Annotated in this window: 91 protein-coding genes (1 of these 91 only partly in view); 33 read left to right on the forward strand and 58 right to left on the reverse strand. The window is 49.1% G+C overall.

Features of this window, described 5'->3' with window-relative positions; all coding sequences use genetic code 11:
• The 3 genes from SB24_RS07670 to SB24_RS07680 form a co-directional block, all read right to left on the reverse strand.
• A protein-coding gene (locus SB24_RS07670) for an NRAMP family divalent metal transporter (protein WP_015416827.1) crosses the window boundary here: on the reverse strand, positions 1-719 show its 5' portion. 496 nt of this gene lie to the left of the window's left edge; only the first 719 of its 1215 coding nucleotides appear in the window; it begins with the start codon at positions 717-719; its stop codon lies beyond the left edge, outside the window.
• Between the two features lie 22 nt (positions 720-741).
• Complete coding sequence (locus SB24_RS07675; protein ID WP_007410294.1) at positions 742-1506, reverse strand: 5-oxoprolinase subunit PxpA; 765 nt, start codon at positions 1504-1506, stop codon at positions 742-744.
• Positions 1507-1714: 208 nt separating this feature from the next.
• Positions 1715-2464 carry a Cof-type HAD-IIB family hydrolase gene (locus SB24_RS07680; RefSeq protein ID WP_007410293.1) on the reverse strand — a complete coding sequence of 250 codons (750 nt, stop codon included), beginning with the start codon at positions 2462-2464 and terminating at the stop codon, positions 1715-1717.
• A gap of 127 nt (positions 2465-2591) precedes the next feature.
• Here SB24_RS07680 and SB24_RS19975 point away from each other — a divergent pair, with 127 nt between their 5' ends.
• Positions 2592-2756, forward strand: coding sequence for a hypothetical protein (locus tag SB24_RS19975; protein WP_003156294.1), 165 nt, complete (start codon positions 2592-2594; stop codon positions 2754-2756).
• A 38-nt stretch (positions 2757-2794) separates the two neighbouring features.
• On the opposite strand, the gene SB24_RS07685 is transcribed toward SB24_RS19975, so the two are convergent.
• The 5 genes from SB24_RS07685 to SB24_RS07705 form a co-directional block, all read right to left on the reverse strand.
• Complete coding sequence (locus SB24_RS07685) at positions 2795-3190, reverse strand: 3-hydroxyacyl-ACP dehydratase FabZ family protein (protein WP_033575072.1); 396 nt, start codon at positions 3188-3190, stop codon at positions 2795-2797.
• 68 nt (positions 3191-3258) lie between these two features.
• Positions 3259-4380 carry a mannitol-1-phosphate 5-dehydrogenase gene (locus SB24_RS07690; RefSeq protein WP_015416824.1) on the reverse strand — a complete coding sequence of 374 codons (1122 nt, stop codon included), beginning with the start codon at positions 4378-4380 and terminating at the stop codon, positions 3259-3261.
• A gap of 1 nt (position 4381) precedes the next feature.
• Positions 4382-4813 carry a PTS mannitol transporter subunit IIA gene (locus SB24_RS07695; RefSeq protein WP_033575074.1) on the reverse strand — a complete coding sequence of 144 codons (432 nt, stop codon included), beginning with the start codon at positions 4811-4813 and terminating at the stop codon, positions 4382-4384.
• 25 nt (positions 4814-4838) lie between these two features.
• Positions 4839-6278 (reverse strand): PTS mannitol transporter subunit IIBC, encoded by a 1440-nt coding sequence (locus SB24_RS07700; protein WP_099686870.1) that lies wholly within the window; start codon positions 6276-6278, stop codon positions 4839-4841.
• A gap of 177 nt (positions 6279-6455) precedes the next feature.
• Positions 6456-6797: a hypothetical protein gene (locus tag SB24_RS07705; protein WP_003156306.1), complete on the reverse strand. Its 342-nt coding sequence runs from the start codon at positions 6795-6797 to the stop codon at positions 6456-6458.
• Positions 6798-6973: 176 nt separating this feature from the next.
• On the opposite strand from SB24_RS07705, the gene SB24_RS07710 reads away from it, so the two are divergent.
• From SB24_RS07710 to SB24_RS07720, 3 genes are read left to right on the forward strand one after another with little or no spacing between them, the layout of a single operon-like run.
• On the forward strand, positions 6974-7546 hold the full coding sequence (locus SB24_RS07710; protein WP_007609432.1) for a DeoR family transcriptional regulator: 573 nt from the start codon (positions 6974-6976) through the stop codon (positions 7544-7546).
• Between the two features lie 32 nt (positions 7547-7578).
• Complete coding sequence (locus tag SB24_RS07715) at positions 7579-9207, forward strand: copper resistance CopC/CopD family protein (protein ID WP_039252762.1); 1629 nt, start codon at positions 7579-7581, stop codon at positions 9205-9207.
• A 12-nt stretch (positions 9208-9219) separates the two neighbouring features.
• Entirely contained in the window at positions 9220-9831 is a 612-nt protein-coding gene (locus SB24_RS07720; RefSeq protein WP_039252765.1) for a YcnI family copper-binding membrane protein, read from the forward strand.
• A 45-nt stretch (positions 9832-9876) separates the two neighbouring features.
• On the opposite strand, the gene gdh is transcribed toward SB24_RS07720, so the two are convergent.
• The 4 genes from gdh to gabT all read right to left on the reverse strand — a co-directional run bounded on the left by gdh (position 9877) and on the right by gabT (position 14502).
• The gene (gene gdh / locus SB24_RS07725) at positions 9877-10662 is read right to left on the reverse strand and encodes a glucose 1-dehydrogenase (RefSeq protein WP_039252768.1); all 786 of its coding nucleotides are present in this window, start codon (positions 10660-10662) and stop codon (positions 9877-9879) included.
• A 20-nt stretch (positions 10663-10682) separates the two neighbouring features.
• Positions 10683-11546 (reverse strand): RhaT/GlcU family sugar-proton symporter, encoded by an 864-nt coding sequence (locus SB24_RS07730; protein WP_003156317.1) that lies wholly within the window; start codon positions 11544-11546, stop codon positions 10683-10685.
• A gap of 154 nt (positions 11547-11700) precedes the next feature.
• A complete protein-coding gene (gabD, locus tag SB24_RS07735; RefSeq protein WP_007410282.1) occupies positions 11701-13089 on the reverse strand; it encodes a succinate-semialdehyde dehydrogenase in 1389 nt (462 codons plus the stop codon).
• Positions 13090-13194: 105 nt separating this feature from the next.
• Entirely contained in the window at positions 13195-14502 is a 1308-nt protein-coding gene (gabT, locus tag SB24_RS07740; RefSeq protein ID WP_033575077.1) for a 4-aminobutyrate--2-oxoglutarate transaminase, read from the reverse strand.
• Positions 14503-14609: 107 nt separating this feature from the next.
• Between gabT and gabR the strand changes: the two genes are divergently transcribed.
• Positions 14610-16019: a MocR-like transcriptional regulator GabR gene (gene gabR / locus SB24_RS07745; protein ID WP_039252772.1), complete on the forward strand. Its 1410-nt coding sequence runs from the start codon at positions 14610-14612 to the stop codon at positions 16017-16019.
• Positions 16020-16046: 27 nt separating this feature from the next.
• Here gabR and SB24_RS07750 read toward each other — a convergent pair whose 3' ends face one another.
• Positions 16047-16361 (reverse strand): ArsR/SmtB family transcription factor, encoded by a 315-nt coding sequence (locus SB24_RS07750; RefSeq protein ID WP_012116810.1) that lies wholly within the window; start codon positions 16359-16361, stop codon positions 16047-16049.
• A 141-nt stretch (positions 16362-16502) separates the two neighbouring features.
• On the opposite strand from SB24_RS07750, the gene SB24_RS07755 reads away from it, so the two are divergent.
• From SB24_RS07755 to SB24_RS07770, 4 genes are all read left to right on the forward strand, one after another.
• Positions 16503-16790 (forward strand): putative quinol monooxygenase, encoded by a 288-nt coding sequence (locus SB24_RS07755; protein WP_003156323.1) that lies wholly within the window; start codon positions 16503-16505, stop codon positions 16788-16790.
• A 16-nt stretch (positions 16791-16806) separates the two neighbouring features.
• A complete protein-coding gene (gene nfsA, locus SB24_RS07760) occupies positions 16807-17553 on the forward strand; it encodes an oxygen-insensitive NADPH nitroreductase (RefSeq protein ID WP_015416815.1) in 747 nt (248 codons plus the stop codon).
• Between the two features lie 160 nt (positions 17554-17713).
• Positions 17714-18589, forward strand: a complete 876-nt coding sequence (locus SB24_RS07765) for a TetR/AcrR family transcriptional regulator (RefSeq protein ID WP_015416814.1) — start codon at positions 17714-17716, stop codon at positions 18587-18589.
• A gap of 17 nt (positions 18590-18606) precedes the next feature.
• Complete coding sequence (locus SB24_RS07770) at positions 18607-20031, forward strand: MDR family MFS transporter (protein WP_039252789.1); 1425 nt, start codon at positions 18607-18609, stop codon at positions 20029-20031.
• Positions 20032-20072: 41 nt separating this feature from the next.
• On the opposite strand, the gene SB24_RS07775 is transcribed toward SB24_RS07770, so the two are convergent.
• From SB24_RS07775 to SB24_RS07790, 4 genes are read right to left on the reverse strand one after another with little or no spacing between them, the layout of a single operon-like run.
• On the reverse strand, positions 20073-21017 hold the full coding sequence (locus SB24_RS07775) for a siderophore ABC transporter substrate-binding protein (protein ID WP_007410275.1): 945 nt from the start codon (positions 21015-21017) through the stop codon (positions 20073-20075).
• Between the two features lie 21 nt (positions 21018-21038).
• Positions 21039-21797, reverse strand: a complete 759-nt coding sequence (locus tag SB24_RS07780; RefSeq protein WP_003156330.1) for an iron ABC transporter ATP-binding protein — start codon at positions 21795-21797, stop codon at positions 21039-21041.
• Positions 21791-22738, reverse strand: a complete 948-nt coding sequence (locus SB24_RS07785; protein WP_014416905.1) for an iron chelate uptake ABC transporter family permease subunit — start codon at positions 22736-22738, stop codon at positions 21791-21793. The genes SB24_RS07780 and SB24_RS07785 overlap by 7 nt, the downstream gene beginning before the upstream one ends.
• Positions 22728-23681 (reverse strand): ABC transporter permease, encoded by a 954-nt coding sequence (locus SB24_RS07790; protein WP_015239156.1) that lies wholly within the window; start codon positions 23679-23681, stop codon positions 22728-22730. The genes SB24_RS07785 and SB24_RS07790 overlap by 11 nt, the downstream gene beginning before the upstream one ends.
• A 413-nt stretch (positions 23682-24094) precedes the next feature.
• Here SB24_RS07790 and SB24_RS07795 point away from each other — a divergent pair, with 413 nt between their 5' ends.
• Both SB24_RS07795 and SB24_RS19525 read left to right on the forward strand, forming a co-directional pair.
• Positions 24095-25459 (forward strand): aspartate kinase, encoded by a 1365-nt coding sequence (locus SB24_RS07795; RefSeq protein WP_039252794.1) that lies wholly within the window; start codon positions 24095-24097, stop codon positions 25457-25459.
• Positions 25460-25538: 79 nt separating this feature from the next.
• On the forward strand, positions 25539-25649 hold the full coding sequence (locus tag SB24_RS19525) for a YjcZ family sporulation protein (RefSeq protein ID WP_369719092.1): 111 nt from the start codon (positions 25539-25541) through the stop codon (positions 25647-25649).
• Between the two features lie 148 nt (positions 25650-25797).
• Here SB24_RS19525 and SB24_RS07800 read toward each other — a convergent pair whose 3' ends face one another.
• From SB24_RS07800 to SB24_RS07815, 4 genes are all read right to left on the reverse strand, one after another.
• Entirely contained in the window at positions 25798-25917 is a 120-nt protein-coding gene (locus SB24_RS07800) for a phosphatase RapC inhibitor PhrC (protein ID WP_031378677.1), read from the reverse strand.
• Positions 25901-27049, reverse strand: coding sequence for a Rap family tetratricopeptide repeat protein (locus tag SB24_RS07805; RefSeq protein ID WP_007410270.1), 1149 nt, complete (start codon positions 27047-27049; stop codon positions 25901-25903). Before SB24_RS07805 ends, SB24_RS07800 begins: the two co-directional genes overlap by 17 nt.
• A gap of 141 nt (positions 27050-27190) precedes the next feature.
• Positions 27191-28624 carry a two-component system sensor histidine kinase YclK gene (locus SB24_RS07810; protein ID WP_162303988.1) on the reverse strand — a complete coding sequence of 478 codons (1434 nt, stop codon included), beginning with the start codon at positions 28622-28624 and terminating at the stop codon, positions 27191-27193.
• On the reverse strand, positions 28611-29294 hold the full coding sequence (locus SB24_RS07815) for a two-component system response regulator YclJ (protein WP_007410267.1): 684 nt from the start codon (positions 29292-29294) through the stop codon (positions 28611-28613). Before SB24_RS07815 ends, SB24_RS07810 begins: the two co-directional genes overlap by 14 nt.
• A gap of 212 nt (positions 29295-29506) precedes the next feature.
• Here SB24_RS07815 and SB24_RS07820 point away from each other — a divergent pair, with 212 nt between their 5' ends.
• Both SB24_RS07820 and SB24_RS07825 read left to right on the forward strand, forming a co-directional pair.
• Entirely contained in the window at positions 29507-30943 is a 1437-nt protein-coding gene (locus SB24_RS07820; RefSeq protein ID WP_015416809.1) for an ABC transporter permease, read from the forward strand.
• Positions 30944-30957: 14 nt separating this feature from the next.
• The gene (locus SB24_RS07825; RefSeq protein ID WP_015416808.1) at positions 30958-31641 is read left to right on the forward strand and encodes an ABC transporter ATP-binding protein; all 684 of its coding nucleotides are present in this window, start codon (positions 30958-30960) and stop codon (positions 31639-31641) included.
• A gap of 103 nt (positions 31642-31744) precedes the next feature.
• Here the strand turns inward: SB24_RS07825 and SB24_RS07830 are convergent, their stop codons facing one another.
• From SB24_RS07830 to gerKA, 10 genes are all read right to left on the reverse strand, one after another.
• Positions 31745-33091 carry an MmgE/PrpD family protein gene (locus SB24_RS07830; protein ID WP_015416807.1) on the reverse strand — a complete coding sequence of 449 codons (1347 nt, stop codon included), beginning with the start codon at positions 33089-33091 and terminating at the stop codon, positions 31745-31747.
• Complete coding sequence (locus tag SB24_RS07835) at positions 33088-34239, reverse strand: M20 peptidase aminoacylase family protein (protein ID WP_015239149.1); 1152 nt, start codon at positions 34237-34239, stop codon at positions 33088-33090. The genes SB24_RS07830 and SB24_RS07835 overlap by 4 nt, the downstream gene beginning before the upstream one ends.
• A gap of 17 nt (positions 34240-34256) precedes the next feature.
• Positions 34257-35006 (reverse strand): amino acid ABC transporter ATP-binding protein, encoded by a 750-nt coding sequence (locus tag SB24_RS07840; RefSeq protein WP_003156349.1) that lies wholly within the window; start codon positions 35004-35006, stop codon positions 34257-34259.
• Positions 35007-35019: 13 nt separating this feature from the next.
• Positions 35020-35694 (reverse strand): amino acid ABC transporter permease, encoded by a 675-nt coding sequence (locus tag SB24_RS07845; protein WP_039252799.1) that lies wholly within the window; start codon positions 35692-35694, stop codon positions 35020-35022.
• A gap of 22 nt (positions 35695-35716) precedes the next feature.
• Positions 35717-36508: an amino acid ABC transporter substrate-binding protein gene (locus tag SB24_RS07850; protein ID WP_012116791.1), complete on the reverse strand. Its 792-nt coding sequence runs from the start codon at positions 36506-36508 to the stop codon at positions 35717-35719.
• A 28-nt stretch (positions 36509-36536) separates the two neighbouring features.
• The gene (locus SB24_RS07855; protein WP_015388710.1) at positions 36537-37028 is read right to left on the reverse strand and encodes a GNAT family N-acetyltransferase; all 492 of its coding nucleotides are present in this window, start codon (positions 37026-37028) and stop codon (positions 36537-36539) included.
• Between the two features lie 13 nt (positions 37029-37041).
• Positions 37042-38367: an LLM class flavin-dependent oxidoreductase gene (locus tag SB24_RS07860; protein WP_094032085.1), complete on the reverse strand. Its 1326-nt coding sequence runs from the start codon at positions 38365-38367 to the stop codon at positions 37042-37044.
• A gap of 168 nt (positions 38368-38535) precedes the next feature.
• Complete coding sequence (locus SB24_RS07865; RefSeq protein WP_015416803.1) at positions 38536-39654, reverse strand: endospore germination permease GerKB; 1119 nt, start codon at positions 39652-39654, stop codon at positions 38536-38538.
• Between the two features lie 24 nt (positions 39655-39678).
• Entirely contained in the window at positions 39679-40905 is a 1227-nt protein-coding gene (locus SB24_RS07870; RefSeq protein WP_020955315.1) for a Ger(x)C family spore germination protein, read from the reverse strand.
• On the reverse strand, positions 40892-42532 hold the full coding sequence (gene gerKA / locus SB24_RS07875; protein ID WP_039252803.1) for a spore germination protein GerKA: 1641 nt from the start codon (positions 42530-42532) through the stop codon (positions 40892-40894). Before gerKA ends, SB24_RS07870 begins: the two co-directional genes overlap by 14 nt.
• A 121-nt stretch (positions 42533-42653) precedes the next feature.
• Here gerKA and SB24_RS07880 point away from each other — a divergent pair, with 121 nt between their 5' ends.
• Positions 42654-42875, forward strand: a complete 222-nt coding sequence (locus SB24_RS07880) for a YczF family membrane protein (RefSeq protein ID WP_007410254.1) — start codon at positions 42654-42656, stop codon at positions 42873-42875.
• 92 nt (positions 42876-42967) lie between these two features.
• Here the strand turns inward: SB24_RS07880 and SB24_RS07885 are convergent, their stop codons facing one another.
• Positions 42968-44713, reverse strand: coding sequence for a right-handed parallel beta-helix repeat-containing protein (locus SB24_RS07885; RefSeq protein WP_039252805.1), 1746 nt, complete (start codon positions 44711-44713; stop codon positions 42968-42970).
• Positions 44714-44991: 278 nt separating this feature from the next.
• On the opposite strand from SB24_RS07885, the gene SB24_RS07890 reads away from it, so the two are divergent.
• Positions 44992-46470 carry a peptide MFS transporter gene (locus SB24_RS07890; RefSeq protein WP_012116786.1) on the forward strand — a complete coding sequence of 493 codons (1479 nt, stop codon included), beginning with the start codon at positions 44992-44994 and terminating at the stop codon, positions 46468-46470.
• A gap of 48 nt (positions 46471-46518) precedes the next feature.
• Here SB24_RS07890 and SB24_RS07895 read toward each other — a convergent pair whose 3' ends face one another.
• The 4 genes from SB24_RS07895 to SB24_RS07910 are packed head-to-tail and all read right to left on the reverse strand — an operon-like array spanning position 46519 to position 49263.
• Entirely contained in the window at positions 46519-46980 is a 462-nt protein-coding gene (locus SB24_RS07895; RefSeq protein WP_039252807.1) for a hypothetical protein, read from the reverse strand.
• The gene (locus SB24_RS07900; RefSeq protein WP_007410250.1) at positions 46980-47207 is read right to left on the reverse strand and encodes a non-oxidative hydroxyarylic acid decarboxylases subunit D; all 228 of its coding nucleotides are present in this window, start codon (positions 47205-47207) and stop codon (positions 46980-46982) included. Before SB24_RS07900 ends, SB24_RS07895 begins: the two co-directional genes overlap by 1 nt.
• 17 nt (positions 47208-47224) lie before the next feature.
• On the reverse strand, positions 47225-48646 hold the full coding sequence (bsdC, locus tag SB24_RS07905) for a phenolic acid decarboxylase BsdC (protein WP_039252809.1): 1422 nt from the start codon (positions 48644-48646) through the stop codon (positions 47225-47227).
• 2 nt (positions 48647-48648) lie between these two features.
• Positions 48649-49263, reverse strand: coding sequence for a non-oxidative hydroxyarylic acid decarboxylases subunit B (locus SB24_RS07910; protein ID WP_094032062.1), 615 nt, complete (start codon positions 49261-49263; stop codon positions 48649-48651).
• A gap of 91 nt (positions 49264-49354) precedes the next feature.
• Here SB24_RS07910 and SB24_RS07915 point away from each other — a divergent pair, with 91 nt between their 5' ends.
• From SB24_RS07915 to SB24_RS07940, 6 genes are all read left to right on the forward strand, one after another.
• Complete coding sequence (locus SB24_RS07915) at positions 49355-50227, forward strand: LysR family transcriptional regulator (protein ID WP_015416796.1); 873 nt, start codon at positions 49355-49357, stop codon at positions 50225-50227.
• Positions 50228-50355: 128 nt separating this feature from the next.
• Complete coding sequence (gene tcyA / locus SB24_RS07920; protein ID WP_015416795.1) at positions 50356-51153, forward strand: cystine ABC transporter substrate-binding lipoprotein TcyA; 798 nt, start codon at positions 50356-50358, stop codon at positions 51151-51153.
• Complete coding sequence (locus tag SB24_RS07925) at positions 51140-51844, forward strand: amino acid ABC transporter permease (protein ID WP_003156375.1); 705 nt, start codon at positions 51140-51142, stop codon at positions 51842-51844. The genes tcyA and SB24_RS07925 overlap by 14 nt, the downstream gene beginning before the upstream one ends.
• A gap of 12 nt (positions 51845-51856) precedes the next feature.
• Positions 51857-52600 (forward strand): cystine ABC transporter ATP-binding protein TcyC, encoded by a 744-nt coding sequence (gene tcyC, locus SB24_RS07930; RefSeq protein WP_007410246.1) that lies wholly within the window; start codon positions 51857-51859, stop codon positions 52598-52600.
• A gap of 81 nt (positions 52601-52681) precedes the next feature.
• Positions 52682-53329 carry a YczE/YyaS/YitT family protein gene (locus SB24_RS07935; protein WP_082020261.1) on the forward strand — a complete coding sequence of 216 codons (648 nt, stop codon included), beginning with the start codon at positions 52682-52684 and terminating at the stop codon, positions 53327-53329.
• A 97-nt stretch (positions 53330-53426) separates the two neighbouring features.
• The gene (locus tag SB24_RS07940) at positions 53427-54101 is read left to right on the forward strand and encodes a 4'-phosphopantetheinyl transferase family protein (protein WP_039252813.1); all 675 of its coding nucleotides are present in this window, start codon (positions 53427-53429) and stop codon (positions 54099-54101) included.
• Here the strand turns inward: SB24_RS07940 and SB24_RS07945 are convergent.
• The gene (locus tag SB24_RS07945; protein WP_039252814.1) at positions 54096-55406 is read right to left on the reverse strand and encodes an aminotransferase-like domain-containing protein; all 1311 of its coding nucleotides are present in this window, start codon (positions 55404-55406) and stop codon (positions 54096-54098) included. The two genes, SB24_RS07940 and SB24_RS07945, sit on opposite strands and share 6 nt — an antisense overlap.
• A 118-nt stretch (positions 55407-55524) precedes the next feature.
• Here SB24_RS07945 and SB24_RS07950 point away from each other — a divergent pair, with 118 nt between their 5' ends.
• Positions 55525-56487, forward strand: coding sequence for a DMT family transporter (locus SB24_RS07950; RefSeq protein WP_077392020.1), 963 nt, complete (start codon positions 55525-55527; stop codon positions 56485-56487).
• Positions 56484-57023, forward strand: coding sequence for a YcxB family protein (locus SB24_RS07955; protein ID WP_007410241.1), 540 nt, complete (start codon positions 56484-56486; stop codon positions 57021-57023). The genes SB24_RS07950 and SB24_RS07955 overlap by 4 nt, the downstream gene beginning before the upstream one ends.
• 34 nt (positions 57024-57057) lie before the next feature.
• On the opposite strand, the gene SB24_RS07960 is transcribed toward SB24_RS07955, so the two are convergent.
• The 6 genes from SB24_RS07960 to SB24_RS07985 form a co-directional block, all read right to left on the reverse strand.
• The gene (locus SB24_RS07960; RefSeq protein WP_007410240.1) at positions 57058-58368 is read right to left on the reverse strand and encodes an aminotransferase class I/II-fold pyridoxal phosphate-dependent enzyme; all 1311 of its coding nucleotides are present in this window, start codon (positions 58366-58368) and stop codon (positions 57058-57060) included.
• Positions 58369-58489: 121 nt separating this feature from the next.
• A complete protein-coding gene (gene srfAD / locus SB24_RS07965; RefSeq protein WP_012116775.1) occupies positions 58490-59221 on the reverse strand; it encodes a surfactin biosynthesis thioesterase SrfAD in 732 nt (243 codons plus the stop codon).
• A 19-nt stretch (positions 59222-59240) separates the two neighbouring features.
• Positions 59241-63077, reverse strand: coding sequence for a surfactin non-ribosomal peptide synthetase SrfAC (gene srfAC, locus SB24_RS07970; RefSeq protein WP_039252815.1), 3837 nt, complete (start codon positions 63075-63077; stop codon positions 59241-59243).
• A gap of 34 nt (positions 63078-63111) precedes the next feature.
• On the reverse strand, positions 63112-73872 hold the full coding sequence (gene srfAB, locus SB24_RS20505; RefSeq protein WP_039252817.1) for a surfactin non-ribosomal peptide synthetase SrfAB: 10761 nt from the start codon (positions 73870-73872) through the stop codon (positions 63112-63114).
• A gap of 21 nt (positions 73873-73893) precedes the next feature.
• Positions 73894-84648 carry a surfactin non-ribosomal peptide synthetase SrfAA gene (srfAA, locus tag SB24_RS07980; RefSeq protein ID WP_039252819.1) on the reverse strand — a complete coding sequence of 3585 codons (10755 nt, stop codon included), beginning with the start codon at positions 84646-84648 and terminating at the stop codon, positions 73894-73896.
• 588 nt (positions 84649-85236) lie between these two features.
• On the reverse strand, positions 85237-85599 hold the full coding sequence (locus SB24_RS07985) for a transcriptional activator HxlR (RefSeq protein WP_014304320.1): 363 nt from the start codon (positions 85597-85599) through the stop codon (positions 85237-85239).
• A 231-nt stretch (positions 85600-85830) separates the two neighbouring features.
• Between SB24_RS07985 and hxlA the strand changes: the two genes are divergently transcribed.
• The 4 genes from hxlA (at position 85831) to comJ (ending at position 88234) form a co-directional block, all read left to right on the forward strand.
• Positions 85831-86466 carry a 3-hexulose-6-phosphate synthase gene (gene hxlA / locus SB24_RS07990; protein ID WP_015416785.1) on the forward strand — a complete coding sequence of 212 codons (636 nt, stop codon included), beginning with the start codon at positions 85831-85833 and terminating at the stop codon, positions 86464-86466.
• The gene (gene hxlB, locus SB24_RS07995) at positions 86463-87020 is read left to right on the forward strand and encodes a 6-phospho-3-hexuloisomerase (protein ID WP_039252823.1); all 558 of its coding nucleotides are present in this window, start codon (positions 86463-86465) and stop codon (positions 87018-87020) included. The genes hxlA and hxlB overlap by 4 nt, the downstream gene beginning before the upstream one ends.
• Before the next feature lie 357 nt (positions 87021-87377).
• Complete coding sequence (locus tag SB24_RS08000) at positions 87378-87815, forward strand: NucA/NucB deoxyribonuclease domain-containing protein (protein ID WP_003156588.1); 438 nt, start codon at positions 87378-87380, stop codon at positions 87813-87815.
• A 20-nt stretch (positions 87816-87835) separates the two neighbouring features.
• Positions 87836-88234, forward strand: a complete 399-nt coding sequence (gene comJ, locus SB24_RS08005) for a competence protein ComJ (RefSeq protein ID WP_039252825.1) — start codon at positions 87836-87838, stop codon at positions 88232-88234.
• Between the two features lie 40 nt (positions 88235-88274).
• Here the strand turns inward: comJ and SB24_RS08010 are convergent, their stop codons facing one another.
• From SB24_RS08010 to SB24_RS08035, 6 genes are all read right to left on the reverse strand, one after another.
• Positions 88275-89711 (reverse strand): glycoside hydrolase family 1 protein, encoded by a 1437-nt coding sequence (locus SB24_RS08010; RefSeq protein ID WP_015416781.1) that lies wholly within the window; start codon positions 89709-89711, stop codon positions 88275-88277.
• Between the two features lie 103 nt (positions 89712-89814).
• Positions 89815-90093, reverse strand: coding sequence for a YckD family protein (locus tag SB24_RS08015; protein WP_263612330.1), 279 nt, complete (start codon positions 90091-90093; stop codon positions 89815-89817).
• 116 nt (positions 90094-90209) lie between these two features.
• Positions 90210-90644 (reverse strand): RDD family protein, encoded by a 435-nt coding sequence (locus tag SB24_RS08020; RefSeq protein ID WP_012116767.1) that lies wholly within the window; start codon positions 90642-90644, stop codon positions 90210-90212.
• Positions 90645-90658: 14 nt separating this feature from the next.
• Positions 90659-91795: a zinc-dependent alcohol dehydrogenase gene (locus SB24_RS08025; RefSeq protein ID WP_025284207.1), complete on the reverse strand. Its 1137-nt coding sequence runs from the start codon at positions 91793-91795 to the stop codon at positions 90659-90661.
• A 64-nt stretch (positions 91796-91859) separates the two neighbouring features.
• Entirely contained in the window at positions 91860-93062 is a 1203-nt protein-coding gene (locus SB24_RS08030; protein WP_039252831.1) for a GTP-binding protein, read from the reverse strand.
• Positions 93063-93250: 188 nt separating this feature from the next.
• Positions 93251-94456, reverse strand: a complete 1206-nt coding sequence (locus SB24_RS08035) for an MFS transporter (RefSeq protein WP_039252833.1) — start codon at positions 94454-94456, stop codon at positions 93251-93253.
• Positions 94457-94639: 183 nt separating this feature from the next.
• On the opposite strand from SB24_RS08035, the gene nirB reads away from it, so the two are divergent.
• The 5 genes from nirB to cobA all read left to right on the forward strand — a co-directional run bounded on the left by nirB (position 94640) and on the right by cobA (position 103476).
• The gene (gene nirB, locus SB24_RS08040) at positions 94640-96967 is read left to right on the forward strand and encodes a nitrite reductase large subunit NirB (protein WP_039252836.1); all 2328 of its coding nucleotides are present in this window, start codon (positions 94640-94642) and stop codon (positions 96965-96967) included.
• On the forward strand, positions 96960-99092 hold the full coding sequence (nasC, locus tag SB24_RS08045) for an assimilatory nitrate reductase catalytic subunit NasC (RefSeq protein WP_039252838.1): 2133 nt from the start codon (positions 96960-96962) through the stop codon (positions 99090-99092). The genes nirB and nasC overlap by 8 nt, the downstream gene beginning before the upstream one ends.
• 119 nt (positions 99093-99211) lie before the next feature.
• Positions 99212-101629 (forward strand): NADPH-nitrite reductase, encoded by a 2418-nt coding sequence (gene nasD, locus SB24_RS08050; RefSeq protein ID WP_039252841.1) that lies wholly within the window; start codon positions 99212-99214, stop codon positions 101627-101629.
• A gap of 20 nt (positions 101630-101649) precedes the next feature.
• Positions 101650-101970 (forward strand): nitrite reductase small subunit NirD, encoded by a 321-nt coding sequence (nirD, locus tag SB24_RS08055; protein ID WP_007409365.1) that lies wholly within the window; start codon positions 101650-101652, stop codon positions 101968-101970.
• Between the two features lie 66 nt (positions 101971-102036).
• Complete coding sequence (gene cobA, locus SB24_RS08060) at positions 102037-103476, forward strand: uroporphyrinogen-III C-methyltransferase (protein WP_039252843.1); 1440 nt, start codon at positions 102037-102039, stop codon at positions 103474-103476.
• Positions 103477-103531: 55 nt separating this feature from the next.
• Here cobA and SB24_RS08065 read toward each other — a convergent pair whose 3' ends face one another.
• The 9 genes from SB24_RS08065 to SB24_RS08105 all read right to left on the reverse strand — a co-directional run bounded on the left by SB24_RS08065 (position 103532) and on the right by SB24_RS08105 (position 114286).
• Complete coding sequence (locus SB24_RS08065) at positions 103532-104542, reverse strand: NAD(P)/FAD-dependent oxidoreductase (protein ID WP_039252844.1); 1011 nt, start codon at positions 104540-104542, stop codon at positions 103532-103534.
• A 196-nt stretch (positions 104543-104738) separates the two neighbouring features.
• Positions 104739-105974 carry a proline utilization transcriptional regulator PutR gene (locus SB24_RS08070; RefSeq protein ID WP_003156600.1) on the reverse strand — a complete coding sequence of 412 codons (1236 nt, stop codon included), beginning with the start codon at positions 105972-105974 and terminating at the stop codon, positions 104739-104741.
• 157 nt (positions 105975-106131) lie between these two features.
• On the reverse strand, positions 106132-107553 hold the full coding sequence (gene putP / locus SB24_RS08075; RefSeq protein ID WP_231571740.1) for a sodium/proline symporter PutP: 1422 nt from the start codon (positions 107551-107553) through the stop codon (positions 106132-106134).
• A gap of 124 nt (positions 107554-107677) precedes the next feature.
• Positions 107678-109225 (reverse strand): L-glutamate gamma-semialdehyde dehydrogenase, encoded by a 1548-nt coding sequence (pruA, locus tag SB24_RS08080; RefSeq protein WP_011996302.1) that lies wholly within the window; start codon positions 109223-109225, stop codon positions 107678-107680.
• Between the two features lie 17 nt (positions 109226-109242).
• A complete protein-coding gene (locus SB24_RS08085; RefSeq protein WP_087920787.1) occupies positions 109243-110154 on the reverse strand; it encodes a proline dehydrogenase family protein in 912 nt (303 codons plus the stop codon).
• A 187-nt stretch (positions 110155-110341) separates the two neighbouring features.
• Positions 110342-111127, reverse strand: coding sequence for a nucleotidyltransferase domain-containing protein (locus SB24_RS08090; protein ID WP_039252847.1), 786 nt, complete (start codon positions 111125-111127; stop codon positions 110342-110344).
• A gap of 65 nt (positions 111128-111192) precedes the next feature.
• A complete protein-coding gene (gene cah, locus SB24_RS08095) occupies positions 111193-112149 on the reverse strand; it encodes a cephalosporin C deacetylase (protein ID WP_007409374.1) in 957 nt (318 codons plus the stop codon).
• Positions 112150-112289: 140 nt separating this feature from the next.
• Positions 112290-112850 (reverse strand): shikimate kinase, encoded by a 561-nt coding sequence (locus SB24_RS08100; RefSeq protein WP_003156609.1) that lies wholly within the window; start codon positions 112848-112850, stop codon positions 112290-112292.
• Between the two features lie 125 nt (positions 112851-112975).
• On the reverse strand, positions 112976-114286 hold the full coding sequence (locus tag SB24_RS08105) for an MFS transporter (protein ID WP_039252850.1): 1311 nt from the start codon (positions 114284-114286) through the stop codon (positions 112976-112978).
• Positions 114287-114505: 219 nt separating this feature from the next.
• Between SB24_RS08105 and SB24_RS08110 the strand changes: the two genes are divergently transcribed.
• Positions 114506-115294, forward strand: coding sequence for a sugar phosphate isomerase/epimerase family protein (locus SB24_RS08110; protein ID WP_015416766.1), 789 nt, complete (start codon positions 114506-114508; stop codon positions 115292-115294).
• The last annotated feature ends 49 nt before the right edge of the window (positions 115295-115343 follow it).

Here is a 115343-nt window from a genome sequence, read left to right on the forward strand (position 1 = left end):
ATAATCGATGTAATCAGAACGCCTGTGATGGAGCTTTTCGTAACCTGAGGGAGGACTTCCTTCCCTTGGATGCCTGAATCAAGCAAACGGTGGCCGCCGGCAAATGTAATGTATCCGCCGACCGTGCCGCCGACAAGCGTCACGATCGCCAGCACACTGATATGATCAGGCATAAAAGTTTTCACAACGGCGTGTCCGACCGGCGGAGCCGTCGTTACGGCAACATACACTGTCAATACGATCATGACGATTCCGGCGATCTGCATAAAACGGTCCATGACTTTTCCGGCTTCCTTTATGACAAAAATCAGCACCGCGACCGCTGCGCTGATTAAAGCGCCGATCTCCGGTTTGATCCCGAATAATACTTGAAGACCGAGACCCGCGCCGCCGATGTTTCCGATATTAAACGCAAGTCCGCCGAGCACGACCAGAAAAGCAATGGCATAACCGGCGCCCGGAAGCACCATATTGGCAATCTCTTGGCCGCGCTTTCCGGAAACCGCGATAATCCGCCATACATTGGTTTGCGCGAAAATGTCCAAAATAATAGAAATTAAAATGATAAAGCCGAAGCTTGCCGCCAATGTATTGGTAAACGTGGCCGTTTGCGTCAGAAAGCCGGGCCCGATTGATGATGTCGCCATCAAAAATGTCGCGCCTAAAAGAAGCGACCATTTGCCGGAAGCCTTTCCGGCTGTTTTTTTCTTTTGCTCCATGCTGTCTTCCTCCCTCTGCTGCTCAGTCTTTTGAAAGCGCGCTGATTTGAATGTCTGCCGCTTTTAATTCTTTTTTGATTGTTTTTGCGAATGTGAGGGCGTGGGCTCCGTCTCCGTGAATGCAGACCGTGTCCGCTTTCAGGCTTACAGCTTGTCCCTTACGTGATGTCACCGTGCTGTCTTTCACCATTTGAATCACTTGACCGACCGCTTTTTTGTCATCCTGAATCAGCGCATCCGGCTCTGAACGCGGCGTCAGCGTGCCGTCTTCCTGATAGGTGCGGTCCGCAAACACTTCGCTTGCCGTCCTCAGTCCGATTCGATCTCCCGCTTTAATCAGCTCGCTTCCGGAAAGCCCGAAAAGAATAAGCCCGGGATCAAAATGACAGACCGCCTGAGCGATGGCTTCAGACAGGCCGGGATTGACGGCGGCCATATTATATAAAGCGCCGTGCGGCTTCACATGCTGCATCTCGACACCTTCTGCTTTTAAAAACCCTGACAGCGCGCCGATTTGGTACAGCGTCAGATCATACGCTTCCTCGGGTGTAATCGCGATCTGCCGCCGCCCGAATCCCTGCAGATCGAACAGCCCGGGATGAGCGCCGATTTTCACGCCTTTTTCCGCCGCAAGCGCAACCGTTTTGCGCATCACGCTGGGATCACCCGCATGAAAGCCGCAGGCGATGTTTGCAGATGTCACATAATCCAAAATCTCTTCATCCAGCCCGATTTTATAAGCACCGAAACTCTCTCCTAAATCACAATTGATGTCAATCTGAAACATAAGATCCCTCCTGTATTGTAAACGTTTTATATGATTATCATTCCGCTATTCGGAATGACTATTCCGAATTGTTGGATTTCTCTTCATTATATTTATTTCTGACAGGTTTGAACATCCTTTTGTCAGAAAACCTACCATGGACCTAGTCACAAATCTGACAAAACAAAAAAAAAAGAGAGTCTCATACTGAGACTCTCTCTTTTTTCTATTATAACACCCAGTGGCGGATCGCTTTGGCGACCCCGTTTTCCGTGTTGACATCAGTCACCCAGTCAGCTGTTTCTTTCACAATGTCCTGCGCATTCCCCATGGCGACGCCGACACCCGCTTTTTCAATCATGGCAATGTCATTCAGACTGTCACCCATGGCCATCACATTTTCCATCGTGAAGCCGAGTTTTTCCGATACCTTCGCCAGCGCAGCCGCTTTGTTGATACCGAGGGCATTGACTTCGATGTTGATCGGACTGGAGTTTGTGATCTCGAGCTCCTTGTATTCCTTGAGCTCTTTCAGCACCTCATTCCGCACTTCGTCATCCTCGATTTCAAATCCGAACTTGAGCCACTGATGATCCGTAATCGTTTCCGGGAATTCCCCTCTCCACACTCTATCGACGGTAGAGGCCCAGAAATTCGTGTTGTGCTTATTCCTCAGATCCCATAATTTTTGAATATGATCGGTATGAAGAAGCTTGCGCTCAACCAGCTCAAAGTCGGAATCCCAGATTTCGCTGCCGTTTGCCGTGATTAAAAAGGATGACAGCTCGAGAGACTCAGCCAGTTCGCGGCAGGTCATCAGCGTGCGTCCTGTGCTGATGACGACGTGAATTCCTTTCGCCTCCGCTTCCTTGATCGCCCGCCGGTTTTCCTCCGGGATGAGCTGCTCGTCATTGAGCAGGGTTCCGTCCATATCAATCGCGATCAGTTTAATATCTGCGTCTTCTCTTTGTATCGGCATATATGTACCTCACTTTTTATAATGTAGTCGTCTCTATTTTAATACATATGACCCACAGGAACAAAAAACCGCTTCATGCGTTTGGCGGAGAGAACGTTGAGGAAAAGAAATATTGAGGTGATGGAGGATGAAAGAAAGAAAACAAAAGAACAAACCGAATGAAAATCCTGAACATCATGATTTAACCGATCCGATTCCGCTGGAAGAGCTGAAGGAAAACGCCAATGACGAAAAACACAAACATGACCAAAGGGACAATTCACAAAGTGAAAGAGATTATGATACAAAATAACAGGCTTGTCCGAAAGCCGCCGCTGGAGGCGGCTTTTTTTACGATGGCTGGATATATATGCTGAGCTCAGCTTCCGCCACAGGCTTCCCGGCAACAGACGCTTTCGCCCGGCCGAACACAAAACCGCGTCTGATTCTCGTGACCTCAAAAAAAAGATCCAGACGGTCTCCCGGCAAAGCGGCACCTAACCTTTCCGCTTTCTTCACCGCGGATAAGAGACCGAGGCCGTCACCGCCGGTAATTCCCGCGCAAGCCGCCGTTTGGGCCATTGCTTCAACGACGAGCGAAAATGGCATCTCTCTTTGGGATTCAGTTATAAACCAGTCATTTTCACTGATGTTTTTGTAAGCAGCCGCCCATTTTCCGGCTTCACTGTTCGTCGTGCCGTCAATCAAAAGAAACGGAAAACGATGGGGCAATAGCTTCTGATTCATCACGCAGCCTCCCTTCTCTCTCATTATAACGCAAGAAAAAACCCGCGTCCCCCGACGCGGGTTCATTTTTATTGATTGAGCTTTTTGAGCACGATGCCGTGCAGCGGTTCATGCGGCTGAATACCGCAAATGTCTTGAAGAACGCCGCTCGTGCCTTTTTCCGCGATAAGCTTTTGCAGCTCAACCGCTTCCGGATCATCCTGATAGTCAAAGCGCAGGGCGGCGGCGATGCCTTCTGCCAGCGCGTTCGGTTCTTTTATTTTTTTGGCCGGCCCTACTAATCTGTCATTCGCTCCGAGTTTTCTGAGCGGTGATCTGGCGACTCTTGTCACATCATCCGTGATGTATTCATTTTCAAAGCGGCCGATGATTTTCTTCATGTACTGCTCGTGTTCGGCTTGCTTAAAGCCGTACGCTTTCACTAAGTACTCGCCCGTTTCTGAAAGTGCATCGTACACGACACGCCGGATTTCCGGATGGCCGATGGCCTCTTTGACGGTTTTTAATCCGCGCTGATAGCCGACGTACGCCGTAACGGCATGACCGGTATTGACGGTAAACAGCTTTCTCTCGATGAAAGGCGTAAGATCATCCGTAAACAACGCACCTTCCAGTACCGGCTGGCCGCCGGCAAAGCCGGTTCTGTCTATGACCCATTCAAAAAACGGTTCTACGGATACTTTCAGCGGATCTTCATGGTGCTGAATCGGCACGATCCGATCCACCGCAGAATCCGGGAAGCCGACCGTCCGGTTCACGAGTTCCCGTTCCGCTTCCGTCAAATGTCCGAAAACTTCTTTTTTCAGAAAACTGCTGCCGCCGATCATATTTTCACAGGCAATGATATTGAGAGGTTCAGAGGACGTTCTGCGCTTCAGCCCTTCCGCGATGGACGGGGCGATGAGTCTGAGAACGTTCGGGCCCACCGCCGTCGTAATGATCGCCGCTTCATTGATCAGCCTGTACAGCTCTTGTTCTTGCACCGCGCTGTTGATGGCTGAAACGGGGCCGATGATTTCGGTCTGCCGGCCGCCGTCGGCAAGCTCCACGGTATATTCCTTCTTTTCATTGAGAAGGCTGACCATTGTTTCATTCACATCAGCGAAAACTACCTCATAGCCGGAATGATGGAGCAGGGCGCCGATAAAGCCCCGCCCGATGTTTCCCGCTCCGAAATGAAGGGCAATCATGTCAGTTCACCTCGCTGAAAATAGCGGCCAGTTCTTCTTCCGTCTTTGCACTGATCAGCCGTTCAATGTTTTCTTCCTCTGAGCAGATGATGGCGATGTTTGACAGGATGTCTAAGTGTTCATTGTTTTTTCCGGCGATACCGAAAACGACCTTTGCCGTATTGCCTTCACCGTATTCTACACCGCCCGGAATCTGGATGACGGAAATGCCTGAATGAAGCACCTCATCCTTCGCATCTTCCGTGCCGTGCGGGATCGCGATGAAATTCCCCATAAACGTCGATGATGTTTCTTCACGTTCGAACATTTTTTCCACATAGCCGTTCTTCACGTAGCCGTTATCAATCAATGTCTGTCCCGCGAGGCGGATGGCATCCTCTTTTGAGTTCACCGTCTGGTTCAGTTTGATGTTCGCTTTAGCCAATACTTCCATGATGAAAATCCCTCTTTCTGTTTGATTAGTTTTTAAGCTTTTCAATCAGTTCATCGTATTTCGGGCTGTTCAAGAAATTATCAACCGAAATGTGCACCGCCTGCGGCAGCTTCGCTTTCGCGCGGTCAGTCAGGTCCTTATGCGTAATGACGATATCCGCGTCATTCGGCAGATTATTGATCGACGTATTTGTCACATCAATATCCAGGTCTGCTTTTTTCACTTTATTTCTTAAAATGGAGGCGCCCATTGCGCTCGATCCCATACCCGCGTCACACGCGAAGATAATGCGGCTGACTTGGTCGGCGGAAATATCAGCGGCGCTGTTTTCCGGCTCTTCCTCTTTGTCCGCCAACGCGGCCGCCGCTTCACTTTTCCTGCCTTTCATTTCCTGCATTTTTTCCGCCGCGGCTGTCAAATCTTCTTCGCCCGCTTTAGACGATTTCAGAATAAGCGCCGAGACGATAAACGATACGGCCGCGGCAACGATGACGCCCGCCAGCACGCCGAGGTAGCTTCCTTTCGGCGTCAGCGCTAAAATGGCGATGATGCTTCCCGGAGATGATGCGGCGACAAGACCCGCGTTAAAGATCGAGAATGTAAGCAGTCCGCTCGCTCCCCCGGCGATCGCCGCGAGGATCAGCATCGGTTTCATTAAAATGTAAGGGAAATAGATTTCATGAATCCCCCCGAAGAAATGAATGATGGCCGCTCCCGGAGCCGTCGATCTTGAAGAGCCTGTCCCAAAGAACATATATGCCAGTAAAATACCGAGTCCCGGTCCGGGGTTCGCTTCCACTAAGAACAGAATGGATTTACCCGCTTTGGCGGCCTGCTCGATTCCGATCGGACTTAAAATGCCGTGGTTGATCGCGTTATTCAGGAACAGGACTTTCGCCGGTTCTACGAAAACGCTTGCAATCGGCAGCAAATTCGCGTGGACAATGACTTCCACACCCGCCGCCAGCAATTTGTTAAGAGACAGGACGACCGGGCCGATCGCATAAAACGCGATAATCGTGAGCACAGCTCCGATAATTCCCGCCGTGAAGTTGTTGATCAGCATTTCAAAACCCTGTCTGACTTTATCTTTAAATACACGGTCTAATTGTTTAATGAGATAACCGCCCAAAGGCCCCATAATCATTGCCCCTAAGAACATCGGAATGTCCGCTCCGACAATGACTCCGATGGCCGCCGTCGCTCCGACGACTCCCCCGCGGTGATCGTAAATCATTTTTCCGCCCGTATATGCGATTAAAAGCGGCAGAAGATACGTAATCATCGGGGTTACCAATGTATTCAGCTGCGGATTCGGAAACCATCCCGCTGGAATAAACAGCGCGGTGATAATTCCCCATGCGATAAAAGCGCCGATATTCGGCATGATCATACCGCTTAAATAACTGCCGAACCGCTGTATCTTCACTTTCATGCCAGCTTGCTGTTCTTGCTGCATGTTCATTCCCTCCCTGTTTGCTTGCCTTCAGATGAAAATAAATAAGACACGGGGTTTCTCTCTCTCCCCTGTGTCTTCATCATAAAACGCTTACAATTCTCATTCAATGAAAAGTAAAGAGGAGTTTGGCACAGAGACTGTGACAACTCCTTAACAAAAAAAAGACACCTCATCAAAGGTGTCTTACCGCTTTCTGTATATAATGTGTCCTTTTGTGACAACGAGTTTGGCAATGAGCCGCTCACTGACAATAAACACCGGATACGCACATACGAGCGCGAAAATGGCGGCCGGCACATACCGCGCTGCCGGAAACATCGGCATGACGGCGGTTCTGGCCATCTGCACAAGATAAATCAAAAGCACCGTGATCGCAATGGCCGCAGCCATAATCGGAGCTGATACTTTATATTCACGCAATTTCACATGGCAATGCCCGCACTGAAACTGGCACGGGATCATGGATGATCTGACCATGTCGCCTGTAATCGGCTTGCCGCAGTTCGGGCAGGTCGTTTCTTTCATGTTTATTCCTCCATTCAACTCTTCTATTATAACAGAGTCTGACTACGTCTTTTACATTTGTGATTGTTCAACATTTTTTCACATATTTTATCATCAGGCTCTTGTGTGCATTTGTGAAAACATCTACTCTTAGAGGGAGGTTCATCACTCATTCGCATAAAAAGGAGGATGCAGAATTGCTTCCGATTCACAGACAGCAAACCTTGCTTGAATGGCTGAAAGAAGAGGGCGCGCTGAAAATCTCTGACATAAGCGAGAGATTCGGCGTCTCCGAGATGACCGTGTACAGAGACGTCAATCAGCTGGCGGATGCAAACCGGATTATCCGGACACCCGGCGGCATTACGCTCCCTCCCGCTTCAGAACGAAGCGCCAATCAATGCGGCTATTGCCTGCGGCCGATTCAGCATTCGTATTCTGTTCAGCTTATTACCGTTTCACAAGCCGTTGAGCAGATGTGCTGCATTCATTGCGCGATTTTGCGGTATGAGGATAAAAAGGAAGAAGTGTCCCACGTCATTTGTAAAGATTTTCTTCTCCAGACGACGCTGACGGCCGCTTCCGCATACTTTTTAGTCCATGCCGATATTGACCTTCACTGCTGCCGGCCTCAGGCGATTCCCTTCTCAACACTTGATTACGCAGAACGGTTTCAAAAAGGATTCGGCGGGGTCATTTGCACCTTTGACGAGGCGGCGGATATCATCTTACACGACAGGCAGAAGGGATGCACCTGCAGCAAGACATAACAACAACCAACCGGAAGGCGGTGTCATCATCCATGAGACAGAACAAACGCTGGCTCATCTTTTTGCTGTTCCTTGTTTTGATTCCGAAAACAAGCTTCGCCCACGCCTACATCACAAACTCAAATCCGGGTGAGAACAGCGAATTAAAACAAGCGTCGAAGCAGATTGAAATTGAGTTTAATGAACAGATTGAAGAAGGATTCCACTCCATTAAGGTCTATAATTCATCCGGCGAACGGGTCGATGCGGGCAAAACGGTGATTCAAAAAAATGATGCCCGCATCATGACCGCGGCATTGAAAAAAAATCTGCCGCATGATATTTACAGAGCAGAATGGAACGCGGTATCGGCCGACGGACATCCGGTATCCGGCGTCATCCCTTTCAGTATCGGAAAAGCCGGCGGAGAACTTCAGGAGCAGACATCATCGCAAGCGGCGCTTCATCCCGAAGCGGCCATCGGCCGCGGTATTTTGTACATCGCTCTCTCCCTGTTTATCGGCACGGCTTTTTTCCATCTGTTTTGGTACAGAAATAATAAAGATTCATCAAAAGCAAAACGAACTGTAAAGCTGCTCGTGATTTCTTTATGTGTAACGGGGCTCGCGCTTATCTGCCAGCTCCCGATCCAGACGAAAGAAAACGCGGGCGGCGCTTGGAGCGCCGCGTTCCAGCCTGACTATGTAAAAGAAACGCTTCTGAAAACGGCAGGCGGGTATGTCTGGATGATCCAGATCAGCTTATTTATCCTGCTCGCCCTGTCCATGATCCCGCTGTTGAAGAAGAAAGCATTCCGGTCATTTGCGTACTGGACGGCGCCGCTGTTGTTCTTCTTCGCTTCGCTTTTGGCAAAAGCATTCGCAGGGCATGCGGCGGTTATCGACGAAAAAGCGGTCGGCATCGCGATGGACTTTCTCCATTTATCGGCCGCGTCTGTATGGATGGGCGGTATCGCCGCGCTTGTGCTGCTTCTTTCATCAGAGTGGAGAAAACCCGATAAAACCATCGCTTGGGAAACGGTCAGACGGTTTTCTCCTTGGGCGTTCGCCTCTGTCGGTGTGCTGTTATTTTCAGGTGTGCTGAACGGATTTTTCATTATCCGCACGTTTGATTCACTCTTTCACACCGCTTACGGTAAGACGCTCCTTTTGAAAATCGGACTGTTTGTCATCATGCTTGTGCTCGGCGCCGTTCACGTATGGATGACGAAGTTCAGCAGAAAAAGGAGCATCAGCGCAACGATAAAGGCCGAATGGGCACTAGGCATTGCGGTGTTATTTACAACCGCCGTCTTCACAAGCCTGCCCAGCCCGCCGCCGCCTGCGCCATTGCCTTTTAACGGCTCAGAAACGATCGGAAACGGGGAAACCCTGTCCTTGCACATTACGCCGAACCAGCCGGGTAAAAATGAATTTCAAGTCATTGTCACCGATCACAACGGCAGCTTGGTAAAAGACATTCAGCAATTTACGGTCACTGTTTACCAGACGGGCTTCAGCGGCAAACAGCATGAAAGCACCTTTGATTTGAAGAAGACGAAGGAAGGCACATTCGAAGCCGCCAACCTGTCCATCACCGAAAAGGGAAACTGGAAGATCAAAGTCCACGGGCTGACAAACGATTTTAATGAAATCAACCAAATATTCTCAACGACAAACTAAGGAGTGTATCTCATGTTGAAAAAAAAGGCTTTATTATTCATATCCGCCGTGACCCTGTCACTCGTCGGTTTTACGGCGGCAGCAAGCGCCCACGTCTCAGTCAAACCGGCGGAATCCGCGGCCGGTTCTTGGGAAACGTACACGATGAAAGTGCCTGTGGAAAAGAATGAGCCGACAACGAAAGTCGTGCTGAAAATGCCCGCCGGCGTTGAATTTCAGCAGTATCAGCCAATTCCGGGCTGGAAAACATCCGTATCCAAACATGCTGACAAAGCGGTCTCCGTCACTTGGGAAGCAAAGGACGGCGGCATTCAGCCCGGCCAATTCCAGCAGTTCACGTTCGTTGCGAAAAATCCTGAAAAGAGCGGAGATGCCGCTTGGGACGCTTATCAATATTACAAAGACGGCAGCATTGTAGAATGGACGGGTGATGAGAAAGCCGACACGCCTCACTCGATTACGAAAATCACGAAATCGGCCAGCGTGACGGATGCGCACGGAGCTGAACAGTCAAACGAAGAAAGCAAATCCGGCGTATCAGCGCTTGATATTGCAGCCATCGTTCTGTCAGCTGCGGCGATTATCCTTTCCATCGCGGCGCTTGTAAAGAAAAAACGCGCGTAAGCAAAAAGCGATCCGGCTCTAAAGAGCCTGCGATCGCTTTTTTTCTTATCCGCGGCCTGCCTGGAATGACGGATATTTAGTCATTCCCCCGTCAGCAAACAGCGTAATGCCGGTTACGTAGCTTGATTCCTTTGAAGCAAGCCAGACGGCGACAGCCGCGATTTCTTCCGGCTCACCGATATATCCCATCGGAATCATGCTTTCCACATCTTTTTTCTGAACGGGATCCGCAAATTTTTCCGCGTTGATCGGCGTATTGATGGCTCCCGGCCCGATGTTGTTGACACGGATGCGCTTCGGCGCGTACTCAAGCGCCAGCGTTTCCGTCATCAATTTGATGCCGCCTTTACTCGCCGCGTAGTGAACAAACAGAGGCCATGGAATCATTTCATGTACGCTTGACATGTTAATGACGTTTCCTTGAATATCATTCTCTACGTAATATTTAATGGCTTCGCGGCTTCCTAAGAAAGCGCCGGTCAGATTGGTATTGATGACTTTGTTCCAGTCTTTGAGCGGCATTTCATGCGACTGAACCGGATTTTCCATACCGGCGTTATTGATCATGACATCCAATGTGCCGAATTCCTTCACCGCGGTCTGCACGATGTTTTTGACATCTTCTTCTTTTGTGACGTCGCCTCGAATGATGACCGCTTCGCCTCCCGCTTTTTGAATCTCTTCTTTAACGGTTTGGGCGTCTTTTTCATTACTATAGTAGTTAACCACGACTTTCGCCTGCTCCTGTCCGAAGCGGATCGCCATCGCTTTTCCTAATCCTGATGAAGCTCCCGTAATGGCAACGACTTTTCCTTTTAAATCCGTGTACATGTTCAAACCTCCTGCATTTGTTATGAATTTGATTTCGCAACGCCTAAGAATACCGCGGCCACAATGATCAGGATAATCCCGATGGCAATGGCGACCAGCTGACGCTTCGTTTTGCTCTCACGGAGAATGAAGATTCCGCCGAGCGTGCTGATGACGATCCCCATTTGAGAGAGGGAAAAACTTGTCGCGACTCCGACGCGCGGCTGTGAGATGAACAGAAACATATTCCCGAGCGCCCAGATGATTCCCGGCAGAATGTTCTTGAGGGCGTACTTATTAAACGGTTTATGCTTGTACGTCAGGAGCAGCCCGCCGATGACCATCCCGATCGCCTGCGGCAGAAGCGCTGACCATCCGGATACGCCGAACAGCCGGGCCACAACGACATAGACCAAATAACCGAGCGTGGAGATCAGCAGGATGACAATGCCTTTTTTTAAGTTTCCCGGTTCTCCGTCCGCCCGCCCCTTTTTATCTTCTAAAGATGTGAGCACAATCCCGATGATGATAAAAATAAGGGCGAGAATACCCAGCGTAATCGCGATCGGGGTTGACCATTCTTTGAATACGATCACACCGAACAAAGAAGTCGAGACGAGCTGCATTCCCGTTGATATCGGCATCGTTTTTGAAACGCCCATCAGCTGTATGCTTTTAAGCTGATTGCTTTGGCCGAGCGACCAAAACAGCCCCGAGATGATGCCGACAATAAAAATGCGCCCAGACAGCACCGGGTGGACAAACAGATACAACACAAACGAAACGATGAGCGCCCCGATTGTCGTTCCCAGCGTCTGGCTGTAAGGCCCGCCGCCTAATTTGACGTTAAATAACACGATGCTCCCCCAAAATAAAGCCGGGAGAAGAGCCAGTAATATATCCATGATGGCGACCTTCTTTCAATCGTATTTGCTGTTATTTTGTCTGGAATCGAACCGATTATTCCCGCAAGATCAAAAAAGCCTGCCGGCGATATTCACCGGCAGACTGCTCAATAAAAACAGCCCCGCTTAGAAGCGGGGCTTACTTTTCGGCTGATTAAAGTCCGATAGACATGTATTTGGTTTCCAGGTACGGCTCAATGCCTTCCGTACCGCCTTCACGGCCGATGCCGCTTTCTTTCATTCCTCCGAACGGCGCTTGAACCGCGGACGGACCGCCGTCATTCCAGCCGATGATGCCGTATTCAAGCTGTTCAGAAATATAAATGCCGCGGCGGTAGTTTTCTGTGAAGAAATAAGCCGCAAGCCCGAACGGCGTATCGTTCGCAAGCTTGATCGCTTCATCAATATCTGAGAACGTAACAATCGGCGCAACCGGACCGAATGTTTCTTCGTGCATGATGTTCATGGATGTGTCTACGTTTGACAGCACGGTCGGTGTCACGAAATAGCAGCCTTTTTCATCGTTTTGGTCATACGTTCCGCCCGTCAGCACTTTTGCGCCTTTTTCCACGGCGTCATTAATTTGGCCGACGATTTTATCGAAGCCTTTTTTGTTGATGACAGGGCCGACGTTTACGCCTTTTTCAAGACCGTTTCCGACTTTGAGTTTCGCAGCTTCTTCACTCAGTTTTTTCGCAAACTCGTCTTTTACGGATTCGTGTACGATCAGCCGGTTCGCACAGACGCAGGTTTGGCCGGCATTTCTGAATTTAGAGGCCATTGTTTGGGCTACCGCCAGATCAAGATCAGCGTCTTCATCCACGATCAGCGGCGCATGTCCGCCAAGCTCCATTGACATATGTTTTACGGTGTCGGCGCTGTTTTTCATCAGGATTTTGCCGACAGGCGTTGAGCCGGTAAAGGTAATTTTGCGGATTTTCGGGCTGCTGGTGAAGACGTTTCCGATTTCGGCTCCGTCACCGATCACCACTTGCAGCACGTCCTTCGGAATTCCCGCTTCATATGCGAGACGCGCAAGGGCGTAAGCGGAAAGCGGCGTATCCTCCGCCGGTTTGATGATGAACGTACAGCCTGCCGCCAAAGCGGGCGCGGCTTTTCTTGTAATCATCGCATTCGGGAAATTCCACGGCGTGATCGCGGCTACCGGGCCGACCGCCTGACGGGTGACGACAATCCGTTTGCCCGTTGTCGGCGCAGGTACTGTTCTGCCGTAAATCCGTTTTGCTTCTTCGGCGAACCATTCAATATAGCCGGCGCCGTATAAAACTTCTCCGACCGCTTCTTCGTACGGTTTGCCGTTTTCTTTCGTAATTAATTCCGCAAGTTCTTCTTTATTTTCAACAATCAGCTCATACCATTTTCTCAGCAGTGAGGCACGTTCTCCCGCTGATGTTTTGGACCATGATTGAAACGCTTGATGTGAACGTTCAATCGCTTTTTCAACATCTTCGGCCGTCTGCTGGGGGATGCTTTCGATCGCCTCTCCCGTTGCCGGGTTGTACACTGTTAATTGTTCTGGCATATTGAACATTCCTTTCTCTGCTATAGTAAAGCCATTGAATGCTAGTTGATGTATCTCACACTTTCATGATAGCAGACACATCCGCCGGCATTCCAATAATTGAACTCACAGAGCTGCTTCGATAATGGAAAGGCCTTCTTTGAGCTGCTCATCCGTCACGACAAGCGGCGTCAGGAATCTGATAATGTTGCCGTTAATGCCGGCCGTCAGCAGCAGCAGTCCGTTCTCGTTCGCCGTTTTGGCGATCGCCGCGGCTTTTGCTTTGTCCGGTTCCCGCGTGTCCGGATCTTTGACAATTTCGATGGCCGCCATCGCGCCGAGTCTGCGCACTTCTCCGATGCAGGCATGCTCTTTTTTCCACTCGAGCGCTTGATGCTCGATGATCCGGCCGATCTCCTCGGAACGCTGATTCAGCCCTTCTTCTTCAATAATATCCAAGACCGCAAGCGCAGCCGCACAGCCGAGCGGGCTTCCCGCATATGTGCCCCCGAGTTCCCCTGGCGCGGCGGCATCAAGCATTTCCGCCCGGCCGATGACGCCGCTCAGCGGCAATCCGGCCGCAAGTGATTTGGAAACGGTGATCAAATCAGGAACGGCCCCGAAATGTTCAATCGCAAAATACGTTCCCGTTCTGGCAAAACCGGTCTGAATCTCATCCGCTACAAAAACGATGCCGTGTTTTTTACAAAAAGCGGCGACGTGCTGCACGAAACGTTTTGACGGAATGATGAAGCCGCCCTCTCCCTGAACCGGCTCCATGACGACACAGGCGACGGTTTCCGGTGCAACTGCGGCGATAAAGAAATCCTCAAAAGCGCTGATGATAAAGTCGTCATACTGCTCGTCGCTCATGCCGGCCGGCTTTTGATAATAATAAGGAAACGGCGCCTGATACACCTCTGAGGCAAACGGGCCGAAACCGAATTTATAAGGCTTCACCTTGCTCGTCATGCTCATCGTCATGTTCGTGCGGCCGTGGAACCCTCTTGTAAATGACACGACAGCCTGGCGCTTCGTATATTTTCTGGCGATTTTCACGGCGTTTTCCACCGCTTCCGCCCCCGAATTGAGAAAAATCGCTTTTTTCGCATGATCTCCCGGCGCAAGGGCGCAAAGTTTTTCGGCCAGCTCAATATAAGACGGATACATCATGACGTTAAATCCCGGGTGAATCAGATCCTCCGCCTGTTTCTTCACGGCCTCCACCACTTTCGGATGGGAATGGCCGACATTCAGCGTTCCGATCGCTCCGGCAAAATCAATGAATCGTCTGCCGTCCAAATCGTACAAAAGCGCCCCTTCCCCTTTTACCGCCATGCCGCGGTTTCCGTTGCCGACCCCCTTGGAAACGAATTGATCCCGTTTTTGCTGCCACTGGGCAGTTGTCACTTCCGATGATGCTGTTCGACTCATAGATTCCATCCCCCTGCATTGTTTTCTTATCATTCTGACTTCTTTTTGGTATGATGAAAAGTACCAAAACCAATTTATCCATGGTATCAGAAAGGGGCAGGGTCTGGATGCTGACGATTTCCATTGACCATTCGGAAACGGCGGATTATATCTATCAGCAGATCTATCAGCACATAAAAGCGGCCGTTTTAAAGCGCAGCCTGATGCCTCATACAAAGGTGCCGTCTAAACGGGAGCTTGCCGAGACGCTGAAGGTCAGCGTGAATTCAGTGAATTCAGCTTATCAGCAGCTGCTTTCGGAAGGTTATTTATATGCGGTCGAAAGAAAAGGCTTTTTCGTGGAGGAAATTGATACGGTTTATCATGAAGAAACGCCTTCGCTCCTATTGCCTGATGATTTGAAAGAGCGGGAGACGGATAAGAGCGGCTGGATTTCATTTTCTCATATGAGTGTGGATACGGCGCATTTCCCCCTGAAAAGCTGGTTCCGCTGTGAGCAGAAAGCAGCCGCCCGTTCATTTCATACACTCGGAGAACTCGTCCATCCGCAAGGCTTATATGAAGTCCGTGAAACAATTTCGCGGCTTATTTCCCTGACAAGGGGCGTTACATGCCGCCCGGAACAAATCGTGCTCGGAGCGGGCACGCAAATGCTGATGCAGCTGCTGACGGAACTGCTGCCAAAAGACGCGCTCTACGCCATGGAGAACCCGGGATATATGAGGATGTACCGGCTGCTGCAAAACCTCGGGAAAAAGGTTGCGACGATCAGCCTTGATGAAAAAGGCATGTCCATGGACGAAATCGAAAAACGCCGGCCCTCTGTATTGATCACCACGCCTTCCCATCAATTCCCCTCAGGCGTGATCATGCCCGCTTCCCGGCGGATTCAGCTTTTAAACTGGGCCGCCGAACAGAACGGCCGCTTCATCATTGAAGATGATTATGACAGTGAATTTAAATATGACGCCGATACGATACCGGCGCTTCAAAGCCTTGACCGGTTTCAAAATGTCATCTACATGGGGACCTTTTCAAAATCCCTTTTCCCAGGTCTGCGCATCAGCTATATGGTTCTGCCGCCCGGGCTTTTGCGGACGTTCAAAGAGAGAACGTATGACCTGCAAACGTGCAGCACGCTTGCCCAGCTCGCGCTTAAAGAATTTATCGAATCAGGTGAATATCAGAAACATATTAAAAAGATGAAGCAGCATTATAAGAACATGCGGGAATGCCTCATTTCGGCTTTGGAAGAAACATTCGGAGAAAGAATCAGTGTAAAGGGCGCCAATGCGGGGCTTCATTTTGTCACTGAGTTTGAATGCGCACGTTCAGAAAAAGAGATATTGGCACGGGCGGATGCAGAACAGCTCGATCTGTTTGCGATGAGCCGATTCCGTCTGAAAGCGGGAGGCGATTCAAATAAGCCGCAGCTTATCCTGGGGTTCGCACGCCTGAAGGAGAGCGATATTCAAGAAGGCGTCTACAGGCTTTACCGGGCGGTTTTCGGCGCATAAAAAAACCCCCGGAATTCGGGGACTTATTTACCAGCGGTCCGGTTCTGTCTGCAAAATCGCCTCCAGCAGGCCGGGAAACGCCGCTTGTAAATCATCTTTGCGCAGGGAATAATAACGGTGCTTCCCGTCTATGCGCACTTGGGCGATCCCCGCTTCCCTCAGCACTTTGAAGTGATGGGACAGCGTTGATTTAGCGACCCGGACATCAGCGCAGGTTCCGCACGTTTTTTCTGTTGTTTCCGCCAATTGTTTGACCAGCTCTAAGCGGAGCGGATCACTCAGAGCATGAAGAACCTTTGTCAGCTGTAAGCGTTCGGTTTCAGGATGGTTTGGAATGTTCATGAGTCAAATGTAACACAGATCATCGGCGGGTGACAATTTAGGCGGTGAGGGTTTTTCCTTTACCATTCACTGCGAAACATGTTACAGTTAGTTCGATAATATTCGAACTATAACAAATAAACCCAATCAGGAGGAATAACAATGATCGTCTTACAGGCTTACATGAAAGTAAAAGCGGATAAACGCGAGGAATTTTTAGGAGAAGCGCAATCACTTGTTCAGCATTCACGCGCGGAAGAAGGAAATGTGCAATACGATCTTTTCGAAAAAGTCGGTGAGGAAAATACATTCGTTATGCTTGAGCAATGGAAAGATGAAGAAGCGATGAAATTCCACAACGCAACTGACCATTTCCAAGGATTCGTGGCAAAAGCAAAAGAAGTGCTGAGTGCGCCGCTTGACGTCGTTCGCACAGAACTGTCAGAGTAACGAAAGGATGAATGACATGAACGAAGTCCTTCAAATATTAACAGACCACCGTTCCATCCGCAGCTACACAGATGAACCCGTATCGGATGAGCAGCTGGACCTTATCATCCAAGCAACTCAGGCAGCGCCGACTTCCATTAACGGCCAGCAATTTACCGTTATTGCGGTGAAAGATAAGGAGCGGAAGAAAAAAATATCCGAATTGGCCGGCGGCCAGCCGTGGATTGACCAAGCGCCTGTTTTCCTTTTATTCTGCGCTGATTTTAACCGCGCCAAAATTGCGCTTGAAGAATATAATGATACACCGCTTGAGATCACGAACGGTTTAGAGTCCGTTCTAGTCGGAGCCGTAGATGTCGGGATTGCGCTGGGTACGGCAACGGCTGCGGCTGAATCAATGGGACTCGGCACTGTGCCGATCGGCGCCGTGCGCGGCAAGCCTGACGAACTCATTGAATTGCTGAAACTTCCGAAATACGTTTTCCCGGTTTCCGGTCTTGTCATCGGCCATCCGGCAGACCGCTCCGCGAAAAAACCGCGTCTGCCGCAAGCAGCCGTTCTGCATCATGAAACGTATCAAGAAGAAGATGTAAGAACCCATATCGAGGCCTATGACAAGCAGATGTCCGAATACATGAAAAAACGCACCGACGGACAGGAAACAAGAAACTGGTCACAAGGCATCACTTCCTACTATAAGCAGGTTTATTATCCTCACATTCGTGAAATGCTTGAAAAACAAGGATTTAAGACGGATAAATAAACGTATCAGCCTGCCGGAACACTCCGGCAGGTTTTTTCTATTTCTCAAACAAAAGCGTTGACACTATGTAAAAATTTTTGTTAATATTTTCATCATATACTCATTGGTTTTCTGTGAACCGATGGGTTTTCTATTGTGACGAAAGAAGGAATCTGGGCTTATGAATGATAAGAAAACGGATATTCTGCTGGCGGCAAGAAAGCTTTTTTCCGGGAAAAGCTTTTCGTCGGTTTCGATGCAGGCGATCGCAGAGGAGTGCAAAGTCTCCAAAGCATCTTTATATAAGCTGTTTGAATCAAAGGAAGACCTGCTGTTGGAGCTGCTCGACTTTAACCAGAAACAGATGGTAGCGGCCGCTTCATTATTGAATGAAGAAACAAGCCTCTCCCCTGAGGAACGGTTTGCCAAAAAACTGATGGCTGAGCTTGAAGGCTTCAGGCGCAATCAGCAGTTTTTTAATATGCTGATGTACGGAAGCCCCTCTTCCATTAATGAACGGGTAAAACGGCATATTCACAGGGCCCGCTCCACCTTTATCTGCTGGCATCGCGATTCACTGATTCAGACGTACGGTGAAGACATTATTCCTTATGTATGGGAGCTGGTAATCGTCCTGCAAGGGCTCCTGAGAGAATGCATCACGCTGATTAAGCTGGAAAAAGAACCGCTCGCCCTGGAGCCGCTCACGGAGTTTATCATCCGCCACCTCAATCTCATCGTCGAAAACAGGACAGCCGAAACCGCTTTGCCTCAGGAGATGATTGACCTTTATATCGCCTCCGCTTCCTCATTTGAGCCGAAAGACAAAACCGTATTGCTGGCTGAAAGCCTGAAGGAACTGAAAGAAGCCGTCTCAGCCCTTCCGGAGGAAAAATATGACGCCGCAGGACTCGCTTCCGCGGCGGCTATGCTGGAGAAAGAATCAGCGGACAAACAGCCGCGGGATTTTCTCATCAAAGCGCTTATCGGTTATTTGGAGCAGGCCGGACCGCTGCACCAGCCGCTTGCAGCCGTTAAAACATTGCTCAAACTATAAAGAAAGAAGGAATCAGCTTGAATAAGAGTATTAAAACTGCACCATACAACCGCTCTGTCATTGTCGGGATTCTTTTGGCGGGTGCGTTCGTCGCCATTTTGAACCAGACACTGCTTATCACGGCGCTGCCGCACATTATGAATGACTTCAATATAGACGCCAACAAAGCGCAATGGCTGACAACATCGTTTATGCTGACGAATGGGATTTTGATTCCGATTACCGCATTTTTAATAGAGAAATTCACAAGCCGCACCCTCTTGATTTCCGCCATGAGTATTTTCACGGCGGGCACCATTGTCGGCGCATTTGCCCCGAACTTTCCGGTGCTCTTGACGGCCCGGATTATCCAGGCAGCCGGTGCCGGAATTATGCTGCCGCTCATGCAGACGGTATTTCTCACGATTTTCCCGATGGAAAAGCGCGGCCGCGCCATGGGTATGGTCGGCTTGGTTATTTCGTTCGCCCCGGCGATCGGCCCGACGCTTTCCGGATGGGCGGTCGAAGCATTCTCTTGGCGGTCTTTGTTTTATATCATCTTCCCGATCGCAGTCATCGATTTGCTTTTAGCGATTATTCTGATGAAAAACGTCACGACATTACGAGAAACACAGATTGATATTGTATCCGTGATCTTATCGACCCTCGGATTCGGCGGTCTGCTTTACGGCTTCTCAAGCGCCGGTTCATCAGGGTGGACCAGTACTGAAGTGCTGACTTCGCTGCTTGTCGGAGCGGTCGCGCTGATTTTCTTTATCGCAAGACAGATGAAGCTCAAAAAACCGATGCTGGAATTCCGCGTGTTTTCTTTCGGGATTTTCAGCCTGACCACCCTGCTCGGAACGCTTGTTTTCGCGCTGCTGATCGGAACGGAAACCATTCTCCCGCTTTACACGCAAAAAGTCCGGGGCGTATCCGCGTTTGATACCGGATTAATGCTTTTGCCGGGCGCGATTGTGATGGGGATGATGTCTCCGTTTATCGGCCGGGTGTTTGACAAAATCGGCGGAAAGGGCCTTGCGATGACCGGATTCTTCATCATCCTGCTCACGTCCCTGCCGTTTATGAATCTGACGGACTCGACGTCTCTCATTTGGATTGTCGTCGTTTATACCGCGCGGCTTTTGGGAACAGCCATGATTATGATGCCGGTGACGACAGCGGGTATCAACGCCCTGCCGCGCCACTTAATTCCGCACGGCACAGCCATGAACAATACCGTCCGCCAAGTCGGCGGTTCTATCGGTACGGCGCTGCTAGTTTCCGTGATGAGCAGCCAGGCCGCGCACGCAAATGCGACAACTCCGGCAAACGCCGCCCTGCACGGCATGAATGCGGCATTTGTCGTAGCCGCCTGCATCGCGCTGGCCGGCTTCCTCCTATCTTTTATATTGAAGAAAAAACCGCGTCAGCCCGAGCAGCAGCAGGCCGTTACGCGGTAAACCAAAAAGAACCCGATCACGTATGTGACCGGGTTCTTTTTTTACTTCTCGATTCCGTCTTTAACTTCTTTCACCATTTGCGCCATGGATTCCAGGCCGCCTCCTGATAAATACCATGTAGCTGAATCAAGGTAGACAACATGGTTGTTTTTCACGGCTTTCACCGATTTTACATAATCATTTTCAACCACTTGTTTTGTTGAAGATTTTGTGCCGATCGCTGTTCCGCGGTCAACGACAAACATATAATCAGGGTTTGTTTTGGCGATATATTCATAAGAAATGCTTTGTCCGTGCAATGAGGCTTCGATGTTTTTGTCAGCCGGTTTGACGCCGAACACATCATGAATGAAGCCGTATCTTGATTTAGATCCGAACGCGCTGATTTTGCCGTCGTTCGCCATCACCACTAACCCGTTTTTATCCGTGCTGCTTGTCTTTTTCTTCAGATCCGCAATGGATTTGTCAATTTTCGCAAGCTTATCTTTCACTTCATTTTCTTTGTTAAAGATTTTGCCGATCACTTCGGTGTTGTGCTTGAATCTGTCAACGTAGTTTGTATAGTCATCGTCAAGGTAAATCGTCGGCGCGATTTTTGAGAACTCTTTATAAGAATCAGATTGTCTGTGAGCGATAATGATTAAATCCGGGTCAATATCCGCGACTTTTTCAAAATCCGGTTCTTTTAAACCGCCTGTATTGGTGTATTTATCACTTTTATATGAAGATAAGTATTTTGGAATGTTTTGTTTCGGAAGCCCCGCCACGTGATCCTGTAAACCGAGTTCATCCATCGTGTCCAGCATTCCGAAGTTGAATACGACGACTTTTTTCGGATTCTTCGGCACTTTGACGCCTTCTTTGTTCAGGTCATCTTTGATTGTGATTGTTTCTTTTGATTTGCCTGATGTTTTGTCCCCGTTTCCGCATGCAGAAACAACAAAAATCGTAACTAGCGCAATGAATAGCAATGCGAATTTTTTCATAATTTTCACCTCATCTGGTTTTTAAGAAAAGTACACACCGATCCGCTGACTGTCAATCTCTTGAATCGGGATGGTCATATCATAAATATCTTCAAGCACGGAGGTTTCAATGATCTCCTCCGCCGGCCCTTCTTTGACGATCCGGCCGTTTTTCAGTGCAACGATATGGTCTGAATATACGGATGCGAAGTTGATATCGTGAATCACTACGACGACCGTTTTTCCGAAGTCTTCCACAAGCCGCTTCAACAGCTTCATCATTTCAACGGAATGCTTCATATCTAAATTGTTCAGCGGCTCATCGAGAAAAATATAGTCCGTATCCTGAGCGATGATCATCGCGATAAACGCCCTCTGACACTGGCCCCCGCTGAGCTGATCGAGATATTTATCCTTTAAGTCATCCAGCTTCATATAACTGAGTGCCTGGTTGATATGCACCCAATCTTCATCCGTCAGTTTCCCCTGGGAATACGGAAATCTGCCGAAGCTGACCAGGTCTTTAATCGTCAGCCTGATATTGATTTGGTTCGTCTGCTTCAGGATGCTGATTTTTTTTGCCAGATCATTGCTTTTGCAGGCCCCGATCTCTTGCCCGTCGACCGTGATTTCCCCGGAATCCGTCTTAATCAGCCGGCTCATGATAGACAGCAGCGTGCTTTTTCCCGCGCCGTTCGGACCGATAAATGAGGTGAGCCTGCCCTTTTGAATGGATAGAGACGTTTTCTCAAGGACGGTTTTCCCTCCGTATTGTTTGCTTACATTTTTGACCTCTACCATGATTTATTCTCCTTTAACAGCAGATAGATAAAATAAATCCCGCCGGCAAAATTAATGATGACGCTCAGCGTCGTGGAAAACGTGAACACTTTCTCCACGACGAACTGGCCCCCGACGAGCGCGACGATGCTGATCAGGACAGAACCCGCGATTAAATACGTGTGCCTGTAGGTTTTTAAAAACTCTCTCGCCAGATTGACGACAAGCAGTCCTAAAAACATAATCGGCCCGACAAGAGCCGTAGAGACAGACACAAGAATGGCGACGACAATGAGCATCTGCTTCACAAGCTTATCGTAATCAATCCCCAGGTTGACGGCGTGCTCCCTGCCGAGCGACAGCACGTCAAAAAACCGCGTGAACCGCCAGACATAAATGCCCGTCAGAAGAAAGACAGCACCGGCAAACCATAAAAGATCGGTGTTGATATTGTTAAAGCTGGCAAACATTTTGTCCTGAACAACCTGGAACTCATTCGGATCAATCAGCATCTGCATAAAGGATGACAGACTGTTGAACAGCGTGCCGAACACGACGCCGACAAGCAGAAGGAAAAACACGTTCCGCCCCTCGCCTTTAAACATGAGCTGATACAAAACGAGTGACAAGAGCACCATCAGCCCGACGGAGATGACGAAATTAAGATTTTTGTTCATCATGACGATATTCATTGAACCGAACAGGAACACGATGACGGTCTGAATGAGCATATACAGGGAATCGAGGCCTAAAATGCCCGGTGTCAGTATGCGGTTATTTGTAATCGTCTGGAAGATGACCGTCGAAAACGCGATCGCTCCTCCGGTGAGCATCATGGCAAGCACTTTGAAGCATCGTCTCGGCAGGGAGTATTCCCAATTGCCCAGTCCGTAGAACAGGAAGAATCCGATACATATCATGGCGAGCGCCGCCAGCAGCGTAATTTTTTTATTATGACTCATATGCTTTTCTCCTTAACAGCATATACAGGAAGATGCCGCTGCCGATAACACCGACCATCAGGCCGATGGAAATTTCGTACGGGAAGATGATCACCCTTCCCAAAATGTCGCAAAACAGCACAAAAACAGCGCCCAGCAGAGCGGTGTGAGGCAGGCTGCTCCTCAAGTTGTCCCCTTTGTAAATCGACACCATATTGGGAATGATCAACCCGAGAAACGGCAGCATCCCGACGGTCAGGATCACCAGTGAAGCGATGAGCGACACGATAATCAGACCGATATTAACGACGCGTTTGTATTTCAGGCCGAGATTGACGGAAAAGCTCTCTCCCATTCCCGCCACCGTAAATTTATCCGCATACACATAAGCGATGATCACCAGCGGGATACTCAGATATAAAAGCTCATACCGGCCTTTGACGACCAGTGAGAAATCTCCCTGCAGCCAAGACGACAGGTTTTGGATCAGATCGTATTTATATGCGATAAACGTGGCGATTGAGCTGACAATATTCCCAAGCATTAAACCGACGAGAGGAATAAAAATCGCATCATTGAACTTGATTCTCTCGAGGATTTTCATGAAAAGGAAATTCCCCGCCAACGCGAAAACGAAAGCGATAGACATTTTCACAAGCGGACTCGCTGACGTAAAAAGCATTAATGAAATCAAAATTCCGAGCCTTGCCCAGTCCATCGTTCCCGCAGTCGTCGGCGATACAAATTTATTCCGGCTGATCTGCTGCATGATTAATCCGCAGATGCTCAGGCTCATGCCGGCGATGATAATGCTCACCAAACGCGGCAGCCGGCTGTCAAACAATGTACCTGCCTGTTCTTTATTTAAATGAAAAATATCCAGCGGCGACAAATCTTCTACACCGATAAATATAGAAGTACACGCCAAAACCGCCAGTAGCAAAAGTAAGTAACGTAGCTTCATGCTGCCTCCCTGCACCCATCACAAACGGTATGACTGATTGCCAAACAACTCCCATATATCCCACTCGTAATGATTATCATTATCAACGACAATTATAATCTTATCATCTTTCCAAGCGCAGTCAATACAGTTTTGCTTTCAAAAGCGGTCATCCGCGGGCCGTACACTAAATTGTCTTACAATCAGTCTATCAAGAATTTGCAGGATTTTCTATAACCTACATTTGGCTGCTTATCATTTTTTGCACATGATGACACGCTTGAGGGAAACAAATCTGACAAACAGCGGCAAAATTCCTCCGTGAAAATACAAATGTTCTCCCCACGTAGAAAAAATCCTTGATTTACATGTTTGAAAGAGAGATAATAAAAATTAAATTTGTGAGAAAATTTAAATATTAGGGGATGTAAATCATGAAAGTTGTAAAATTCGGAGGCAGCTCTCTTGCGTCAGGAGCCCAGCTTGAGAAAGTGTTTCAAATCGTGACGGCTGATCCCGCGCGGAAAGCCGTCGTCGTATCGGCACCGGGAAAACGCTTCTCGGACGATACAAAGGTGACGGATCTGTTAATCCGCTGTGCGGAGCATTATTTGCAAAAAGGTGCAGCGCCCGAGCTTGCCGAAACGGTCATTGAACGGTACGCCGCCATCGCGCGTGAGCTGAACCTGGATTTCTCTATTATAGAAAGAATCCGCAGTGACCTATTCGATCTCTTAAACAGCTGTAAAACCAATTCCGAACAATATATGGATGCGGTGAAGGCGAGCGGCGAGGACAACAACGCGAAGCTGATCGCAGCCTACTTCCGACGGCAGGGCGTGAAAGCGGAATACGTAAGTCCGAAAGAAGCGGGGCTGTTTGTGACGAATGAACCCGGAAGCGCGCAGGTGCTCCCTGAGTCTTATGATCATTTGTACCGTCTGAGAAACCGGGAAGGCTTGATCATTTTTCCGGGATTTTTCGGTTACACGAAGGAGCATGAGATTGTGACGTTTTCCCGGAGCGGTTCTGATATTACCGGCTCCATTCTCGCCAGCGGCTTAAAAGCCGACCTGTACGAAAACTTTACTGATGTGGACGCCGTCTATTCCGTCAACCCGTCAATCGTGCGGCATCCGAAAGAAATTAACGAACTGACGTATCGGGAAATGCGTGAGCTCTCCTATGCCGGATTTTCCGTTTTTCATGATGAAGCGCTGATTCCCGCATTTCGGGCCGGCATCCCCGTTCAGATTAAGAATACGAATAATCCGGATGCGAAAGGAACACGCGTCGTCAGCAGCCGTGACAATACGAACGGGCCAGTCATCGGCATCGCAAGCGACACGGGCTTTTGCAGCATTTACATAAGCAAATATTTAATGAACCGGGAAATCGGTTTCGGCCGCAAAGCCCTTCACATTTTGGAGGAAGAAGGATTGACGTATGAACACGTTCCATCCGGCATTGACGACATCACGATCATCCTTCGGCACAATCAGATGGACTCAGAACTGGAACACAGGCTCGTCACCCGCCTGAAGCAGGAACTTCAAGCAGATGAAGTCACAGTCAGGCACAATCTGGCGCTGATTATGGTCGTCGGGGAAGCGATGCGCCATAATGTCGGCACAACCGCCAGGGCATCCAAAGCCCTGGCGGAAGCCGGTGTCAACATCGAGATGATCAATCAAGGGTCATCGGAAGTCAGCATGATGTTCGGAGTGAAAGAAGAACAGGAAAAACACGCGGTGCGTGCGCTGTATGACGAATTTTTCGCCGGAGTCTTACTCTCATAGGACACAGCCTCTTTTTTCTCTTGTCCACTAATATCCCTTACAAAGCAGCTTCTTTTACATATTGTATGGTATAGACAATATGGAGGTGAAGCTCATGTCAGGATATTCTGGAATCAGCTCTTTCGCTTTGATCGTTGTTTTATTTATCCTGTTGGTTATTGTAGGTACTGCCTATGTTGGCGGTTTCTAAGCATCACTCCGTCTATATGAGGACGCTGCGGGTTTTGACCTGCGGCGTTTTCTTTTGTTTTCCGCCGCTGTCCGAGTCCGGCCGCGCAAAAAAAGACTGCCGGGAACATTCCCAGGCAGTCTTTTCCTTTGTTCAGGTTATTTTCTTCTCACGTCATTCCTCTTTCAGTTACATGGAAGTCAGCCTGATCTGGCTGGCCTGCACCTGTCACTGTAAAAATCGCGGCGGCTGCTAAACAAATAACAAACCATTTAGATTTCAATTTCATACAAACCTTCACTCCTTTGTATTTGTTTCCTTGCCTCTTCGACTTTCAGAAAATAGTCAGAAGAAATTTTAAAGCAATTTTGTTCATAGTAATATTTAGCTGCTTCTAGTGCTAAATCCTCTATATCGGCGTATAAATTTTTATCTTCCAGGTAACGGAAACACGCGCTGATTGTTTCCTCATCCGGTTTCGCCTGATACAGAGCCTGCAGCCATTCGAATTTTACCGTGTAAACGGGATCGTCTGTTTCTTTAGCATATTCATATCCCCGCTTGTGATATTCCGACGCTTTTTCTTTTTTTCCGAGTTTAAAGTAAATGAGTGTGATTAGAAAATATGCTTGAGGAAGAGAATTGACGATTCTTTGTGATTCAAATGTATCGACCGCCCGTTCAAAGTACGGAATCGCTTCGCCGATGCGGTCCTGATTGTAGTAGCACAGTCCGAGGTTATACAGCGCCCTCCCGACAAGCTGCGCTTTTTGTTCTTTTTCGGCCATTTGCAGAGCGTGCTGAAAATGTTTGGCCGCCTGTTCAAAGCGCCTTTCATCCATTAAATTGACGCCGAATACAAAATGGCATTGAATGATCCGGACGTTATATGTGTCCTGCTCTACGTAAATTTCATAAGCGTTTTTTATATGTATCAAAGAAAAATACGTTTGTTTCATATGATAATAAGCTTCGGCCACTTTAAAATAAAACTCCGCCCGTTCCACGTGGTCCGATACGAAGGCCAGTTTTTTCTCAGCTTGTTTATAATATGTAATCGCTGAGATAAATTCTCTTTTATCAAATTCAAACATGCCTTTGAAAAAGTTGACGTAATAATCGAGAAGCCCTTTGAGGCCGGCCTGGCTGTTATCAATGTTATCAAGAATTTCCGACAGGGTCGGCTGGTCTTCTATCTTCAGTTTTTCCAGCGGCTCCAAGTAGTCCAGCATCAGCTGATGGCGAAATTCCATGAGGGAATAATAAAGCACTAAGTTCGAATCAGGCTCCATATGGTCAAGCTCTTGTTTGATCTCGGCCTTCAAGATCTCCGCATCCGGCACGCTGAATGTTCTGATGTATCGATACCACTCGTTAATTTTCTGCCCGACTGCTGAAGAAGGAATTAACCCGCTCTTCATTCCTTCACCCTCCCCATCCAAGACCTGTTTACCAGTTATTTTATCACGTTTCCGTCTCTTTCCATCCCGAAAAACACGCAAACTTTGTTTCGGCAGAGCGCAATTTTCCGAGTGGAGTTAAAACAGACGGAACCGCCGGTTTCAAGATGATTCATGTTTCGTATTCAGCGGAAGGCGGATTGTAAAGGTCGTGCCTTTTCCTTTTTCGCTGTCAATATCTATCGTGCCCTTGTGCATTTCGACGAGCTGCCTGACGATGGACAGGCCGAGTCCGTATTCGCCGTATGCCGTATTCGTCCGGGACACGTCCGCCTTATAAAACCGCTCCCATATATGCTCAATTTCCTCTTTGGAGATGCCGATCCCGGTGTCTTCGATTTCAATCACCGTTTCTTTATAGCCTTCATACCCGCGCAGCGTGATGTCTCCCTTTTGCGTAAATTGAATGCTGTTTTTCGTGATGTTGACGAGAATCTGGATCAGCCTGTCATAATCGGCGAACACTTTGACGCCGTCCTCCACTTGAATCCGCAGCTGATTTTGTTTTTCCTCCGCCTGCTGATTGAGATGCTCTTTAATAATTTCAAACACCTCGATTAGCGGCAGACTGAGCTTGTCCAGTTTGATTTGCTGGGATCTGATTTTTTCATAATCCAGGTTTTCTTTCACGAGCCTGAGCATCCGCTTCGTTTCTTCGCTGATCAGCGAGAAGCATTTCTCTTTATCTTTTTCCGGGATGGTGTTGCTGTTAAGCCCCTCCACAAGTCCGTTAATGGTCGTCAAAGGCGTTCTCAGCTCATGGGAGACATCGGCGATAAATTGGCGCCTCCGTTTTTCAAGGCGGTCAATCTGCTCTCTCGATTGCTTCAGATTTTTGGCCATGGTGTTGAAATCAGACGCCAGCATGCCGATTTCATCGCCGCCGCTGTTCTTGAGCGAAATATCGTAATCACCGGATGCCACTTTTCCGGTCGCATCCCGCAATGTCTGAATCCGCTTGACGTGAAATTTAGATAAAAGCCAGCTCAGCAGAATCGTGATGATAAGGGTGCTGATGATCGCGTAAATCATATAGCGGTTGACCTGGCTGATCATCTGCTCGACCCCTCTGACGGGAGACACGAGCAGCACCGCGCCTTTAAATTGATCGTTGATAAAAAGCGGCTTTGCGACAAGCGATACTTCTAAACCTTCTGTATTAAAACGGTTCATCTCCGCTCTGATCTGAACGGTTTTCCCTTGCTTCAGCATGTGCCACTCTTTACTTTTCAGCTTCTCGCGCGGCGGCATATCGTCAGGAAAAAAGTAAGGCCGCTGATGTTCATCGAAAATAATAAACCTGGTCTCGCGCGTTTTTAACATATCCTGATACGGATACAGGCGGCGCAGATCAAGATCGCGGCCGTTCAGCTCACTTGTGATCTGCTGCGCGTAAGATGACAGCTCATCCACTTTATTTTGATACGCAAAATCTTTCACAAAGTGCGAAAACAGGGAAATGATGATGAAAAAGGCCAAAATCAAAATGCTGACATGGCTTAACAGCAGCTGATATAAGTATTTAATCCTCATCAAATTTGTATCCTACCCCCCACACCGTGTATAAAAACGGTTTTTCCTCACTGGACAGTTTTTTGCGCAGCCGTTTAATATGAACATCAACCGTACGTTCATCGCCGTAAAATTGATAGCCCCACACCTGCTCAAGCAGCTGCTCTCTCGAAAAGACCTGGCGCGGGTTTTGTGCGAGATAAAAGAGCAGATCGAATTCCTTCGGCGTCAGATTCTCGACAGGTTTTCCGTGCAGAAACACTTCCCGCGTCTTCTTATTGATTGAAAAACACGCCGTTTCGATCAAGTCGTCGCTTTTTACGGCCTGCCCCGTCGCCCGGTATCTTCTGATCACCGCTTTAATCCGCGCTACTAGCGTCAGCGGGCTGAACGGCTTGGTAACATAGTCGTCCGCCCCCATTTCAAACCCGATCACCTGATCAGACTCCGTGTCCTTTGCGGTCAGCATAATAATCGGCACACTGCTCGTCTCTCTTATTTTCCGGCAGATCGTCACTCCGTCCATGGATGGAAGCATAATGTCCAGAATGACCAAATCCCAGTCCTCTTCCGTGAACCGCTGATAGCCTTCCACTCCGTCATGGACAAATTCGGCTTCAAATCCTTCTTTAAAAAAGAACATTTCCGTCATGGTGCATACGCTTATATTGTCTTCTATCATTAATATCTTCATTGGTTCCTCCGCTTATCTTCACGCTTTTTCTTATAATAGCACCATTTTACCCGGGTGTTTTCGGGTTTCACAATTGTTAGTTTTTATTTCATCACCCGGAAATAGTTTGTTCATATTTTTTTCATACATTTCTCCTACTATATACATATCGAATGGCCGGTGCTAAAGAAGGCCGGTTTTACAAGATCTGACACCCACACGGAGGAACAGACATGAACTTTATAAAAAGAGCCTTTTGGAGCATGAAGGCAAAAAAGGGAAAAACATTTTTGCAGCTGGTTGTGTTTTCAGTGATTTGCATTTTTGTCCTGTCCGGTCTTACGATCCAGTCAGCGGCAAAGAAATCAAGCGAACTGGCAAGGCAGCAGCTCGGCGGGAGCGTCACACTCCAGGCTGACCGCCAAAAGCAAATGGCGCAGCAGCAAAAAGACGGTGAAAAGAGGACGTTTGAATCAACGCCGATTTCCGTCTCAGATGCCAAGAAGCTTACATCTTTACAGCATGTTAAAAATTACAACTTCCTCACGACAGCGTCAGCAAATGCAGAAAGCTTTGATGCGATAAAAAGCTCAGGCGAATCAGCCGATAACCGTTCCGGCGCCGGCCGTTTTCAAGGCGGCGGAAGACAGATGATTTCAGCTGATATCTCGATCGAAGGCGTGCTCTCTACGGCATTGCTTGATGATTTCACAGGCGGGAGCTCAAAAATCACTGACGGCCGCGCCATCATAAAAACAGATGCGGACGCAAAAGTCGCCGTGATTAATGAAACGCTGGCAGATCAAAACAAGCTGAAGGTCGGCGGCTCCATTACCGTTTCCTCAGCAGCGGATGATTCTGTGAAAACGAAGCTTAAAATTGTGGGAATCTATAAAACAACATCATCAGGAGACGATCAGGCACAGCATTTTTCATTCTTAAATCCTGACAATAAAATCTATACGCCTTACACTGCCGCGGCGGCGTTAAAAGGGTCTGATAACAAAAACAAAATCAGCTCAGCCGTTTATTATATGGATGATGCCAAATATATTGACTCATTCGTTGCGGCTGCGAAAAAAACATCTATAGATGATAAAACCTACGCGCTGACGACAAATGATCAGGTGTATCAGCAAATGGTCGGCCCGATTGAAAATGTCGCGTCATTTTCTAAAAACGTGGTATACCTTGTATCCATCGCGGGCGCGGTCATTCTCGGGTTGATCGTGATGATGTCGATCAGGGAACGCAAGTATGAAATGGGTGTCTTGATGGCGATCGGCGAAAAGCGCTGGAAGCTCATCGGACAATTCTTAACGGAAATTCTGGTTGTCGCCGTTATTGCCATCGGGATCGCATCCGTCACGGGCAGCCTTGTGGCGAATCAGCTCGGAAATCAGCTTCTTTCCCAGCAGGTCAGCTCAGCCGATGATTCACAGCAGCAAACAAGCGGCTGGGGCGGAGGAGAAATGCCGCGGGGAGGCGGCATGTTCGGTCAGCATTCATCCGGCGCGGATGTCATCAGTACAATGCAGGTAAACGTCTCGCTGAATGACCTTCTGATTCTTGGCGGCATCGGCGTCGCAATTGCCGTCATCGCCACATTACTGCCGTCTGTATCAGTCATGCGGCTTCACCCTAAAACGATCCTGACCAAGCAGGAATAAGAGGAGGCAGCATAATGAGCCTATTAACCTTTCAACAGACCGGCTACTGGTACCAAGACAAATCACAGCCGCTGTTTCAGGATATAACGATCAGCTTTGAAAAAGGGAAGTTTTATACAATTGTCGGCGCCTCCGGAACGGGGAAAACAACGTTTTTGTCTCTGGCGGGCGGCCTTGACACACCTAAAGAGGGAAGCATCCTTTATAACGGAAAAGACATCTCCAAAATCGGATTAACCAAATTCAGAAATCAATATGTCTCTATCGTCTTTCAATCTTATCATCTGATCCCGTATATGACGGCGCTCCAGAATGTCACAACGGCGATGGAGATCACCGGCTCTAAGGAGAACAACAAAGATGCGTTCGCGCTCAGCATGCTGAAAAAAGTCGGCATCACCGAACAGCAGGCCCGTCAGCGGGTGCTGACATTAAGCGGCGGACAGCAGCAGCGCGTTTCAATTGCGCGGGCTTTCAGCTGTAACACGGATTTGATTTGCGCGGACGAGCCGACGGGAAATCTCGACGAGGATACGTCAAAGGAAATCGTCCGGCTCTTTCAGGATCTGGCGCGTAAAGACGGCAAATGCATCATCATGGTTACGCACGACGAACAAATTGCCAAAGTTTCGGATATCAACATCCGCTTATCAAGAGGAAGTTTCACGGTTAAAGAAAACGGCACGGCCGTTTCCTGATACCGCGCCCCTGCCAGCGCAGACAGGGGCGCACCCTATATCCCCCTATTCAATAGAAGTGAACGTAAAAAGAGCGAGGGCTGCATCCCCCCGCTCTTTTTATTTATATCAGCTGTAAAAAACGGTCCATATTTGATTGTCCGGCTGCTTTGATCAATTCTTCCGCCTTTTTCTCTTCTCCCGACAAAGCGAGCCGGAGTTTGTCTTCAATGTCTTCTTCAGAAAGACCGTTTCCCGGCGCTCCCTTCGGACAGTCGATACGTGCTTCATAGACATGACCGCCGGAAGCCGTGACCCGTACAATTGTAAAACGGCCTTTCGGAACGGCGTTTTCAGCCGGCTGAATTTGGTCATCGCAGCTGCGGTGAATCCGCTCAAATCCTTTTTGAAGGGATTCCGGAATCGGCGCGGATGTGAAATGTTCAACTGAAAAATCCTTACCGTGCAAAGCTAAGGTGATCACATATTCCACGCTGAATCTCCCCGCTTCGCCTGTTTTCGGACGCCGTTCTGTCAATGCGGCGTCACCGCCCGGCGGATAAATCACGTCGATCCGTTCCGTTTGGCCGAAAGTGAGACCATGTTCGGCCTTCAGCTTGAGAATGGCGTCCGCCGCATGATGAGCCGCCGAGCAAAACGGATAAACCTTAAACCAAAGTCCCGGGCTCACAATCCGCCAAGGTTTTCCCCACCCGCTTACAAGGAGGGTTTCTGCCCGTTCAAGATCGCCGTACAGTCCGAAAAAACCTTTCTCCCCGTCGAGCGCATGAACTGAGCCGCCGATACCGGCCTTTGCAAGCTGCACGGCGAACAACCCGGCTTGAGCGGCCAGTCCGGCGTGGAGCGGCTTCATTTCTGTCCCGAATTGCACTCTCATGCCTCCGGAGCGGGCAGCCGCAAACCCGATTGCTTTCTGCAATTGGGTTTGATTCAGATTCTCCGCGAATCCGACGGCGCATGCGGCCGCAATGGCACCTAACGTTCCTGTATTGTGCCAGCCTTTCTCGTAATGATGCCTTCCAGCTGACTCGCCGAGCCGCGCCATCACTTCGATTCCCGTCACATAAGCACCGAGAAAACGGCTTTTGTCTATACGGCCGGCTGATGCGGCTGCAATCAAAGCCGGGAGGATGACTGCGCTCGGATGTCCTCTTACATCAGAATGAACATCGTCAAAATCAAGCGCATGTGCGATGAATCCGTTAATGAGCGCGGATTGGGACGGCGTGGTTTTTTGATTTCTGCCGATAAGCGGCGCTATCGGCACCCCGCCTTCTTCTTCGGCCAGTTTTACCAGCTTTTCAACTCCTTTATCCCGTCTCCCGGCAAAAGCTGCCGCTGTAAAATCAAGCAGTCCTTTGCGCGCTTCTTTCATCGCTTCAGCGGATGTTTCCGGCACAGACGACATGACGGCCTGAGCAAGCCCGGCCGTCAGATTTTCCGTATTCATTCCGTCTGCTCCAATACGTTGACGGCAAGCCGGGCGAAAAACTCAGCCGCTGCCGGGAGCGCTTTTTCGTCGAGTGTGAAGGCGGGATGGTGCCATTCTTCCGTTCCGTTTGTTCCCATCCAGACGAAGAAGCCGGGGATTTTTTCTTGATATAATGCGAAGTCTTCCCCGCCGGGCGACTGTTCTGCCCGAACGGTTTGAAGCCCGAGGCTTTCAGCCGTTTGTTCCGCCGCCTGTATGAAACGGGCGTCGTTCATCACTGACGGAAGGTAAGGATACCAGCGGAAATCAGCCTCTGCCCCGAATCCGGCCGCGATTCCTTCAGCAACCCGCTTCATATGTTTCGGAACAGCGTCACGCGCTTCTTTTTGAAACGTCCGGACGGTGCCTTCCATTTCAACATGGTCCGGGATGACATTCCATGAGCTGCCGCCTTGAACTCTTGTGATGCTGACGACGGCATTATGAAGCGAGCTGATATTTCTGCTGACAACTGATTGCAGGCCGCCGATGATCTGTCCTGCCGCCTGAATCGGATCAATGCTGTTATCAGGGATTCCGGCGTGGCCGCCTTTTCCTTTAACAGTGATTTCAAAGCGGTCGACACTCGCCATCAGCGGACCTTCTTTCAGACCGACCGTGCCGACGGGGAGGTCAGGTTTGTTATGCATGCCGAATATCGCCGATACACCGTCAAGCGCGCCGGCTTCAATGACCTGTCTTGCTCCGGCGGCGATTTCTTCCGCGGGCTGAAAAATAAACCGCACCGTTCCTTTCAGCTCATGCTTTCTCTCATTTAATAAAAAAGCCGTGCCGAGGATAGATGCCGTATGGAAATCATGGCCGCAGGCGTGCATCACGCCGCTGTTGCGCGAAGCAAACGGAAGGTTTGTTTTCTCTTCGATCGGCAATGCGTCGATGTCCGCTCTGACGGCGATGACGGGGCCGCTTTTGTCTCCTTTGATTTCAGCGATCACTCCGGTTTGAAGTTTCGGCATATCAAGAACCGTGATTCCTTCTTCCTCCAGCCAGCGGCGGATTTTATTCGTCGTTTCGTATTCCTCGCCTGACAGCTCAGGGTGTTCATGAAGGTCGCGGCGGATATTGATTAAACGTTTGTTTAATGATTCATACGTTTCATTTGCCATTTCTTCTTCTTCCCTTCTTAGACAAGTTCGGCGGGCTCTCCCACTTGCTTAATGAATTTTTTCGTCCGTTCGTTCTGCGGATTGTCAAACAGCTCTTCCGGCGTTCCCTGTTCGATGATGCGTCCGTCCGCCATAAATATGACCTTGTCGGCCACTTCACGAGCAAAAGCCATCTCATGCGTGACGATGATCATGGTTGTCTGTTTTTCGGCAATTGATTTGATGACTTGGAGCACCCCGGCTACAAGCTCAGGGTCAAGGGCCGAAGTCGGTTCATCCAGTAAAATCGCGTGAGGATCAACGGCCAAGGCACGCGCAATCCCGATCCGCTGCTGCTGCCCGCCTGACATCGTAATCGGGTAGCTGTCCGCTTTGTGTTCTAAACCGACTTGCCGCAGCAAATCCATACCGATCTGTTCCGCTTCTTTTTTCGGTTTCTTTTGCGCGGTGATCAGCGCCTCTGTCACATTTTGCAGGGCGGTTTTGTTTTTGAACAGGTTGTAATTCTGAAACACCATCGCCGTCTGCTGGCGAAGCTTATGAACGTCTTTGCGCGAATAGGACGCTGCATTCAGCTTTGCATCACCGATTTCAATGATGCCGTCATCCGGGCGCTCCAGCAGATTCAAACAACGGAGGAGCGTTGATTTTCCCGAGCCTGACGGGCCGATGATGGCCGTGACTTCGCCGCTTTTGATCTCAAGATCGATCCCGTCAAGTACGGTAAGGTCTTTAAATGCTTTTCGAATATGTCTGACTTGTATCATCCTGAGCCTCCTCCTATGTGCGATAAGGCTTGCTGATCGCCCGTTCGAGCAGATCCTGCAGCACACTGTAAATAATCGTAAGAACCCAGTACATGACCGCGACGGCTAAATACGTCTCAAAATATTTGAGGTTGCCTGATGCGTACATTTTTCCTTGGGCGAACATTTCCATCACTCCTAATGTAAAGGCGAGCGATGTTTCTTTTAACAGGCCGATAAACGTATTTCCCGTCGCGGGAAGCGCGTTTCTGACGGCTTGCGGGAAAATGATCCGTCTGTACGCCTGGGATTTTGTCATTCCGACAGACAGACAGGCTTCAAGCTGCCCCTCATCTACTGAGTTGAGCGCCGCGCGGAAGATTTCAGCCAAGTAGGCGGCATTCTTCAGGCTTAACCCGATAATCGCCGCAGTTAACGCCGTCATCTTGCTCATTCCGGGAAACAGCTGAGGCAGGCCGTAATAAATTAAGAAAAGCTGGACGAGCGTCGGCACGCCCCGGAAAAATGAAATATACACCTTTGACAGCTGGTGAAGCACAGGAACACGATTTTTTGTGATAAGCGCTAATATAAGGCCGCCGATCACGGCAAATACCATGGCTGCGACGGCCATTAGTAATGTGATCGGCAAGGCTTCGATTAACGCGGGAAAAGCTGAAAACATAAATCCCCAATCAATGCTGTTCATTCTCGATTTTCACCGCCGTTTCTTAATGCTTTGCTTCTGTTGTGATATCTTCTTTAAAGTACTTTTCAGACAGCTTTTTCAGCGTGCCGTCTTTTCGCAGGTCTTCAATGGCTTTGTTTACTTTTTTGCGGATTTTATCGTGAGCCGCATCTTTCGCAAACGGGAAAGCGACTTTTTCATAGACAATCGGGTCTCCTGCTAATTTCAGAGGCAGACCGGTCTTTTTGATCTGGGCGATCAGGACGCTGCGGCTGTTTACATAAGCGTCAACCCGTCCGTAAGCCACGTCTTTCAGCGTGCCTTCTTGTGTTTCATATGTTTTCATGTTGATTTTTTTATCCGGGTCCTTGCTCTCAAGGTTTTTCGCGTGGTTTGAGCCCAGAACGGCCGCCACTGTTTTTCCTTTTAGATCGTTGACTGATTTGATGTCTTTGTTATCGTTTTTGACGACGATTTGAGTGCCCGCATACGAATACGGTTCCGTGAAGTTATACGTTTTCTTGCGTTCGTCCGTGACAGCGACCTGGTTAGAGATGGTATCGAGTTTGCCGGTCTGGAGCTCTCCCATCAGACCGCTGAATTCAAGCAGCTTCCAGTCCAGTTTCATGTTGATTTTTTTCGCGACGGCTTCCATGACATCCACGTCAAAGCCGGTCAGCTTGCCGTTTTCTTTATATGCGAACGGATAGCTTTGTCCCGTGGCGCCTACATGCAGTACGTTATCGCCGCCTTCGCTTTCTTTTCCGTTTCCGCATGCTGATAAGACCGCCAAAAGTGCGGCAGACAGCAGCAAAGCCCATGTTTTCTTCTTCATTGAAATCCCGCCTTTTCCTATTAGAATGTTAATCCTGCAATTGTTTTTTTAAATAAATGGTGATGTGCCCTTTTCCTAGATCCTTTTCGCCTGCACGGACGTAGCCTTTCCGCTCGTACATGCCGATCAGCCACGGATGCTTGTCCGCTGTGCCCAGTGACACGAAAGGCGCTTTTAATGTGTCGCGGAGCACTGTATTCTCCAGCCACTCCAGCATGTCTGAGCCCGTCCCTTTTTTTCCGGTTTCAGGATCGACGGCAAACCACCAAATATGAGGAACACCGTACGGCCCGGGATTCGGCCCCCACGGCATCCGCAGAGAAATCGTCGCCAGAATCCGGCCGTCTTCCTCCAAAACGTAACAGGCGTTTTTTTGTATGTTAGTTAATACGAGTTCTTTATCCGCCGTGGCAGCGGCAAAGTTGATGCCGAGCTTGCGGATCGGTTCATACGCCCGCAGTGTCAGTGAAAGCAGCTCATCAGCGTCTGCCTCCGTTGCGAGCCGGTATTGTCTTGACATGATGAGCCCTCCTTTAGTCGGCATATCGGTTTGCCGGTTTTTCCAGTCCGAAATGTTCTCTGAGCGTCGTTCCTTCATACTCTTTTCTGAACACGCCCCGTTCTTGTAAAATCGGAATCACTTTGTCTACAAAAAGAGTGAGACCTTCAGGCAAAAGCGGCGGCATGATGTTGAAACCGTCACAAGCTTGTTTTCCGACCCATTCTTCCATCTTATCGGCAAGCTGTTCCGGCGTTCCGACAAAGATATGATGGCCTCTTGAACCCGCCACATATTTGTACAGCTCGCGGATGGTCATGTTATCGCGTTTGGCCATCTCCTGAACGAGCTTGAAGCGGCTTTTAACGGCATTCGACGCATCCGCATCCAATTCAGGCAGCGGGCCGTCAAGCGGGCAGGCGGAAAGATCGACGCCGCCCAGATAGTTTTGCAGAATGTTCAGGCCGACAGACGGAATGATGAGGTCTTGGAGCTCTTCATATTTTGCCTGCGCTTCTTCTTCGGTATCGGCGATAACGGGAAAAATTCCCGGCATGATCGCGATTTTTTCAGGATCACGGCCGAAAGAAGCCGCTTGTTCTTTAATAGATTGATAGAATTCCTGCGCGGATTCCAAATGATTTTGCGCGGTGAAAATGACCTCCGCCGTTTTGGCGGCCAGCGCTTTTCCGTCTCCTGATGATCCGGCCTGAATAATGACCGGGCGCCCTTGAGGTGTGCGGGCAACATTTAACGGCCCTCTCACGGAGAAATATGTTCCTTTATGGTTCAATTCATGCATTTTGCCTTTATCGAAAAATGCTCCTGATTCTTTGTCACGGATAAAGGCGTCTTCCTCCCACGAATCCCATAATCCTTTGACGACTTCAACGAATTCTTCCGCGCGCTGATATCTGAGATGGTGCTCAAGATGCTTTTCGCCGCTGAAATTAAGCGCGGTCGATTCAATCGAAGATGTGACGACATTCCAGCCCGCGCGGCCGTTGGAAAGATGATCAAGCGATGCAAATTGTCTCGCGATATGGAACGGTTCGCTGTATGTGGTAGACGCGGTCGCCGTCAGACCGATGCGGGATGTGACCTGAGCGAGCGCCGACAGAAGCGTAAACGGCTCAAAGCGCGTCAGCACATTCGGATGTGATTTGCCGTCTATTGATAAACTGTCCGCCAAGAACAGCATGTCCAATTTCCCCCGCTCCGCTGTTTTCGCCAGTTCTTTGAAATAATCCAAATTCATGCTCGCGTCCGCCGGTGCCTGAGGATGTCTCCAAGAAGCGACATGATGGCCGGTGCCCGCGAGAAACACACCGAGTTTGATTTCTTTTTTCTTTGTCATGATGGATCTCCTTCTATTCTGAAATACGGTTCGGAACACATTAACACCACTAAACCTATATTTCCTAGTAAATTTATAAGAATAAATCAAAATGTACAATTGTCACGCAAGTTTGTCAATGCATGAAGACAAAAATCATGATTTTTTAAAAAACCCGGCGCACCGGCCGGGTTATTTCTTCGAAACTGTATAGACGGTCCCTTTGACCTTTTTCTTAATAACGGCAATGATAAGCAGCAAAACGGGGAACAGCACTTGAAACGGAAGATGAATATAGATCGGCACAATGTTTAAGCCTTCATTCATATGTTCCGAAAAATTGCTTGCGATGCTGATGGAGAGAATCAGCACCCCCAATCCGACCGGGAAGGCCAGCTGGGACGGATTTTTTTCTTTAAACAGCGTGGACACGCCCACGACAACCGCATATGTAAAAAGGCTGACTTTGAAAAAACCGCCGATGACGAGCACGAGCATGAAAAAGACATCCAGCCGGTCTAAAAACTCTTCCACTTTAATTGTCTGTATGGTGCTCAGCAGCGGAAATTGAGAGCGGAGCATTAAGTTGACGTCCAGCACACAAATATTAATCGCCACTGACATTGCCAAAAACAGCCCGCTGATGATAATCGCCAGAAATCCGGTTTTCTTCACCTTTTTCCGATCTTTTAAATAAGGGAAAATCATGACAAACACGATTAATTCACCGAACGGGATGAACATCGTCTGTTTAAACACGGAATAAATGACCGTTCCTGCACCCTCCGCTAAAACGGGCTGGAGAAATCTGAGGTTTATCGTGCCTGAGCTGATAATGAGGATCAGCCCGACGGCTGTCAGGAAATACATAATGCCAAACAGCAGCTCGCCGGCTCTCGCTATCACTTCAATTCCCTTTCTGACCGCAAATATCGCGGCGATCATCAGCATGGCATTCACAATTAAAATTGGCGTGTCCTGGTAGGCGAAGGTGACAAGCATTTCGCCGAAATCCCGCAATACGCGGGCGGCGATATAAGCAAAATAGAGAATATAAAGAAGGGAGACCGCCCAGCTCAGATGTCTGCCGATCAGTTCGTTCATGTAATCTCTCGGTGAAGACTCAGGAAAAAATTGATACAGCGCCTGATAAACGTAGAAAAGTCCGAGACCGGTAACGCACCCGAGAAGCACGGACAGCCACGCATCCCGCCCGGCCATCGTGCCCGGCGGGATCAATAACGAACTGCCCAATTCAAACAAAATGATCATAATAAACAGCTGACGCGTGCCGATTTTCGCATTTTCCATACGCTTCGCTCCTTTCTCCTCAAATCAATCATGCTCAAGCTTGTCTGAGAGAGGATTATTCCGCAAGCCCGTTCTTCTGATAATGACTTCCGTTTTGACATCTACGGGGAGATTGGGGAAATATTCTTCATCCCACTTCCCTTTGAACTTTTTCCATTTGTCCGGATGCTTCCGATAGATCAGGTCTCCAAAGCCGACGAAGTCATTCTTATGGGCTTTTATATCTTCAATCGATTTGGTGATATCTTTCTCAAGCTGCACGCTGAGCGCCTTTTGCATCGTCATCAGCACTTGCGGATCAGACAGATGGAAAGGGTATCTGACAGCGTCCACCAGCCCCTCGACCTGAGCATGCACGTGAATATGCGGTTTTCCGTTCGGAAAAGTGGCCGTCACTTTTGTATTCTGGCGGGTGACCTGCAGACTGATGGCATGCTTCACGTTCTTCCAATCCGCATTGATGAACGTATGCTTGATCCTATTGAGCAGCCATACAGCCCCCACACTGTCGTCATCCTCAATCCAGTAATCCAGCCTCCCATCCTTTTTGAACACCGCCAGTCCGTCCGCTGACAGCACTGCTTTCGGTTCAGTTGTCTGCGTATTTTCCATCGTAGGACCGGCTTTATCGTCTCCGTGCATTTCATAACCAGGAATAAACGGCGACCCGGCCGGAGAAGCGAGATCAATCAGAACGTCCTGAAGGCTGGTTTTAATGACTCTGCCGTATTGTTCCTGCGTGAAGCTGAGCGTCTTGTTCACTTTATTGGAAGGGATTTTATCAATCGGCGTCAGCACTTTAATAATGTCTTCAGCCTTGCAATTATGCGCGATCACAACGGTTGCGGTCGTCCTGAATTCGGTGTCGCGGTCAAGATTGTCCAGAATAAAACTGAGCCCTTCCTCTTTCGCCAGTTTTTCACTGAACACCACGAGATTCGTATGCGCAAAATAGAGCCTTCTGGACACTTTCATCGAGCCTTTTCTCAAAGCTTCCGTCATATTGTCTCCGGACACCGAATAGACGGAAACCGGAGGCCGGTCTCCCGCTCCGCCGCCCTGCAGACCGCCGGCCACGTTTCCCGGATTGATAATTTGCAAGTGAAGGACGTATTTTCCCGTTTCGGTCCGGTCAATACCGATGGCGGAGATCACCGCTAGATCGGTCAGCTCCCTTTTATCCCAGCATCCGGATACAAACATAAGGGAAACCATCGTACAAAGGATAAGCATCCATTTACGTCTTTTCATTACCGTCGCCCTCTTCTACATCTTTATTAACCATTCCTCTGGATGTCTCCGGTTTCGGTCTTTGATGTTCCCCTTGGCGCCTGTTGTTTTCCTGCACGAGCAGTCCCGGCCTTTTTTCATCCGCCCATAACGGAGCTCGGAGAAGGGAATCCTTCAGCCCGCCCGGGGTTAAAGGAGCGAGCGGGGACATATACGGAAATCCGAATGAACGCAGGCCGCACAGATGGACAAACATCATGATAATGCCCAGAATCAGCCCGTAAAATCCCATGACCGCCGCCGACAGAATAAAGAGAAACCGGATCAGGCGCGCAGATATCGCCATGTCAAAAGCCGGGGTCGCAAAGCTGGCAATCGCCGTCAGGGCGACGACGATAACCATGGCCGGGGAGACGATGCCGGCCTGTACGGCGGCCTGGCCGATGACAAGCGCTCCGACTATGGAAACGGCGGAGCCGACAACTCTCGGAAGCCGGACACCCGCCTCCCTGAGAATCTCAAAGGCCACTTCCATCGTCAGCGCTTCAATCACGGCCGGGAACGGCACCGTCTCCCGCTGAGCCGCGATGACAATCAGCAGCTGCGTCGGAATCATTTCCTGGTGAAAGGTCGTCGCCGCCACATAAATCCCCGGCGCCACCAGTGAAATGAAGAAGATCAAAACCCGCAGCACCCTGATGCTGGTGGCGATATCAAATCGTGAATAATAATCCTCAACGGATTGAAAAAATTGAATAAATAAGGCCGGCGCGATGAGAACGAACGGCGTTCCGTCCACGATAATCGCAAATCGTCCTTCCAGCAGATTCCCCGCCACGACGTCCGGCCGCTCCGTATGATATACGGTGGGAAACACAGAAAACGGCGCGTCTTCAATGAGCTGTTCAATGTAGCCGGATTCCAGAATGCTGTCGATGTCAATGTGCTTCAGCCGCTTGCGGACTTCCTTAATCAGCTTTTTATCGCAAATTCCGTTAATATACATCAGCGCGACATCCGTATTCGTTTCGTGTCCGATCTCCATTTTTTCAACCCATACATCAGGCGTTTTTACATACCTGCGGATCATGGATATATTGGTTTGCAGAGATTCAGTGAATCCCTGCCGCGGGCCGCGGAAAGAGACCTGAGTGCTCGGTTCTTGAATGGACCGGTGCTCTCCCCCTTCCGTGCTGGCGATCAGCGCCTTGTCAGCCCCGTCGACAAAAATGAGCGTGCTGCCCGCCACCAGCCCGGCATAAAGACTTTTCCATTTTTCTGCCTCTTTCACCCCGCCGATCGCAAGCGTTTTATCGTATATCAGGCAGACCGCTTGTTCCGGCTGAACGGACGGGATGTCGATTAAATCCTCCAGAAGGGATTGGCTGACGAGCTGTTCGTCTACCAAACCGGCGATATACACAATTGCAGCCGGAAGCTCTTCTTTTCCGATTTTCAGCCGGCGGATGACGACGTCGGCACTGTTGCCGAACCTCTCAGACAGCTTCTTCATATTTTGCTTTAAGCTGAGGGAGATCGGCTCATCCCGCTCTTTGTCCGGCTGGCTGTCCGCTTCTTTTCTGCCTTCATTGTCACGGTCGTTTTGATCGGCTTTTTTTTGTTTCTTCTGTTTAAAAAATGGCGGCATATCGCAAAAAACCTCTCCTCGTTTTTTTCATATTCTTCCTGTACGGCAAAAGATTATGCACGGCGGAAAGTCTGTATAAGTTCTGCGTAATCGAAAAGGATAAAAAGGGAGAGTGATGCGCATGAAAATATTGGGGGTTTCATTTTTTTTGCTGGCTGCCTGTCTGATCATTTCAGTAACGATAGATATGCTGCAAGGTTTCAGTTTCTATGGAGCGGTCCAAAACAACCTGTCCGCTTTTAAATTGACCACCTTCTCAGAATGGCTGATGCTGTTTTTATTCGCCCTCTTTTTAATCAGAGAAATGATCGTTTTATATAAATCCGGTAAAAAAGATGCCTGACAGGCGCACGGCTGTATTGTGTCAAAAAAGAACACATCCCTCCTTCTTTCGGAGTTCATGTGTTCTTTTTATTTTTCCGATGCAGATTGTTTTCAGATGACGATATTTCCGCTGTCCGTATCTGTCGCGTGTTTCACAATGACGCCTTTGATAATGCGGTTGCCGATGATTTTAGTACTTGCGGAGGAATTGGTTTGGATGGCGGAAGCAGAAGCGGCGGAAAGGTTGTTGATGGTATTGCCCGACACGAGGGAATTGGAGGCTCCGTTCAGATAAATGCCGATCGGGCTGCCCGCCGTTCGGTTGATCGTGAGCGTATTGTCTATGACTTCATGCGTGCCTGAATTCAGATACACGGTAACGATGAGTGGTGATGATTCAAAGCGGTTGCTGATGACAGAGGTCCCCGAGGATGTTGAACTGAATACGGGATAGTTTTTATAGTTCTTAAAGAGATTGCCTTTGATGACAGCCCTTGCGTCATTTGTCACAGATACGGCATAGGACTCCGCGGCGCCCTGATACGCATTCGGAATCAGCGTATTTCCTTCAATAACGGCATTTCCGCCTGTGACCCATATGCCCCGGCTGAACGATTTCAGCACATTTTGTTTTACGGTGATATTGCCGGCCGACATGCTGATTCCGTCCGTTACCTGATTTAGAGTATTATTCATAAAGACGGCGTTTTCCGACAGCGTCGCCCGCATCCCCGTGCTTCGTCTCGTTTCGGAACGTCCGTTTTCAATGACATTGCCGTCAACGGTCACATCTTCCGCTTGATAGACGGAAATGCCCGTATTTTCAAATTGACTGATTTTGTTATGGGTGACGAGGACGCTTTTTCCCCTTACATCTATTCCGGTGGAAAAACCGGTAATCAGATTGTTGGAAATGACGGCATTGCTGCTGTCCTGCCCCTGTGACACACCTTGTCCGGCGACTGCGGTTCTTGAGCCGCCATCTGACCGAAAGAAGACATTCCCCGAAATGACGGTATGTGCCCCATACCCGTAGCTGATTGTGTTATCGGAATGATTTCCTTCAATTAACACATTATATCCGTTAAAATTGGTGACTGAGCTTGCGGCGTTTCCGGAAAAGAAGTTGTTGCGTACCGTAATATGAAGAGCTTCTTCATAATCAATATCGCCTTCTCCGTACGATTCAATATCGATTCCGAATTTCGGAGCCGTTCCGTTCCCTTGCCCGGCGTCTTCAATCACGCATTCTTCCACCGTAACGGTATTGCAGCCGGTGATTGAAATGTTGTTTCGCCTTGACTGCCTGATCTCACAGCGGCGGATGGTCACCTGTTCTGAAGTTTCGTAATCACTGTTTGTTTTTAACCCGAGCGGGCTGACAATAATGCCGTCTCCCGTAAAATCCGAAATCTTCACATTTTCGATCAGCACATTGCTGCTGCCTTCAATACAGATTCCAAATCCCCATTCATGGGTCGAACGCAAAGGGACATTGGTATACGTGTGTTCATCCCGTTCGCCGATGATCCGGCCGCCGGTGATGGTGACATTTTCCCGCCTGCCTATATAGAAAGCCGAGTAGCCCCAAGAGCTGTTCGGCGCCACTTTAATCGTGCATTCCGGATCTAAAACGATGGTGAGATGGCTCGGCACGTTAATCCCGGCGTTCCGAAACGGCTGGCTGCTGTCCCCGCCAAGCGTGCCGTTGATTTTATACGTTCCCGGCGGAAAAAACACCGTATGACAGCCTTCGCTGACGGCCTTGGCCAAGCATTGGTTGATGGCGCCCGTCACATCGGTTTTTCCGTCTGCCGCCACACCGCAATCCGTAATATCCAATATACGATTCGGCAAGTGATAATCTCCTCCTTCCTCTCTTATTGTCATCTTATTCCGCCATATCCCGCTCCGCCTGTACATACTTTAAATTTTATTAAAAAAGTTTATAAAGATAGTTTAGTCAGATAATATAACAAAATAAGTCATTGGAATTAGGAAAATTCGTCTATATTCAACGTTTTAATATCTTTTCATTCTGGAATTTTTTGAATTCAGTATAAATTATATTGACACAAGTATTATATAAGAATATGATTTTTGTAATACACTTTTTTAAGAAAGGGTTGGCTCAGGTGGCATCTATTGATAAGGACTCTATAACAGAAACTGTGCCGCAACGAGGCTTTTTCGGTCATCCCCGCGGCTTGTTCACACTGTTTTTCACCGAATTTTGGGAGCGTTTCTCCTACTATGGTATGAGAGCCATATTGCTTTACTATTTATACACGGAAGTCGCTCATGGCGGTCTCGGCTTTGATAAAACGACCGCAGTTGCCATCATGTCCATATACGGGTCTCTCGTATACATGTCGAGCGTCATCGGCGGATGGCTGGCCGACCGGGTATTCGGCACGGCAAACACCGTATTTTACGGCGGAATTTTAATTATGTTCGGGCACATCGCTCTTGCCTTCCCTGGCAGCACGGCGGCGTTTTTTACCAGCATGGCTCTGATCATTATCGGAACCGGCCTGCTTAAACCAAACGTATCCAGCGTTGTCGGAGATTTATATACGAAGGAAGACGAGCGCCGCGACTCAGGTTTCAGCATCTTTTACATGGGGATCAACCTCGGCGGATTGCTTGCGCCGCTAATTGTCGGAACACTCGGACAGAAGTACAACTACCACTTAGGCTTCGGATGCGCCGCGGCCGGTATGTTCCTCGGACTGATTGTTTTCGCTCTTACGAGAAAGAAATACCTCGGCAAAGCAGGCTCCAATGTACCGAATCCGATTTCTAAATCATCAGTGATCGGCACGGGAATCGGAGTGGTCATCGCAGCAGCCGTTATCATCGTTCTGATTCAAACCGGCTGGCTGACGATCCAGCGTGTGATTGATACGGTTAGTATCCTCGGCATTGTTATTCCGGTTATTTACTTTATCGTGATGTTCACGAGCAAAAAAGCGACGAAAACGGAAAAATCACGGCTTGCGGCTTATGTTCCGCTGTTTGTTGCAGCGGCAATGTTCTGGGCGATTCAGGAGCAGGGCGCGACGATTCTTGCTTTATATGCGGATCAGCGCACGAGACTTTCCTTTGCGGGCATGCATCTTGAGTCTTCATGGTTCCAGTCTCTGAACCCATTATTCATCGTTATTTTCGCGCCGGTGTTCGCCTGGATCTGGATGAAGCTCGGCAAACGCCAGCCTTCAACACCGATTAAATTCGCGATCGGCATTATCCTTGCCGGATTATCATTTTTAGTCATGGTGCTTCCGGTTATGGGCGGGAGCGGCGAGCTTGTGAGCCCGCTTTGGCTTGTGCTCAGCTTCCTTTTGGTTGTGCTTGGTGAGCTTTGCCTTTCACCGGTCGGTTTATCCGTCACAACGAAACTTGCGCCTGCCGCTTTCTCAGCGCAGACGATGAGCATGTGGTTTTTAACAAACGCCTGCGGTCAAGCCCTGAACGCAAAAGTAGTCGGTTTGTTTGATAAGATTTCTGAAGCGGCCTACTTCGGCTCAATCGGTCTTGTTTCGATCATTCTCGGTATTATTTTGATTCTTCTGTCTCCCGTCATTAAACGGGCGATGAAAGGCGTTCAATAACAGATAAAGAAAAGCCTGCGGAATCGTCCGCAGGCTTTTTTGATGCGTCTATTGTTTTAACTCCTCAAGCGTTTCTCTCCATCTCTTCAAGACATCTTCCGGTTCGTGGAGCTGGATGGCCGGTCCGGATGTCAGATCCGCGTATTTCGCCCGATCTTCCTTGACGGTGATCACCCGGCAGCTGAACCGTTCCCGCTCGTGTTTCGCCTCTTTCAGCGGCGGAAGCGCCTCACATTCCAATGTGACGTAATATGCGGCTCCTCCGTGCCAGGCGATGAAAAGAGCTTGTCCCGAATGCAGAAGGCTTCTTACGGTCGTCGTGTTTTTCCATAAGGCAAGCCGGAGATTTGTTCTGCTCACGGCCACGATTTCACCGGCGCTGATCATGGCCGCGTGCGGACGGCCTTCTTTTGTCACGGATTGGAGCACAAATGCGTCGTGCTGCTTTTTTTCAAGCTCCGTCCCGTCTAAAAGCGTGTAAAGCGCCTCCGGCAAGTGCTCCGTCAGCATTACGCTTTTCTTTCCGGAACAGCGGGAACATGTGCGGCCGTCTCCGTTTCTTTCGGATCGATTTTAAATGCCGGGTTGAATGCCGCCGGATTCGTGATGCTTTCCGGTTCACAGGATCTCCATGTGAAAAAGCAGGTTTGACATTGGTAAATTTCCCAGGCACCTTTGACCGGCGATTGGCTGACGGTTTCTCCTTTTTTCGATTCACAGCGCGGGCATGTTTTCATTGCAACCTCATCCTTTCTTATTGATTCATTAAGTCCATCAGTTTTTGTTCCCACTCTTTCGTTGTCAGCGGAGAATCAAGCGGCTGCGAATAATGGCCTCTTGTTTCCGGCGCGACAGGCGTCGTGGCGTCAAGAATCATTTTGTGTGTCATCCCTGTCGGATCAGACCCCGGGTCAAGCGGAAGGACAGACAGGTCAGGAATGATGACTGCATCGTGTTTCGGATGCATTTTCGTTGAGAGCGCCCACATGACTTGCGGCAGGTTAAACGGATCGACATCCTCATCCACGACAATGACCATTTTGCAGTAGCCGAGTCCGTGCGGCGTGGTCAGGGCGCGCATGCCGACCGCCTTGGCAAATCCGCCGTAGCGCGTTTTCGTTGAAATGATGGCGATCAGGCCGTGCGTATACATCGCGTTCACGGCGACAATCTCGTTCGGATAAGCTTCCTTGAGCTGCTGGTAAAGCGGCACGCACGTATTAATGCCGATCATATAATCGCACTCCGTCCACGGCATGCCTAAGTATAAATGTTCAAAAATCGGATTGTTTCTATGATATACCCGTTTGATTTTGATCACCGGCATGCTGCGGCCGCCTGAATAATGGCCCGTGAACTCACCGAAAGGTCCTTCGTATTCCCGTTCTCCCGCAAGGATCTCTCCTTCCAGAACGACTTCAGCGCCCCAAGGGATGTCTAAATCAGACAATTTAGATTTGACGATTCTGTAGGGCTCCCCTTGAATCGCGCCGGCCATTTCATACTCGGATTGATCGTATAACAGCGGAGTTGACGCAGCTGTCGTAATCACCGGCTCACAGCCCAGCGCGATCGTAACGGGAAGATTCACGCCGCGTTCTTCAGCTTGGCGAAGATGAATCGCAATATCATGCTGAGGCACGGGCTGAATGCCGAGGCGGTCTTTTCCCTTTACCTGCATTCTGTAAATGCCGACATTCTGCTTGCCGAAATTGTCCGGATCTTCAAGATCGCGGGAAATGACACACGCTTTATCCAAATAGTAGCCGCCGTCCCCCTGGTTGATTCTGAATAGCGGAAGGATGTCAAATAGATTGATATCTTCCGTTATTTCATTTTCATGAAACGGCGCGGTTTCTTCCCGTTTGACCGGCACCGGATATGCATCGTACCGTTTGGCGAACTCAAAGAATTGTTCCTTTACCGGCGTATCTTTCGGCATGCCGAGCATCATCGCGTGATTCGGCCACGAGCCGATGACATTCAGAGCCACCTGCGCATGGTGATGTCCGTAAATATTGTTAAACAAAAGCGCAGGGGTTTTATCCCCGAGATTGCTGGCTGCACGCGCGGCGGCGCCCAGATCTGGCTCCGGTTTCACCTCTTCGTTGACTGTTAAGAGCTGCCCTTCTTTTTCAAGAGCGGCGAGAAATTCCCTAAAATCCTGATAGGCCATTATCAGATTCCTCCTTTTTGTTTTTCAATTCCGTACCACCGTTTCGCTTCCGGCAGACGGATGCCGAACTGATCGAGCGTCCGGAACACAATATGGTCTATCAATTCATCCATGTCAGCCGGCTTGTTATAAAATGCCGGCATCGGCGGAAGAATGACGGAACCCATTTTTGTAAGCGCTAGCATATTTTCTAAATGAATTTGGCTGAGCGGCGTTTCTCTTGTCAGCAGCACAAGTTTTTTCCGCTCCTTCAAGATGACGTCAGCCGCCCTTGTCAGCAGATTGTCAGCCATTCCGGTGCGGATGCTTGCCAGTGATTTCATGCTGCACGGAGCGATGATCATCCCGTCCGTTTCAAACGAACCGCTTGAAATCGCCGCGGCTTGGTCTTTGTGAGAATACGTATAGGATGCGAGTTTCTCGACATCTTTTAACGTATAATCGGTTTCATGTGTAATGGTGACATTTGCCCAAGGAGACACGACAAGATGGGTTTCGATCTCCGCGGCTTTTAAATATTCTAAAAGCCTGATCCCGAATATGGCTCCCGTTGCCCCGGTCATTCCGATGACGAGCTTCATATCGACCCCTCCTTTACGCTTGAAATGTGGTGTCAAAACCATCATACTCCTGATATATCCATATGAAAAATATTCGTTAAATCTATGTATCATACCTTAAAGGTATAACAGAAAGGAGCGCGTTCTCATGGATATCCGGCAATTGCGTTATTTCATCACCATTGCCCAAGAGCAGAAAATCACGACGGCCGCCAAAAAGCTTCATATGGCACAGCCGCCTTTAAGCAGACAGCTGAAACAGCTCGAAGAAGAATTGGGCGTCATTCTGTTTGACCGCAATAAAAAGAAACACATGACCCTTACATATGAAGGAAATGTCTTTTTGAAAAGAGCGAAAGAGATTCTTCATAAGTTTGAGGATGCCATTATCGAGGTACAAGAGCTGAAGGAGGAGGTGGCCGGCACACTTGCCGTCGGGTCAACCATTTACTGCGCAGCCCTCATGCTTGAGAAAGTGTCACAGATGAAAGAGCGGTTTCCCCATCTCACCTTTAACATTTGGGAAGATGAGCCCGTCTCACTGCTCGAGCTTCTGGAAACCCGGCAGATTGACGCCGCCGTGACCACCACCTTGATTAAAAACGACGGCATTGAATCGAAGGAGCTTGAAGACATTCCGTGTGTATTGGTGCTGTCCGAGCATTCAAAACGACTGTGCGGAGAAACGATTAAACTGAATGACATCGCCTCTTTGCCTTTGATCCTTTTGCGCACCGTCAATGGAAGAGGTGTGTATGACCAAGTCCTCCAAGTTTGTGAACAGTACGGTCTCGACCTTCAGGTTGTCTGTGAATGCCATGACTCCGCGACGCTCTTGAGCCTCGTATCATCAGGATTCGGCGCCACAATTCTGCCTTTGACGATGATTCCCGTCCATATGCGCTCGCATGTCAAAACGGTTATCATCGAAGACAACCCGTTTGTCATGACACCGGCCGTCATCTGGAGAAAAGACAGCTATCTGCCGAAGCCGGTCAGACAGTTTTTGGAATTATTTTGATCCGGAACACGAAGAATTCCCGCTTATGAAAACCAATTACTTGACTCATACTAAAAAAAAGTTATCCTTTACAATTGGGAGCTATTTTTTCTCAATAAAACTACTCAGAAAAGTGGGGAATAAAGAAGATGAAAAAAGCATTATTCGCTTTGTTCATGATGGTCAGCATCGCAATGCTTGCAGCCTGCGGAAACTCACAGGACAGCGGATCTAAGTCAAAAGACGGCGATCTTTGGGCTTCTGTCAAGAAAAAAGGCGTACTGACCGTCGGCACAGAAGGAACGTACGAACCGTTTACCTTCCATGATAAAAAGAGTGACAAACTGACCGGATATGATGTTGAAGTGATTCAAGAAGTCGCGAAACGCCTCGATCTGAAAGCTGACTTCAAAGAAACGCAATGGGACAGCATGTTTGCCGGATTAAACGCGAAACGGTTTGACGTCGTTGCCAACCAAGTCGGCAAAACGGGCCGTGAGAACCAATATGATTTTTCGGATAAATACACAACGTCAAATGCAGTCGTCGTGACGAAAAAAGACAGCACGATTGCGAAAGAGGCTGATGTCAAAGGAAAAACAGCGGCTCAGTCATTAACAAGCAATTACAATAAATTAGCGAAAGAAGCCGGCGCGAAAATTGAAGGCGTTGAAGGCATGGCGCAATCCCTTCAGCTCATTCAGCAGGGCCGCGCTGATCTGACTTACAACGATAAGCTTGCCGTACTGAACTACTTAAAAACGTCCGGCAATAAAAACGTGAAAATCGCGTTTGAAGCAGGCCAGCCGCAGCAGACGTATTTCGCATTCCGAAAAGGAAGCGGCGAACTTGTGACTCACGTCAACAAGGCGTTAAAAGAAATGAAAGAGGACGGGACTCTTTCTAAAATAGCGAAAAAATGGTTCGGCGAAGATGTTTCTAAGTAACATGCCGGAACCCGTGATTGCAACAGCCATTCCTTGGGATCTGGTGCAGCAGTCATTCTGGCCGATTCTTTCCGGGGGAATCTATTACTCGATTCCCCTTACCATTCTTTCCTTTATTTTCGGGATGATCATCGCGCTGATTACGGCGCTCGCCAGAATGTCAAATATGAAACCATTGAGATGGGTGTTCAGCGTATACGTATCAGCGGTGCGCGGCACTCCTCTTCTCGTTCAATTGTTCATCATTTTTTATCTGTTCCCGACATTTAATATTACGCTGGACCCTTTCCCAAGCGCAGTCATCGCGTTTTCATTAAACGTGGGCGCCTACGCTTCTGAAATCATCCGGGCATCTATTTCATCCGTGCCGAAAGGGCAATGGGAAGCCGGTTATACGATCGGCATGACCTATCGCAAGACATTGTTCCGCGTGATCCTGCCGCAGGCGTTTCGCGTGTCCATTCCGCCATTATCAAATACATTTATCAGCCTGATCAAGGATACATCTCTCGCGTCACAGATTCTCGTCGCGGAGTTGTTCAGAAAAGCGCAGGAAATCGGCGCGCAAAACCTTGATCAAATCTTGGTCATCTATATTGAAGCCGCCTTTATTTATTGGATCATCTGCTTCTTGCTGTCAATCGTACAACACGTGATCGAACGGCGTCTCGACCGTTATGTGGCCAAATAAGGAGGTTTCGATATGCTTTCCGTCAAAGGATTAAATAAATCATTCGGACAGAATGAAATTTTAAAAAAGATAGATATGGAGATAGAAAAAGGGAAAGTCATCGCCATTCTGGGGCCGTCCGGTTCAGGAAAAACGACGCTTCTGCGCTGTCTGAACGCGCTTGAGATTCCCAATCGCGGCGAGCTGGCATTCTCCGATTTTTCAATAGATTTCTCCAAAAAAGTGAAGCAGGCTGATATTCTTCGCCTCCGCCGCAAATCAGGCATGGTCTTTCAGGCGTATCATCTGTTTCCTCACCGCACGGCGCTTGAAAACGTCATGGAAGGACCCGTTCAAGTGCAAAAACGCGACAAGGAGCAAGTCAGAAAAGAAGCGATGGAGCTTCTGGAAAAAGTCGGACTGAAAGACAAAATGGATTTATATCCGTTCCAGCTTTCCGGCGGTCAGCAGCAGCGTGTCGGCATCGCCCGCGCGCTTGCGATTCAGCCCGAGCTGATGCTGTTTGACGAACCGACGTCAGCGCTTGATCCGGAGCTGGTCGGCGAGGTGCTCAAAGTGATTAAGGATCTGGCGAACGAAGGCTGGACGATGGTCGTCGTCACCCATGAAATCAAATTCGCGCAGGAAGTGGCCGATGAAGTCATCTTCATTGACGGCGGCGTCATTGTGGAACAAGGACCGCCGGAGCAAATTTTCTCCGCGCCGAAAGAAGAACGCACGCAGCGGTTTTTAAATCGTATACTGAATCCTTTGTAGGAGCGGGAGAAGAAGCGAAACACTGATTTCGCTTCTTCTTTTTTTTGGCGGTTATGCTACAATGACAATTAATGAAATTTTATGAAAGAAGGGGCCTCTTTGAAGCGGGAATTCTTGATGCGCTGGACGTTTTATTTTGCCGGTCTGTTAATTTTGTCTTTCGGGGTATCGTTAACCATTAAAGGAAAAGCTCTCGGCATCAGCCCTTGGGATGCCTTTCATTATGGGCTTTTTCAGCATTTCGGGTTTTCTGTCGGCCAATGGTCCATCGTGGTCGGCGCAGTCATCGTGGCTTTAACCTGCCTGTTCACAAGGACACTCCCGAAAATCGGCGCTATCTTAAACATGGTGCTGATGGGAATGTTTATTGATTTCTTTTCGTTTCTGCTTCCTGAGACGCACGCTTTTTCCTTAGCGGCCGTGTTTTTTTCTATCGGATTGCTGCTGATCGGCTGCGGCGTCGGTATTTACGTATCAGCAGGGCTCGGCGCGGGCCCCCGGGACTCTCTGATGATGCTGATATCTGAAAAAACGGGCTGGAACGTGCAATGGGTGCGGAACGGCATTGAGCTGACGATTCTTGCCGCAGCCTGGATGATGGGCGGACCTATCGGTGCCGGAACCATTATTACGGCTGTTTTGACGGGGCTGATTCTGCGTTTTTCTTTGCCGCAGTCCTCTAAACTGTTAACATACGCGATCTCCGGGCGGGCAACGTCCGTTCATTAAAAACAAAGCCGAAACGGTTTTGTTTTTTTATTTTCGGACAGCTTTCGTCTGATATGATAGGATGGTTTTGACAATATTTTCAGACGGAGGATCGGACATGAAGATTTACGGAGTATATATGGACCGCCCGCTTTCTGCAGGGGAAGAGGATCGGATGATGGCGGCCGTGTCCGCCGAAAAGCGGGAAAAATGCCGGCGCTTTTACCATAAGGAGGATGCTCACCGCACCTTGATCGGCGACATGCTGATCCGCACCGCTGCGGCGAAGGCTTACGGACTTGATCCGGCCGGAATTTCATTCAGCGTTCAGGAATACGGAAAGCCGTACATCCCCGCGCTTCCGGACATGCACTTTAATATTTCCCACTCCGGTCGCTGGATCGTGTGCGCCGTTGATTCAAAACCGATCGGCATTGATATTGAAAAAATGAAGCCCGGCACGGTTGATATCGCCAAACGGTTTTTTTCGCCGACGGAATACAGTGATCTGCAAGCGAAACACCCCGATCAGCAGACCGATTATTTTTACCACCTGTGGTCGATGAAAGAAAGCTTTATCAAACAGGCCGGAAAAGGGCTTTCCCTGCCGCTTGATTCATTCAGCGTCCGCCTCAAAGACGACGGCCATGTGTCCATTGAACTTCCGGACGGACATGAACCTTGTTTCATCCGCACATATGAGGCGGACGAGGAGTATAAGCTGGCCGTTTGTGCGGCGCATCCCGATTTTTGTGACGGGATTGAGATGAAAACGTATGAAGAGCTGTTATAAGCAATCCGTCAGCATTTTGATGCCTCGCGTGATATCCCCTGTCTTGACGTTGGACACGTTGAGTTTGATGATATTTTCTTTCGGAAAATCCGATAGGTAATGGCTCTCAATCGGCTCCACCAGCACGCCTTGCGCTTTCAGACGCTGCACAACTCTTGAAGCGGAAAGGCTTTTCTCCAGCACGAGATGGGTATGGATCGACGTTTGCTTTACAGAAAAACCGCCGTACTCCTGCAGCGCGTTTTGGAGCAGCTCGGAACGTGCTCTGTAAGAGGCCCGGATTTTTTCTTTATGCCTTTTGAACATGCCGCTTTTGATATACACTTCAAGGGCCGCTTGGGATATCATCGAACAGTCGATATCGCTCAGCTTTTTATACGTATGGAAAACCGGGGCCAGCGAATCCGGGAGCACAGCCGCTCCAACACGCAGCCCCGGAAAAATCATTTTCGAAAAGCTTTTCAAATAAATCACGCGGGAAGACAGATCGTAGGCGTACAGCGGGTCTGCCTTCTGATTGTCCTCTAAATCTCCTAGGAAATCATCCTCAACCAAATAAACGTCATACGCCTCCGCTAATCGGACAAGCTCTCGTTTTTGCCATTCTGTCAGAGAGCTGCCGAGCGGATTATGAAATCGGGGCATCGTGTAAAAAAACTTAATTTCCTCCGTCTGAAACAGCCGCTCGACTTCCGCCATATCAAGCCCCTCAGCCGTCCGTTTAATGCCGCAGGCGGGAAGGCGCAGCGCTTCAAGCTGCTCCACCATCAGATGATAGCCCGGCTGTTCGATTAAAATCTTCTTTTTTCCGTTCGGAAACGGCATCAGAGACAGCAGGGATAACGCCTGCTGCACACCCGAGGTGATAAAAATGTTCCGCTCTTTTGCAAATACCTGATAATCGGATAACAGCCTCTGAAGCACCCGGATTAAAGACGGAAGCCCCTGCGGCGTGCCGTAAATGAACAAATCATTTTTATACATATCAATGGCTTTGTTGATGCAATGCTGAAAGTCGCGGTACGGAAAAATATCAGGGTCCGGCGCCGAGGCTGCAAAATCAATGATACCTGTTTGTTCTCGCTCCTGCTTTTTTTCATTTTTAATAAGATAGTAGCCGCTTTTCGGCACGGCATAAATAATGTGCCGTTTTTCAAGCTCCTGAAGCGCACGGATGACGGTGCTTTTACTGACGTGAAAACGCTCGGCCAGCTGCCTGATAGAAGGCAGCCGCGCCCCTTCCTGAAAAGTGCCGCCTTCAATGAGACTCTCCACTTCTATCATCACGTTCATATACTTTTCCATGCTGAACCTCCATCTGTACCGGTACAGTTTATCATTATTCTCATTGTACTGCTTCTTCCCTTCCCATACAATAAAAGGGAGCGGCCGGCGCTCGATCTCATTAAAGGAGTTCGTAAGGATGATTAATCAAAACCGTTTGGCTGCTGCTTACCTCGCTGCCATTTTAAATGCGCTGATTATCGGTTTTTCCTTTATATTTGTCAAGATTGCGCTTCAATCCGCCAATCCGTTTGATATATTGGCTCATCGGTTCACAGCGGCCTTCATCTGTGCAATGCTTCCTGTTTTATTCGGCTGGATCAAACTGTCCGTCAGCTGGAAGAATGTGCTGGCGATCTTGCCTTTGGCCCTTTTATATCCGGCTTTGTTTTTCAGTTTTCAGGCGTTCGGCCTTTTGTATTCTTCATCATCGGAAGCCGGTATCATTCAAGCCGCCATCCCGATTTTTACGATGCTGTTTTCGTCTTACTTTTTAAAGGAACGTCCGACATGGGCGCAAAAGGGATTCACATGCCTGTCAGTGGCCGGGGTGGTATTTATTTTCACAATGAAAGGGGTGTCCGCGGAATCGGCGAGTTTTAAAGGTGCTTTCCTGATCCTGTTGTCCGCGCTGTCCTCCGCCCTTTACAATACGGCAGCGAGACGCATGACCCAGCGTTTTTCATTGGGTGAGCTGACCTGGTGCATGTCTGCGATCGGCTTTGCTTCCTTCAACTGCATCGCTCTCTTCCGGCACGGAGCGGAAGGAACGATCGGGCAGTATTTTCTGCCCTTCCGCGATCCCGGTTTTATCGCAGCGATTCTGTATTTAGGCATTTTGTCTTCTCTCATTACATCATTGATGTCAAACTACGCGCTGTCCAAGATTGAAGCGTTTAAGATGAGCGCCTTTAACAATTTGTCCGTCATCGTGACGATGCTTGCGGGTGTCCTCGTTCTCCATGAGTCACTCCGCTGGTATCATATCGCCGGCGCCGTCTGTATCGTCATCGGAGTCTTGGGAAGCAATGCTTCAGGACGGCGGAAAAAAAGCATATTACGACATAGGGAAAAAATGAAAGGAAACGAAGAAGGAATATGATCAACACACGAAATGAAAATATCTATCTCGCGGGCTGCTTAACATTTGCCGATGTAAGAAAACACTTTGCTTATCACCAAGGAAAATCCGCGGCTGTCTGTTTTTTGATTATGCTGCTGGCTTCTGCCATCTGTTTTGAAATGAACGGCCCGGTTACAGGCGGCACATGGGGCGTCAGAGCTCTCCTGAATTTCCTTGCAGCTGTGATTCTCTCTTTGGCAGTCACGGTGATCGCAACGGCAATCTCATTCTTCCGTCTTTACAGAACATACAAAACGAATCAGCGGCTGAAATCTGCCAGAAGTATTACGATTCATCAGCTCGGAATCAGCCAAAAACAAAAAAACGCAAGCATTCTTTTTGAATGGGATGAACTGCTCTCGGCTAGGGAGCACAAAGATATGTTTCGATTACAAACATCGGGTTACGGAACACTTCTGCTGCCGAAACGACTTTTCTATTCGCAAAAAGATATCGCCGTTTTCAGGCAAATGCTCCGGGAAAATGTGAATGGGAAAGTAAATGTAACAGAATAAAAGACAAAAAGGAGGGTGTCCCCCTCCTTTTTTGTCAGCCTGATATTTCCGCCTGTTTCTGCAGCTGCTTTGCTTCCTGATAAATTTCTTCGAACAGATCCGCGATGTGTTCCTCTTCAACACATGAAAATGCGATTCGCAAATCGGTTTCATTAATGGATATCGTCCCGATTCCTCTCTTTTCAAGCAACGATACTCTCAATTCGCCGGCGTTTATGTCTTTCAGCCGGACACACATGAAATAACCAGAGTTAAACGGGTAAGGCGTCCATACGTCATCATAGTGCTTGTTTTCTGCAAGAACGGCTTTCACTTTGTCAGCCCGTTTTTTCATGATGTTATATTTCAGCGATTTTTCTTTTTCGTATTCCGGTGACTGCATCGCCCGCAGCATAAACGTTTGGGACGGGTGCGGGGCGCTTGAAATCGTTCCCCTGATAATCCCTTTTGTTTTTTCCTCGAGCACGCGCAGCGCTTTTTCGCTTTTTGTGCTGTACGTAATAAAACCGACGCGGAAGCCCCACGCGTAATTTTCCTTCGTCGCGCCGTCTATTTTCACGCAAAGCACCCGGTCGTGCACTTGGGCGAGTTTGCTGAAGATGGATTCCTGAATGGCCGTTTCATCGTAAAACAGATTGTAATACGCATCGTCTACGAGTACGACAATCTCTTTGCCGGCTTCTGCCGCCTCCAGGATCACGCTGACGATTTCTGCCGCTTCCTCTTCTCCCGGCGTGTAGCCTGTCGGATTATTCGGGAAATTCAGCACGACAATCGCCTTTTCTTCCTGCTTTTTCAGCAGCTCGGACAGCCCCGCCGCATTAAAACGCCCATCCTGCTGAAAAAGCGGGTACGTCTCAATGGATGCCTTGCGCCGGACACCGAAAATAAAATTGTAATTTCCCCAATATTTGTCAGGCAGAAGCAGCGTATCCCCTTCATTGACGAACAAGTCGGCGGCAATGCTCAGTCCGTGTGTTAAAGCGTTTGTCACGATCGGCGTGCTGATGTCTTTGCCGGCTAATGAAGGATTTTCGAGACGCATTTTTTTCAGCCATTCCTGTCTGAGCGGCTCTTTTCCCTGAGGCGGAGCATAATCGTAGATATCATCGGGGTTATAGGCGGACAGTGTCTCTTGAATATGGGAAAAGTGCATGGACTCGCCCTGTGAGGTGGCGATCCCGATCGTGGCATTATACTTTCCGGCCTTGGCTTTCGCTTCCGCCGATTGTGTCAGCACCCCTTTCGGATAAAACAACTCTCTGCCCAAATCAGAAAGCATATGAAGCACGTGCGGGTTTTCTTCAGATAATGTTCTGTTCAGCTCTTTTGCTGCATCATTCATGTACGACAATCCCTTCAAAATTATATTCCATCAAATCATAACATAAAATTTTTGATAAATGAGAAAACTTACGGGCAGATTTTGTTACAAAAAACAGACAGCGAATGCTGTCTGTCATATCCTATAACAATTGGCCTGCAGTGCTCCTGTTAATAATCTCATAGATTCGTTCCGCCACTTTTTCAGTTTCACTTAATATGAACATGTGGCCGTCCGAAAACTCATGAAATACGGGATTGTCGGCCCATTTTTTCCATCCGTCCGCATCTTTGATACATTTTTTATCCTTCCGCCCGTTAAAAATATGGACGGGTGATTGAATGATGTGAGAATCAGACGGACGGAAGCTTTCAAGCGCGCGGTAGTCGGATCTGAAAGAAGGCAGGAAAAATGACATGACCTCCTTATTCTCCACTAACTCCTGCGGCATTCCGCCAAGCTCGATAATATGGGCGAGAAATTTTTCATCATCAAGATGAGACACTTTTTTCCTTTCAACATGCGGCGGCTGAATGGCTGAGATGATCACGGCCTGCGGGTAAATGCCCTCCCGCTCCAGCTTTTGCGCCAGCCTGAAAGCGACCATGCCTCCCATACTGTGGCCGAACAGCACAAACGGGCGGTCAGGATGGAGATTCAACTCCTGCTTGTATAAACTGACAAGCTGTTCAAAATCCTCAACGGCGGACATTTGATTTGTTCCGTGTCCCGGCGGTTCCGCGGCAAGCATCTCACACTCACCTTGAAGATAGGTGTGGAGCGGGCGGAATGATGCGGAATAGCCTCCTGCGAACGGAAAACAGATAAGCTGCGTTTTTTCCGTGGTATCGAACGATTTAAAGAGCTGGACCATTGGCGGGCTTCCTCCTTTTCTATCGTGAAGTTGTCAGCTTCAGATGTTCCTTCCTTAGGAATTCGAGCAAATATGCCGCATTCCTTTCGAGACATTCTCCCTGAAGCATTTCTGCGTGAGTACCGCAGCCTTTTTTCACACGGTATTCACCTGTCGTGGCTTCCTCCCACGAAGCGAGCCACGGCGGCATCGCAAAGTCCGGTTCTGACGTTAATAGATCTATATCCGCTTTGACCGTGCCGGTGCTGACGGTATGCACAAAATAAGAATAAAACGCGTTTGTTTTTTTGGCGAGACCTTCTTTGACGGCTTCGTTATTCAGCGCTTCATTGTCCCGGTTTACCTTCATCAGCGCCTGGACATCACTTTCTACGGTGCGGCCTTCCAAGTCGCTGACGCCTTGTTTTTTATAAGAATCAACCATGATCAGCCGCTCCACTTTACGGCCTTCGGCTTCAAGCCGTTTGGCCGTTTCAAAGGCGAGCGTGCAGCCTGCCGAGTATCCGAACAGCTTGACCGGTCCTTCCGGCTGGAGCTGATTGATCAGCTCTGTGTAGCGTTCGATGCGGTTGTCTTCCTCGATAAAATCAAACGCACAGATTTTATAGCCGGACAGCTGTTTTGCCAGCGGCTGGTACATCAGCCCGTAACCGAGAACCGGCGGGAACGCAAACAGTGTGTCAGACTGATTTTTATTCATGATGGTGAGATCTTTCATTCCTTTTTCTTCACCGTGAAGCAGATAACCGGCAATGTCTGCAATTGTCGTCGCTTCGAATAACAGCTGCACCGGAATGTCCGTACCGAGCTCTTTTTTAATGCGCGACGCTGCCGTCATCGCTTTTAAGGAATGGCCTCCGAGCGCGAAGAAATCATCATGAATCCCGATCTGCTGTCTGCCGAGGATGTCGGACCAGATGTGTGCAATCGTTTCTTCTGTCGCGTTTCGAGGCCCGATCCATTCTTTCGCCGCCTGAGTCTGATCCGGTTTCGGCAGCTGCCGTTTATTGACCTTCCCGTTTGTCGTTAACGGAAGCTCCTCTAAGAAAGTAAAGGTTTGCGGCACCATGTAAGCAGGAAGCTGTTTTTTCAGGTGCCTCTTTACGTCTTCAGCTGAAAGCGGCGTCCGGTTCACGAGGTAGGCGTTGATTGATGCATCTCCAGACTCATGGCGGTCCGCAACAACGACCGCATCTTTCACACCCGGGTATTCCTGCAGCTGCTTTTCAATTTCTTCAAGCTCAATCCGGTGTCCGCGTATTTTGACCTGGTCGTCAATACGCCCGGCGTATTCAATTGTTCCATCCGGCAGCCAGCGTGCTAAATCCCCTGTGCGGTAAAGCATTTCTCCCGGCTTGAATGGATTTGGGATAAACGTTTGCTTCGTCAGGTCATGACGGTTCAGATACCCTTTTGATACACCCATTCCGCTGATGCACAGTTCACCGACAGCTCCGAACGGCTGAAGCTGATTTTGCCCGTTAAGAATATAAACACTGGCATTGCTGATCGGCTTTCCGATCGGCAATGAGGAAATGGAATCCGGTATGTCGTGCACGACGTGAGCTGTCGCAAACACCGTTCCCTCAGTCGGCCCGTAGCAATTAATCAGCTTGCCGGGCCCCATGATCTCAAGCGCCTTTCTGACGTGAGGCACTGACGCGCGCTCACCCCCGAATAACACACAGCGAAGCCCCTTCAGCCACTCCTCTCCCGCATCGGTGAGAAGATTAAAAAGTGCGGTTGTCGCAAACATGACATTGACATTCTCCTGCCGGATCAGATCAGTGAGCCGTTCTGTATCAAGCAGTGTATGTTCATCTGCGATAATGAGCCGTGCCGCATTCAGTATTGATGAGTAGAAATCAAAGGTAAATGCGTCAAAGGCGTAATTGGAAACAGATAAGAACGTATCTTGTTCAGAAAATGCCATGTAGTCTACATGCTTGACCAATCCTTGAATATTGGCATGAGTGGTGATATTGCCCTTTGGCTTTCCGGTTGTGCCGGACGTATACATAATATACGCCGGATCATCGGGATCAATTGCGGCTGCAGGATCGCTTGCCTGTTCCTCAAACCGTGCCCGATCATCGATGATGAGTGTTGTTCCTGTATACGGCAGCTGAGCCGCTTTTTCTTTCATCTCCTGATGTGTCAGCAGACAGGCTGCCGCACTGTCAGCCAGCATGTACGAGATTCGGTCCTCCGGCAGCTTCGGATCAACCGGCAGATAAGCCGCTCCCGCTTTTAATACGCCGAGAATGCCGATCACCAGCTCAAGCGAGCGCTTCGTGTATAACGCGACAACGGTGTCCTTACCCGCGCCTTGCTTTTGCAAACGGCGCGCAAGACGGTTCGCTTCCTCATCTAATTCACGATAGGAAAGAGTCTGGCCGGAATACGTAAGCGCCGGTGCATCTGGATTTACATTCACCGCTTCCTTGAACCAATCTGTCAGAGGCTTCGCCTGATGAGTCTGAGCCGGCGGGTTTAAGCCGGTAAGCAGAAGCTCTCTTTCCTTTTCATCAACAAGTCTGATCGTATTGACAGGCTGATCCGGCTTCTGGATGAGCTGCTGAATCGCTGTGAGAAGCTGAGATTTTAAGCGCAGGATAAACGCCTCATCAAACACATTCCCGTTATAGGCAAGCTTAATCAGCATCTCATCACCTGGAGAAGCCATCAGGTTGAGATCATAATTCGATTTCTCAAAAACATGGACGTCCTCCATATCAAAGCCGTTTTCACTGTTTTCTTCATTTTTTGCATCCTGAAGCGGATAATTTTCAAACACAATGATGTGGTCAATCAGCTTTGGCTGATCGGCCTGGCTTTGGATGTCATAGAGCGGCACATATTGATGCGGCTCAGACTGCAGCGATTGCTCCTGCAGCTGCTTGAGCAAGCCGTTAAATGTGGTATCCTCAGACAGCTTCACCCGCCTCGGGACAGCATTGATAAACAGCCCGACCATATGTTCAACGCCTTTGATTTCTGCGGGACGCCCGGAAACGACTGTGCCGAAGATCAAATCGCCGGACTGCTGGTAGCGGCTGATTAATACACTCCAAACCGCCTGAAGCGCCGTACTCAAAGTGGTATGCTGCGATTTTGCAAGCTCGGTAAATGCTTTTGTTTCCGCCTCCGGCAGTGAGAAGAGCAGCTCTTTCGGCTCATAGCCGTCCTTTTGTTTCTTTCTTTGCTCCGCAAATGTCGTTTGTCCTTCAAAATCTTCTAAGTACCCGCGCCAGTAATGCAGTGATGCTTGTTTATCTTGCTTTTCAAGCCACTTGATATAGTCTTTATACGGTTTGACCGGCGGCAGGCTGTACGGCTTTTGTTCGCGCAGGGCATTGTATACCTTAAACAGATCCTGCACGACGATGCCGAAGCACCAGCCGTCCAAAATGATGTGGTGGTAGCTCCACACCCATTCAAAGCTTTCTTCCGATTTTTTGAAAATGGCTGCCCGCATCGGAATATCCCGCGTCAAATCAAAGCCCTTGATCTTATCCTGTTCTTTGTATTCATTGATTTTGGCTGTTTGCTCGCTGTCCGTTACATGTGTCAGATCGATTTCTTCTATCTGAAACTGCCGTTTTTTCAATACGACTTGGACCGGCCTTTTTACTTTTTCGTGAATGAACACGGTACGAAATACATCGTACCGGTCCATGATCACATTCATGCTTTCTTCAAGGCATCTGATATTCAAGCTGCCTTTTACTTTCATTGTCATTTGTTCGATGTAAAAACTTTGGCCGGGATTCAGGAGAGTATGAAACAGCATTCCCTCCTGCATCGGCGACAAATAATACATGTCCTGAACCTGATCTTTGCTGAATTGGCTCATTTGCTCCGCTCCCCCCTTCTGTGATCTGTTTTTGTCACGTTAAATTCTCCTCAAGCATGTCAAAGATGTCTCCCATTTCATCCATCTCAAGATCCTGCGCGCTGAAATCGCTCGGCGTAAATTCTTTCTCCTCTTTGGCCGTGCAATGGCGGATGATCATTAAGAGATTGTCTTTAAACCGCTGCATCTGTGTTTCGACGGTGCTTCTTTCATATTCTTCCTGATTGTATGAGCAGGAAATGACGAAGCGGCCGCCTGTAACCATCCCGCTGAAGCTTAGTGCGTATAACGCCTCTGACTCTTCGCTGACTTGACGTCCCATATCATATGGAGACGGCTCAAACCATTCCGTTTTCACTTCATTGTCAAACTGCCCCAAGTAGTTAAAACTGATTTCAGGCGTGACGCCTTTTTCTGTTTTATCAGATGACAGATACCGGAGAATCCCGTAACCGACGCCTTTATCAGGAACGCGCCGCACCGTCTCTTTTACCGTTTTAATGACGGAAGAGATGCCGTCTTCCTTGCTGATCTGCAGAATCAACGGATATTGGGCCGTAAACCAGCCGACCGTCCGTGAAATATTGACATTCGGTATGATTTCTTCCCGGCCGTGTCCTTCTAAGTTGATGCCGACTTTGCCGTTTTCCGTCCATTCACCGATCGTTAAGCCGAGCGCGCTGAGCAGAATGTCGTTGATTTCCGTCCCGTACGGATGATGAACATCTGTGAGCAGCTGTGCCGTTTCTTCCTCAGTCAATTCACATTTCACGGCCGCCGTATGTTTGACGAGCCGTTTGTTCGGATCATGGTCTTTCGGCAGCGGCCGGAGTTCTTCCGTATCTGCCTGCGCCCAATAAGCCGCCTGCTTTTTCAGCTCTTCTGATTGCGCAAATGTGTTCAGCGCCTCCGCCCAATCTTTAAAGGAGTGGGTTTTCTGCGGGAGGACGATGCTGTTTTGCTGCTGCGCCTGTTTATAACCTGAAGCGAAATCCTCAAGCAGAATTCTCCATGAAACCCCGTCCACGACGAGATGGTGAATCGCGATTAACAGATGATCGCCTTGTTCTGTCCGGTATTGCTCCGCTTTTAACAGCGGGCCGTTCTCCAGATCCAGACTTCCCTGAAGATGATCGGCAAGCCGCTGAATCTGGCTTTTCAGCATATCCTCGTCAGTTCCGTACAGATCAACGATTTCAAAGCTTGCCTTGCATTCTGTGACAGGGAGGTATATCTGAATGATGCCTTCCCTTTCTTCACGGTAAACCATGCGGAGCGCATCATGGTGTTCAATCAATGCTTGCAGGGTTTTTTCCACCAGGTCCGGATCAAAGCCGTCTTTCGCGTGAAGCATGACGGATTGGTTCCAGTGGTGTTTGTCCGTGAAGTTTCGTTCAAAGAACCAGCGCTGGATCGGCGTTAAAGCCGCTTCGCCTTCGACCGGTCCTTGGTCGGCCTGCTTGCCTTCCGTCCGCTCCACATACGAGACGAGCTCTTCGATGGTCGGATGCTGGAAGAGGTCTTTCATCTCCAGCTTGTAGCCGTGCTGGTTCAGACGGCTCGCCATTTGGATGCCTTTGATCGAGTCCCCGCCGAGCGTGAAGAAATTATCGCTTACGCCGATCTGATCAAGACCGAGCACTTCCTGCCAAATGTCGGAAAGCAGCGTCTCCATCTCCGTTTCCGGCGCTTTATATACGGCGCTTCCCGCTTCAATGTCAGGCGCCGGCAGGGCTTTTTTGTCAATCTTTCCGTTTGCGGTGACCGGAAGCTCGTCCATCTCCACCCAGAACGCCGGCACCATGTAGTCAGGCAGCGTGTCTTTCAGCGCGGCTTTGAGCGTTTCGATATCGTCCTGCTGAGGCGCGACATAGGCGCAAAGCGCGGTATTGCCCGCTTTGTCTTCCACGGCCGTCACCGCTGCGTCATGAACGTCCGCAAGCTGGGCGAGGCGGACTTCGATTTCTGAAAGCTCGATCCGGTAGCCCCGCACTTTGACCTGCTGGTCAATACGGCCGATGTATTCGATGCCGCACTGCGCGTTCCATTTGACGAGGTCGCCGGTCCGGTACATGCGCTCGCCAGGCACGAACGGATCGGCGGTAAACCGCTTCGCCGTTTCTTCTTCACGGTTCAGGTATCCGCGCGCCAGACCGCGGCCGGCCACACACAATTCACCGGCAATGCCTTCCGGCTGCACCTGATCGCCGTCGCCGAGAATATAAACTCTCGTATTGGCAATCGCCCGTCCGATCGAAAGCGATCCTTTCTCCGGATTGATGACGCCGCTTGTCGCGACGACGGTGTTTTCCGTCGGGCCGTAGTTGTTGACGATCGTGTACGGCTGTTTCACCGCCCGCTTCAGCTTGTCGCCGCCGACGAGAAGCATGCGGAGAGAGGTATTTTCCAGCTCCATAAATTGTTCGGCCAGCTGCGTCGGCAGGAAGGTGATGGTCACGCCGTGCTCTTCGAAATAGTGATTTAAGCGGGTGATATCCAGCCGGATCGCTTCGTCAATGACGTGAAGCTCCGCGCCGATGGTCCATGTCGGGAACATTTCCCAGATAGAGGCGTCAAAACCGAAGCCCGCGTATTTGGTGCTTTTATCATCCGCCGTCATGGCGAATGCGTCGTGATGCCAGAAGCACAGGTTCACCAGCGCATGGTGTTCGACCATGACACCCTTCGGCTGTCCGGTCGTTCCTGACGTGTAAATCATATAAGCGAGATGATCCGCCGTTGTTTCCGTCTGCGGGTTCGCTTCATCGTTTTCATCAAGCGGCAGGCTCAGAATGGAGCGTCCGCCGTCAAGCAGGATCGTTTCTCCGTTGTAGCTGTCCGGCACGCCCAGCGCTTCCTGTGTGAGAAGAAGCTTGGCGCCGCTGTCCTGCAAAATGTAGCTGATGCGCTCTTCCGGGTAGTCGGGGTCAATCGGCACAAATGCCGCGCCTGCTTTCAAGACGCCGAGTACGCCCGCGGCCATTTCCAAGGACGGTTTCGTCAAAATGCCGACACGTTCGTCAGCCGTGACGCCGCAGTCCATGAGAATGCGCGCGATGCGGTTCGCCCTTGCGTTCAGCTCGCCGTACGTCCATTTCGCGCCGTTATATGCCGCGGCCGGCCGGTTCGCGTAGCGGGCGGCCGTTTCTTCAAAGAGACGGTGAACCGTTTTGTCCCGCGGTACAGAAAGTGTTTTTCCTTTCCATGCGTCAAGGAGAGCTTGTTTTTCAGCATCGCTGATCAGTGAAATCTCAGGCAGCTTTCTGTCCGGACTTTCTGCCGCTTGCTTCAGAATCCGCAGGAACCCGGCGCTCCACTTTTCAATTGTTTCTTTTTTAAACAGATCAGTCGCATATTCAAACTGAAGGCCGAGACCTTCTTGATCCGTAAAGCCGCCGAGTGTCAGATCGAATTTCGCCGTGCCTTGGTTTGACTCATACGGAGTGATGCGCAGGTTCTCCAGTTCCAGTGTTTCTTTATCCGGATCTTCTGTCGTCACCATAACCTGGAACAACGGGTTGCGGCTCATATCTCTCGGCAGGTCAAGCTTTCCGATCAGATCCTCAAACGGATAATCCTGATGCGCCAGCGCGTCGAGATTGGTTTGTTTCACTCGTTCGAGCAGCCCGGCGAAGGTCTGCTCTTTTCGCGTTTCATTGCGAAGCGCAAGCGTATTGACAAACATCCCCGGCATTTCCTGAACTTCGGCGCTCGTTCTTCCGGCGGTCACCGAGCCGATAATGATATCGCGCTGCCCCGTGATTTTGCTCAAAAAGACATGGAACGCGGCGTGAAGCACCATATGAAGAGTCGCTCCCGATGATTCCATTAATTCACGCACCGCTTTTTCCGTTTCACGCCCCGCTCTGAAACGGACGGATTGTCCTTTAAAACTTTGAATCGGCGGACGGGGGAAATCGGTCGGCAGATTCAATTCAGGAAGCTCGCCGGAAAATGCGGAGAGCCAATAACGCTCATGGTCTTTCATCCGTTCGGCCTGCTCGGGTTCATTCTGCCAGACGGCGAAGTCTTTATAGTGCAGGTTCGGCGACGGCAGGCTTCCGCCTTTGTAAAGATGAGCGAGCTCTTTGACCAGCATGCTTCTGGACACGCCGTCGGCAATAATATGATGCATATCCAGCAGCAGCAGGTGTTTCTTTTCATTCAGTCTGACAAGAGCGGCCCGAATGAGCGGAGCCGCACTCAGATCGAACGGCTTAATGAATGCCTGAATGATAAGATCCGCTTTCTCCTCGTCTGCTGCTTCAAAGATGTGCAGGTCGATGTCAGCCTGTTCTGCGATCTGCTGCATCGGGCGGCCGTTTTGATCGATAAAGGACGTCCGCAAAGACTCGTGACGATTGATCATCTGATTGAGCGCTTCCTGAAGCCTTGAAATATTGACTTCTCCTTCCATCAGAAGAACGGACGGCATATTATAACTGATTGTCTCCCGGTCAAGCTGGTTCAGGACATACATCCGTTTTTGGGCGGATGATAACGGGTACGCGTCTGCACTGTCGGCCGGTGAGATCATCCGATATCCCTCAGATACCGCTGATTTTTCAATATATGCGGCAAGCAGGCGGACAGTCGGCTGTTCGAACAGCGCTTTTAACGGAACCGTTTTGTCCAGTTCAGCCTGAATATTGGCGAGGAGCATCATGCCTTTTAAAGAGTGCCCGCCGTAATCGAAGAAATTATCGTCAATGCCGAGCGTATCCGTACCGAGTGTCTGTTTCCAAATGCGGCACAGCTTTTCCTCCAATTCCGTTTCCGGCAAAACTGAAGCTGTTTGCGCCGTTTGGCTGACGCCCGGTTTCGGAAGGGCGTTTTTATCGGTTTTTCCGTTGGCTGTGAGCGGAATGCGGTCTACTTGTATGAAATAAGCCGGAAGCATATGAGACGGCAGTGTTTCGGAAAGCCGTTTGCGAAGCTCAGAGCCTTTCAGCTCGCTGTCGGCTTTATAATACGCGCACAGTTCCGGCAGCCCGCCTTCGCTGACTGCGAGAACGACCGCCTCCTGAATGCCGTTTACGCTTAACAGCACAGTTTCAACCTCTTTTAATTCAATGCGGTAGCCCCGGATTTTCACCTGATCATCCGCACGGCCGATAAATTCAATCGTCCCGTCAGGAAGCCTGCGGACGACATCTCCCGTTTTGTACATGAGGCTGTCCGGTGAAAAAGGATTTGAGAGAAATTTCTCCGCCGTCAGCTGCGGACGGTGAAGATATCCTCTGGCAAGCCCCTTCCCGGTAATATAAAGCTCGCCGCTTGCGCCCGGAGGAACGAGCTGCATTGCTCCGTCCAATACAAGCGCGCCGGTATTTGCGATCGGGCGGCCGATGACGGGACGCTGCTCATATTGATCAAGACGCTCCATATTGATCCGTTCCGCAATGGCGCCGATCGTCGTTTCCGTCGGCCCGTAGTGATTGATGAAGTCGGTATGGGCGTATACGTCATGAAACTTGCGGACATCGGACGTGATGATCTTTTCTCCGCCGAGCACCACTAAACGAAGCGGGCTGAAACGGCGTTCTGACGTAAAACGGGCTGTATTGACGATCATATGGAACAATGACGGCGTCAGTTTCATATACGTAATGCCGTTTTTCTGTATATACTCACCAAGCTGATCAGGCGCGGTGTACATCTCTTTCGGCACAATGTGCAGCTCGCCGCCCGCCTGAAGAATCGGGAATATAGCCGTATAGCCGAGATCAAATGCGTAAGAAGACAGCAGCACGGATTTGTCAGCTTCGGTCAAATCGGCTTCACGGCTGAACCATGTGACATAATTGATTAGATTGCGGTGCTCCAGCTGGACGCCTTTCGGTTTGCCCGTTGTTCCCGAGGTATAAATGATATATGCAAGCTGGTCGGCGCCGGGCTCCGTTTCAAGCCGGTCGGCGCTTTCGTTCTGCCATTCTCCGTCTTCCATTACGACCGTTTTTCCTTTATAAACGGCGGCCGCGGTCATGTTTCTCTCATTGACGACCAGAAGCTTCGTTCCGCTGTCTTCAAGAGAGTAGCGGATTCTCTCTTCAGGAGTCTCCGGATCAATCGGGAGAAATGCCGCTCCGGCTTTCATGACACCGAGAATCGCGGTAATCAAGTCGGCCGAACGATCCATCATAATGGCCACGATGTCCTCACTGCCCGTTCCGCAAGCCTGAAGGTGGCGGGCAAACCGGTTCGAGCGTTCATCAAGCTCACGATATGTCAGACTTATTCCGCCCGCAACCGCCGTGAGATCAGGCGTTTTTTGCGCTTGCCGTTCAAACAGCGAAACAAAAGTGCCCTCAGGCAGATCCGCCTCCGTCCGTTTTTCATCAGAAAGGAGCGCTTCCCGTTCAGGAGCTGACAGCAGGCTTGCATCGGCCAGCTGAATATCCGGATTTTCAGCGCAGGCTTTAATCAGATTGACAAAATGAGCGCTCCAGCGGCGGATGGTTTCGTCCGCAAATAAGGCTTTCGCGTAATCAAAGCTCAATCCGACCTCTTCTCCGCGCTCAGCCGCTTCTAAGGAAAGATCAAATTTAGCGACATGATGATGCATGGAGTAAGAAGAAATCTCCAAATCTCCGAGCCGCAGGGCCGGGATCTCCATGTTCTGCATATTAAATAACACGCTGAACAGCGGACTCCGGCTTGTGTCCCTCGTTAACGGCAGTTTTTCAATTAATTCTTCAAGCGGATAGCTTTGATGCTCAAAAGCTTGAAGGCTCGCCGTTTTCACTTCATCCAGAAATTGCTTGAACGTTTTTTTGCCGGCAGGATGCGACCGAAGCGCCACTGTGTTGACAAACATGCCCGGCACGTCTTGGAGATCAGGATGCTGTCTTCCGGCCGCCGGAGACCCGACTATGATGTCTTCCTGCCCAGAATATTTGGACAGCAGCACTTGAAAAGCGGCTAACAAGAACATGTACATCGTCGTATCCGTATCAGCCAGCAGCTTCTTAATCTGCGCCGTCACCTGTTTATCAAGCCCGAAGATGACGCGTTCCCCTTCAAAACTGCGCTCGGCAGGACGCGGGAAATCAAGCGGCAGATCCAACACCGGCAGATCGCCTTTGAACGTATCAAGCCAGTAGGCTTCGTGCTGATCGAGACTTGCTTTTTCACGCTGCCAGACTGAAAAATCCTTATAATGAATCTTTGGCAGCGCAAGCTCCGTGCCTTGATAAAGCTTCGCAAGATCACCGATGAAAATGCCCATTGAGCTTCCGTCCGTAATAATGTGGTGCATGTCAATCAGCAGAAGATGCCGGTCTTCTTCAAGCCGGATCAGCTTCGAACGGACAAGCGGCGCGCGGTTGAGCGCAAACGGCCTGATAAAGGCTTTTGTCAGCTCTTCTGCATCTTCTTCCCGGCCCTCGGCGGTTTCAAGCTCAAACGACACATTTTTGTGAATGGTCTGCACGACTTCTCCCTCTGCCATGTCAAACGACGTACGCAGTGTCTCATGACGGTTGATTAATGCCTGCATGGCCTCCTCAAGACGCTTTTTGTCTACTGACCCTTCCAGCAAAAGTACAGCAGGGACGTTGTAGCTCGTGCTGGCCTGTCCGAGCTGATTAAGGATATACATCCTGCGCTGTGCTGAGGAAACAGGATAATGCTTCTGATAAGGCGCTTGTCGGATCGGTTCAAACTGCTGTTCCTCCTCGCTCTCATGCTCCAAATAATGCGCAAGCTCCTGAATGGTCGGCTTTTCAAATAACACTTTAATCGGTACTTCTTTTTGAAAGTGCTCCTGGATTTTAGCGGTCATCATCATGGCTTTTAAAGAATGTCCGCCAATCGTGAAGAAATTGTCAGTCACACCCGCTTTTACACCGAGAATGCCTTCCCATATGTCGGCGAGTTTCTGCTCCGCTTCCGTTTTCGGCGCTACGTATTCTTGTTGAACGGCTTCAGCCTGAGGCTCAGGCAGCGCTTTTTTATCAATTTTCCCGTTCGCCGTCAGCGGAAACTGATTCATCTGGATGAAGTGTGCGGGAATCATGTATTCCGGAAGTGATTCCGAAAGTGTTTTGCGCAGGTCTTCCGGCGAAAGGGCTTGGTCTGCGGTAAAGTAAGCGCAGATTTCATTTTCATCCGCTTTATTTTTCCGGATCACAGCCGCAGATTCCGTCACATTCTCCGCCTGGCTGATTTTCGCCTCGATTTCGCCGAGCTCGATTCTGAAACCGCGGACCTTTACTTGGTTATCAATTCTGCCGAGAAACTCGATCGTGCCGTCCGGAAGCCACTTCGCCAAGTCCCCCGTCCGGTATATCATTTCATCCGGTCTGAACGGATCGCGGACAAACTGCTTCTCCGTTAATTCAGGCAGATTCACATAGCCTCTTGCCACTCCGCTTCCGCCGACGCACAGCTCACCGGGCGCGCCGATCGGCTGGAGGTTGCGGTTTTCGTCCATAATGTACGCAGTGGAATTTCCGATCGGCTTCCCGATCGGGATCGAACCGTCATAATCCTGATCAATGAGAAAACTCGTCGAAAACGTCGTATTCTCCGTCGGCCCGTATCCGTTCCAAAGCGACAGCTCCGGTGATGCCTTCCTCACTTTGCTGACGATATGCGGCACAAGCGCATCACCGCCGATGATGAGGTGCCGGAGCGTGTTAAACATGCCGGCATCCTTTTGGGCAAGCTGATTAAACAGCGGAGACGTCAGCCACATGGTCGTGATCCGCTGCTCTTTCAGAAATTGGGCGAGTTGTCCGGCGTCAAGCAGCGTCTCTTTTTTCACCGGGTGCAATGACGCTCCGTTCAGCAATGCGCCGAAGACTTCGAAGGTTCCGGCATCAAAGCTGACGGCTCCCGTTTGCGCCATCCGGTCTTCTTCATGAACCGGCACGTAATTCGAATGTTTGACGAGCCTGATGATATTTCTGTGTTCAATCATGACGCCTTTCGGTTTGCCGGTCGATCCGGATGTATACATGATATACGCCAAGTCGTTGCCGCCGGCCGGAAGATTCAAGTCTGTTCCGCTTACCGTTTCATCCGCGCTTTCATCCAGCATGACGACCGGGACTTGCAATGCGCCCGCTTGTTCTTGATAGTCCTGAACTGTCAGCACGAGCCGAATCGAGCTGTCTTCCGCCATAAAGCGGAGACGGTCCTCCGGAAAAGCCGGATCAATCGGCACATATGCGCCGCCTGCTTTTAGGACGGCAAGCATTCCGACAACGGTTTCCGCAGACCGGTCGTTCATAATAGCGGCGGTCCGGCCTTTTTCCAGCCCGCTCTTCACAAGGTGTCTCGCCAGGCGGTTGGCCGCTTCGTTCACTTCACGGTAGGTCCATTCGCGTCCCGCTTCTTTTATCGCGATGCTTGCAGGCGTCCGGTTTGCCTGTGCTTCAAACAAACGGTGAACGGCCTCCTCTTCCGGAAGCGCCGTTTTCGTATCATTGAATACCTCAACAATCTGCCGCTCTTCTTCGCCTGAAACAAGGCCGAGTTCCCGTACGGGCGCGTCAGGCGTTCCGACCGCGGCTTTCATCATGCGGGTCAGATGGTGCGCCGTTCGTTCGATGGCATCATGAGCGAAAGCCGCTCCGTTATATTTGATTTTGACAGTCCACGTTTTTCCCGGATACACGATGAGATTGAAATCAAAGCTCGTCTGCTCAAAAGCATGTTCAACTTTAATGGAAAAGCCGAGTCTTTCCTCCATGCCCCCGTTTTCCAGCTCTTTGTCCAGCGGATAGTTTTCAAACGCGACCAAATGATTTAAGAGGCTGCCGTCCAGGGCGGAGCGCTTTTGAATGTCATAGAGCGGCACATAATCATAGCGCTCGGCTTCCACGGCGTTTTTCTGAACTGCCGCCATCACGTCCGAAAAGGCTGCATCTTTGTCAATTTTGATTCTGACGGGAATTGTATTGATGAACAGCCCCGCCATCGTTTCTATGCCGTTGATTTCTGAAGGACGGCCTGATACGACGGTGCCGAACACCACATCGTCTGTATAGTTGTATTTGCTGAGCACCGCACCCCAAACGGCCTGAAACAGGTTAGGTCCCGTGACTTGATGCCGGTTGGCGGTCTGCTGAATCTGCGCGACCAGCTCTTCATCCCAGACAAAAGAATATTCTTCATTTTGGTAGTCTTTCTTTTCTGATGCCAGACGGCCCGGGAGCAGGCTCGGCTGTTCGAAATCCGCCAGGCGGCTGCTCCAATATTGTTCCGCCTCCTCATAATCCCGGCCTCCGAGCCATTTGATATAGTCAGAGTAAGGTTTGCCCTGGCTTCCCCCGGCGGGCCGGCCGGCACGAAGCGCTTCATAGTTTTGGAACAGGCTTTTCATCAAAACGCCCATACTCCAGCCGTCCATGACGATATGATGATTGCTCCAGACGAGATACAGCTCCTTCTCACTGAGTCTGAACACCGCCGCTTTAAAGAGAATATCCTTCGCCAGATGAAAGCCCTGCTGCTGCACGCCGCGTTTATAGCGTTCAATATATTCGGTTTGGCGCGCTTCATCTAATTGACTGATATCTTCATAGTGCACCTTCGTCTTCCGCTCGGCTAATACGACTTGGCGCGGTTTTTGAAGCTGCTGGTGCACGAATACCGTACGCAGGATGTCATATGTCCGGATCAGCTCATTGACGCTTTTTTCAAAAAGCTCCAGCTGAAAACTTCCGTGAATCCTAAGCTCTAATTGTGTGAAGTAGGAGGAAGAATGCGGATCAAGCAGCGCATGATAAAGCATTCCCTCCTGCATCGGTGTGAGTGCATACACCTTTTGAATCGATTTTTTGCTCATATGTCACCTCTGTCTTTTCTGTTAGAGAATTTCCATTAATTTATCAAGTTCATCAAGCGTCAGATCATCATCGCCAAGATCGCTAGGCGTAAGCTCAGGTCCGTCTTGGGCCAGGCAGTGATCTATGATTTTCAAGAGGTGCCCTTTAAAACTGTCACTGAACGATTGAATGGTTTTTTCATGAAATTCGAGAGAATGATAGGCAAACGTCATCGTCATCTGCCCATTTTCTATAAATCCGACAATATCAAGCGCATTCGGCTTCTCTGTGTCAGGGCTCAGCGATTGTCCTGACGGCATCCCGGATCTTGTAAATAAGCCGGAATCCGACATCTCATTAAACTGGCCTAAGTAGTTAAAGCTGATATCCGGATCAATCTCAAATGAAAGATTCTCTTTATGCTCAGGCGCCGTTACATAACGCAGAATGCCGTAGCCGACTCCTTTGTTCGGGATGTGTCTGATGTCTTCTTTCATTTGTTTCAGCTGATATGAAAGATCGTCGGAATGCTTCATCTCAAGGATCATCGGATACATGCTCGTAAACCATCCGACCGTCCGGGTGATATTCAGGCCGTCAAGAATGTCTTCGCGTCCGTGGCCTTCCAAATGAACGCCGATCGTGTCTTCACCCGTCCACTCTTTCAGCGCCAGTCCGAGCGCCGTGAGCAGGATGTCGTTCATTTCGGTGTGATAGGCTTCATGTACGTTTGTCGTCAGCTGTTCAGTTTGTTCAGGCGTCAGAGAGAAGCTGACCGTTCTCGTATGTCTCATGCGCTGATCACCAGACTGCCTGTCTTTCGGAAGCTGAGTGCATACCTCTTTTTTCTCAAGCTCTCTCCAGTAATCCGCTTCTTTCAGAAACGCCTTCGTATTTGCGTATTCTTTGATTCTCTCGGCAAACTCGGCGAATGAATGTGTTTTCGGCGGTAGCGCCGGTTCATTGCCTTGCTTCAGCTGCGTATACACGGACGTAAAGTCCTCCAGTAAAATCCGCCAAGATACACCATCCACGACTAAGTGATGGATTGCGAGAAGAAGGTGGTCTCCATCTTCAGCCCGGAAGAGCCCGGCTTTCAAGAGATGTCCTGTTTCCAGTGAAATACTGCTTTGAAGACGGTCTGCTTCCCTTTCGATACGGTCCTCATGGTCTTCAGCAGGTCCGTTCAGCTCAAAGACGTTCAGTTCAACAGACGCATCCTCAAGCCCTCTGTAATACGGTTTTTGTTCACGATAAATCATCCGGAGCGCATCATGGTGCACCGTCAGGACATGTAATGTTTTTTCTGTTATCTCCGGATCAAAGCCGTCTTTCGCGTGAAGCATGACGGATTGGTTCCAGTGGTGTTTGTCCGTGAAGTTACTTTCAAAGAACCAGCGCTGGATCGGCGTTAAGTCCGCTTCGCCTTCGACAGGGCCCTGGTCGGCCTGCTTGCCTTCCGTCCGCTCCACATAGGAGACGAGCTCTTCGATGGTCGGGTGCTGGAAGAGATCTTTCATCTCCAGCTTGTAGCCGTGCTGGTTCAGACGGCTCGCCATTTGGATGCCTTTGATCGAGTCCCCGCCGAGCGTGAAGAAATTATCGCTTACGCCGATCTGGTCAAGACCGAGCACTTCCTGCCAAATGTCGGAAAGCAGCGTCTCCATCTCCGTTTCCGGCGCTTTGTACGCGGCGCTTCCCGCTTCAATGTCAGGCGCCGGCAGGGCTTTTTTGTCAATCTTTCCGTTTGCGGTGACCGGAAGCTCGTCCATCTCCACCCAGAAAGCCGGCACCATGTAGTCAGGCAGCGTGTCTTTCAGCGCGGACTTGAGCGCTTCAATATCGTCCTGCTGAGGCGCGACATAGGCGCAAAGCGCGGTATTGCCCGCTTTGTCTTCCACGGCCGTCACCGCTGCGTCATGAACGTCCGCAAGCTGGGCGAGGCGGACTTCGATTTCTGAAAGCTCGATCCGGTAGCCCCGCACTTTGACCTGCTGGTCAATACGCCCGATGTATTCGATGCCGCACTGCGCGTTCCATTTGACGAGGTCGCCGGTCCGGTACATGCGCTCGCCCGGCACGAACGGATCTGCGGTAAACCGCTTCGCCGTTTCTTCTTCACGGTTCAGGTATCCGCGCGCCAGACCGCGGCCGGCCACGCACAATTCACCGGCAATGCCTTCCGGCTGCACCTGATCGCCGTCGCCGAGAATATAAACTCTCGTATTGGCAATCGCCCGTCCGATCGAAAGCGATCCTTCCTCCGGATTGATGACGCCGCTTGTCGCGACGACGGTGTTTTCCGTCGGGCCGTAGTTGTTGACGATCGTGTACGGCTGTTTCACCGCCCGCTTCAGCTTGTCGCCGCCGACGAGAAGCATGCGGAGAGAGGTATTTTCCAGCTCCATAAATTGTTCGGCCAGCTGCGTCGGCAGGAAGGTGATGGTCACGCCGTGCTCTTCGAAATAGTGATTTAAGCGGGTGATATCCAGCCGGATCGCTTCGTCAATGACGTGAAGCTCCGCGCCGATGGTCCATGTCGGGAACATCTCCCAGATGGAGGCGTCAAAACCGAAGCCCGCGTATTTGGCGCTTTTATCATCCGCCGTCATGGCGAATGCGTCGTGATGCCAGAAGCACAGGTTCACCAGCGCATGGTGCTCGACCATGACACCCTTCGGCTGTCCGGTCGTTCCTGATGTGTAAATCATATAAGCGAGATGATCCGCCGTTGTTTCCGTCTGCGGGTTCGCTTCATCGTTTTCATCAAGCGGCAGGCTCAGAATGGAGCGGCTGCCGTCAAGCAGAATCGTTTCTCCGTTGTAGCTTTCCGGCACGTCGAGCGCTTCCTGTGTGAGAAGAAGCTTGGCGCCGCTGTCCTGCAGAATGTAGCTGATGCGCTCTTCCGGGTAGTCGGGGTCAATCGGCACAAATGCCGCGCCCGCTTTCAGGACGCCGAGTACGCCCGCGGCCATTTCCAAGGACGGTTTCGTCAAAATGCCGACACGTTCGTCAGCCGTGACGCCGCAGTCCATGAGAATGCGCGCGATGCGATTCGCCCTTGCGTTCAGCTCGCCGTACGTCCATTTCGCGCCGTTGTATGCCGCGGCCGGCCGGTTCGCGTAGCGGGCGGCCGTTTCTTCAAAGAGACGGTGAACGGTTTTGTCCCGCGGTACAGAAAGTGTTTTTCCTTTCCATGCGTCAAGGAGAGCTTGTTTTTCTGTTTTATTCACCAATGAAAGCTCAGAAAGCTTCGCAGCCGGATTTTCCGCTGCGGCTTCTAACAGTTGAAGCCAGTAATGCTTCCATGTCTCTGCCGTTTCCGGTTTAAACAGCGCGGTGTTATATTCAAGCACAAACGTTAAGCCTTCGTCTGTGTCCTCAGCCGTCATTGTCAGGTCAAACTTGGCTGTTTTTCTGTCAAACGGATGGTGCTTCAGCTCAATTCCTTCCATGACCAGATCTTCCGCATTTGCATTTTGCATTGAGAATACCGCATCGAACAGCGGATTTCGGCTCGTATCACGCTGCACCTCAACCTTTTGCAGAAGGTCTTCAAGCGGATAATCCTGCGCGTCAAATGCATGTAAAGCGGTTTGTTTTACTTCTTTAAGATAGTCTGTGAACGTTTTGTCCGCTTCCGGATACGTACGAAGCGCGAGTGTATTCACAAAAACACCGATGACGTTTGCGAGATCCGCATGTGACCGTCCCGCAACCGGCGAGCCGACAATGATGTCATGCTGTCCGCTCAGTTTTGAGAGAAAGGCGCTGTATGTCGCCAGCAGCACCATGTACATGGTAGAATCCGTTTGTTTCGCAAGACTGCGAAGAGCCGACGTCTGTTCCTCAGTCAGAGAAAAGACCAGCTTGTCTCCTTCAAAGGTTTGCACGGCCGGACGGCTGTAATCAGCCGGCAGCGTCAATACCGGAAGCTCGCCGTCAAGCTCCCGAAGCCAATGCTCCTCCTGCTTGCGGTACTGCTCTGATTGAATAAATTTCTGCTGCCATACCGCATAGTCTTTATAATGAATCCGCAGCGGCTCAAGCGTTTCACCGCCATACAAGCGGGACAGTTCATCTATCAGCACGCCGACTGAAGCGCCGTCCGAAATGATATGGTGCATGTCAAACAGCAGCAGGTGGTCATGTTCAGCCAGCTTGACCAGTCCCGTTCTGACGAGAGGAAGCTGATCCAGGCGGAACGGCCGGATAAAGCTCTGAATAATCCGTTCAGCATCTTCTTCAGAGGCTTCATAATATTCCATGTTGATATCAGCTTCCGTCCATATGCGCTGAACCGTTTCTCCATCCTTTATGTCAAATGTCGTTCTGAAGGCTTCATGGCGTTCTGTCAGCTGTTTCATGACGGATTTCAGCTTTTCTGCATCAAGCTTTCCTTTTAAGCGGAGCACAGACGGCATGTTATAGCTTGTTTCAGCGCCTTCCAGCTGCTGAAGCACGAACATCCGCTTCTGCGGTGAAGAAACCGGATACGTTTCCCGCTCGGTCGCCGGTGCGATGCTCTCAGCAGCCTTCCGCTCAGCCCCTTCAATCAGCTGCGCCAGCCCCGCGGCCGTCGGAGAAGTGAACAGATCCTTTAAGGTAAGCTGCACGCCGAATGTCTTCTGGATAAGGGCCAGCAGTTTCATCCCCGCTAACGAGTGGCCCCCGATCTCAAAGAACTGATCATGGACGCCGACCCGCTCCATTTGCAGCACCTCAGCCCAAATATCCGCCAGTTTTTGTTCTGTTTCATTGCGCGGCGCCGTATATGACACGGCATTCGCTGCGGTCACATCCGGCATCGGCAGCGCCCGCCTGTCGATTTTTCCGTTCCCTGTAAGAGGCAGTTCATCCAATTGAATAAAGACGGACGGAATCATATAAGCCGGAAGATCCTTCGCCGTATGCTCCCTGAGCTCCCGGGAAGAGATTTCCCTGAGGCCGACAACATACGCGCAAAGAAGTTTGTCACCCGCGCCCTGATCCACAGCGAGCACAATGCATTCCTGAATCTGGTCATGGCTTTGGAGCTGATGCTCAATTTCGCCAAGCTCAATCCGCTGACCGCGGATTTTCACCTGATGGTCGATACGTCCGATAAACTCGATATCGCCATTCGGAAGCCATCTGGCCAAGTCGCCCGTTTTATACATCCGTTCACCTTCCTTAAACGGATGCTTTACAAATTTTTCTTCCGTCAGTTCAGGACGGTTGTAGTAGCCTTCTACGAGACCTTCACCGCTGACGCACAACTCTCCCGCGATACCCGCCGGCTGAATGCGTCCGGCTGAGTTCATGATGAAGACTTCCGTATTGCTGACCGGTTTCCCGATCGGAACGGAGAGCGTATCTTCTTCAATCACATCCACCGGATGGTATGTCGCAAACACCGTGCTTTCCGACGGGCCGTACATATGAAGCAGTCTTCCTTTTCCGACTGCCGCAAGCGCCTTTTTGACATGTTCTACAGACGCTCTTTCGCCCCCGAACATGATTTTCCGAAGCGTCGTCAGACAGGACGGCTCCATATCAACAAGCAGGTGGAACAGGGCCGTCGTAATCATCAGAATGCTGACGTTCTCACGTTTGATCACACGGGACAGGCGTGACATATCCAGCACCGTATCTTTCGGGACGATCACAAGCTTTGCACCGTTTAACAGCGAACCGAACATATCAAACATAAAAGCGTCAAAAACGTAGTTTGACAGACCGAGCACTGTGTCCTCTTCAGAAACAGTCAAATAGTTCGTGTTTTTTACCGTCCGCAAAATGTTGGCATGTGTGACGATGTTTCCTTTCGGCGTTCCCGTCGTGCCTGATGTATAAGTGAGATTGGCAATCGTTTTGGAATCAAACGGCAATGCTGGATTGTGAGAGTCCTTTTCATAGCTCGCCTCATCATCAGCAAGCACAATGACGCCTTGAAAACCGGCCTTTTCCGCAACCGGCTTGAGGCTTTGCTGAGTCAGGAGCACATTCGCCCCGCTGTCGCGGAAGAAATGCTGAATCCGCTGAACCGGATGCTCAGGATCAATCGGCACATAGGCGGACCCCGCTTTTAACACAGCCATAATGGAAACAATCATATCCATTGACCGTTCACACAGAACAGCCGCGGTTTTTCCGCCGCCTCCGACCGAAAGAATATGCCGCGCAAGCCTGTTGGCGCGTTCATTCAGCTGCTGATACGACAGGGTTTCCCCTTCGAACTGAAGAGCCGTCCGGTCAGGGTTCTTTCGGGCCTGTTCTTCAAAGATCTGCACGATCGTTTGCTCTTTCGGATATGCCGTGCGTTCCGGGTTGAACCGCTGTAATTGATTCAAAGCCTCCCGTTCAGAAAGCAGATCATATTCGCTGATTTTCGCATCCGGCTGAGCTGCCGCGCTCTCCAGCAGACGGACATAGTGCGCAAGCATGCGATCCGCAGTTGAGCGCTTAAACAGCTTCGTGCAATAATCCAAATCAAGCGCAATGCCTTCCGCTGTTTCCCGAGCCTGCATGGTCAGGTCGAATTTGGCGATGTTGAAGTTTGTTTCATGAAGAGACAGCGTCAGATTACCGATCTCCGGAATTCCGTCCGAGGCGTTTTGCAGACTGAACATCGTGTCAAATATCGGATGCCTGCTCATGTCCCGGGGCACGTTCAGCTCCTCGGTCAGCCACTCAAACGGATAATCCTGATGAGAAAACGCATCCAGCACCTGCTTGCGCACATGACCTAACAAGCCGGCAAATGTCTGATCCTGCTTCACGGAGCTTCGCAGCGCAAGCGTGTTGACAAACATCCCGATGAGCCCCTCGGTATCGGAGTGATTTCTTCCCGCTGACGGTGTTCCCACGATGATGTCTTCCTGTCCCGAATACTTAGAAAGCAGCGTATAGTATGCCGATAACAGCACCATGTAAAGGGTGGCTCCGTTTTTCTCGGCAAGCTTCTGCAGCCGTTCCCGCAGCATTTTCGGCAGCTTGGCGGACACGCGGTCACCTTCAAAGCTTTGCACCTGCGGCCGCGGATAATCAGGGAGCAGCTGAAGCACCGGCAGTTCGCCGCTGAAGACTTCTTTCCAGTACGCCCGCTCCTTCTTGTAGCCTTCTTTCGCCCGTTCCGCCTGCCATACGGCATAATCTTTATATTGAATGCGCAATTCAGGCAGCTGATTTCCGCCGTAGATGTCAGCCAGTTCCTTCAGCATTATGGAAATAGACACCCCGTCAGAAATCAGGTGATGCATATCAAACAGCAGCATATGGCGATTGTGACCGAGCGTTTGCAGGCCGATTCTGAACAGCGGCGCCTCAGATAAATCAAAACGGCGCACAAAGTCCTTCATGACCTGTTCATTCGTTCTTCCGCGCGCTTCGATCATTTCAATATGAAACGGAACATGCTCGCCAATCACTTGTCTCGGCGTGCCATCCTCTGATTGAAACGATGTTCTGAGCGCTTCATGCCTGCTGATTAAGGCAGAAAATGCACGCTCAAGCTTTTCACGGTCTAAAGCGCCCTCAATCATGGCCGCAGCCGGCATGTTATATCCGATTCCCGCGTCTTCAAATTGGCTTGCGATATAAGTCCGCTGCTGAGCGAGCGAAAGCGGATAGCTCGCCTGCTTCTCAGCCGGCTCAATTGCACTGAATGCCGGTCCTTCGTTTCGGTTTTCCGCATAATCGGCAAGCGCCGCAATCGTCGGATGCTCAAACAAGTATTGCAGCGGAATTTCAACGCCCATTTGCTTATGAATTTTCGTCAGAAGCGTCATTGCCTTTAATGAATGACCGCCTGACTCGAAGAAATGATCATAAATGCCCGCCTTGTCCATTCCGAGAACTTCCTGCCAGATGACGGCAAGTGTTTCCTCCGTTTCATTTCTCGGCGCGGCATATTCAGATGAGCTGACAGCCTGCACATCAAGCGCAAACAGCTTTTTGCGGTCCGCCTTCCCGCTTGGCGTGAGCGGAATTTCGTCCGTTTTTGTAAAGTAAGCGGGCACCATGTAATCAGGAAGGTGCTTGGACACATACTCCCTGTACTCGGCAGGGTGAAACTCGGTTCCTTTTTCCTGAACGATATATGCGCAGACATCTAAGCTGCCCTGCTGATCCGGCCGTGCCAGCACGACGGCCTGCGCCGCGCCCGGGGCTTTTCTGAGCACCGTTTCAATTTCTCCCAGCTCAATGCGGTAGCCGCGGACTTTCACCTGATCATCTTCACGGCCGATATATTCGATCGTCCCGTCCGGCAGCCAGCGCGCCATATCACCCGTGCGGTACATGCGGCCGCTTCCGTTAAACGGGTCCTGCAAAAACTTCTCTGCGGTCAAATCCGGAAGATTTAAATAGCCGCGGCCTACACCGTCACCCGCGATATACAGCTCACCGGCCGTGCCGTCGGGCTGAAGCCGCTGGTGCTTATCCAATATATACAGACGGGCGTTGCCGAGCGGTTTTCCGATCGGAACGTACGCCGCCTGTTGATTCATTCCGTTATCCGCTGACACCTGATGCACGGACGCATCTACGCACGTTTCTGTCGGCCCGTAGACATTCGTCAGACGCGGCGTCCTGCCCGATTGATGAAAGAGCGTCATCAGCTGTTCAGCAACAGCCGCGGACAGACCCTCTCCCCCAATGAGCATGTGGCGCAATTCAATTCCGCTGACATCTCCCGCCGCAACCATCATCTGCAGATGCGCAGGCGTTCCGTCAGTGGCTTCAATCCGGTTTTGACGATAATAGTCCAGCAGTGCCGAGCCATTCGTTACAGTCGTTTTCGGCACGATATAAAGCGTCTGTCCCAAAAGAAGCGAGGCAAAAATCTGTTTGACGGACGCATCAAAATGAAACGGAGCCAAAAGCGCCATTCTTAATGTCTGCTCACCGCATTGATAAATCTCCTGCTGCAGTGATTGCACCAGATGATGAACTTGCCGGTGCTCAATCATCACGCCTTTCGGCCGCCCCGTTGTACCTGACGTGTAGATGATGTAAGCCAGCCGGTCTGATTGTGTGCTGACACCGTCCGCAGCCGTCTCATACTGAACAGCCTCGTCAAAATCAATCCGTTCGGCATCCGCTGCAGGCGCCTGTATTCCGGCCTCCGTCAGAACAGCCTTCGCTCCGCTGTCCTCCAAAATGTACTGAATCCGATCCGCCGGAAAATCAGGATCTATCGGCACATAGGCGCCGCCTGCTTTCAAAATTCCCAATATTGCCGCAATGACACGCTCAGAACGGCCAAGCAGCACCGCGACAGGAGAATCGGCTGATATCCCGGCTTTAAGAAGGCGTCCGGCAATTCGGCCTGACTGTTCATGCAATGTGCGATAGGACAATGTTCGGCCTTCATACACCACCGCCGGTTTGTCAGACAGTGACTTCACCTTCTCTTCAAACAGCCCCGGTATCGTCATCTCCCCGCGGTAATTCACCGGATTGCCGGAGGCCCGTTTCAGCAGCTGCTCTTTCTCGGATTCAGAAAGAAGAGTAAGTTCATCAATTATGCGATCAGGAGATGAAATCGCATCTTCAATCAGCGTGATCAAACGTTCAGAAACAGATTCAATCTCTTCCCCCTTGAAAATGTCGCTGCGATAGTCAAAATCAATTGTCAATTTCCCGGTGTCCCATCGTTCCTTCACATGAATTGAAATATCATTTGTACCGCTTCCGCTGAAAATAGGGTCTGTCAGGAAGGACAGATTCTCTTTTTTCTGCCACTGCATCACCTGGTACTCCAGAGCCACCGTAAACAATCTGCTCAGCGAACTTTTCGAAGCGCGCAAATCATTGACAAGCAGGTTATACGGATACTTTTGGTGACGGAGAATTTTCATCAGATCCTTCATCCGGCCTTTAACGAATTCCAAGAACGACTGTCCTCCGTCAACACTTGTCCGCACAGGAACTGTAGATACGAACATCCCGAGCATCTGCTTTTCTTTCGCATTCGTCCGGTTTCCCATAAACGTACCTGTGACAACGTCATCCCGGCCGGTCACTTTGTAGAGATAAGTGATCAGAGCTGACTGGAACAGAGATAGTACGCTGACTTTATGCTCCTCGCAGAATGAATGAATGCGGCCATATAAGTCGTGAGGAATTTCTTGAGAAAACCGTTTCGCATCAAGACCCGCATCTGCCTGGCTCCGTTTCAGGGACACAAGCTCCGGCACGGTCTCAAACTGCCCGTTCCAAAAATCCCGATCCTTTTTAAACCGCTTCGACTGCACATATTCCTGCTCTGTCAGCACGTGCTCGATAAAAGAAGGAATCTCCGTCTGTTCCTCACTTGCTCCGCCTGAGAGCTCCAAATAAATATCGGTAATCGCATTGCCCAGAATCGTCATGGAAATCCCGTCTGAAATAATGTGATGCACATTAACGTAGAACCAGACCTCATTTTCGCTGATGGTATACACGGAAAAACGGAATAAATCCTGATCATATAACGCCAGAGGTTTGCCAGCTTCTTCACGCCCCCATTTGGACAGCTCGTCCGCAGAGCAGCCGGCTCGCCTGATGTCTGTATGTTCGATAGTCAGCGGACGGTATTCGCTCACATATTGAACGGGCTCCCCCTCATCATCAAGCCGCAGACGGATTCTCATCGACTCATACCGCCGGACGAATTCCTGTATCGCTTTCTCAACGTAATGAGCCTGTACGCCGTCATCAGAAATGAGTTTCCCGAACCCGGCAAGATTTGAAATACTTGTGTTCGGATAGAATTTTTCTGTATACCAGATACGTTTTTGAGCATTTGTTAAAGGATAAAAAGTTATTTCCATATGTATGCGCCTCCCCTTTTTAAGATAAAATTGTCAATTCTCCCTTAGAAACAGCCTCCCTCAATGTCCCTAACTCATTATCAAGCCAAAAGAACCACTTACCTCCAAAACAATCCCGATTCAATCACCGCCGAAATCCGTCATCCGTTCACCCGCAAAGTCCGAAATGCGGCTCAAATTTATGAGAAATCAAGACAAGAATCCAATGTTTGTAAGCAACAGGGTTTACCTATTTCTTCATGAATTACTATATATCTACTTACGTTCACTTTATATGAAATTATTGTTTTTATCACCGAAAAATGGGTGAAAAGTTTCATTCGGCACACCGAAAAAAATTCCGACAATTCCAGAGGGTATTTTGCGGCATCCCGCAATTTATTTTTAAAAATATTATTTATGTAAAATTAAAAATCTTTAAACTATAATGAAAATCTGTCGAATATCCAGTTATGGCAGAATGAAAAAAATTTACGTACGTAAGCTGACCCGGAAAAAACAGCGCAAGAACCGAAACAGGAGATTTAATCGTTCGCAATATGATTTCATTAAACCGCAAAAAAAGCACTCTATTTTACATAGAGCACTTCAAAAAGATTCCTTTATTGCAGTTTTATCAATGTTGATTAATTCCATATATTCTTTTCCCCACTTATACATGGCGTCCAAAATCGGCATAAGGGTCTCTCCTTGCTCCGTTAATGAGTACTCCACTTTCGGAGGGACGACAGGGTAAACTTCCCTGTGAACGATCAGGTCCTGCTCCAGCTCCCTGAGCTGATTCACAAGAATTTTGTGCGTAATATCCGGAATTAAAGCTTTCAGCTCATTAAACCGCTTTGTCCCTTCTTTTCCCAGGTGCCACATAATCAGCATTTTCCACTTCCCGCCTATCACGGCAAGCGTCAATTCCTTTTCGCAATTAAACGTTTTCTCATCCATTCGGCTCACGGACAATTCTCCTTCCTCTTACTTTTTGTACGGTCATCATCTATTCATACACGCTTACTTTTTTACACAACTTTCATCAGTTTATACTACCACGCAGTTTTGCTGAAACAAAGCGCATTGCCTGCGGGGACAGTATCCTCAAAGTAACTATTAGACTTCAAAGTGCGTACTTCTCAACATACGGGGCACTTTATAGAATGGAAATACATGAAAAAGAGGAGTGGATATACAGTGGAATTACAGCTGGCATTAGACTTAGTAAATACCCCGGAAGCAATTGAACTTGTGAAAGAGGTCGAACCATATATAGATGTTGTAGAAATCGGCACTCCCGTTGTCATTAATGAAGGACTGAAAGCCGTACAGGAAATGAAATCAGCCTTTCCTCACTTGAAAGTGCTTGCCGATCTTAAAATCATGGATGCAGGCGGTTACGAGATTATGAAAGCGGCAGAAGCGGGAGCCGACATCATCACCGTTTTAGGAGCGACAGACGACTCAACGATCAAAGGGGCGGTTGCCGAAGCAAAAAAACAGCAGAAAAAAATTCTCGTCGACATGATTAACGTAAAAAACCTTGAAACAAGGGCAAAAGAAATTGACCAACTCGGTGTTGATTATATTTGTGTTCACACAGGTTATGATCTTCAAGCAGAAGGAAAAAATTCATTCGAGGAACTGACGGCGATTAAAAAAGCGGTCAAGAGCGCTAAAACCGCAATTGCCGGAGGCATTAAACTTGATACGCTTCCTGAAGCCATCAAACAAAACCCAGATTTAATCATTGTCGGCGGAGGCATTACGGGAGCTGACAATAAAGCGGATGCTGCTGCTAAAATGAAACAGCTGATCACACAAGGATCATGAAAACGACTGAATACTTACATGAAATACTAAATGAAATAACCCGCACCGCAGCATTAATATCCGACAGTGAAGCTGACAAGCTTGCGAATCAGATTTTATCGGCAGATCAAATCTTCACGTCCGGAGCGGGACGTTCCGGCTTTATGGCTAAAGCGTTCGCCATGAGGATGATGCACATCGGTCTGAACGCTTACATCGTCGGTGAGACGCTTACCCCTCCCCTCCAAGAAGGCGGTCTCGTCATCATCGGCTCAGGCTCAGGCGAAACAAAAAGTCTGCTTCATACAGCTGAAAAAGCCAAAAGCCTTAACGGCATCATCACTGCATTAACGATTAACCCCGACTCAAGTCTCGGCAAACTTGCGGATCTTACAATAACGATTCCCGGCTCTCCTAAGGAAGAGACCGGCGGAGACAGAAAGACGATTCAGCCGATGGGTTCTTTATTCGAACAAACTCTTCTGCTGTTTTACGATGCGGTTATTCTAAAAATCATGGAGAAAAAAGAATTGAATTCAGCAGACATGTTTACAAAGCATGCGAATCTGGAATGATTTGCTGACGGCCTTCTTATCAGATGGCCGTCTTTTTATCGTCTTGTTGCGCACGGTCATGCAGACCAAGGTTTTCGGGTCGGACACTCGCAGACGAAGATATCCTGCCGGTGAGCTTATCGCTATAATAAGTCAATTGACGATACACCCGCAACCGTTCATTTCTGAATAGGGAAACGGCAAAAAACACTTTCTGATTGAATTTTTAATGAATAAAGTTGATTTGTGCGGATGGTTTTACAGATATTCAGCTGAATTGCGGCTGAGAAATATATTTTAACAGCTTTACAGCCGGCCGATTCTGCTTTATTCTTGGACCAGCTTTACAGCAATTAAAACTGGAGGTGATTGATACTCTTGAAAACATTAAAAGCACTGCTGCTTGTTCTTATCATCATTGCCGGAGCAGTCGCGGCCCTGATCAAGGGTGATCTTTTCTCAGATAACGAGCAGACCGTTCAGAAGAGTGATTACGACAAAGTAATCTTATTTCCGTCCGATCGATATCCGGAAACAGCAAAGCATATTAAGGACGCGATAAAAGAAGGACATTCCAGCATATGCACCATTGACAGAGACGGAGTACATAAGCGGCGTGAGCAATCTCTTAAACATGTGCCCGTCAAAACGGGATACGATAGAGATGAATGGCCGATGGCGGTTTGTAAACAGGGCGGAAATAACGCCTCCGTAGAATATATTTCTCCGGCAGACAACCGCGGAGCCGGCTCATGGGTCGGACATCAGCTTACCAATGATCCCGACGGAACGAGAGTATTATTTAAAATCAAGTAAAAAACAGGAGGAACAGCGCATTGAATAAATCATGGAAACCGCAAGAACTGGCCATTTCTTATCATCAATTTACAATCTTCCAAAAAGATTCAGAACCGCCTGTTATCGATTGGACCGATGAAGCCATTGAAAAAGGATATGCGGAAGCTGACGGAGCTGTTTCATTTGAGGCAAGGAGAAATACGAGGGCATTTATCGTCCTCAGGCTTAACACAAGTGAACCGGTACCATCCTATGAGAAAAAAGCGACTGTTCCCTTTGAGGCTGTAAAAGATGGAATTGAGATTGAAAGCGTGATGTCAAAGCGGCTTTTCTTTCATATTCCGAAAGGCCGATACAGCCTTACCTGTTATTCAGTGCCTGCCGAAATATCCGATCTTCATGCGGATACGTATATTATTGATGCAGCCTCAATGTAAAAGAAAGCCCTGAGAGAATCTTATTTCTCTCAGGGAACTTTTATAAACTTTTACCGTTTGTTTCAATTACATTTTGGTACCAATAAAAACTTTTTTTCCTGATCCGTTTCAAATCCTTTTCATCTTCTTCATCTCGATTGATATAGACAAAACCGTAGCGTTTTTGATAGCCGTTCAGCCAGCTTAACAGATCCGTGAATGACCAGCTGCAGTAGCCGATGAGATAAACTCCGTCACTAATGGCCTCTCTGCACTGTTCAAGATGGGAGCGTAAATAGTCAATTCTGTAGTCATCCTGAATTGAGCCGTCTTCTTCTATTTTATCGAATTCCCCCAGCCCGTTTTCTGTTATAAAAACCGGCAGCTCATAGCGGCTCGTTATACGCCGGAGGCCGATGCGCAGACCTATCGGGTCAATCGTCCAATCCCAATTACTCGTCACGAGGTTCGAATTCTTTTTCGTTTTAAACAGACCCGGTATACCGGTATCCTGGTTTGTCCCTTTCTGACCAGTCGTGTTCATTTTCCCCTCCGATACACCGTCAAGAGGATTTCTTTCGTACGTAATCGTCTGATAATAATTAACACCGATAAAATCCGGCTTGCCTTTTGCAAGCAATTCCATATCCCCGGCTTCAATGGCGGGCGCCCAGCCCTTTTCCTTTAAATAATTGAAAGGAATTTGCGGATAAGTCCCCCGGCAATACATATCAAGCCACCAATGATTCATAAATTCCTCTGCGTTTTCAAATGCAGTTATGTCTTCAGGATGACTTGTAAGCGGATAAGCCGGTGAATAAGCGAAGCTCGGGCCGATCATGCCGTCAGGAACATATTGTCTGAAGGATTCAATCGCTTTGGCATTAGCTAAAAATGCGATATGATTCGCTTCATAAAATCGTTTTCTGTCCTTTACGCCGGGCGGATGTGCAGCTGTAATAAACCCGTTATGAAAATTATAATTCTGCTCGTTTAACGTGACCCAGTATTTCACCTTGCCGGCAAATCTTTTGTATAACGCAATGCAGTAATCATTAAAATCATCAATAATTTTTCTTGATTCAAAGCCGCCGTATTCATCCATCAGCGCCTGAGGCAAGTCCCAATGATAAAGAGTCAGGACCGGCTCAATATCGTTAGAAATCAATTCATCGATCAGGTCTTCGTAAAATGCGATCCCTGATTCGTTGATTTCCCCTCTGCCATTCGGAAAAATTCTCGGCCAGCTGACAGAAAAGCGGTAAGCTTTCAAACCCATTTCTGCCATCAAGGCGATATCTTCTTTATAACGCTCATAATGGCCAACTGCTGTATCGCCATTTGAGCCTTTAAACGTTTTACCCGGTATTTTCGTGAATAAGTCCCATACTGAAGGTCCTTTACCGTCTTTATTCCATGCTCCTTCAACCTGATAGGCAGCCGAGGCTGATCCCCATAGAAATGTATCAGGGAACAGGCCCTGTTTTTTATGTATCATGTGTTTCATCCTCCTGATGCGTATGATATTGATATCATACGTTATGAAACGCGTTTCAGAGCAATCCCGATAAAAACAAAAAAGCATCCGGCTTGCCGGATGCTTAAGAATGATGATGCCGCTTTTCCAATTTATGAGGCGGAGGCTTCGGGACAAACCCATTTTGTTTCATCATGTTAAAGCGCCTGTCCATATGCTGTTTAATATGTTCTGCTTTTTCTTTCGGCAGGACCCCGTACTCAACATATTTGGATATAACATGTTTTCGTTTTTCGAGCACTTCTTTTTCAAGTGATTCAATTTCTTTTTTCTGCTGTTCCGTGAGTGACATTGTTGAAGGCATTTTTGTTCCGGCGGCGTGTGCCGGCATTGTGAAAACCATTGCTGTAATGAAAAACGCAGCTAAAGACAATGCAGCTTTTTTCATGACTCTTTCCTCCTTTAACGTTTGTTATATGTTGCTCCCTCATCCATTTTTTATGCAAAAAAAGAGCGAAATTATTCGCTCTTTTCAATCGATTCGTCCGGCAGCGCGTATGTGACATACGTTCCTGCTACAAAATCGTGGATTGACCGTTTGTCTTCTCTCATTCCGACCATGAATGCGCTCACGATCACGCCGATTCCAAACGTCACGCCATATATCAGGCCGCCCACAAGCACTCTCAAAATCATAGTGAGAAAGCCTACCTGAGTGCCGTCTTTTTTGACGATGCGGATACCGCAGATCTTTTTGCCGATAACATAACCGTTCCAGTATACAGGGAGCAAAATAGCATAAAGAGTCAAAATGATGCTGATCATTGTGCTCTCATTCGGATCTTTTCCTGTTGCCAGCATAAAAATAATCGCCAAAGGCACTGAAGTAATTAAATAGTCGAGTACCACGGCTCCCAATCTGATCCAAAATCCCGCCGGTCTGTAAATATTCATCGTGTTTCTCCTCGCTATGGCTTTAAAATCACTTTAATGTTGCCATCTTCTTTTTTGTCAAATATATCATATGCAGCAGGAGCTTCCGCAAGACTCATTTTGTGTGTAATGATATCCGTCGGATCAATTTCATTTTGTTCGATCATTTGATACAGCATCGGCATCAGATGAATAACGGGTGCCTGGCCCATTTTCAAAGAAACGTTGCGTGTGAAAAAATCACCGAGCGGAAAGCCGTCCGCTTCAGAAATGTATGCGCCCGTGAGCTGCACGGTTCCGAACTTCTTAACGGCTTCTGATGCTGTAAGAATCGGACTGATCGTTCCGAACTGATTCGGTTTTTGCTCTGCTTTTTCTTTTGAAAGCGGCGTGCCGTCCATTCCGACACAATCAATCACTACATCCGCGCCCCCTGACGTATGTTCATGCAGCAGTTTCCCGATCTCATCATGTTCTGAAAAATTGAAGGTCTCTGCTCCGTTTATGCGTCTCGCATGTTCAAGGCGGTGCGGGACTTGATCAACTGCGATAACCCGTTTAGCTCCTTTTTTCCACGCGAATTTTTGCGCCATTAAACCGATCGGACCTGATCCCAGAATCACGACTGTATCTCCTTTTTTCACTCCGCTGTGCTGGACGCTCCAAAAGGCGGTCGGCATGACATCTGACAGAAGCAGCACCTGCTCATCTTCAAGCTCACTGTCTGCCGGAACCAGAAAAGAAGAGAAATCAGCATAAGGAACACGTAAATATTCAGCCTGCCCGCCGGGATAATTACCGTTAAACTCCGAAAAACCGAATAAGCCGCCGGCATCTGTATGAGGATTTGGATTAGATTCATCACACTGGCTTTCCATCTGGTGCTTGCAATAATGACATTCTCCGCAGCCGATGTTAAAAGGAATCACGACCCGGTCGCCTTTTTTCAGCTTTTTGACTTGACTGCCCGTTTCTTCAACGATTCCCATCGGCTCATGCCCGACGATATAACCCGGATCGGCGGGTATTCCGTTTTTATATAAATGAAGGTCTGAACCGCATATCCCGGTTGCGGTGATTCGAACGATGACATCTCTCTCATCTTGAATGGCGGGTGCCGGGACTTCTTTCACTTCCATATGTTCTTTTCCTTGGTATGTCAGTGCTTTCACACTTGGTCAGCTCCTTTTTCATCACTCCTTCCCTTTTCACCTGCTTCTAAACTTGGCCGGTATGTTATTCGGCCCGCTGAATATCCCATTGAAAAGGATCTTCAAGCTGCGACCAATCGGAATCAAACTCAGACGGCGTGAGCAGGCACTGATCCAATTCCTTTGTAATGGCTGCTTCATCTAAATCTGTTCCGATAAACACCAGGTTCGTATGACGGTCTCCGAATTGGTCGTCCCAATCTTCCAGAATCTCCGGTTCCTGCTGTTTGTTCTGCTCCTGCTCAAGTTTCGGCATTGCCGCCACCCAATAAGAAACAGGCTCAATCGAAACCGCCGGACCCGCCTGAGACATCAGCAGCGCAAGACTGTTGCGGGTTGCACACCAAGCAATTCCTTTTGCGCGCACAATGCTGTCAGGCATTGATTGATGCAGCCAGCTGTCAAAACGAGCGGTATGAAACGGCAGACGCCGCGAGTACACAAACGAAGTGATGCCGTACTCTTCCGTTTCGGGAGTGTGCGCTTCATGACCTGCCGTCAGTTCCTTTATCCATCCTGCTGATGAACTCGCTTCCTCAAACTCAAATAAACCGGTATTCAATATGGATTCGGCGGGCACTTCTCCGCGGACGGACCGGATCAGTCTGGCACGGGGCTGTAATGCGCGAAGAACCGTTTCCAGCTGTTCAAGCTCTTTTTCGCCGACCATGTCGCATTTATTTAAAATGAGCACATCACAAAACTCGATTTGGTCAATTAATAAATCGGCAATCACCCGTTCATCCTCTTCTCCCGCCGCTTCCTTCCGGTCAAGAAGGCTGTCACCGGACTGGAAATCATGCCAGAAGCGGTTTGCATCCACCACGGTCACCATTGTGTCCAGCCTGCAGAATGTTGTCAGATCAATGCCCATTTCTTCATCTATATAAGAAAATGTCTGGGCAACGGGAATCGGTTCGCTGATCCCTGTTGATTCAATCACAATATAATCAAATCTGCCGTCTTTCGCGAGTTTCTCAACTTCGACTAATAAATCTTCACGCAGCGTGCAGCAGATACAGCCGTTGGATAATTCTACGAGTTTCTCATCCGTCCTTGACAAGCCGCCTCCCTGCTTCACCAAGCCCGCGTCTATATTTACTTCGCTCATGTCATTGACGATGACGGCAATTTTTAAACCGCTGCGGTTTTGTAAAATATGATTCAAAACGGTCGTCTTTCCGGCACCAAGATAGCCGCTCAATACTGTAACCGGAATTTTCTTCATAAAATAGCCTCCTGACAAAATAGAATGATTACGATTTATACCCCGCACCTGCTTTATTATCATCATGATGTACATTGTTTTAAATCGTAATGGTTACTATTTATTCTGATATATTCTCCGTTTAAAAGCAAGTGAAAAATAATCAATCATAAAAAAGACACGCTGTCATACGTGTCTTCCGCCCAAACTTAAACATCCGCAGGACTGTTTTCAGTGCCATAGCTTTTTCTCCAAAAATAGCCTGCGGCCAGAACAAGCACAAATGCGAGCAATGCGATACATGAGAAAAAGATAAAACCGATCGCATAAGTTCCCGTCATCTGCTTAAATGATCCTAAAATATTCGGAAGGAAAAAACCCCCTATGCCGCCGGCTGCTCCGACGATTCCCGTCACCATTCCGATTTCTTTTGCAAAGTGCTGAGGGACAAGCTGAAATACCGCTCCGTTGCCCATACCGAGCGCCATCATTCCGATAAACAGCAGAACGATCACCGTTGAAAGCGGAGGCAGGCTGCTGACTCCCGCCATACACAGAGCCGCGATGACAAACAGTACAGCCAGAACTTTCTCACCTCCCGCACGGTCTGAAATCCAGCCTCCCGCAGGGCGAAAAAAACTGCCCGCTGCGACACATATTGTGACGAAATCACCGGCATGGATTTTTGACAATTGATATTGATCAACGAAAAAAATCGCCAAAAAACTTGATAATCCCACAAAACCTCCGAAAGTGACGCCGTACAAAAGACAGAAACACCATGTTTCCTTCTGCCTGAACACGTGAAGGTAGTTTTTAAGCGGCTGCGGTGCGGGCTGTGCAGGAGAGTCCTTCGCCATGACGATAAACAGTATAAAAACGACCATCAACGGAAAAAGCGCAATTCCCATTACACTGTGCCACCCAAACTGTTCCGCAAGGCGGGGACCGAACAATGTCGCAAACAAAGTGCCGCTGTTGCCGGCACCTGCTATCCCCATCGCAAGCCCCTGCAAGTGAGGCGGATACCACCGGCTCGCCATCGGAAGCGCAACAGCAAAACTTGCGCCCGCCACGCCCAGCAGAATGCCGATCGCATACAGCTCAGTCAAAGAACGGCCGCCGAATGCCCCCCAAAGCAGCGGGATCATCGTGATCAGCATCCCGATCACGGCTGTTTTCTTCGGCCCGATCCTGTCCGTTAACACACCTAAAATGATCCGAAACACAGATCCTGATAAGATCGGCAGAGCCACGACAAACCCTTTTTCAAAAGAAGATAACCCGAAATCCTGAGAAATATAAACGCCGAGCGCCCCCAGCATTACCCAAATCATAAAACTCACATCAAAATATAAGAAGGAACAGAGCAGAGTGAGCGGATGACCGCTTGTTTTTAATTCCGACAGCTTCATAACATTCTCCTTTCCGGTCTTCTATCATTTCAAATTGCTGAATCAAGAATATATGACCGGCATTCACCGGAAAAGACATGTGTAAGATAATGCGACACATTTAATGCGTTAATCAGGCAATGTGCCATAATTTCTCATAGAAGAAACGATTACTTACAGACTGCCGCAAAGGAGGTTTGGCGAGTGAAGAAACAAAGATTAATTGCAGCAGGGAACGGAATGGCCGGAATCCGCTGTATTGAACACATTTTAAAGATGAACCGTGACATGTTTGAGATTGTCATTTTCGGAAGCGAACCTCATCCCAATTACAATCGCATTCTCTTATCCTCCGTTTTACAAGGTGAGGTTTCGCTTGATGACATTACGCTGAATAGCCGCGAATGGTACGAAAAAAACGGAATTACGCTTTACACGGGAGAAACGGTTGTAGACATTGATACAGAACGGCAGGTTGTCACAACGGATCGAAAGCGCAGCATGACTTACGATCAAATCATCCTTGCAACGGGCTCCTCTCCTTATATTCTCCCCATACCCGGAGCAGATAAAGAAGGTGTGTACGGCTTTCGGACAATAGAAGACTGCCAATCTCTTATCAATGCGGCCGGCCGGTATCAAAAGGCGGCGGTCATCGGCGCCGGTTTATTAGGTCTTGAAGCGGCCGTCGGCTTACGGCAGCTCGGCATGGACGTCAGCGTCATTCACCACTCTTCCGCCATTATGCAAAAACAGCTTGATCAAACGGCATCCCGCCTGCTGCAGAAAGAGCTGGAACGAAAAGGCTTAGTCTTTCTTTTAGAGAAAGACACGGCATCCATTACAGGGAACTCACGGGCGGAAGGCATCCGTTTCAAAGACGGTTCTTCCATAGAAGCAGACCTGATTGTCATGGCCGCCGGTGTGAGGCCCAATATCCGATTGGCTGCATCTGCCGGACTTTCAGTGAACCGAGGAATCATCGTCAATCAATTCATGCAGACGAACAAACCGAATGTGTATGCCGTCGGTGAATGCGCGGAGCATGACGGGATTGTATACGGATTGGCGGCGCCGCTTTATGAACAGGGAAAAGTGCTCGCGCAGCATCTATGCGGCGTCCCGTGCGAAGGGTTTCAAGGCTTTGCACAATCTGCGGCCTTAAAAATAGCCGGTATTGATGTATGGTCGGCAGGAAAGGTGCACGAGGATGAGCACACAGCCGGCATATTGTTCCATGATGAGCATGCAGGCATCTACAAAAAAGCGCTCTTTAAGGACGATAAACCGGCCGGCTTTATTTTATTCGGGGACACGCGCGGTAAACAGCGGCTTCTCGACAGTCTTGTGAAGCAAAGAGATATTTCCATCGTGAAAAAACAGCTCATGGAACCGGATCAAGGCGGTATATCCTTTGAATCCATGCCTCCCCATGAAACCATTTGCCAATGCAGCTCAGTGACCAAGGGCTCCATTGAAGAAGCGGTGAACAAATATGGCTTAAAAACCGCGGAGGAAGTGAAGCACATGACAAAAGCATCCGGGTCTTGCGGAGGATGCAGGCCGCTCGTTGAAGACTTGCTGAAGTATATGGCGAGCGATGATTACACAAAACCCTCCCGCCAGCCTTCGTTTTGCGGCTGCACCGATTTGACGGAAGAAGAAGTCATCGCCGAACTTCGGCGCCGTCCGTTCACTGATGCCGCCGAGGTGATGGAAGTGATCGGCTGGAAAACAGAAAACGGCTGCCGCATTTGTATTCCGGCGCTTCACTATTACTTGGAAAGGACGCGGCCTGATTTTATGCAGTTCAATGAAATATCGGCAGAAGAGACATGCACCCTGATTCCGCAAATGTACGGCGGACTGACAAGTGCGGCAGAGCTCAAAAACATCGCAGACGTCATCGAAGCATACGGCATCCCTGGGGTTTCGATGACTGACAGTCACCGGCTGAGGCTTTCCGGAATCAGGCCAAATGACCTTGCAAGCATCAGAAAAGCACTGAACATGCCGGTTTTCTCTCCCCGGCACCGCAGGACGATTCAAATCAGAGCATGTTCGTGCGGACAGTATCGCTCCTTTCAAGAGCTGGCAAGCAGGATTGAACGAGATACCGATACACTTGCCGTACCCGCTTATGTATCCGTCAGTTTGTCATGTGAAAACAATTGCACCGATGCTTACATTCAAGATATCGGCGTGCTTCAGACACAAACTTGCTGGGAGATTTATATCGGGGGCGTCCGCGGAAAACAAGCCCGCGCCGGCAGCCTTTTTTGTGTGACGGATAACGAAGACAGTACCGTCGCTATGATGAAAGGCCTTACTCAATATTATCGCGAAACGGCTCACTACAACGAAGCGATTTATCAATGGGTTGACAGACTCGGGCTCGTCCATATTAGAGAAATGCTGTTTGAAGAAGATATGCGGACACAGCTTCTGAAAAATCTCCGTTCAGACATATCCCTGCTGCAAAACCTGTCTGCCGGGAAAACGCCATACGAAAGGATGAAGCTTTTTGACTGAACCGATGCTCCGTTATTTCCGTGACAAACTGCAAGATGTCCAATCGGAAAAAACATATGAGACGCAATGCCCGTTCTGCAGCATGCAATGCAAAATGCAGCTTACGGAACAAACCTTCGCGGCACGGAAGAAATACACTGCAATCGGCATTGATAATCCGACGACACATGGCCGTTTATGTACAAAAGGCATGAATGCCCATCAGCATGCCGTGCACTCTTCCCGCATTACACGCCCCCTGCTTAAAAAAAACGGTGAATTTGTGCCTGTCTCTTGGGCTGAAGCACTGAATCGCATTAAGGAACAAATCAATCTGATCCAAACCGAACACGGCAATGATGCGATGGCCGTCTACGGGAGCGCCTCAATTACAAATGAAGAAGCCTATCTGCTTGGAAAGTTCGCACGGGTCGGCTTACAGACGAAATACATCGATTACAACGGGCGGCTCTGTATGTCTGCCGCAGCAACGGCGGCCGGCCAGACATTCGGCGCGGACAGGGGCCTGACGAATCCATTATCGGACATCCCGCATACACGTGTCATCATCCTGGCAGGCACCAATATCGCCGAATGCCAGCCGACGATCATGCCGTATTTTGATAAAGCGAAAGAAAACGGGGCTTACATTATCGCCATTGATCCCCGGGAAACGGCGACGACCAAAATAGCCGATCTTCACCTGAAAATCAAGCCCGGCACAGACGCCGCCCTGGCAAACGGACTCGTCAAAATCTGCATTGACGAACAGCTTACAGACAAAGACTTTATCCGCACCCGCACAAACGGATTCGATAAGCTCAAACGGCATACCGACGCTTTGGATCTGAAAGAGATCTCCGAGCAGACAAGTGTTCCTTTGGAGCATATACGAAAGGCCGCCGTGAAGTTTGCCAAGGAAACATCCGGCATGCTGTTTACAGCGCGGGGGATCGAACAGCAGACTGACGGTACCGCGGCAGTGAAAGCTTTCTTAAATATGGTGCTGATCACCGGAAAAATCGGCAAGCCCTTCTCTGGTTACGGGGCAATTACCGGTCAAGGCAACGGACAAGGCGCGAGAGAACACGGCCAAAAAGCGGATCAGCTTCCGGGCTACCGTTCTATCGAAATTGAAGAACACCGGGCGTATATTGCGAAGGTGTGGGGGATTCATCAGGATGAGCTGCCGCGAAAAGGCGTCTCAGCCTATGAAATGATAGAAAAAATAGATAGCGGCGACATCAAAGGACTGTTTATCATGTGTTCCAATCCGGGTGTTTCCGGCCCAAATGCGAATTTCGTCAAGCAGGCAATCAAGAAACTGAGATTTTTTGTCGCAGTTGACTTATTTATTTCTGAGACCGCGGCATTCGCGGATGTGATTTTACCCGCCTCCTCTTATTTGGAAGACGAAGGCACGATGACAAATGTAGAAGGCCGCGTGACATTAAGAGAAGCGAGCCGCACCTGCCCCGGAGAAGCGAAACATGATTGGCAGATCATCTGTTACATTGCCTCGGCTCTTGGTAAAGGGCATTATTTTCCCTATACGTCGGCGGAGGAAATCTTTAACGAACTGAGAGAAGCGAGCCGCGGCGGAATTGCTGATTACTCTGGCATCACCTATGACAGGCTCAGGCGGGAAGGCGGCATTCAGTGGCCATGTCCTGAAGCGGATCATCCCGGAACCGGGCGATTGTTTGAGCACTCATTTGCCCATCCCGATCACAGAGCTGAATTAAGCATGATTCCAAATGAACCGGCCGTCCCGAAAGAGAAACCGAGCGCCGGCTATCCGCTTTATTTAACCACAGGAAGGGTGATGTCTCATTACTTAACGGGTGTCCAAACGAGAAAAAGCTCCGCCCTGGCTGCAAGACATTTCGAATCCTTTGTGGAAATCCACCCAAAAACGGCGGCCGACTATCATATCGAAGACCGTGTTCTCGTGAAAGTAGAATCCCCCCGGGGCAGCATCACGGTCCGGAGCAGATGGTCGGAGAACGTACGAAAAGACACGTTGTTTGTTCCCATCCATTGGTCTGACACGCAAAACGTCAACGACTTAATTGGTGAAGCCTTGGATCCGGACTGTAAAATGCCCGGTTTTAAGATGTGTGCGGTACGAATCAGCCCTATATAATTTTTCATAAAATTTTTAGATTTTTTAGTATTTTTTGTTACATTTCATAACATGCATCTTAAATATTTGTTTTTGCTGTGCTACGCTAAAAAAAACAAAGATAAGGAGCGGATCATCTGATGGGAAAAAAACAGCTAGTCCTTGTTGGAAATGGAATGGCCGGGGTAAGAGCGATTGAAGAAATACTGCGTGTTTCAAAAGACGAATTCGAGATTACAATATTCGGGGCCGAACCTCATCCCAACTATAACCGAATCCTTCTGTCAAAAGTGCTGCAAGGCGATACCGACATTCAAGACATTACGTTAAACGATTGGAACTGGTACAAAGAAAACAACATTCAGCTGTATACCGGTGAAACAGTCATCAAAGTCGACACGGAAAACAAAACCGTCATCACCGATGCAGACAGAATCCAGCCTTACGATGAACTCATCCTGGCGACAGGCTCTGTCCCTTTTATCCTTCCGATTCCGGGCGCAGACAAACAAGGCGTCACGGCTTTCCGGGATATAAAAGATACCGACACGATGCTCACCGCGTCAAAACAATATAAAAAAGCAGCCGTCATCGGCGGAGGACTGCTTGGTTTGGAAGCCGCACGCGGACTGCTGAATCTCGGAATGGACGTGTCTGTCATCCACCTCGCCCCATTCCTGATGGAGCGCCAGCTTGACGCAGCGGCGGGACGCCTGCTGCAAAACGAATTAGAAAAACAAGGCATGACCTTTTTCCTTGAAAAGCAAACCGAAGAAATTCTCGGTACTGACCGTGTCGAAGGCGTACGCTTCAAAGACGGCACAAGCATCGAAGCTGACCTGGTCGTCATGGCGGTCGGCATCCGCCCGAATACACAGCTTGGCACAGAAAGCGGCATTCCGGTAAACCGTGGAATCATTGTCAACGATTATATGCAGACTGACATTCCGCACATTTACGCGGTCGGTGAATGTGCCGAGCACCGCGGAATCGCATACGGTCTTGTGGCGCCGCTCTATGAACAGGCAAAAGTGCTGGCCAAACATATTTGCGGCATTGAAACAAAACCGTATGAAGGCTCCGTTCTCTCCACTCAATTAAAGGTATCAGGCGTCGAAGTCTTCTCTGCCGGTGACTTTAACGAATCAGAGGACAAAAAAGCGATTAAAGTGTTCGATGAGCAGGACGGCATTTATAAAAAAATCGTCCTGAGGGGCAATCAAATTGTCGGCGCTGTTTTGTTCGGAGACAGCAGCGAGGGCAGCCGCCTGTTTTCAATGATTCAAAAAGAAGCCGATATCTCTGAAACCTCCAAAATATCAATCTTACAGCCTCTTGATCAGGAAGCAGGCGCAAGCATGACCGCGGCGATGAGCGACGATGAAATCATCTGCGGATGCAACGGCGTATCAAAAGGCGCGATTATTCAAGCCATTCAGGAAAAAGGCTGCACATCTACGGACGAAATCAAAGCATGCACCGGGGCATCCCGTTCCTGCGGAGGCTGTAAACCGCTCGTGGAAGACATTCTTCAATATACACTGGGCTCAGAATTTGACGCGTCCGCGCAAAAAGAAGCGATTTGCGGCTGCACATCACTGTCGAGAGATGAAGTCGTAGAAGAAATCAAAGCCAAAGGGCTGTCCCATACAAGAGAAATCATGAACGTGCTCGGCTGGAAAACGCCGGAGGGCTGCTCCAAATGCCGTCCTGCCCTCAACTACTACTTAGGCATGATTAATCCGGCTACATACGAGGATGACAGGACATCCCGTTTTGTGAACGAACGGATGCACGCCAATATTCAAAAAGACGGAACATACTCAGTCGTTCCCCGGATGTACGGCGGCGTGACCAACTCTCAGGATCTCCGCAAGATCGCCGATGTCGTCGACAAATATGAGATCCCGCTCGTTAAAATGACAGGCGGCCAGCGAATTGATCTCATCGGCGTCAAAAAAGAAGACCTGCCGAAAGTATGGGCCGAGCTTGATATGCCTTCAGGCTACGCGTACGGAAAAACACTCCGCACGGTAAAAACGTGCGTAGGCGAACAATTCTGCCGCTTCGGCACGCAAGACTCCATGGCACTGGGCATTGCGCTTGAGAAAAAATTCGAAGGGCTCAATACGCCTCATAAGGTCAAAATGGCCGTGTCCGCCTGCCCTCGGAACTGTGCGGAATCAGGCATTAAGGACCTTGGCGTTGTCGGCATCGACGGAGGCTGGGAGCTTTATGTCGGCGGAAACGGCGGAACCCATTTGCGCGCCGGTGATTTGCTGATGAAAGTAAAAACGAATGAAGAAGTATTAGAATACGCAGGCGCTTATCTGCAATATTACCGGGAAACCGCAAACTATCTGGAACGTACATCCGCATGGCTTGAGCGCGTCGGTTTATCCCATGTCCAATCCGTATTAAACGATCCGGAAAAACGGCAGGAGCTCAACGACAGAATGAATGAGACACTCTCTGTCCACAAAGATCCGTGGCAATACTTCCTTAAAGATAAAAAAGCATCTAAAGATCTATTCGAAAATGTCGTCACGACTTCATAAAACAGTAAGGGGGAACGGACATGGTTAATAAAGATATGACAAAGGTTTGCATAGGCAAAGTAAACGAATTACCCGAGGAGTTAGGAAAAACCGTATATATAGAAGATAAAGAGCTTGCCGTATTTAAGCTTTCTGACGGGAGCGTCCGCGCCGTCGAAAACCGCTGTCCCCATAAAGGGGGCGTCTTGGCTGAAGGCATCGTCAGCGGAGAATACGTCTTCTGCCCGATGCATGACTGGAAAATCTCCTTAGAAGACGGAAAAGTCCAAGAGCCGGATCATGGCTGTGTCAAAACATACGAAACACTGATTGAAGGAGAGAATGTATACCTCCTGTATTGAGCAAAGACCGGATCACTTTTTCAAGTGGTCCTTCATTTTTTAAATTGCTGAAGGGATGACGCCATCATGAAAAACGGAATCGTATATTTTGTCGGTGCCGGACCAGGAGACCCGGGGCTGATCACCGTAAAAGGAAAACAGGCTCTGGAGAAAGCGGATATCATTTTGTATGACCGGCTCGCAAACCCAAAGTTTCTTGAATATGCCTCACCGGACTGCCGGTTCATTTATTGCGGAAAGCTGCCCGACCGCCATTTTATGAAACAGTCTGAGATAAATGCCCTGCTGATTGAAAAAGCGGCGGAGGGCTGCACCGTAGTCCGCTTGAAAGGCGGAGACCCAAGTGTGTTCGGCAGAGTCGGCGAAGAAGCAGAGGCGCTTCATCAGCACGGCATCCGCTACGAAATGGTGCCCGGCATCACCTCGGGAATCGCAGCGCCGCTGTATGCGGGAGTCCCCGTCACCCATCGTGATTTCGCTTCGTCCTTCGCGATGATCACCGCTCATGATACATCATTGCACGGCAGGCCGAATCTCGACTGGGAAGGGCTTGCCCGAAGCGTTCAAACGCTTGTGTTTTATATGGGCGTTAAAAACCTGTCATTTATATGCCGTAAGCTTACGGAGTACGGAAAATCCCCTTCCGTTCCCGTACTCGTCATTCAATGGGGGACGTGGGGGCGGCAGCGGAGCGTTAAAGGAACGCTTCAGGATATCCATGAAAAAGTTCAAAGCCAAAACATCACCAACCCTGCCATTATCGTCATCGGTGATATTGTCAATTTTCAAACACACAGCTGGTTTGAAAGCAAGCCGTTCATCGGGCGGCATATCATGGTTGTCACTCATGGCGATGAAGAACATACATTGACAGACAAGCTGCGCGAGTATGGCGCCGATGTTATTGAGTGGCCGAAGCGGATCGTTAAAAAAATGCCCGCAAACGAAAATATCCTGAAACAGATCAGCACCTTTGAACAACTATTTTTCACATCACGCCTTGCGGTATGCGAATTCTTTGACACACTGGCTTTCAAGCAGATCGACATCCGCCGGGTGACCGCAAGCCTGAATGCAGCGACTGAGGCCGCAAAGACGGAACTGACAAAACGGGGCTATGTCCTATCCGAATGTCAAATTGATTCTCCGCATTCACTCATTGTAGGAAGCCGTCAAGCAGCAGAAAACTTGTCAGACTCAAAATCATGCCCGTTTTATATCACCCATGAACATATCGCAGATGAGCGGTTCACTTCCATGATCGAACGCACGATCAGCGAGTCTCCTCTGCAAATGATTATCTGTACGGGCAAAGAATCCGCTCAGCATTTGATCAGCGCCGGAAAACAAATCGGCATATCACCGGATCCGTCAGCAAACCGCCCTCCCGTCATCTGCATGGGCGAAGACGTCCCCGCCGGCTGCGGGTTTACCGCCGTGAAAAATCAGGAACAGTTATTTGCGTTTATACGAAATGAAATGAAAGACATGCTCGTTCACAGCTGATACGCCGGAATGCTTTTCTGACCCCCCAGACTCAACATCGGGGGTCAGCCCTTTTTTATTGTGTCACCAATTTTTTATGGTGAGTCGAATACATCGCCATCTGATCCGCCTGCGGGTCCAAATAGGCTTTGGCGCTGTTCACGGCGGTCGGCCCCTCCGTGAAACCGCCTGCAATCAATCTGAGCTTGCTTTCATAATGGGCGGCGTCACCGGCGACAAACACGCCCGAAAGATTCGTCCGCATATGTCTGTCAGCTTTAATCCTGCCTTCTTCTATCTCAAGCCCCCAGTCCTTCATCGGACCGAGATCAATTTTAAACCCGTGGTTGATAATGAGCTCATCAAGCTTGATGTCTTCAGAAAGTCCGGACTCAGTTTGGCAAACGGTGACGCTCTCGATCCGTTCTCCGGTGCCGTTGAGATGCTTCAGACGATATGGCGCAAGCACCCGCACGGAAGACCGCTTCATTTTCGCCACGCTGCTTTCCAAACCGCCGAACTCCTCCCTGCGGTGCAAGACGGTAACAGACGCCGCAATCGGTTCCAGCTCATTCGCCCAGTCAACCGCGGTATCTCCCCCTCCTGAAATCACGACATGCTTATCTCGAAACGCATCAAGCTTCTCTACCTTATAATGAAGGTTCTTTCCCGAATAACGGCTCGCATCCGCGCTGTCAAGTTCATTGACCTCAAGCGTCCCCATGCCGACGGCCAAAATCACCGTGCGCGTATAGTGCTTTTCCCCTTCGGAACTTTCCAGCACAATGGTTCCGTCTTCCAGCCGTTCAAATCCGGTCACCCGCTGATTCAACACGATATCCGGCTCAAATGTCGCCGCCTGCTCCTTCAGCTGCTTAATCAGCTGTTCTCCGGCAATCCCGGGTATTCCGCCGATATCACGGATGATTTTTTCAGGGAAAAACATAGACACTTTCCCTCCGAGCCGCGGCAAAAACTCGATCACTTTCGTTTTCAGCTCGCGCATCCCGCAATAAAAAGCCGCAAACAGGCCGATCGGGCCTCCGCCTATAATCGTGACGTCATACACCTCATGATTTTCCGCCATCGTTCTGCCTCCCGTTTATATCTATACTTCAACATTTTTAATTGAGAATCAATATCAATGAAAGTATAACACATATTGAGGAGCAGTGTTTATTCATTTCTCTCTTGCGGGAAAGGAGTGATTCAGAAGTGAGGTTCTGAGATTGATAAGCGGGAAGGTATTAAAACTGAAACCAGTACGGCGACTGGTTTCTTTTTTATCTCTTTTTCATCAGCATGATATCGAGATACAGCTGGCACCTTGTCCTGAAGTCGTTTAAATTAATTGATGTCATGTCAAGAATCTGTTTGATACGGTAGTTCAATGTGTTTTGATGAATAAAAAGCTGTTCTGCGGCTGGTTTTGTTTTGCAGTTATTGAGGAGATAGATTTCTAACGTTTTCAGCAGTTCGGTACTGCTTTCTCTGTCTTTGGCTTTTAATAACGCTAAATCATCGTTTACATATTCCAGTGAGGCGTTTTTTTCTTCGATGCTTTCAAGATAGCGGTAAATCCCGAGCTTACTGTATTCGTACGGGATATTTTCCTGGTTTCCGGTAATTTCGGCGGCCTTTATGACTTCAAGGGCCTCTATATAACTTTTGCCGAGCTTCAGGATGCTGCTGTATTCATTGCCGATTCCGATATAGATGGGAGTGGGGATCTTCTGAAAGTGAAAATGAGTCAGCAGTTTGTGGATGAATTCAGATGCTGCCGAAGTGCCGGAGCTTTTTTGCGAGAAGCTTGCGACGACGATGACAATATTGGAATCAATGGTTAAGACGTGACTGACTTTATCCCGCAAATTCAAGTACGATTTGATGTTTTCCTTCACATCTTCGACTGCCTCCCCATCCCCATTTGCGGCGTGCAGGACGACTACCGAAAAAACCGACGGCAGCACGGCGTTCATCTTTTCCGCTTCCCGCCTGAACTCCTTTTCAGAGGAGAATTGCTGAAAGATCGCCCGTTTCACCAGGTCTTCCGCTCTCTCTTCTTTTTCCTGTTTCAGCCGGTTCGTTTTATAGATGATTTTTCCGACATGGAATGAAGTTTCATATAAAAAATCGAGCTCCTCGTCCGTCAAGTTTCGGTCGAGCTCCTGAATCCAGATGTAGCCCATCACTTCGCCTTTATGTTTTGCGCTTACAACCACTCTCTGATTCAGTCCGATACTGTCTATTTTTTCGACACGGAACGGTTCAGGAACGGTTTTCAGCTTTTCGATCACCCCGTCCTTCAGAAACCTTTCAAAAATCTGCACGGGGCATTTTTTTGAAAATATCGTCTGCTGGTTGGCGGAGTCGAAGTGATTAATGTAATAAGAATTATAGGCAAGCAAAAAGAAATCCGCGCTTTCCAGAATAACGGGCTTCTGCAATTCATAACTGATGAAATCAATTAATTTATCAATGTCCGTAAATGAAAAAACTCTCTCTAAAAGCTCTTCCATACCTATTTCTCCTATGCTCTTTTTATCTTTATCATACTCTGCGGGGTGACTTTTTGTATAGAAAAAAATTCACATATTCCCAAAACGGCATGATCCGAAAGCCTGTATCGTGAAAAGAGGAAAAAGGGCGGTCCCTTCTTCCTCTCGTTCCTTGCTTTTATTGAGAAAGTGTATCACGGTACTCATGAAACTGATCTGTGACATCTTTTGACGGAGCCTGTGTCAATAAGCTGACGACAAATACAGCGGCAAGGCTTACAGCAAAGCCCGGAATGATTTCGTACAAAAAGTCTGAAAGACCGGCATTCGCCCAAATGATTACGGTAATCGCTCCCGCAATCATGCCGGCGAGTGCCCCCCATTTCGTCATCCGTTTCCAAAATAAACTGAGCAGTACGACCGGCCCGAATGAAGCGCCGAATCCCGCCCATGCATAGCTGACAAGACCAAGTATCGTGTTATTTTTCTCCCAGGCGAGCACCAAAGCGATGATTGACACCGCAAGCACTGCCATTCTCCCCAGAAATACGAGTTCCTTATCAGAAGCCGAACGCCTGAACATGGACTTATACAAATCCTCTACTAAAGAACTGGACGTGACGAGCAGCTGAGACGAAATCGTACTCATAATAGCCGCTAAAATCGCAGAAATGAGAAATCCCGTAATAATCGGGTGGAACAGAATGTTGCCGAGCTGAATAAAAATGGTTTCCGGATCAGCCAGCTTCAGTCCGTTCTGGTGGTAATACGCGATTCCCGCAAGACCCGTAAACAGCGCGCCTAGTGCAGACAAAATCATCCATCCCATTCCGATCCGTCTGGCGCGTTTGATTTCTTTCACAGACGTGATCGCCATAAAACGCACAATAATATGCGGCTGCCCGAAATAGCCGAGCCCCCACGCAAATAAAGAAATAATGCCAAGGACGGTCGTCCCTTTGAACATGTTAAACAGTTCCGGGTTGACGGAACGGATATCGGCAACGGTTTCCCCCGGGCCGCCCGTATGGAAAATCGTCACAATCGGCACAAGAATAAGCGCCGCAAACATAATGATCCCTTGAACAAAGTCCGTCCAGCTTACCGCCAAAAAGCCTCCGAACAAGGTGTAGGCGACAACGACGCCTGTCACGACCCACAACCCCGTGTGGTACTTCAACCCTAAAATGCTGTTGAATAAGACACCTCCGGATACCATGCCGGATGATACGTAAAATGTGAAAAAGACGAGAATGACAAGACCCGAAAACAGTCTGAGAAGCTTCGTATGATCACCGAAACGGTTTTCAAGGAAACCCGGAATGGTGATGGAATTCCCCGCTTTTTCGGTATACGTTCTCAGTCTCGGCGCCACGAAAAGCCAGTTCGCCCACGCCCCGAGCACAAGCCCGAGCACAATCCAAGCGCCGCTTAATCCTGTCGAGAACATAGCGCCCGGAAGCCCCATCAAGAGCCATCCGCTCATATCCGCCGCTCCCGCGCTGAGCGCTGTGACGGCAGGGCCTAAAGAACGCCCCCCGAGCATGTAATCCGTCAGATTTGACGTCCGTCTGTAGGCGTAATAGCCGATAAACAGCATGCCCGACATATAAATACAAATGGAAATAATCAACTGAATGTTTGCTATGGCATTTCCTCCTCCGCTTTATATGTTTATGGTGAAATGGACACCCCCCGCGAGGAGGATGCCCATTCAGTCCCTCTTAAAACATTTCACTGATTGTTTTCGCCTGCATGTGGAGGGCCAAATAATCCGGGCCGCCCGCTTTTGAATCAGTGCCGGACATTTTGAAGCCTCCGAACGGATGGTAGCCGACAATCGCTCCCGTACAATTGCGGTTGAAGTACAGGTTGCCGACATGGAATTCCTGTTTCGCCCGTTCAATATGTTTGCGGTTATTTGTAATGACCGCGCCTGTCAAACCGTATTCAGTATTGTTGGCCACTTCTAAAGCTTCATCAAAGTTTGACACTTTAGAAAACGCCACGACAGGCCCGAAAATTTCTTCCTGCATGAGTCTTGCTTTCGGATCAAGGTCAGCGAAGATCGTCGGTTTGATGAAGTATCCTTTCGAATCATCACCAGTGCCGCCGCTTACTAAACGCCCTTCTTCTTTTCCGATTTCAATATAGCTCATAATTTTATCATAAGAACCTTGGTCAATGACAGGTCCCATATAAACATCTGCACTATCAGGTTTAGCTGTTACTTTTGATTCCGTAATTTCAATGACACGCTCTAATACTTGATCATACACTTTTTCATGGACAACTGCACGTGAACCTGCAGAACATTTTTGTCCCGCGAAGCCGAATGCTGATGTAAAGATGGATTGAGCCGCCAATTCAATGTCCGCATCTTCGTCAACGACAACCGTATCTTTACCGCCCATTTCTGCAATGACACGTTTTAAATGCTGCTGGCCCGGCTGCACTTTTGCCGCGCGTTCGAAAATTCTCGTACCGACTTCACGTGATCCTGTAAATGTGATAAGGCTTGTTTTCGGATGGTCAACAAGATAATCGCCTACTTCTGCTCCGCTTCCCGGCACAAAGTTGACTACGCCTTTTGGCAATCCGGACTCTTCAAGCACCTCAACAAATTTTGCTGCGATGACCGGTGTAGCACTCGCAGGCTTTAGAACCACTGTGTTTCCAGTAACGATCGGCGCCACTGTTGTTCCTGCCATGATCGCAAACAAGAAGTTCCACGGCGGAATAACAACTGTCACTCCAGTCGGCGTGTACACATATTGGTTTTTCTCGCCCTCACGGCTGTTGACCGGTTTGCCTTTTGCCAGTTCGATCATTTGGCGTGCGTAGTATTCCATAAAGTCGATGGCTTCCGCCGTATCCGCATCAGCTTCGTTCCAAGGTTTTCCCGCTTCCTTGACGAGCAGGGCGGAGAATTCGTGCTTTCTGCGGCGGACTTTGGCAGCTGCGCGGAACAAAACGGCCGCTCTTTCTTCAGGGGATGTGTATCTCCACTCTTCGAACGCTTTCGCAGCTGCTTCAATCGCTTGCTCAGCGTGCTCCTGGGACGCCTTTGACACTTTTCCGACGACTTCTTCTTTATCAGCCGGATTGATTGAAACGATTTTCGCTTCCGTCTCTACCTTTTCACCGTTGATGACGAGCGGATAATCTTTTCCCAGATACTCATTTACCGTCGCAAGCGCTTTCTTAAATTCTTCAACGTTCGATTGATCTTGGAAATTCGTGAATGGTTCGTGTTTATAAGGTGTAGTCATTGTCATCTCTCCCTTTTTTACTTCTTAGTCATTCCTTTAAAGGCGAATGCGATGTTTGAGGGGCGTTCGGCGAGCCGTCTCATGAAATAACCGTACCAGTCATCCCCGTAAGGCAGGTAGACTCTCATGCGGTATCCTTCTTCCACCAGGCTGAGCTGGGTTTGCGAGCGCATGCCGTACAGCATCTGAAACTCAAAACGGTCGTTTGGAATGCCGTGCTCTTTGGCAAGCTGTTTTGTAAACTCGATCATTTTGTCATCATGCGTGGCAACTGCCGTATAATGTCCTTTTAAAAGCTGTTTGCGGATGAGTCTTTTATAATTTTCATCGACGTCGCTTTTTTCAGGATAGGCCACCTTTTCCGATTCTTTATAGGCCCCTTTGACAAGCCGCAGAAACGGATTCAGCGGGCTGAGGTCATCAAGATCCTTCTCCGTTCTGTACAGATAGGCCTGCACCACGGTGCTAACATATTCATACCGGCTCCGGAAGTCTTTAAAGATATCCAGCGTCTTCTGGCATCTCGTTTCATCTTCCATGTCAATCGTCACCATGACTTTATGTTTTTCAGCCGTCTGGAGGATTTTCGTCATATTTTCATAGACGAGATCGAGATCTATATCAAGACCTAAAGACGTCATTTTTAATGACACTTGGGAATTCAGCTGTTCATCAGCGATTAAGGCGATGGTCTGCATGCACTCCTCGGTGCGTTCTTTCGCGACATCACCGCTGTTGACAAATTCCCCCAAATGATCGACAGTAACTGACAGCCCCTGGCTGTTCAAATGTCGGATTGTCGGGATAGAACTGCGGAAATCCATTCCTCCGATGATTTTGCCGGCTGCCACACGGCTTCCCCAGCTTCGCGCCATCTTATTGAGAAAGCTGCTCTTGGATAAAAATAAGAAAAAATCTCTTGTAATCACTTCCAACCTTAACACCCCGCAATCTAAGAAGTATTTGTATGAGTCTATTGTAAATGGACAAAACATCCTCTCACAATATTCTAAAAATACAAAGATTCTGATAAATTTTTGTGGTTTTACCACAATCAGCTTCTTAGATAGCAGGCGGATTATGCCGAAAAAAGGCGGACGGAAATGACGGCAATCGTCAATTTCCGCCTTTTTCCCCCCACGCCTCTTCGACGGTCTGAATCAATAGCCGATTCAGTTCCTCCGTTATGTCAGGTTTCGGCGTTTTGATCGTTTTGACATAGTGCCCGATTCGTTCTATTTCTTCTTCTATAAATGCATGAATGATCGTATTTCTCGGTTCCGGAGCCAGCTCCTGACCGCTTTTTTTCCTTGTAAGCAGTGTATTGATTTCAGAAATGAGCGCTTCATCCGTCAATAAGGAATCGGCCAGTACGGGAAATGACATCGGCGGTACGGAGCCGAACGTTTCAATCCATCTGCAGGCAAGGAGAGGACGCAGAACATAAAAATACTTTTTAATCTTCACTTCACTGCCCCGCAATTCCGTTTTTTCATTCCGTTTTGCCATATTGAGATAATGATAGATGCCGGCTTCAGGCGAAAAGGCGCGGATTTTCAGTTTTCGAAGCTTTTCAGCCGCTGAGAAAGCTTCATAATAGATCATCTCAGAAGAGAGCCATTCCAAAAGAGGCGGATTTGATTTTTTAAAAAGCTGCAGCGCTTTTCTCAGTTCCCAGCCGCTGATGTCAAGCATGTCATGAATCGGCTCTTCTATGACATCCCTATGCGGTTCGATCGAAAAGTACCATTCTTTTTTCGGCACATAGAGAAACCGTACATCATAGTCGCTGTCGCTTGACGGAAATCCCCATGCGCGGCTCCCTGATTCTACGGCGTAAAGCACCTTGACGCCGTGCTGTGCTTCAATTCGTTTTAATTCTTCGATGATCCTTTGTTCCATCTGTATCCGTCCTTTTCCGTGATCATTCCTGAAAAAAGCCCGAGTACTTGGGCTTTTCGCTGTCGTCAGCCTTTCAGATGCGCTTTCAGAAAGGCCAGCTTTTCCGTATGGAAAGAAGGTATGTATTCATGTCCGAAATACCGGTAAACCTTCAATTCTTTTTCCGTTTCCAGATGATTGTACGCGGCAAACACCGTCGACGGCGGGGTCACGCGGTCAATCAGCCCGATGGACATGAGCACCGGAACTTTTACGCGGTCCGCCAGATTCATGATATCAAAATAGGCCAGTGTATTCATCGCGGCCTTCTCCGTTTCAGGACTGCCGTTCTTTCTGAAAAAGGAGTTAATCTCAAGATACGGCTCATCAAGAGCGACATCAATGGCCCGCTCAAAATTGCTTAAATAAGGATAATCGGCCGCAACCGCTCTCGGAATGTCAGATAGTGCCGCCGCGGCGATTGAAAGTCCGCCTCCCTGGCTCCCGCCGATGACGGCGATCCTCGTTTCATCCACTTCATCAAAGCCGCTGATGACTTCCAAAGCCCGGACGGCGTCTAAGTACACGCCGCGGTAATAATATGTATCTTTATCTAAAATCCCTTTCGTCATCCAGCCGGGAACGTGTCCGTGCGGTGAGACGCTTGTATCTGTGCTGCTGTGCTGGCCGCGGACAAGCATGCCGAACGCGGCATATCCGTGAAGCGCCCAATTTACGATGTCATGTATATCCCCGTCATAGCTCGCATTATAGCCGTGATATTTCACGATGGCCGGATGCGGTCCTTGCCGGTCGGGAACGGCGTACCATCCCTCAATTTCCGCCTTGCCGAAGCTTCGGTATGTCAGCCGGAATACTTTCACGCCGTCAGCCGGGTAGCTTTCAGCCTTTAATTCAGGCTTTGCCTCTTCCTTTGCAAGCTCATGTAATGATGATGCCCAAAAATCTGAAAAGTCATGAGGAGCGGTTTTATTTGGTTTATAGGTTTGCAGTTGGTCGAGCGGCAAGTCGTATAATTGCATATCCGATTATTCTCCTTTGTTTTATATGTTTTAATTTTCTGACTCTATCTTAACACGATTTTACACTCATTTTCTAAACATTTTAATAAACGTTTGTTTAAAAACAAAAAAGCCGTGCGCTCACAGCGTCACGGCTCTTTTTACATCGGCTGATACAGGTCCCAGCCGATTTTTAACGTTTCTACGATATAATCGGCTATTTCTTCTGGTTCCAGATTATCCGTCGCCACTTTTGAATTATGTTTATCATAGATGCTTTGGCGCTCGTTAAAGAGCTGCTGCATTTCATCCATGGAACGGTTATGCAGAACGGGACGGCTTTCAATCAGCAGGTCAGCCCGCTGCTTCCAATTCTCCCATGATAAATCAAGATGGAGCACGAGGCAGTTTTCAAGGCAGCACTGTCTGATTTCCTCTTGTTTAAACGAACCGCCCCCAAGCGACACGATCTTGAATTTCGTATTGCGGCAGATATCTAATATATAGTCCTTTTCAGTCTGACGGAAAAAGGCTTCACCTTTTTTCTCAAACATTTCAGGGATGGACATATTGAAATCTTTCTCAATCTGCAAATCAATATCAATAAAGTCTCTGTATAATTTCTTAGCGACCAGCTGGCCGATTGTTGTCTTTCCGACACCCATGAATCCGATCAGTACGATATTTCTTTCTCTTACGGGAATGGCACGTTTTGCGTTCATCTTCGGCGAAATCCTCCTAAGAAATGAAAAAGTTATGTTTATTATATGATAACTCAATATTGAAATATAGAGATAATGCAATGAAAGAAAACCCATCCTTTATAAGAAGAGATGAGTTTTTCTTTCTATCGGAGCGTAATGCGTTCCACCTTTCCGACAATGAAAATATAAGAAAATGCCCCGATAAATGCGACAGCGCCGACAAACAGAATCGCTCCGTTATATGAACCGGTCGCAGAAACGATAAACCCGATGAGAAGCGGGGTGATAATGCCGGCCATATTGGCGAAAAAGCTAAAGACGCCCCCTGCCAATCCGATTGTTTCGCTTGGCGCGACCTCACTCAGCATCGTCCAGGATATATTGGACATGCCCTGCGCAAAAGAAGCAATGGATAAGATCGTCAAAACCGCAGGAGCAGAATCCGTAACATTCGCGAGCACGATGGAGCCTGTCAGCAGAAGACCGAGGATGACGGGCGTTTTCCGGGCAACGTTCACCGACACCCCCCGTTTCATCATGCCGTCAGACCAAAATCCGCCGAACAATACGCCGAAAAAAGCGGCGATATACGGGATTGATGCGGCGAAGCCGACTTTTAAGAAAGCCATGTGCTTTGCCTCCGCCAGATAAGTCGGAAACCATGTCAAAAAGAAGAACAGCGTGGAGGCTACGGCGAATTGGCCGATATACAATCCGACAAGCTTGCGGTATTTTAGAAGCTGGACGAAATCCGCCCACGATATCCTGCCGGCTGAATCAGACACCTCAGTCAGTCCGCCGCCTTCTTTAATATAATCAAGCTCCTCACGATTCACTTTCCGATACCCGTTCGGCTCGTGATACATTTTAAACCAGAAAATGGAGAAAACAATTCCGAGCACCCCTGAGGAAATAAATACGGCGCGCCAGTCAAATGCCGTTAACACCCAGAATAAAACCGGTGTGGCAAACGCCAGCCCGACATATTCCCCCGCCGTATAAACACCCGTCGCAAAGGCGCGTTCCCGCCTTGGAAACCATGTCGTGACAATCCGATTGTTTGCCGGAAACGCCGGCGATTCAGCTATGCCGATGAGCAGGCGGCAGCCGAATAGAAACCCGAAACTTGCCGCAAAAGCTTGTACTCCGGTAAAAACCGACCACACAAATAAAGAAATTCCGTATGTCCGTTTTGACCCGAATTTATCCAAAATGAGCCCGCCTGGAATCTGCATCCCCGTATAGGTCCAGCTGAACGCAGAAAAAACGATGCCCAAAAGCGCGGGGCTTAGGTTCAGCGAATGTTGAATGGATGGGCCGACAATAGATACACTGGCTCGGTCTATATAATTAATCGCAGTGATAAAAAACAAAAGAACCAATATCACATAACGAGCGCGAGTCGGTTTATTGCGGACGGGACTGAAGGCCCTCAGCTCCGTTTCTTTTTTCAATGGCTTCTCCCCCCTTACTCGAATGAAATTAATTGTACAACACTTCGGTTAATTATTTAATACTTTGACGCAAAAAAGCGTTAAACAATTTGTGTGCCGCACTGACCTGATGCAGACACACCCCGCTTATAAAAAAGTGTCTGCCCTTTTCACCTGTTTATCCGTATCGCACCCGGGGAAAAAGTACACATATGATAGACAGTTACGGGAGGATTATCGATGAAACTGAGTTTTTGCACGACAGGATGTAAGAAAAAGCATATTTTCGACATCATTTCTTTCGCGAAGGAGCACTCCTTTGAGGGAATCGAACTGTGGTACGGACACGCTAAACAATATATAGAGGAAATCGGCCCGCTCGACAGGCTTTATCAGCAGCTTCAGGAGGAAGGCATCGGGGTGCCTGCCGTCAGTTTGTACACTGACTTCGCCACTCAGGATGAAAGGCAGGCGTTAAAGGATGTTCAAAGGGCATTAAGCGCGGCACGACAGCTGCACAGTCCCTTGATCAGAGTCTTTGCCGGCAATCTTCCTTCGCACCGGACGTCACCGGAAAAGTGGCAACGTGCGGTTGATCAATTTCAGCAGGCGGCACGGCTCGCAGATGACTATGAAGTCGATATCGGGCTTGAGATTCATTACGATACGTACGCGGATACACCGGAGGCGGCGCTGGCATTTTTGGAGGATGTCGGACATCCGCGGGTCCGCACCATTTTTGACGGCTCCAACCTACACGTCAATCACGTTGACCAAATGTCCGCTTTGGAAAAACTGTATCATACCGTCAGCCACATTCATCTGAAAAACTATCACTGGGATTTTGCCAACTGGTATCTCAGCAAGCCAACTCCGATTTTTCAAGGAGATATCGATCAAAAAGCATTTTTAAAAGAGCTGATGAACAGACAATATGACGGTTTTGTTTCTCTTGAGTATTTTGGAGAACATGCCTTTACGCATATAAAGGAATCGCTCCGCGAATATACGTCTGTTTTTTCCCGCTGACTCTTCGATCGAAGGGTCTTTTTTTGTATCATATAAAAAAAGGGGGATA

The sequence above is a fragment of the Bacillus sp. Pc3 genome, from assembly GCF_000815145.1.
In the GTDB taxonomy this organism is placed as follows: Bacteria; Bacillota; Bacilli; order Bacillales; family Bacillaceae; genus Bacillus; species Bacillus velezensis.

What these genes read in the sequence shown, in the direction of transcription:
- gabR (WP_039252772.1), top strand. Translation starts at nt 14,610, where the DNA reads ATGCTGACGATTTCCATTGACCATTCGGAAACGGCGGATTATATCTAT.
- SB24_RS07960 (WP_007410240.1), bottom strand. Translation starts at nt 58,368, where the DNA reads ATGAATGATGCAGCAAAAGAGCTGAACAGAACATTATCTGAAGAAAAC.
- SB24_RS08110 (WP_015416766.1), top strand. Translation starts at nt 114,506, where the DNA reads ATGAAACTGAGTTTTTGCACGACAGGATGTAAGAAAAAGCATATTTTC.
- SB24_RS08020 (WP_012116767.1), bottom strand. Translation starts at nt 90,644, where the DNA reads ATGAATATTTACAGACCGGCGGGATTTTGGATCAGATTGGGAGCCGTG.
- SB24_RS07955 (WP_007410241.1), top strand. Translation starts at nt 56,484, where the DNA reads ATGATCAACACACGAAATGAAAATATCTATCTCGCGGGCTGCTTAACA.
- SB24_RS07685 (WP_033575072.1), bottom strand. Translation starts at nt 3,190, where the DNA reads ATGAATCAGAAGCTATTGCCCCATCGTTTTCCGTTTCTTTTGATTGAC.
- SB24_RS07840 (WP_003156349.1), bottom strand. Translation starts at nt 35,006, where the DNA reads ATGATACAAGTCAGACATATTCGAAAAGCATTTAAAGACCTTACCGTA.
- SB24_RS07800 (WP_031378677.1), bottom strand. Translation starts at nt 25,917, where the DNA reads ATGAAATTGAAATCTAAATGGTTTGTTATTTGTTTAGCAGCCGCCGCG.
- SB24_RS07785 (WP_014416905.1), bottom strand. Translation starts at nt 22,738, where the DNA reads ATGAGTCATAATAAAAAAATTACGCTGCTGGCGGCGCTCGCCATGATA.
- SB24_RS07720 (WP_039252765.1), top strand. Translation starts at nt 9,220, where the DNA reads ATGTTGAAAAAAAAGGCTTTATTATTCATATCCGCCGTGACCCTGTCA.
- srfAA (WP_039252819.1), bottom strand. Translation starts at nt 84,648, where the DNA reads ATGGAAATAACTTTTTATCCTTTAACAAATGCTCAAAAACGTATCTGG.
- srfAB (WP_039252817.1), bottom strand. Translation starts at nt 73,872, where the DNA reads ATGAGCAAAAAATCGATTCAAAAGGTGTATGCACTCACACCGATGCAG.
- SB24_RS07880 (WP_007410254.1), top strand. Translation starts at nt 42,654, where the DNA reads ATGAAAATATTGGGGGTTTCATTTTTTTTGCTGGCTGCCTGTCTGATC.
- SB24_RS07845 (WP_039252799.1), bottom strand. Translation starts at nt 35,694, where the DNA reads ATGAACAGCATTGATTGGGGATTTATGTTTTCAGCTTTTCCCGCGTTA.
- cah (WP_007409374.1), bottom strand. Translation starts at nt 112,149, where the DNA reads ATGCAATTATACGACTTGCCGCTCGACCAACTGCAAACCTATAAACCA.
- SB24_RS08030 (WP_039252831.1), bottom strand. Translation starts at nt 93,062, where the DNA reads ATGAAGAAAATTCCGGTTACAGTATTGAGCGGCTATCTTGGTGCCGGA.
- SB24_RS07870 (WP_020955315.1), bottom strand. Translation starts at nt 40,905, where the DNA reads ATGAAAAGACGTAAATGGATGCTTATCCTTTGTACGATGGTTTCCCTT.
- SB24_RS07765 (WP_015416814.1), top strand. Translation starts at nt 17,714, where the DNA reads ATGAATGATAAGAAAACGGATATTCTGCTGGCGGCAAGAAAGCTTTTT.
- gabD (WP_007410282.1), bottom strand. Translation starts at nt 13,089, where the DNA reads ATGCCAGAACAATTAACAGTGTACAACCCGGCAACGGGAGAGGCGATC.
- SB24_RS08065 (WP_039252844.1), bottom strand. Translation starts at nt 104,542, where the DNA reads ATGGCGGAAAATCATGAGGTGTATGACGTCACGATTATAGGCGGAGGC.
- SB24_RS07940 (WP_039252813.1), top strand. Translation starts at nt 53,427, where the DNA reads ATGAAGATTTACGGAGTATATATGGACCGCCCGCTTTCTGCAGGGGAA.
- SB24_RS08090 (WP_039252847.1), bottom strand. Translation starts at nt 111,127, where the DNA reads ATGGAACAAAGGATCATCGAAGAATTAAAACGAATTGAAGCACAGCAC.
- cobA (WP_039252843.1), top strand. Translation starts at nt 102,037, where the DNA reads ATGAAAAACGGAATCGTATATTTTGTCGGTGCCGGACCAGGAGACCCG.
- SB24_RS07855 (WP_015388710.1), bottom strand. Translation starts at nt 37,028, where the DNA reads ATGTCAAGACAATACCGGCTCGCAACGGAGGCAGACGCTGATGAGCTG.
- hxlB (WP_039252823.1), top strand. Translation starts at nt 86,463, where the DNA reads ATGAAAACGACTGAATACTTACATGAAATACTAAATGAAATAACCCGC.
- SB24_RS07900 (WP_007410250.1), bottom strand. Translation starts at nt 47,207, where the DNA reads ATGAAAACATGCCCGCGCTGTGAATCGAAAAAAGGAGAAACCGTCAGC.
- SB24_RS07935 (WP_082020261.1), top strand. Translation starts at nt 52,682, where the DNA reads ATGAAAGAAGGGGCCTCTTTGAAGCGGGAATTCTTGATGCGCTGGACG.
- SB24_RS19975 (WP_003156294.1), top strand. Translation starts at nt 2,592, where the DNA reads ATGAAAGAAAGAAAACAAAAGAACAAACCGAATGAAAATCCTGAACAT.
- SB24_RS07755 (WP_003156323.1), top strand. Translation starts at nt 16,503, where the DNA reads ATGATCGTCTTACAGGCTTACATGAAAGTAAAAGCGGATAAACGCGAG.
- SB24_RS07715 (WP_039252762.1), top strand. Translation starts at nt 7,579, where the DNA reads ATGAGACAGAACAAACGCTGGCTCATCTTTTTGCTGTTCCTTGTTTTG.
- SB24_RS07690 (WP_015416824.1), bottom strand. Translation starts at nt 4,380, where the DNA reads ATGATTGCCCTTCATTTCGGAGCGGGAAACATCGGGCGGGGCTTTATC.
- SB24_RS07695 (WP_033575074.1), bottom strand. Translation starts at nt 4,813, where the DNA reads ATGGAAGTATTGGCTAAAGCGAACATCAAACTGAACCAGACGGTGAAC.
- SB24_RS07680 (WP_007410293.1), bottom strand. Translation starts at nt 2,464, where the DNA reads ATGCCGATACAAAGAGAAGACGCAGATATTAAACTGATCGCGATTGAT.
- SB24_RS07795 (WP_039252794.1), top strand. Translation starts at nt 24,095, where the DNA reads ATGAAAGTTGTAAAATTCGGAGGCAGCTCTCTTGCGTCAGGAGCCCAG.
- SB24_RS07895 (WP_039252807.1), bottom strand. Translation starts at nt 46,980, where the DNA reads ATGCTGACGGAGCACTTGCCGGAGGCGCTTTACACGCTTTTAGACGGG.
- SB24_RS07865 (WP_015416803.1), bottom strand. Translation starts at nt 39,654, where the DNA reads ATGGAAAATGCGAAAATCGGCACGCGTCAGCTGTTTATTATGATCATT.
- SB24_RS07925 (WP_003156375.1), top strand. Translation starts at nt 51,140, where the DNA reads ATGTTTCTAAGTAACATGCCGGAACCCGTGATTGCAACAGCCATTCCT.
- SB24_RS07675 (WP_007410294.1), bottom strand. Translation starts at nt 1,506, where the DNA reads ATGTTTCAGATTGACATCAATTGTGATTTAGGAGAGAGTTTCGGTGCT.
- SB24_RS07915 (WP_015416796.1), top strand. Translation starts at nt 49,355, where the DNA reads ATGGATATCCGGCAATTGCGTTATTTCATCACCATTGCCCAAGAGCAG.
- SB24_RS08100 (WP_003156609.1), bottom strand. Translation starts at nt 112,850, where the DNA reads ATGAACGCAAAACGTGCCATTCCCGTAAGAGAAAGAAATATCGTACTG.
- srfAD (WP_012116775.1), bottom strand. Translation starts at nt 59,221, where the DNA reads ATGGTCCAGCTCTTTAAATCGTTCGATACCACGGAAAAAACGCAGCTT.
- SB24_RS07950 (WP_077392020.1), top strand. Translation starts at nt 55,525, where the DNA reads ATGATTAATCAAAACCGTTTGGCTGCTGCTTACCTCGCTGCCATTTTA.
- putP (WP_231571740.1), bottom strand. Translation starts at nt 107,553, where the DNA reads ATGCTGTTTATCGGCTATTACGCCTACAGACGGACGTCAAATCTGACG.
- gerKA (WP_039252803.1), bottom strand. Translation starts at nt 42,532, where the DNA reads ATGCCGCCATTTTTTAAACAGAAGAAACAAAAAAAAGCCGATCAAAAC.
- SB24_RS07700 (WP_099686870.1), bottom strand. Translation starts at nt 6,278, where the DNA reads ATGAACATGCAGCAAGAACAGCAAGCTGGCATGAAAGTGAAGATACAG.
- SB24_RS07780 (WP_003156330.1), bottom strand. Translation starts at nt 21,797, where the DNA reads ATGGTAGAGGTCAAAAATGTAAGCAAACAATACGGAGGGAAAACCGTC.
- gabT (WP_033575077.1), bottom strand. Translation starts at nt 14,502, where the DNA reads ATGAGTCGAACAGCATCATCGGAAGTGACAACTGCCCAGTGGCAGCAA.
- SB24_RS08035 (WP_039252833.1), bottom strand. Translation starts at nt 94,456, where the DNA reads ATGAAGCTGTCGGAATTAAAAACAAGCGGTCATCCGCTCACTCTGCTC.
- SB24_RS07945 (WP_039252814.1), bottom strand. Translation starts at nt 55,406, where the DNA reads ATGGAAAAGTATATGAACGTGATGATAGAAGTGGAGAGTCTCATTGAA.
- SB24_RS07705 (WP_003156306.1), bottom strand. Translation starts at nt 6,797, where the DNA reads ATGAAAGAAACGACCTGCCCGAACTGCGGCAAGCCGATTACAGGCGAC.
- nirD (WP_007409365.1), top strand. Translation starts at nt 101,650, where the DNA reads ATGGTTAATAAAGATATGACAAAGGTTTGCATAGGCAAAGTAAACGAA.
- SB24_RS07830 (WP_015416807.1), bottom strand. Translation starts at nt 33,091, where the DNA reads ATGAATACGGAAAATCTGACGGCCGGGCTTGCTCAGGCCGTCATGTCG.
- SB24_RS07825 (WP_015416808.1), top strand. Translation starts at nt 30,958, where the DNA reads ATGAGCCTATTAACCTTTCAACAGACCGGCTACTGGTACCAAGACAAA.
- SB24_RS07730 (WP_003156317.1), bottom strand. Translation starts at nt 11,546, where the DNA reads ATGGATATATTACTGGCTCTTCTCCCGGCTTTATTTTGGGGGAGCATC.
- nasD (WP_039252841.1), top strand. Translation starts at nt 99,212, where the DNA reads ATGGGAAAAAAACAGCTAGTCCTTGTTGGAAATGGAATGGCCGGGGTA.
- SB24_RS07835 (WP_015239149.1), bottom strand. Translation starts at nt 34,239, where the DNA reads ATGGCAAATGAAACGTATGAATCATTAAACAAACGTTTAATCAATATC.
- bsdC (WP_039252809.1), bottom strand. Translation starts at nt 48,646, where the DNA reads ATGGCCTATCAGGATTTTAGGGAATTTCTCGCCGCTCTTGAAAAAGAA.
- SB24_RS07820 (WP_015416809.1), top strand. Translation starts at nt 29,507, where the DNA reads ATGAACTTTATAAAAAGAGCCTTTTGGAGCATGAAGGCAAAAAAGGGA.
- pruA (WP_011996302.1), bottom strand. Translation starts at nt 109,225, where the DNA reads ATGACTACACCTTATAAACACGAACCATTCACGAATTTCCAAGATCAA.
- SB24_RS07815 (WP_007410267.1), bottom strand. Translation starts at nt 29,294, where the DNA reads ATGAAGATATTAATGATAGAAGACAATATAAGCGTATGCACCATGACG.
- SB24_RS07805 (WP_007410270.1), bottom strand. Translation starts at nt 27,049, where the DNA reads ATGAAGAGCGGGTTAATTCCTTCTTCAGCAGTCGGGCAGAAAATTAAC.
- SB24_RS07850 (WP_012116791.1), bottom strand. Translation starts at nt 36,508, where the DNA reads ATGAAGAAGAAAACATGGGCTTTGCTGCTGTCTGCCGCACTTTTGGCG.
- SB24_RS19525 (WP_369719092.1), top strand. Translation starts at nt 25,539, where the DNA reads ATGGAGGTGAAGCTCATGTCAGGATATTCTGGAATCAGCTCTTTCGCT.
- tcyA (WP_015416795.1), top strand. Translation starts at nt 50,356, where the DNA reads ATGAAAAAAGCATTATTCGCTTTGTTCATGATGGTCAGCATCGCAATG.
- SB24_RS07775 (WP_007410275.1), bottom strand. Translation starts at nt 21,017, where the DNA reads ATGAAAAAATTCGCATTGCTATTCATTGCGCTAGTTACGATTTTTGTT.
- SB24_RS08015 (WP_263612330.1), bottom strand. Translation starts at nt 90,093, where the DNA reads ATGGTTTTCACAATGCCGGCACACGCCGCCGGAACAAAAATGCCTTCA.
- SB24_RS08070 (WP_003156600.1), bottom strand. Translation starts at nt 105,974, where the DNA reads ATGGAAGAGCTTTTAGAGAGAGTTTTTTCATTTACGGACATTGATAAA.
- SB24_RS07790 (WP_015239156.1), bottom strand. Translation starts at nt 23,681, where the DNA reads ATGAAGCTACGTTACTTACTTTTGCTACTGGCGGTTTTGGCGTGTACT.
- tcyC (WP_007410246.1), top strand. Translation starts at nt 51,857, where the DNA reads ATGCTTTCCGTCAAAGGATTAAATAAATCATTCGGACAGAATGAAATT.
- SB24_RS08010 (WP_015416781.1), bottom strand. Translation starts at nt 89,711, where the DNA reads ATGATACATAAAAAACAGGGCCTGTTCCCTGATACATTTCTATGGGGA.
- nfsA (WP_015416815.1), top strand. Translation starts at nt 16,807, where the DNA reads ATGAACGAAGTCCTTCAAATATTAACAGACCACCGTTCCATCCGCAGC.
- SB24_RS07750 (WP_012116810.1), bottom strand. Translation starts at nt 16,361, where the DNA reads ATGAACATTCCAAACCATCCTGAAACCGAACGCTTACAGCTGACAAAG.
- srfAC (WP_039252815.1), bottom strand. Translation starts at nt 63,077, where the DNA reads ATGAGCCAATTCAGCAAAGATCAGGTTCAGGACATGTATTATTTGTCG.
- gdh (WP_039252768.1), bottom strand. Translation starts at nt 10,662, where the DNA reads ATGTACACGGATTTAAAAGGAAAAGTCGTTGCCATTACGGGAGCTTCA.